The organism is Streptomyces sp. NPDC107538, from assembly GCF_055657445.1.
Genome location: NZ_JBVKAY010000002.1, coordinates 792,330 through 905,372 on the forward strand (window position 1 = coordinate 792,330; position 113,043 = coordinate 905,372).

General features: G+C 70.4%; 99 protein-coding genes, 4 tRNA genes and 2 pseudogenes (2 of these 105 running past the window's edge). 39 read left to right on the forward strand and 66 right to left on the reverse strand.

Translation table 11 applies throughout. The annotated features are described in order from the left end of the window. The 9 genes from rpoB to ACZ7MG_RS09415 all read right to left on the reverse strand — a co-directional run. On the reverse strand, window positions 1–1,466 hold the beginning of the coding sequence (gene rpoB / locus ACZ7MG_RS09375; RefSeq protein ID WP_471385323.1) for a DNA-directed RNA polymerase subunit beta. Its footprint begins 2,020 nt before the window's first position; only the first 1,466 of its 3,486 coding nucleotides appear in the window; it begins with the start codon at window positions 1,464–1,466; its stop codon lies off the left edge, out of view. 596 nt (window positions 1,467–2,062) lie between these two features. Then, a complete protein-coding gene (rplL, locus tag ACZ7MG_RS09380) occupies window positions 2,063–2,446 on the reverse strand; it encodes a 50S ribosomal protein L7/L12 (protein WP_086755350.1) in 384 nt (127 codons plus the stop codon). A 120-nt stretch (window positions 2,447–2,566) separates the two neighbouring features. Beyond that, the gene (gene rplJ, locus ACZ7MG_RS09385) at window positions 2,567–3,097 is read right to left on the reverse strand and encodes a 50S ribosomal protein L10 (protein WP_471385321.1); all 531 of its coding nucleotides are present in this window, start codon (window positions 3,095–3,097) and stop codon (window positions 2,567–2,569) included. Between the two features lie 418 nt (window positions 3,098–3,515). Then, window positions 3,516–3,710 (reverse strand): hypothetical protein, encoded by a 195-nt coding sequence (locus tag ACZ7MG_RS09390; RefSeq protein ID WP_471385319.1) that lies wholly within the window; start codon window positions 3,708–3,710, stop codon window positions 3,516–3,518. Between the two features lie 187 nt (window positions 3,711–3,897). Next, entirely contained in the window at window positions 3,898–4,623 is a 726-nt protein-coding gene (rplA, locus tag ACZ7MG_RS09395) for a 50S ribosomal protein L1 (protein WP_005481289.1), read from the reverse strand. A gap of 99 nt (window positions 4,624–4,722) precedes the next feature. Next, window positions 4,723–5,157, reverse strand: a complete 435-nt coding sequence (gene rplK / locus ACZ7MG_RS09400; protein ID WP_033528316.1) for a 50S ribosomal protein L11 — start codon at window positions 5,155–5,157, stop codon at window positions 4,723–4,725. A gap of 177 nt (window positions 5,158–5,334) precedes the next feature. After that, on the reverse strand, window positions 5,335–6,204 hold the full coding sequence (nusG, locus tag ACZ7MG_RS09405; RefSeq protein WP_471385317.1) for a transcription termination/antitermination protein NusG: 870 nt from the start codon (window positions 6,202–6,204) through the stop codon (window positions 5,335–5,337). 76 nt (window positions 6,205–6,280) lie between these two features. Continuing rightward, on the reverse strand, window positions 6,281–6,568 hold the full coding sequence (gene secE, locus ACZ7MG_RS09410) for a preprotein translocase subunit SecE (protein WP_033528314.1): 288 nt from the start codon (window positions 6,566–6,568) through the stop codon (window positions 6,281–6,283). A 114-nt stretch (window positions 6,569–6,682) separates the two neighbouring features. Then, a tRNA-Trp gene (locus ACZ7MG_RS09415) sits at window positions 6,683–6,755 on the reverse strand. Between the two features lie 275 nt (window positions 6,756–7,030). On the opposite strand from ACZ7MG_RS09415, the gene ACZ7MG_RS09420 reads away from it, so the two are divergent. Beyond that, on the forward strand, window positions 7,031–8,257 hold the full coding sequence (locus tag ACZ7MG_RS09420; protein ID WP_471385314.1) for a pyridoxal phosphate-dependent aminotransferase: 1,227 nt from the start codon (window positions 7,031–7,033) through the stop codon (window positions 8,255–8,257). Window positions 8,258–8,383: 126 nt separating this feature from the next. Beyond that, a complete protein-coding gene (locus ACZ7MG_RS09425; protein WP_471385313.1) occupies window positions 8,384–9,442 on the forward strand; it encodes an adenosine deaminase in 1,059 nt (352 codons plus the stop codon). Here the strand turns inward: ACZ7MG_RS09425 and ACZ7MG_RS09430 are convergent. The 6 genes from ACZ7MG_RS09430 to ACZ7MG_RS09455 all read right to left on the reverse strand — a co-directional run bounded on the left by ACZ7MG_RS09430 (window position 9,432) and on the right by ACZ7MG_RS09455 (window position 12,010). Next, the gene (locus ACZ7MG_RS09430) at window positions 9,432–10,487 is read right to left on the reverse strand and encodes a UDP-N-acetylmuramate dehydrogenase (RefSeq protein WP_471385312.1); all 1,056 of its coding nucleotides are present in this window, start codon (window positions 10,485–10,487) and stop codon (window positions 9,432–9,434) included. The genes ACZ7MG_RS09425 and ACZ7MG_RS09430 overlap by 11 nt on opposite strands. A gap of 53 nt (window positions 10,488–10,540) precedes the next feature. Next, window positions 10,541–10,969, reverse strand: coding sequence for a MaoC family dehydratase (locus ACZ7MG_RS09435; protein WP_471385310.1), 429 nt, complete (start codon window positions 10,967–10,969; stop codon window positions 10,541–10,543). 15 nt (window positions 10,970–10,984) lie between these two features. After that, window positions 10,985–11,437, reverse strand: coding sequence for an FAS1-like dehydratase domain-containing protein (locus ACZ7MG_RS09440; RefSeq protein ID WP_471385308.1), 453 nt, complete (start codon window positions 11,435–11,437; stop codon window positions 10,985–10,987). Between the two features lie 125 nt (window positions 11,438–11,562). Then, on the reverse strand, window positions 11,563–11,727 hold the full coding sequence (gene rpmG, locus ACZ7MG_RS09445; RefSeq protein ID WP_003948671.1) for a 50S ribosomal protein L33: 165 nt from the start codon (window positions 11,725–11,727) through the stop codon (window positions 11,563–11,565). Window positions 11,728–11,818: 91 nt separating this feature from the next. After that, window positions 11,819–11,891: transfer RNA gene (locus tag ACZ7MG_RS09450), tRNA-Met, on the reverse strand. A gap of 46 nt (window positions 11,892–11,937) precedes the next feature. Next, window positions 11,938–12,010, reverse strand: a tRNA-Thr gene (locus ACZ7MG_RS09455). Window positions 12,011–12,293: 283 nt separating this feature from the next. Between ACZ7MG_RS09455 and ACZ7MG_RS09460 the strand changes: the two genes are divergently transcribed. Next, the gene (locus tag ACZ7MG_RS09460; protein ID WP_471385306.1) at window positions 12,294–13,559 is read left to right on the forward strand and encodes an amidohydrolase family protein; all 1,266 of its coding nucleotides are present in this window, start codon (window positions 12,294–12,296) and stop codon (window positions 13,557–13,559) included. A 91-nt stretch (window positions 13,560–13,650) separates the two neighbouring features. On the opposite strand, the gene ACZ7MG_RS09465 is transcribed toward ACZ7MG_RS09460, so the two are convergent. Then, window positions 13,651–14,739 carry a hypothetical protein gene (locus tag ACZ7MG_RS09465; RefSeq protein WP_471385304.1) on the reverse strand — a complete coding sequence of 363 codons (1,089 nt, stop codon included), beginning with the start codon at window positions 14,737–14,739 and terminating at the stop codon, window positions 13,651–13,653. Between the two features lie 131 nt (window positions 14,740–14,870). On the opposite strand from ACZ7MG_RS09465, the gene ACZ7MG_RS09470 reads away from it, so the two are divergent. Continuing rightward, on the forward strand, window positions 14,871–15,524 hold the full coding sequence (locus ACZ7MG_RS09470; protein ID WP_471385302.1) for an SDR family oxidoreductase: 654 nt from the start codon (window positions 14,871–14,873) through the stop codon (window positions 15,522–15,524). Between the two features lie 22 nt (window positions 15,525–15,546). Here ACZ7MG_RS09470 and ACZ7MG_RS09475 read toward each other — a convergent pair whose 3' ends face one another. Continuing rightward, entirely contained in the window at window positions 15,547–15,753 is a 207-nt protein-coding gene (locus ACZ7MG_RS09475; RefSeq protein ID WP_471385300.1) for a hypothetical protein, read from the reverse strand. A gap of 118 nt (window positions 15,754–15,871) precedes the next feature. Then, window positions 15,872–15,953, reverse strand: a tRNA-Tyr gene (locus ACZ7MG_RS09480). A gap of 168 nt (window positions 15,954–16,121) precedes the next feature. Between ACZ7MG_RS09480 and ACZ7MG_RS09485 the strand changes: the two genes are divergently transcribed. Then, entirely contained in the window at window positions 16,122–16,610 is a 489-nt protein-coding gene (locus ACZ7MG_RS09485) for a YajQ family cyclic di-GMP-binding protein (RefSeq protein ID WP_046918419.1), read from the forward strand. 54 nt (window positions 16,611–16,664) lie between these two features. On the opposite strand, the gene ACZ7MG_RS09490 is transcribed toward ACZ7MG_RS09485, so the two are convergent. Then, window positions 16,665–16,931 carry a GlsB/YeaQ/YmgE family stress response membrane protein gene (locus ACZ7MG_RS09490; protein WP_471385298.1) on the reverse strand — a complete coding sequence of 89 codons (267 nt, stop codon included), beginning with the start codon at window positions 16,929–16,931 and terminating at the stop codon, window positions 16,665–16,667. 202 nt (window positions 16,932–17,133) lie between these two features. On the opposite strand from ACZ7MG_RS09490, the gene ACZ7MG_RS09495 reads away from it, so the two are divergent. Beyond that, window positions 17,134–18,393 (forward strand): APC family permease, encoded by a 1,260-nt coding sequence (locus ACZ7MG_RS09495; RefSeq protein WP_471385296.1) that lies wholly within the window; start codon window positions 17,134–17,136, stop codon window positions 18,391–18,393. Window positions 18,394–18,463: 70 nt separating this feature from the next. On the opposite strand, the gene ACZ7MG_RS09500 is transcribed toward ACZ7MG_RS09495, so the two are convergent. The 12 genes from ACZ7MG_RS09500 to ACZ7MG_RS09555 form a co-directional block, all read right to left on the reverse strand. Further along, window positions 18,464–18,862, reverse strand: coding sequence for a YccF domain-containing protein (locus ACZ7MG_RS09500; protein ID WP_471385294.1), 399 nt, complete (start codon window positions 18,860–18,862; stop codon window positions 18,464–18,466). Continuing rightward, a complete protein-coding gene (htpX, locus tag ACZ7MG_RS09505; RefSeq protein ID WP_471385292.1) occupies window positions 18,859–19,722 on the reverse strand; it encodes a zinc metalloprotease HtpX in 864 nt (287 codons plus the stop codon). The genes ACZ7MG_RS09500 and htpX overlap by 4 nt, the downstream gene beginning before the upstream one ends. A 183-nt stretch (window positions 19,723–19,905) precedes the next feature. Then, window positions 19,906–21,453, reverse strand: a complete 1,548-nt coding sequence (locus ACZ7MG_RS09510) for an NADH-quinone oxidoreductase subunit N (protein WP_471385640.1) — start codon at window positions 21,451–21,453, stop codon at window positions 19,906–19,908. A gap of 77 nt (window positions 21,454–21,530) precedes the next feature. Next, window positions 21,531–23,123, reverse strand: coding sequence for a complex I subunit 4 family protein (locus tag ACZ7MG_RS09515; protein WP_471385290.1), 1,593 nt, complete (start codon window positions 23,121–23,123; stop codon window positions 21,531–21,533). Between the two features lie 6 nt (window positions 23,124–23,129). Further along, window positions 23,130–25,124 (reverse strand): NADH-quinone oxidoreductase subunit 5 family protein, encoded by a 1,995-nt coding sequence (locus ACZ7MG_RS09520; protein WP_471385288.1) that lies wholly within the window; start codon window positions 25,122–25,124, stop codon window positions 23,130–23,132. Continuing rightward, window positions 25,121–25,543 carry an NADH-quinone oxidoreductase subunit NuoK gene (gene nuoK, locus ACZ7MG_RS09525; RefSeq protein ID WP_471385286.1) on the reverse strand — a complete coding sequence of 141 codons (423 nt, stop codon included), beginning with the start codon at window positions 25,541–25,543 and terminating at the stop codon, window positions 25,121–25,123. The genes ACZ7MG_RS09520 and nuoK (ACZ7MG_RS09525) overlap by 4 nt, the downstream gene beginning before the upstream one ends. After that, window positions 25,543–26,172, reverse strand: coding sequence for an NADH-quinone oxidoreductase subunit J family protein (locus ACZ7MG_RS09530; RefSeq protein WP_471385284.1), 630 nt, complete (start codon window positions 26,170–26,172; stop codon window positions 25,543–25,545). Before ACZ7MG_RS09530 ends, nuoK (ACZ7MG_RS09525) begins: the two co-directional genes overlap by 1 nt. Beyond that, window positions 26,169–26,735, reverse strand: coding sequence for a NuoI/complex I 23 kDa subunit family protein (locus ACZ7MG_RS09535; protein WP_471385282.1), 567 nt, complete (start codon window positions 26,733–26,735; stop codon window positions 26,169–26,171). Before ACZ7MG_RS09535 ends, ACZ7MG_RS09530 begins: the two co-directional genes overlap by 4 nt. Window positions 26,736–26,737: 2 nt before the next feature. Then, entirely contained in the window at window positions 26,738–27,706 is a 969-nt protein-coding gene (locus ACZ7MG_RS09540; protein WP_471385280.1) for a complex I subunit 1/NuoH family protein, read from the reverse strand. After that, entirely contained in the window at window positions 27,703–29,664 is a 1,962-nt protein-coding gene (locus ACZ7MG_RS09545; protein ID WP_471946122.1) for an NADH-quinone oxidoreductase subunit C, read from the reverse strand. The genes ACZ7MG_RS09540 and ACZ7MG_RS09545 overlap by 4 nt, the downstream gene beginning before the upstream one ends. After that, the gene (locus ACZ7MG_RS09550; RefSeq protein WP_471385276.1) at window positions 29,661–30,329 is read right to left on the reverse strand and encodes an NADH-quinone oxidoreductase subunit B; all 669 of its coding nucleotides are present in this window, start codon (window positions 30,327–30,329) and stop codon (window positions 29,661–29,663) included. The genes ACZ7MG_RS09545 and ACZ7MG_RS09550 overlap by 4 nt, the downstream gene beginning before the upstream one ends. After that, on the reverse strand, window positions 30,320–30,739 hold the full coding sequence (locus ACZ7MG_RS09555) for an NADH-quinone oxidoreductase subunit A (RefSeq protein ID WP_471385274.1): 420 nt from the start codon (window positions 30,737–30,739) through the stop codon (window positions 30,320–30,322). The genes ACZ7MG_RS09550 and ACZ7MG_RS09555 overlap by 10 nt, the downstream gene beginning before the upstream one ends. Before the next feature lie 249 nt (window positions 30,740–30,988). Between ACZ7MG_RS09555 and ACZ7MG_RS09560 the strand changes: the two genes are divergently transcribed. The 5 genes from ACZ7MG_RS09560 (at window position 30,989) to ACZ7MG_RS09580 (ending at window position 38,163) form a co-directional block, all read left to right on the forward strand. Further along, entirely contained in the window at window positions 30,989–32,215 is a 1,227-nt protein-coding gene (locus ACZ7MG_RS09560) for a sensor histidine kinase (protein WP_471385272.1), read from the forward strand. Between the two features lie 263 nt (window positions 32,216–32,478). After that, complete coding sequence (locus tag ACZ7MG_RS09565; protein WP_471385270.1) at window positions 32,479–33,810, forward strand: sensor histidine kinase; 1,332 nt, start codon at window positions 32,479–32,481, stop codon at window positions 33,808–33,810. 443 nt (window positions 33,811–34,253) lie between these two features. Continuing rightward, window positions 34,254–34,913, forward strand: a complete 660-nt coding sequence (locus ACZ7MG_RS09570; protein ID WP_471385638.1) for a response regulator — start codon at window positions 34,254–34,256, stop codon at window positions 34,911–34,913. A 249-nt stretch (window positions 34,914–35,162) separates the two neighbouring features. Further along, window positions 35,163–37,109 carry a 2-oxoacid:acceptor oxidoreductase subunit alpha gene (locus tag ACZ7MG_RS09575; RefSeq protein ID WP_471385268.1) on the forward strand — a complete coding sequence of 649 codons (1,947 nt, stop codon included), beginning with the start codon at window positions 35,163–35,165 and terminating at the stop codon, window positions 37,107–37,109. Beyond that, complete coding sequence (locus ACZ7MG_RS09580) at window positions 37,102–38,163, forward strand: 2-oxoacid:ferredoxin oxidoreductase subunit beta (RefSeq protein ID WP_471385266.1); 1,062 nt, start codon at window positions 37,102–37,104, stop codon at window positions 38,161–38,163. The genes ACZ7MG_RS09575 and ACZ7MG_RS09580 overlap by 8 nt, the downstream gene beginning before the upstream one ends. Before the next feature lie 90 nt (window positions 38,164–38,253). Here the strand turns inward: ACZ7MG_RS09580 and ACZ7MG_RS09585 are convergent, their stop codons facing one another. After that, a complete protein-coding gene (locus ACZ7MG_RS09585) occupies window positions 38,254–38,652 on the reverse strand; it encodes a winged helix-turn-helix transcriptional regulator (RefSeq protein ID WP_471385264.1) in 399 nt (132 codons plus the stop codon). 111 nt (window positions 38,653–38,763) lie between these two features. On the opposite strand from ACZ7MG_RS09585, the gene ACZ7MG_RS09590 reads away from it, so the two are divergent. The 3 genes from ACZ7MG_RS09590 to ACZ7MG_RS09600 all read left to right on the forward strand — a co-directional run bounded on the left by ACZ7MG_RS09590 (window position 38,764) and on the right by ACZ7MG_RS09600 (window position 42,294). Continuing rightward, a complete protein-coding gene (locus ACZ7MG_RS09590) occupies window positions 38,764–39,618 on the forward strand; it encodes an SDR family oxidoreductase (RefSeq protein ID WP_471385263.1) in 855 nt (284 codons plus the stop codon). 603 nt (window positions 39,619–40,221) lie between these two features. Next, the gene (rarD, locus tag ACZ7MG_RS09595) at window positions 40,222–41,196 is read left to right on the forward strand and encodes an EamA family transporter RarD (RefSeq protein WP_471385261.1); all 975 of its coding nucleotides are present in this window, start codon (window positions 40,222–40,224) and stop codon (window positions 41,194–41,196) included. 120 nt (window positions 41,197–41,316) lie between these two features. After that, a complete protein-coding gene (locus tag ACZ7MG_RS09600) occupies window positions 41,317–42,294 on the forward strand; it encodes a M28 family metallopeptidase (protein ID WP_471385259.1) in 978 nt (325 codons plus the stop codon). 114 nt (window positions 42,295–42,408) lie between these two features. Here the strand turns inward: ACZ7MG_RS09600 and ACZ7MG_RS09605 are convergent, their stop codons facing one another. The 7 genes from ACZ7MG_RS09605 to ACZ7MG_RS09635 all read right to left on the reverse strand — a co-directional run bounded on the left by ACZ7MG_RS09605 (window position 42,409) and on the right by ACZ7MG_RS09635 (window position 50,505). Continuing rightward, complete coding sequence (locus tag ACZ7MG_RS09605; RefSeq protein ID WP_471385257.1) at window positions 42,409–42,981, reverse strand: hypothetical protein; 573 nt, start codon at window positions 42,979–42,981, stop codon at window positions 42,409–42,411. Beyond that, entirely contained in the window at window positions 42,971–43,633 is a 663-nt protein-coding gene (locus ACZ7MG_RS09610; RefSeq protein ID WP_471385255.1) for a hypothetical protein, read from the reverse strand. The genes ACZ7MG_RS09605 and ACZ7MG_RS09610 overlap by 11 nt, the downstream gene beginning before the upstream one ends. Before the next feature lie 1,421 nt (window positions 43,634–45,054). After that, window positions 45,055–46,551, reverse strand: coding sequence for an ABC transporter permease (locus ACZ7MG_RS09615; protein ID WP_471385253.1), 1,497 nt, complete (start codon window positions 46,549–46,551; stop codon window positions 45,055–45,057). Beyond that, window positions 46,551–47,492, reverse strand: coding sequence for a nucleoside hydrolase (locus tag ACZ7MG_RS09620; RefSeq protein WP_471385252.1), 942 nt, complete (start codon window positions 47,490–47,492; stop codon window positions 46,551–46,553). The genes ACZ7MG_RS09615 and ACZ7MG_RS09620 overlap by 1 nt, the downstream gene beginning before the upstream one ends. Before the next feature lie 229 nt (window positions 47,493–47,721). Beyond that, window positions 47,722–48,678, reverse strand: a complete 957-nt coding sequence (locus tag ACZ7MG_RS09625; protein ID WP_471385251.1) for a hypothetical protein — start codon at window positions 48,676–48,678, stop codon at window positions 47,722–47,724. Between the two features lie 74 nt (window positions 48,679–48,752). Then, window positions 48,753–49,430 (reverse strand): hypothetical protein, encoded by a 678-nt coding sequence (locus ACZ7MG_RS09630; RefSeq protein WP_471385250.1) that lies wholly within the window; start codon window positions 49,428–49,430, stop codon window positions 48,753–48,755. 94 nt (window positions 49,431–49,524) lie between these two features. Then, complete coding sequence (locus ACZ7MG_RS09635) at window positions 49,525–50,505, reverse strand: peptidoglycan DD-metalloendopeptidase family protein (RefSeq protein ID WP_471385249.1); 981 nt, start codon at window positions 50,503–50,505, stop codon at window positions 49,525–49,527. A 321-nt stretch (window positions 50,506–50,826) separates the two neighbouring features. On the opposite strand from ACZ7MG_RS09635, the gene ACZ7MG_RS09640 reads away from it, so the two are divergent. The 14 genes and pseudogenes from ACZ7MG_RS09640 to ACZ7MG_RS09705 all read left to right on the forward strand — a co-directional run bounded on the left by ACZ7MG_RS09640 (window position 50,827) and on the right by ACZ7MG_RS09705 (window position 65,604). Next, entirely contained in the window at window positions 50,827–51,279 is a 453-nt protein-coding gene (locus ACZ7MG_RS09640; protein WP_471385248.1) for a DUF6668 family protein, read from the forward strand. Between the two features lie 12 nt (window positions 51,280–51,291). After that, entirely contained in the window at window positions 51,292–51,561 is a 270-nt protein-coding gene (locus ACZ7MG_RS09645; RefSeq protein ID WP_471385247.1) for a hypothetical protein, read from the forward strand. 207 nt (window positions 51,562–51,768) lie between these two features. Then, window positions 51,769–52,053: a hypothetical protein gene (locus tag ACZ7MG_RS09650; RefSeq protein WP_471385246.1), complete on the forward strand. Its 285-nt coding sequence runs from the start codon at window positions 51,769–51,771 to the stop codon at window positions 52,051–52,053. A 36-nt stretch (window positions 52,054–52,089) separates the two neighbouring features. Next, on the forward strand, window positions 52,090–52,857 hold the full coding sequence (locus tag ACZ7MG_RS09655) for a DUF8175 domain-containg protein (RefSeq protein WP_471385245.1): 768 nt from the start codon (window positions 52,090–52,092) through the stop codon (window positions 52,855–52,857). A gap of 1 nt (window position 52,858) precedes the next feature. Further along, window positions 52,859–54,052 carry a hypothetical protein gene (locus ACZ7MG_RS09660; protein WP_471385243.1) on the forward strand — a complete coding sequence of 398 codons (1,194 nt, stop codon included), beginning with the start codon at window positions 52,859–52,861 and terminating at the stop codon, window positions 54,050–54,052. Window positions 54,053–54,155: 103 nt separating this feature from the next. Continuing rightward, window positions 54,156–55,649, forward strand: a complete 1,494-nt coding sequence (locus tag ACZ7MG_RS09665; protein WP_471385241.1) for an SCO6880 family protein — start codon at window positions 54,156–54,158, stop codon at window positions 55,647–55,649. Further along, the gene (locus ACZ7MG_RS09670) at window positions 55,646–57,148 is read left to right on the forward strand and encodes an ATP/GTP-binding protein (protein WP_471385240.1); all 1,503 of its coding nucleotides are present in this window, start codon (window positions 55,646–55,648) and stop codon (window positions 57,146–57,148) included. The genes ACZ7MG_RS09665 and ACZ7MG_RS09670 overlap by 4 nt, the downstream gene beginning before the upstream one ends. Then, a complete protein-coding gene (locus ACZ7MG_RS09675; RefSeq protein ID WP_471385238.1) occupies window positions 57,145–58,902 on the forward strand; it encodes a type IV secretory system conjugative DNA transfer family protein in 1,758 nt (585 codons plus the stop codon). Before ACZ7MG_RS09670 ends, ACZ7MG_RS09675 begins: the two co-directional genes overlap by 4 nt. Then, on the forward strand, window positions 58,899–59,285 hold the full coding sequence (locus ACZ7MG_RS09680; RefSeq protein WP_471385236.1) for a DUF4913 domain-containing protein: 387 nt from the start codon (window positions 58,899–58,901) through the stop codon (window positions 59,283–59,285). Before ACZ7MG_RS09675 ends, ACZ7MG_RS09680 begins: the two co-directional genes overlap by 4 nt. Window positions 59,286–59,404: 119 nt before the next feature. Then, entirely contained in the window at window positions 59,405–60,781 is a 1,377-nt protein-coding gene (locus ACZ7MG_RS09685; RefSeq protein WP_471385235.1) for a hypothetical protein, read from the forward strand. A gap of 1,385 nt (window positions 60,782–62,166) precedes the next feature. Further along, window positions 62,167–62,820 (forward strand): annotated as a pseudogene (locus tag ACZ7MG_RS09690) (amidase family protein); the annotation flags it as partial. Between the two features lie 879 nt (window positions 62,821–63,699). Next, window positions 63,700–64,359 (forward strand): annotated as a pseudogene (locus tag ACZ7MG_RS09695) (amidase family protein); the annotation flags it as partial. After that, a complete protein-coding gene (locus tag ACZ7MG_RS09700; RefSeq protein ID WP_471385234.1) occupies window positions 64,356–64,910 on the forward strand; it encodes an NUDIX domain-containing protein in 555 nt (184 codons plus the stop codon). The pseudogene ACZ7MG_RS09695 and the gene ACZ7MG_RS09700, both read left to right, overlap by 4 nt. A gap of 85 nt (window positions 64,911–64,995) precedes the next feature. Further along, window positions 64,996–65,604, forward strand: a complete 609-nt coding sequence (locus ACZ7MG_RS09705; protein ID WP_471385232.1) for a flavodoxin family protein — start codon at window positions 64,996–64,998, stop codon at window positions 65,602–65,604. Between the two features lie 32 nt (window positions 65,605–65,636). Here the strand turns inward: ACZ7MG_RS09705 and ACZ7MG_RS09710 are convergent, their stop codons facing one another. The 4 genes from ACZ7MG_RS09710 to ACZ7MG_RS09725 form a co-directional block, all read right to left on the reverse strand. After that, a complete protein-coding gene (locus ACZ7MG_RS09710; RefSeq protein WP_471385230.1) occupies window positions 65,637–66,704 on the reverse strand; it encodes an ABC transporter permease in 1,068 nt (355 codons plus the stop codon). Continuing rightward, window positions 66,691–67,635 (reverse strand): ABC transporter ATP-binding protein, encoded by a 945-nt coding sequence (locus tag ACZ7MG_RS09715; protein WP_471385228.1) that lies wholly within the window; start codon window positions 67,633–67,635, stop codon window positions 66,691–66,693. The genes ACZ7MG_RS09710 and ACZ7MG_RS09715 overlap by 14 nt, the downstream gene beginning before the upstream one ends. 161 nt (window positions 67,636–67,796) lie before the next feature. Further along, complete coding sequence (locus ACZ7MG_RS09720) at window positions 67,797–69,164, reverse strand: LolA family protein (protein WP_471385226.1); 1,368 nt, start codon at window positions 69,162–69,164, stop codon at window positions 67,797–67,799. Window positions 69,165–69,455: 291 nt separating this feature from the next. Beyond that, the gene (locus tag ACZ7MG_RS09725) at window positions 69,456–70,466 is read right to left on the reverse strand and encodes a polyprenyl synthetase family protein (RefSeq protein WP_471385225.1); all 1,011 of its coding nucleotides are present in this window, start codon (window positions 70,464–70,466) and stop codon (window positions 69,456–69,458) included. Window positions 70,467–71,187: 721 nt separating this feature from the next. On the opposite strand from ACZ7MG_RS09725, the gene ACZ7MG_RS09730 reads away from it, so the two are divergent. Next, the gene (locus ACZ7MG_RS09730) at window positions 71,188–71,943 is read left to right on the forward strand and encodes a LysM peptidoglycan-binding domain-containing protein (RefSeq protein ID WP_471385223.1); all 756 of its coding nucleotides are present in this window, start codon (window positions 71,188–71,190) and stop codon (window positions 71,941–71,943) included. A 75-nt stretch (window positions 71,944–72,018) separates the two neighbouring features. Here ACZ7MG_RS09730 and ACZ7MG_RS09735 read toward each other — a convergent pair whose 3' ends face one another. From ACZ7MG_RS09735 to ACZ7MG_RS09745, 3 genes are all read right to left on the reverse strand, one after another. Beyond that, window positions 72,019–72,825, reverse strand: a complete 807-nt coding sequence (locus ACZ7MG_RS09735; RefSeq protein ID WP_471385221.1) for an HAD family hydrolase — start codon at window positions 72,823–72,825, stop codon at window positions 72,019–72,021. 250 nt (window positions 72,826–73,075) lie between these two features. After that, window positions 73,076–74,278, reverse strand: coding sequence for an NAD(P)-binding domain-containing protein (locus ACZ7MG_RS09740; protein WP_471385219.1), 1,203 nt, complete (start codon window positions 74,276–74,278; stop codon window positions 73,076–73,078). A gap of 104 nt (window positions 74,279–74,382) precedes the next feature. Continuing rightward, window positions 74,383–75,660, reverse strand: coding sequence for a carboxylate--amine ligase (locus ACZ7MG_RS09745; RefSeq protein WP_471385217.1), 1,278 nt, complete (start codon window positions 75,658–75,660; stop codon window positions 74,383–74,385). Window positions 75,661–75,852: 192 nt separating this feature from the next. Here ACZ7MG_RS09745 and fahA point away from each other — a divergent pair, with 192 nt between their 5' ends. The 7 genes from fahA to ACZ7MG_RS09780 all read left to right on the forward strand — a co-directional run bounded on the left by fahA (window position 75,853) and on the right by ACZ7MG_RS09780 (window position 84,723). Further along, window positions 75,853–77,163 (forward strand): fumarylacetoacetase, encoded by a 1,311-nt coding sequence (gene fahA / locus ACZ7MG_RS09750; protein ID WP_471385215.1) that lies wholly within the window; start codon window positions 75,853–75,855, stop codon window positions 77,161–77,163. A gap of 386 nt (window positions 77,164–77,549) precedes the next feature. Next, window positions 77,550–78,350, forward strand: a complete 801-nt coding sequence (locus ACZ7MG_RS09755; protein WP_471385213.1) for a GntR family transcriptional regulator — start codon at window positions 77,550–77,552, stop codon at window positions 78,348–78,350. Window positions 78,351–78,422: 72 nt separating this feature from the next. Beyond that, window positions 78,423–78,650 (forward strand): 4Fe-4S dicluster domain-containing protein, encoded by a 228-nt coding sequence (locus tag ACZ7MG_RS09760; RefSeq protein ID WP_010986276.1) that lies wholly within the window; start codon window positions 78,423–78,425, stop codon window positions 78,648–78,650. Between the two features lie 16 nt (window positions 78,651–78,666). After that, complete coding sequence (locus ACZ7MG_RS09765; protein WP_471385211.1) at window positions 78,667–80,016, forward strand: ABC transporter substrate-binding protein; 1,350 nt, start codon at window positions 78,667–78,669, stop codon at window positions 80,014–80,016. Next, on the forward strand, window positions 80,013–80,975 hold the full coding sequence (locus tag ACZ7MG_RS09770; RefSeq protein ID WP_471385210.1) for an ABC transporter permease: 963 nt from the start codon (window positions 80,013–80,015) through the stop codon (window positions 80,973–80,975). Before ACZ7MG_RS09765 ends, ACZ7MG_RS09770 begins: the two co-directional genes overlap by 4 nt. Then, window positions 80,959–81,789 (forward strand): ABC transporter ATP-binding protein, encoded by an 831-nt coding sequence (locus ACZ7MG_RS09775; protein WP_471385208.1) that lies wholly within the window; start codon window positions 80,959–80,961, stop codon window positions 81,787–81,789. Before ACZ7MG_RS09770 ends, ACZ7MG_RS09775 begins: the two co-directional genes overlap by 17 nt. A gap of 12 nt (window positions 81,790–81,801) precedes the next feature. Next, window positions 81,802–84,723 (forward strand): fumarate reductase/succinate dehydrogenase flavoprotein subunit, encoded by a 2,922-nt coding sequence (locus ACZ7MG_RS09780; protein ID WP_471385206.1) that lies wholly within the window; start codon window positions 81,802–81,804, stop codon window positions 84,721–84,723. 85 nt (window positions 84,724–84,808) lie between these two features. Here the strand turns inward: ACZ7MG_RS09780 and ACZ7MG_RS09785 are convergent, their stop codons facing one another. The 17 genes from ACZ7MG_RS09785 to ACZ7MG_RS09865 form a co-directional block, all read right to left on the reverse strand. Beyond that, a complete protein-coding gene (locus ACZ7MG_RS09785; protein ID WP_471385204.1) occupies window positions 84,809–86,530 on the reverse strand; it encodes a VWA domain-containing protein in 1,722 nt (573 codons plus the stop codon). Window positions 86,531–86,555: 25 nt separating this feature from the next. Then, entirely contained in the window at window positions 86,556–87,746 is a 1,191-nt protein-coding gene (locus ACZ7MG_RS09790; RefSeq protein ID WP_471385203.1) for an AAA family ATPase, read from the reverse strand. Between the two features lie 39 nt (window positions 87,747–87,785). After that, entirely contained in the window at window positions 87,786–89,948 is a 2,163-nt protein-coding gene (gene recQ, locus ACZ7MG_RS09795) for a DNA helicase RecQ (protein WP_471385201.1), read from the reverse strand. A gap of 229 nt (window positions 89,949–90,177) precedes the next feature. Then, window positions 90,178–91,827, reverse strand: a complete 1,650-nt coding sequence (nuoN, locus tag ACZ7MG_RS09800; protein ID WP_471385199.1) for an NADH-quinone oxidoreductase subunit NuoN — start codon at window positions 91,825–91,827, stop codon at window positions 90,178–90,180. After that, window positions 91,824–93,395 (reverse strand): NADH-quinone oxidoreductase subunit M, encoded by a 1,572-nt coding sequence (locus ACZ7MG_RS09805; protein ID WP_471385197.1) that lies wholly within the window; start codon window positions 93,393–93,395, stop codon window positions 91,824–91,826. The genes nuoN and ACZ7MG_RS09805 overlap by 4 nt, the downstream gene beginning before the upstream one ends. Before the next feature lie 5 nt (window positions 93,396–93,400). After that, the gene (nuoL, locus tag ACZ7MG_RS09810; RefSeq protein ID WP_471385195.1) at window positions 93,401–95,296 is read right to left on the reverse strand and encodes an NADH-quinone oxidoreductase subunit L; all 1,896 of its coding nucleotides are present in this window, start codon (window positions 95,294–95,296) and stop codon (window positions 93,401–93,403) included. A gap of 15 nt (window positions 95,297–95,311) precedes the next feature. Then, entirely contained in the window at window positions 95,312–95,611 is a 300-nt protein-coding gene (nuoK, locus tag ACZ7MG_RS09815; protein WP_009310327.1) for an NADH-quinone oxidoreductase subunit NuoK, read from the reverse strand. Beyond that, entirely contained in the window at window positions 95,608–96,471 is an 864-nt protein-coding gene (locus ACZ7MG_RS09820) for an NADH-quinone oxidoreductase subunit J (protein WP_471385192.1), read from the reverse strand. The genes nuoK (ACZ7MG_RS09815) and ACZ7MG_RS09820 overlap by 4 nt, the downstream gene beginning before the upstream one ends. Then, window positions 96,468–97,070, reverse strand: a complete 603-nt coding sequence (gene nuoI, locus ACZ7MG_RS09825; RefSeq protein ID WP_471385190.1) for an NADH-quinone oxidoreductase subunit NuoI — start codon at window positions 97,068–97,070, stop codon at window positions 96,468–96,470. The genes ACZ7MG_RS09820 and nuoI overlap by 4 nt, the downstream gene beginning before the upstream one ends. Further along, on the reverse strand, window positions 97,063–98,427 hold the full coding sequence (gene nuoH, locus ACZ7MG_RS09830; RefSeq protein WP_471385189.1) for an NADH-quinone oxidoreductase subunit NuoH: 1,365 nt from the start codon (window positions 98,425–98,427) through the stop codon (window positions 97,063–97,065). Before nuoH ends, nuoI begins: the two co-directional genes overlap by 8 nt. Next, entirely contained in the window at window positions 98,424–100,928 is a 2,505-nt protein-coding gene (locus ACZ7MG_RS09835) for an NADH-quinone oxidoreductase subunit G (protein WP_471385187.1), read from the reverse strand. The genes nuoH and ACZ7MG_RS09835 overlap by 4 nt, the downstream gene beginning before the upstream one ends. Then, window positions 100,925–102,280: an NADH-quinone oxidoreductase subunit NuoF gene (gene nuoF, locus ACZ7MG_RS09840; protein ID WP_471385185.1), complete on the reverse strand. Its 1,356-nt coding sequence runs from the start codon at window positions 102,278–102,280 to the stop codon at window positions 100,925–100,927. Before nuoF ends, ACZ7MG_RS09835 begins: the two co-directional genes overlap by 4 nt. Further along, window positions 102,280–103,137 (reverse strand): NADH-quinone oxidoreductase subunit NuoE, encoded by an 858-nt coding sequence (gene nuoE / locus ACZ7MG_RS09845; protein ID WP_471385636.1) that lies wholly within the window; start codon window positions 103,135–103,137, stop codon window positions 102,280–102,282. The genes nuoF and nuoE overlap by 1 nt, the downstream gene beginning before the upstream one ends. 29 nt (window positions 103,138–103,166) lie before the next feature. Continuing rightward, complete coding sequence (locus tag ACZ7MG_RS09850) at window positions 103,167–104,516, reverse strand: NADH-quinone oxidoreductase subunit D (RefSeq protein WP_471385184.1); 1,350 nt, start codon at window positions 104,514–104,516, stop codon at window positions 103,167–103,169. Then, complete coding sequence (locus ACZ7MG_RS09855; RefSeq protein ID WP_471385182.1) at window positions 104,513–105,256, reverse strand: NADH-quinone oxidoreductase subunit C; 744 nt, start codon at window positions 105,254–105,256, stop codon at window positions 104,513–104,515. Before ACZ7MG_RS09855 ends, ACZ7MG_RS09850 begins: the two co-directional genes overlap by 4 nt. Further along, complete coding sequence (locus ACZ7MG_RS09860; protein WP_003998928.1) at window positions 105,253–105,807, reverse strand: NuoB/complex I 20 kDa subunit family protein; 555 nt, start codon at window positions 105,805–105,807, stop codon at window positions 105,253–105,255. The genes ACZ7MG_RS09855 and ACZ7MG_RS09860 overlap by 4 nt, the downstream gene beginning before the upstream one ends. Window positions 105,808–105,821: 14 nt before the next feature. Beyond that, window positions 105,822–106,181, reverse strand: a complete 360-nt coding sequence (locus ACZ7MG_RS09865) for an NADH-quinone oxidoreductase subunit A (protein WP_007383963.1) — start codon at window positions 106,179–106,181, stop codon at window positions 105,822–105,824. A gap of 682 nt (window positions 106,182–106,863) precedes the next feature. Here ACZ7MG_RS09865 and ACZ7MG_RS09870 point away from each other — a divergent pair. Then, window positions 106,864–107,703, forward strand: a complete 840-nt coding sequence (locus ACZ7MG_RS09870; RefSeq protein ID WP_471385180.1) for a C40 family peptidase — start codon at window positions 106,864–106,866, stop codon at window positions 107,701–107,703. A 238-nt stretch (window positions 107,704–107,941) separates the two neighbouring features. Here ACZ7MG_RS09870 and ACZ7MG_RS09875 read toward each other — a convergent pair whose 3' ends face one another. After that, window positions 107,942–109,234: a geranylgeranyl reductase family protein gene (locus ACZ7MG_RS09875; RefSeq protein ID WP_471385178.1), complete on the reverse strand. Its 1,293-nt coding sequence runs from the start codon at window positions 109,232–109,234 to the stop codon at window positions 107,942–107,944. Window positions 109,235–109,380: 146 nt separating this feature from the next. Here ACZ7MG_RS09875 and ACZ7MG_RS09880 point away from each other — a divergent pair, with 146 nt between their 5' ends. Both ACZ7MG_RS09880 and ACZ7MG_RS09885 read left to right on the forward strand, forming a co-directional pair. Continuing rightward, window positions 109,381–109,887, forward strand: a complete 507-nt coding sequence (locus tag ACZ7MG_RS09880) for a GNAT family N-acetyltransferase (RefSeq protein ID WP_471385176.1) — start codon at window positions 109,381–109,383, stop codon at window positions 109,885–109,887. Window positions 109,888–110,015: 128 nt separating this feature from the next. Continuing rightward, window positions 110,016–110,339, forward strand: coding sequence for a PASTA domain-containing protein (locus ACZ7MG_RS09885; protein WP_086751790.1), 324 nt, complete (start codon window positions 110,016–110,018; stop codon window positions 110,337–110,339). Between the two features lie 22 nt (window positions 110,340–110,361). On the opposite strand, the gene ACZ7MG_RS09890 is transcribed toward ACZ7MG_RS09885, so the two are convergent. Next, complete coding sequence (locus ACZ7MG_RS09890) at window positions 110,362–112,326, reverse strand: zinc ribbon domain-containing protein (RefSeq protein ID WP_471946123.1); 1,965 nt, start codon at window positions 112,324–112,326, stop codon at window positions 110,362–110,364. Window positions 112,327–112,469: 143 nt separating this feature from the next. Continuing rightward, window positions 112,470–113,043 carry the 3' portion of a demethylmenaquinone methyltransferase gene (locus tag ACZ7MG_RS09895; RefSeq protein WP_471385172.1) on the reverse strand. Its footprint extends 125 nt past the window's final position, so 574 of the gene's 699 nt are visible here — the last part of the coding sequence; its start codon lies beyond the right edge, outside the window; the stop codon is at window positions 112,470–112,472.

Below are 113,043 nucleotides of genomic sequence, written 5' to 3' on the forward strand. Positions count from 1 at the left end.
TAGGAGGCGAGCGAGCCGATCAGACCGATGTTCGGGCCTTCGGGCGTCTCGATCGGGCACATACGGCCGTAGTGCGAGGGGTGCACGTCACGGACCTCGAAGCCGGCCCGCTCACGGGAGAGACCACCGGGGCCAAGAGCCGACAGACGGCGCTTGTGGGTGAGACCCGACAGCGGGTTGTTCTGGTCCATGAACTGCGACAGCTGGCTGGTGCCGAAGAACTCCTTGATGGAGGCGACGACCGGCCGGATGTTGATCAGGGTCTGCGGCGTGATCGCCTCGACGTCCTGGGTCGTCATGCGCTCGCGGACGACACGCTCCATACGCGCCAGACCCGTACGGACCTGGTTCTGGATGAGCTCGCCGACGCTGCGCAGACGACGGTTGCCGAAGTGGTCGATGTCGTCGGTCTCGACGACGATCGTCTGGCCGTTGTCCGCGGCCGTCTCGGTCTCGCCGGCGTGCAGCTTCACCAGGTACTTGATCGTCGAGATGACGTCCTCGACGGTCAGGACGCCCGCGTCGAGCGGAGCCTCCGCACCCAGCTTCTTGTTGACCTTGTAGCGGCCGACCTTCGCGAGGTCGTAACGCTTGGGGTTGAAGTACAGGTTCTCAAGAAGCGTCTGCGCGGCCTCACGCGTGGGGGGCTCGCCCGGACGCAGCTTGCGGTAGATGTCGAGCAGCGCGTCGTCCTGCCCCTGGGTGTGGTCCTTCTCCAGGGTGGCGCGCATGGACTCGTACTCGCCGAACTCCTCCAGGATCTGCTCGGTGGTCCAGCCGAGTGCCTTGAGGAGGACGGTCACGGACTGCTTGCGCTTGCGGTCGATGCGCACACCGACCATGTCGCGCTTGTCGATCTCCATCTCCAGCCAGGCACCCCGGGACGGGATGATCTTGGCGGAGAAGATGTCCTTGTCGGACGTCTTGTCGATGGAGGAGTCGAAGTAGACACCGGGAGAGCGGACCAGCTGCGACACGACGACACGCTCGGTGCCGTTGATCACGAAGGTGCCCTTGTGGGTCATGAGCGGGAAGTCGCCCATGAAGACCGTCTGGGACTTGATCTCACCGGTCTCGTTGTTGGTGAACTCGGCGGTGACGAAGAGCGGGGCCGCGTACGTGAAGTCACGGTCCTTGCACTCGTCGATGCTGTTCTTCGGCGGCTCGAAGCGGTGGTCGCGGAACGTCAGCGACATCGACCCGGAGAAGTCCTCGATCGGGGAGATCTCCTCGAAGATCTCCTCCAGACCGGACTTGGTGGGGACGTCCTGTCCGTTCTCCAGAGCCTCCTCGACCCGACTCTGCCAAGCGGTGTTGCCGAGCAGCCAGTCGAAGCTCTCGGTCTGCAGCGCGAGCAGGTTGGGAACCTCGAGAGGCTCCTTGATCTTTGCAAAAGAGATGCGCAGCGGGGCAGTGCTGGCGGCGGGGTTCGTATTCGAGGTCGAGGCGTTGCGCGAGGCGGCCAAGAGGGGGTCCTTCCGAGGGCTCGGACTCACTACGCGCGTACCGGCCCCTCTTATGCGCAAAGAGAGCAGGCTGTTCCTGATCTGACCAAAAGGCCAGGTCGGAAATGGTCTGTTCGTCGATGCTCAAGCGAGGGCATGCCCCTGGTGACGGGCAGGGGACAGCTAACAGGCAGCGCAAAGGGTCAGTGTAGCCACTTGGCACACTGATGTCCAGTGCGGGTTTTTTGACACCCTCGTTGTTCTCGACACCTACGCAAGCCCACGCCCTCAATGCACGTTGATACTGCCCTCTTCGCCGTCGATCCATGCCTCGGAGTTCGGATCGGTGTGACGACGCGTCCTGAGAATTGCGCGCTGCGTGCAGTTCGTCAAGGCCCCTCATGCCCGACCCCGGTGCCGCGATCGTCACTCGCGGCTCGTCACCTGGGGCGTCGGAGGCACAACGAAGATCACCATACTCGTCGCCACCGACAGTGCAAGGCAGCCGTCGCTCGACGTCCCGGAACGCCGAAGGGCGACCACCCAGTTGGGTGATCGCCCTTCAGTGCGTTCGCGTTACAGCTTCGAACGAGTTTTTGCGACTCGTCCGAGAGGTGTTACTTGACCTCGACGGAGGCGCCGGCGGCCTTGAGGGACTCGGCAGCCTTCTCCGCGGCCTCCTTGGCGACCTTCTCGAGAACGGGCTTCGGGGCGCCGTCCACGAGGTCCTTGGCCTCCTTCAGGCCCAGCGAGGTCAGCTCACGCACGACCTTGATGACCTGGATCTTCTTGTCGCCGGCGCCGGTGAGGACGACGTCGAACTCGTCCTGCTCCTCGACGGCCTCAGCGGCGGCGGCCGGGCCGGCGGGGCCGGCAACGGCGACGGCCGCGGCGGCGGTGACGTCGAACTTCTCCTCGAACGCCTTCACGAACTCGGAGAGCTGGATGAGGGTCATGCCCTCGAACTCGGCGAGCAGTTCGTCCTGGGTGAGAGCCACGATGGCTTCCTTCCACTTATTCGGCTGGTGCCGGGGTGTACATGTCTGGCGGGCGTACGACGGCCCGCTACGACCACTCCCCGAGGCGGGCTGCCTCAGGCGGCGGTCATTTCGCGAGCCGAGTTACTCGGCACCGCCCTGCTCTTCTTGCTTGGCACGGAGCGCGTCCACGGTGCGGACGAGCTTCGAGGGAAGCGCCTGGAAGAGCTGCGCAGCCTGGGACTGCTTGCCCTTGAAGGCACCCGCCAGCTTGGAGAGCAGAACCTCGCGGGACTCGAGGTCCGCGAGCTTCTTGATCTCGTCGGCGGACAGCGCCTTGCCGTCAAGGACACCGCCCTTGATGACGAGGTTCGGGTTGTCCTTGGCGAAGTCACGAAGACCCTTCGCCGACGTCACCGGGTCACCGGTGATGAAGGCGACCGCCGTCGGACCGTTGAACAGGTCGTCGAGCGTCGAGATCCCGGCCTCGTTGGCCGCAATCTTGGTCAGCGTGTTCTTCACCACGGCGTACTGGGCGTTCTCACCGAGCGAACGACGCAGCGTCTTGAGCTGCGACACGGTGAGACCCCGGTACTCGGTCAGCACGGCGGCGTTCGAGCTACGGAACTGCTCCGTGAGCTCGGCCACCGCGGCAGCCTTGTCGGGCCTTGCCATAGAGCGTCGGCCTCCTTCCGGGTGATGAGGACCGCTCGGAAGGGGCTGGGGGAAAACGAAACGCCCCGGCGCAGGCGCTCGGGGCGTGGCTCGACCGGACGAATCCCGTACGACGACGGAACCGGACCAGGAGCAACTTCCACAGTCACCTGCGCGGGTCGTCCGCAGTTTCAGCGGATCCTTCGGCCACCGCGCCCTCTCACGAGCACACGGCAACGACCAGCGGTCTTTGGCTTCTCGGGAAGCGTACGGGACCGCATCCCCGTCAAGCAAATCCGCCCCCGGCCACCGCCACTCGGGTCAGGTCGAGCGGGCCTCCCTCGACGATGCGCCCCTCTACCAGTGCGCAGGTCCCAGAGATCCATGGTGAGCGTCTCCTTGATCTCCAGCGCCGCCCGGCCGTGGCTGTCCCCCGATGTCAGCTCGCCGGCAGCCGGCTCAGCAGGTCCGACGAGTCGGCGCCCCCGGTGGACCGGTCCGCGAGCCTCAGCGCCGCGAACGGATCGCCGTCGCCCTCACCCGGGTCCGGGGCCCCACAGCCCGCCAAGCCGGTCAGCGCGGCCGCCACCGCGAACGCCAGGACCGTACGACGCCACCCGCGCGTGCTGGTCATCCGTCCCCACCCCCCAGGGGGCCCGCAGTGCCCCGCACCACCCCAGAGCAGCACACTCGGGCGCGTCCGGACACCCGTATGCCGAAAAGGCCCCGTACGCCGCAAAGGGACGAGCCCCGTACCTCGGAAGGTGCGGGGCTCGTCCTCGGGCTGTGCGACCGCGACGCGGCTGCCGTGAGCGTCAGGCTCAGACGGCGGCCGGGTCCTCCTCGACGAGGAGGTTGCGGGTGCGGTTGGAGTCGATCGGGATGCCGGGGCCGATCGTGGTGCTGAGGGCGGCCTTCTTGATGTAGCGGCCCTTGGCGGCCGACGGCTTCAGACGGAGGATCTCCTCCAGCGCCGCGGCGTAGTTCTCCACCAGCTTGGTGTCGTCGAACGACGTCTTGCCGATGATGAAGTGCAGGTTCGAGTGCTTGTCGACGCGGAACTCGATCTTGCCGCCCTTGATGTCGTTGACGGCCTTCACGACGTCCGGGGTCACGGTGCCGGTCTTGGGGTTCGGCATGAGACCACGGGGACCGAGCACGCGGCCGAGGCGGCCGACCTTGCCCATGAGGTCCGGGGTGGCGACGACGGCGTCGAAGTCCAGACGGCCCTTCGCCACCTCGTCGATCAGTTCGTCGGAGCCGACGATGTCGGCGCCGGCGGCGGTCGCGGCCTCGGCACGGTCACCGGTCGCGAAGACCAGGACCCGGGCGGTCTTACCGGTGCCGTGCGGGAGGTTCACGGTGCCACGGACCATCTGGTCGGCCTTGCGCGGGTCGACACCCAGACGGAAGGCGACCTCGACGGTGCCGTCGAACTTGGAGGTGGAGGTCTCCTTGGCGAGACGGACGGCCTCGAGCGGGGCGTAGAGCTTGTCCCGGTCGACCTTGGCGTCCGCAGCGCGGAGAGCCTTGCTGCGCTTGCTCACAACTGCTCCTGTGTGTTCTGAAAGGAGTCGTGGTGTACGGGCCGAGCAGGCCCTACCACGTGCGGCTCCGTGAGCCGCATGGTTCTACGAAGGTGGGGTTCAGCCCTCGACCGTGACGCCCATGGAACGCGCGGTACCGGCGATGATCTTCGCGGCGGCGTCCAGGTCGTTGGCGTTGAGGTCGGGCATCTTCGTCGTGGCGATCTCGCGGACCTGCGCCTCGGTGATCTTGGCGACCTTGGTCTTGTGCGGCTCGCCGGAGCCCTTCTCGATACCCGCGGCCTTGAGGATCATCTTGGCGGCCGGGGGCGTCTTGGTGACGAAGGTGAAGGAGCGGTCCTCGTAGACCGTGATCTCCACCGGGATGACCCACCCGCGCTGCGACTCGGTCGCGGCGTTGTAGGCCTTGCAGAACTCCATGATGTTGACGCCGTGCTGACCGAGCGCGGGGCCGACCGGCGGAGCCGGGTTGGCCGCGCCGGCCTGGATCTGGAGCTTGATGAGCCCCGTGACCTTCTTCTTCTTGGGAGGCATTACTCTCCGGGTCCTTTCGATTCGAGTGCGCCCTCATCCGGTTCGCGGCCAGATGAAGGCATACCGCACAACGATAGCGGGTATAGATGCGCGGCTAAAAACCGGGCAGGTCAGGCTGGCTGAGAGAGCCGACCTGACCTGCCCGGAAGCGATGAGTCCAGTAGGAACCGGCTGAGGCTAGTTCTTCTGGATCTGGTCGAACGACAGCTCGACCGGGGTCTCGCGGCCGAAGATCTCAACGAGACCCTTGACCTTCTTCGAGTCCGCGTTGATCTCGTTGATCGTCGCCTGCAGCGTGGCGAACGGGCCGTCCGTGACGGTGACCGAGTCGCCGACCTCGAAGTCCAGCACCTGGACCTCGACCTTGCGGGCGGGCGCCGGCTTGCCCTCGGCCTCGGCGGCCTCACGGGCGGCCTTCTCCTCGGCCTCCGGCGCGAGCATCTTGACGATCTCGTCCAGGGTCAGCGGGTACGGGTCGTAGGCGTTGCCCACGAAGCCGGTGACGCCGGGGGTGTTGCGGACGACGCCCCAGGACTCGTTCGTCAGGTCCATGCGGACCAGGACGTACCCGGGAAGCTTGTTCTGGCGGATCGTCTTGCGCTCGCCGTTCTTGATCTGCGCGACCTCTTCCTGCGGCACCTCGGCCTGGAAGATGAAGTCCTCGACGTTCAGCGAGACGGCACGCTGTTCGAGGTTGGTCTTCACGCGGTTCTCGTAACCGGCGTACGTGTGGATGACGTACCACTCGCCGGGCAGGGTCCGCAGTTCCTCACGCAGGGCCTCGACGGGGTCGACCGGCTCGGTCTCCTCCTCGACGGCCTCTTCGGCGGCGTCCTCGTCCTCGGAGTCCTCGTCCTCGTCGTCGGAGTCGTCCTCGACGTGTACGGCCTCTTCCTCGGCCGGCTCCCCCGCCTCGGCATCGGCAGCCTCGAACTCGTCGGCCCCGTCCTCGGAGTCCGCGCCCTCGACGATGTCGAGCTCGTCATCCACGGACTCGGCACCTTCACCGCGAGGCTCCATGGCGTCCTTCAGGTTCGGGTCAGACACGTGGCTGCTTCTTCCTAGATCATGGGGGTGGAACACGCGAAAGGGGCGCCAGGTTACGGCGCCCTTCGCTTTCGGCTCAGCCGAAGACGTACTTGGCGGCCTTGTCGAGGCCGAAGTCAATCACAGTGACGAGACCGATCATGATGACGACGAAGACGATGACCACCGTGGTGTAGGTCGTCAGCTGGGAGCGGGTGGGCCAGACGACCTTCCGCAGCTCCGCGACGATCTGGCGGTAGAAGAGCGCGAGGCGCTTCAGCGGGCCCTTCTTGGCACGCTTGCCGCCCTTGCGGGTCTTCTTCTTGTCCTCGGGCACCTCGTCCTGGGCATCAGGCGTGTCGATGGAGCCCACGGCGTCCGTCATTCATCCTCACCTGATTCCGGTCCGGGTCGTGGCCGTGCCGCGCCCGGTCTGAGCCGCACGGCGGAACATTGCTGTACGTACATGCGCACACATCCTGGCGTGAGGAGTGTGTAGCAGGGCCGGAGGGACTTGAACCCCCAACCGCTGGTTTTGGAGACCAGTGCTCTACCAATTGAGCTACGACCCTTTGCGGTTCTCCCCCAACGTACCGCATCCGACCGGGTGCTCGGTGTGCACCTGACGGGCGCGGCCGGTGAAGGCCAACGAGGAGAGAGCATACGTGGTCCGAGGCCTGCCGTCGAACAGAAAGCGTCCGTAGGGGCGTTGTCCGCCGAAGATCGACCGTTTCCGGTCCCGGACACAAACGGTTGTTCTGCCGCCGCCCAGTCCGTCGTCCAGTCCGTTGTTCAGTCTGTGAAACCCGCGTGCCCGGCGCGTTTCGTGTCTGAAACGATGGGGTCCATGAGCGCTGCAACCCCTCCCACCGAGCGCCGGGTCTCCGCGCGCATCGGCGCGATCTCCGAGTCCGCCACCCTCGCCGTGGACGCCAAGGCCAAGGCCCTCAAGGCCGCCGGGCGTCCGGTGATCGGCTTCGGCGCCGGCGAGCCCGACTTCCCTACCCCGGACTACATCGTCGAGGCGGCCGTCGAGGCCTGCAAGAACCCGAAGTACCACCGCTACACGCCGGCCGGCGGTCTGCCCGAACTGAAGGCCGCGATCGCCGCGAAGACCCTGCGCGACTCCGGCTATGAGGTCGACCCGTCGCAGGTCCTCGTCACCAACGGCGGAAAGCAGGCCATCTACGAGGCCTTCGCCGCGATCCTCGACCCGGGCGACGAGGTCATCGTCCCGGCGCCGTACTGGACGACGTACCCGGAGTCGATCCGTCTCGCGGGCGGTGTCCCGGTGGAGGTCGTCGCCGACGAGACCACGGGCTACCGGGTCTCCGTCGAGCAGTTGGAGGCGGCCCGCACCGAGAACACCAAGGTGCTGCTCTTCGTCTCCCCCTCCAACCCGACCGGCGCGGTCTACACGCGCGCGCAGATCGAGGAGATCGGCCGCTGGGCCGCCGAGAAGGGCCTGTGGGTCCTGACCGACGAGATCTACGAGCACCTGGTCTACGGCGACGCGGAGTTCCACTCGCTGCCGGTGGTCGTGCCGGAGCTGGCCGACAGGACCATCGTGGTCAACGGTGTCGCGAAGACGTACGCGATGACGGGCTGGCGGGTGGGCTGGGTCATCGGCCCCAAGGACGTCGTCAAGGCCGCGACGAACCTCCAGTCGCACGCGACGTCGAACGTCTCCAACGTGGCGCAGGTGGCCGCGCTGGCCGCCGTCTCCGGCGATCTCTCGGCCGTGGAGAAGATGAAGGAGGCCTTCGACCGCCGCCGCAAGACGATCGTGCGCATGCTCAACGAGATCGAGGGCGTGTACTGCCCCGAGCCCGAGGGCGCCTTCTACGCGTACCCGTCGGTCAAGGGTCTGGTCGGCAAGGAGATCCGCGGCAAGCGCCCGCAGGACACGGTCGAGCTGGCCGCGCTCATCCTGGAGGAGGCCGAGGTCGCGGTCGTCCCCGGTGAGGCCTTCGGCACCCCCGGCTATCTGCGTCTGTCGTACGCCCTGGGTGACGAGGATCTCGTCGAGGGCGTCTCCCGTATCCAGAAGCTGCTGGCGGAGGCCACGGACTGAGGTCCGGGCGTTCGCAGGGGCCCTCGTACGGATTTCCGTACGAGGGCCCCTCTTCATATGTGCGAGCAAGACCACGTTCGAGGATTCCGCTACCGGTACGGCGTCGGCGTGCGGCAGGATCGGGCGATGGAGCGTGTACGTGATCTCTCTGAACTGCCCAAGGCCCATCTGCATCTGCACTTCACCGGGTCGATGCGGCCCACGACCGTGCTGGAACTGGCCGACAAGTACGGGGTGCGGCTGCCCGACGCGCTCACCGAGGCGCTGACCAGCGGGGAACCGCCGAGGCTGCGGGCGACGGACGAGCGGGGATGGTTCCGCTTCCAGCGCCTGTACGACGCGGCGCGCTCGTGCGTCAGAGGGCCCGAGGACATCCAGCGGCTGGTGCGGGAGGCCGCGGAGGAGGACGTACGGGACGGCTCGGGCTGGCTGGAGATCCAGGTGGACCCGACGTCGTACGCGCCCCGGCTGGGTGGGCTGATCCCTGCGCTGGAGGTCATCCTGGACGCGGTGGACACGACCGCGCGGGAGACCGGGCTCGGGATGCGGGTGCTGGTGGCCGCGAACCGCATGAAACACCCGCTGGACGCGCGCACGCTGGCCCGGCTGGCGGTGCGGTACGCGGACCGGGGCGTGGTGGGTTTCGGGCTCTCCAACGACGAACGCCGGGGCATGGCGCGGGACTTCGACCGGGCCTTCGCGATCGCCCGTGAGGGGGGTCTGCTGTCGGCGCCGCACGGTGGTGAGCTGACCGGCCCGTCGTCGGTGCGCGACTGTCTGGACGATCTGCACGCCTCACGGATCGGGCACGGGGTGCGCGCGGCGGAGGATCCGCGGCTGCTGAAGCGGCTCGCGGACCGGGGGATCACCTGCGAGGTGTGCCCGGCCTCGAACGTGGCGCTCGGTGTCTACGAGAAGCCCCAGGACGTCCCCCTGCGCACTCTGTTCGAGGCCGGGGTGCCGATGGCGCTGGGCGCGGACGACCCGCTGCTGTTCGGCTCACGCCTCGCGGCCCAGTACGAGATCGCCCGGCACCACCACGGCTTCACGGACGCCGAACTGGCGGAGCTGGCCCGGCAGTCCATCCGCGCGTCCGCGGCCCCGGAGAAGGAGCGGGCGAAGCTGCTGTCCGGGGTGGACGACTGGCTGACCAGTCCTGTGGGTGAGAAGCCGGCTAGAGGCTGACGCCGACCGTCACGGGCTCGTTGACCAGGGTGATGCCGAAGGCGTCCCGGACCCCGGTGACGACCTCGCGGGCCAGGGTCAGCAGGTCCTCGGTGGTGGCGGCGCCCCGGTTGGTGAGGGCCAGGGTGTGCTTGGTGGAGATCCGGGCGGGGCCGGTGCCGTACCCCTTGGTGAAGCCGGCCCGGTCGATCAGCCAGGCCGCGGAGGTCTTGGTGTGGCCGTCGCCCGCGGCGTACGCGGGCGGGGTGACGTCGGCGCCGAGCCGTGACCGTACGCGCGCGTGGAACGCGGCGAACTCCTCGTCGTCAAGGATCGGGTTGGTGAAGAACGAGCCGGCGGACCAGGTGTCGTGGTCCTCGGGGTCGAGCACCATGCCCTTCCCGGCGCGCAGCTTCAGCACGGTCTCGCGGGCGTCGGCGAGGGGCACCCGGTCGCCGGGTTCGACGCCGAGGGTGCGGGCCGTCTCTGCGTACTTGACCGGCCCCGACAGACCGCCCGCGTCCTCCAGTTCGAACCGGACGCGCAGCACGACATAGCGCTCGGGCTCGTCCTTGAAGCGGCTGTGGCGGTACGAGAAGGCGCACTCGGCGTTCAGGACGGTGACCGTCTCGCGGGTGCGGCGGTCGTAGGCGACGACCTCGGTGATGGTGGAGGCGACCTCCTGGCCGTACGCCCCGACGTTCTGGATCGGGGTGGCGCCCGCGGAGCCGGGGATGCCGGCCAGGCACTCGATCCCGGCGAGCCCGGCCTCGACGGTCCGGGCGACCGCGTCGGTCCACACCTCACCGGCGGCCAGCTCCAGCCGGGTCCCGTCGAGCGCGAAGCCCTTCGTGGCGATGACCAGGGCGGTTCCTGCGAAGCCCTGGTCGCCGATGACGAGGTTCGAGCCGCCGCCGATGAGCAGCAGCGGCGTACCGGTGTCGTCGGCCTCGCGGACGGCGGCGATCACCTCGTCGTCGGTGGTGGCGGTGATCAGCCGCCGCGCGGGCCCGCCCAGCCGGAAGGTGGTCAGCGGGGCGAGGGGGGCGTCGTGGAGTTCCTGCACGGGCTCAAGAGTACGAGACCCCCGCGCCGGGGAGGGGCGGGGGACCGGGGCCGTCAGGCCAGGCGGACGACCGCGCGGGACATGCCCAGGACCTTCTGGCCGGCGCTCATGGCCGTGAGGTCGACGCGGACGGAGTGGTCGTCGAGCTTGGCGCCGACCTTGGCGCTGACCTCGATGGTGGCGCCCTGGTCGTCGTCGGGGACCACGACGGGCTTGGTGAAGCGGACGCCGTACTCGACGACCGCACCCGGGTCGCCGGTCCAGTCGGTGACGACCCGGATCGCCTCGGCCATGGTGAACATGCCGTGCGCGATGACGTCCGGGAGGCCGACCTCCTTGGCGAACCGCTCGTTCCAGTGGATCGGGTTGAAGTCGCCGGAGGCGCCCGCGTAGCGGACGAGGTCGGCGCGGGTCACGCCGAAGCTCCGGGCGGGCAGTTCGGTGCCGACCTCGACGTCGTCGTAGGAGATCTTCGCGGTCATCGGTTCCTCACGTCCTCACGCCGTCTCGGCCGCGCGGGCCACGAGCTTGGTCCAGGCGGTCACGACGTGCTCGCCGGTCTCGTCGTGGACCTCGCCGCGGATGTCCAGGATGTCGTTGCCCGCCAGGGACTTGATCGCCTCGATGGTCGAGGTGACCGTGAGCCGGTCGCCGGCGCGGACCGGGCGCTTGTGGGCGAACTTCTGGTCGCCGTGCACGACGCGGCTGTAGTCGAGGCCCAGTTGCGGGTCCTGGACGACCTCGCCGGCCGCCTTGAACGTGATCGAGAACACGAAGGTCGGCGGGGCGATCACATCGGGGTACCCGAGCGCCTTGGCGGCCTCCGGATCGGTGTACACGGGGTTGGTGTCCCCGACGGCCTCCGCGAACTCGCGGATCTTCTCCCGGCCGACCTCGTAGGGGTCGGTGGGCGGGTAGGAACGCCCCACGAAGGACTGGTCGAGCGCCATGGCCCGGCACCTCCTGCTCTGCTGATCCTGCGCTACCGATCCTGCTCTACTGACCGGTACTGGTCGGTGTAACGACGCGAGGCCGCCCCCGATCTCTCGGGGACGGCCTCGCGTACGAGCCTGATTTATCGCGTTTCGCGGTGCGCGGTGTGCGCGTTGCAACGCGGGCAGTGCTTCTTCATCTCCAGTCGGTCCGGGTTGTTACGCCGGTTCTTCTTGGTGATGTAGTTCCGCTCCTTGCACTCCACGCAGGCCAGCGTGATCTTCGGGCGGACGTCGGTGGCAGCCACGTGAGTGCTCCTTGACGAACGGATGGGACAGGGTTTAACGCATAGAAGAGTAGCCGATCGAAGGACCGACCCCGCAATCGGCTACTGTCAGTAGCGGTGACCGGACTTGAACCGGTGACACAGCGATTATGAGCCGCTTGCTCTACCGACTGAGCTACACCGCTGAGATGCGAGCGGATCCCGCCTTGCGACGGGAACCTTTCACACCAGAGCCCCAATACGGAATCGAACCGTAGACCTTCTCCTTACCATGGAGACGCTCTGCCGACTGAGCTATTGGGGCGAGCGATGAAGACATTACACGGCCCACCGCCGTTCGCCCAAATCCGTTTCCGCGCCTCCGTCCACGGGCCGTGCGGGGATCATTCGGCGGGCCTCCCGGGGCCCTGGTCCGCCCTGTTTTCCGAGGTCCCGCGGGTCTCAGGGGCACCACCGTCCCCGGCCCTCCCGGCGGCCCGCCGACCGGTGCACCACACCGGTACGACTATTGCGCTCCTCCGCTACGAGGGCGGACGGCCCGCCTAGGCTCGACTCACTCTGCGTGATCTTGTAGCCCCAGGAGCGCGATGCCCGACAGCCGCCCGCAGCCGTCCCCCTCCTCCCCCGGCCCGCCCTCGGGCCCCGGCGAGGCCGGCGCCCTGCTGCTGTGCGGGGCGCGGCTGACGGACGGCCGGGTGGTGGACGTACGGCTGGGCGGCGGCCGTATCGAGGCGGTCGGTACGGCGGGCAGTCTGGGCGTCGGCCCCGGCGCGTCCGGGGCGCCCGCGACCCGGGTGGACCTCGGCGGCCATCTGCTGCTCCCGGCCCCCGTCGAGCCGCACGCCCACGGCGACACGGCCCTGTCGGCCGACATCGAGGGGCCGGTCGCGTACGACGGCCTGGACGTCCGGCGGCGGGCCACCGAGGCCGCGTTGCTGCAGCTCGGGCACGGGGCGACGGCGGTGCGCTCGCATGTCCACGTGGGCGACGTCCAGGGCCTGGAGGCGCTGGCGGCGGTGCTCGCGGCGCGGCGGGCGCTGGACGGACTCGTGGAGCTGACGACGGTGGCGATGCCCCGGGTGCTGACCGGGGTCGCCGGGGCGGACGGCCTGGCGATCCTGCGGGACGCGGTGAAGATGGGCGCCTCGGTGATCGGCGGCTGTCCCGACCTGGACCCCGACCCCACCGGGTACGTGGAGGCGGTCCTGGAGATCGCCTCCGAGTACGGCTGCCCGGTCGATCTGCACACCGACGGCGACGACCCGGCCCGGCTCGCCCGGCTGGCGGCCATGGCGGGCGGGCTGCGGCCCGGGGTCACCCTCGGCCCCTGCGGCGGTCTCGCCCGGCTGCCCGCCCCGGTCGGCTCCCGCGCCGCCGACCAGCTCGCGGCGGCCGAGGTGACCGTCGTCTGCCTCCCCCAGGGCGGCTGCGGCGCCGTGGACGGCCGGGGCACCGCGCCCGTACGGCTGCTGCGCGCGGCCGGCGTACGCCTCGCGGCGGGCAGCGGGGCGCTGCGGGACGTGTCGAACCCGGTCGGCCGCGGGGACCCGCTGGAGGCGGCCTTCCTCCTGGCGTCCCGGTACGGGCTGCGGCCCGAGGAGGCCTACGACGCCGTCAGCGGGGCGGCGCGGGCCGCGCTCGGGCTGCCCGAGGTGCGCGTGGAGGCCGGTTTCCCCGCCGAGCTGCTCGCGGTGCGCGGTGCCCGGCTCGCGGGGGTGCTGTCGCTGGCGTACAGCCGGATCGTGGTGCACCGGGGGCGCGTGGTGGCGCGTACCAGCGCGGTGCGGGAGTACTGCGGATCGGCCACGGGCGCGGCGGATCTGCCTCGGCAGGGGCGGGGGCAGCCGTCCTGAGGTCGGGTGGGGGTGCGGGTGGGCTGTCCCGTCGGCGGGCACGCGCGCGTGGGGCTGTCGCCGCTGCACGCGCGCGTGCCCGCCGGTGTGGTCAGACGCCGAGCATTCCGCCGCCGAAGGGGCCGCCGAACTCGTCGACCGGGATCTCCGAGGCGCCCTTGGGGGCGCTGATGTCGCCGGCCTTGCCGAAGGTGAGGACGAGGGGGGCCTCGGCGCCCTTCGGGTCGTCGGCGAGGACGGCGAGGTCGGTCTCGATCCGGGTCAGGTCACCGTTCTTGAGGGTGAAGTCGACCGCGACCTTCTTGTTCGGGGCGTCCTTCATGTCCTTGGCGGTGGGCAGTTCGGCGCCCGGCGGCAGCTCGCCCTTCAGGGGCTGGAGCTTGTCGACGATGCCGGTGAGCAGGTCGCGGAAGTTGGCCTTGGCGCTGATGACCTCGGCGCCGTCCTTGCCGTCCTTGGTCTTGAAGTCGACCTCGCGGGCGACGACACCGCGGACGGCGTCGAGGATCTTCTTCTGCGTCTTGGCGTCGAGTTCGTCGGAACCGCCCGAGCCGGAGCCGGCCCCCGCGTCCTCGGCGGCGTCCTGCAGGTCGGACGTGTTGACCTTGACCCAGTCGCCCTCCAGAACCGGCCGCAGGTGCTGCTCGCTCTCCGGGAGTTCGTCGAGCTCGTCGGCCGTCGGGAACGGCATGCCCATGGCGTCGCCCATGGCCTGCATGTCCGCGCGGTAGTACGTGTAGTCACCGACGACCCGGTACTCGGCGAACACGCCCTCGTCGCCCGAGATCTTCATGCCCATGCCGGCGATGTCCTTCTCACCGGACTCGGCCAGCGGCTTCTTCGACTTGACGGACACGTCGATACGCAGCCCGGTGAAGAACTCCGCCATCTCCAGCGGCACTTCCTCGCTGTCCTCGCCCATCAGCGCGACGAGGTCCTCCGGGTCGGCGTCGAGCCGTATCCCGAAGGCCAGCGACTTCTGCTCGCCCAGCCGTTCGACGGCGCCGTCGATCTTCTGGCCCGCGGTGAGGTTCTGGACGGTGCCGCACGCGGCCACCGTGACGAGTACGGCCGCCGCGCAGCCGACCCCGGTGAAGGCCCGGCGGGCGACGGGCGCCCCGGCGGCGGAGGCGCGCTCCATGGACGTACGGACGGCGGTCTTGCGCGTGGTGATACGCATGGCGGTGTTGGTTTCCCCCCGTGATTTTGGTGTTCGCCGAACTGAGTGAACAAGGCGAACATGGGTGAGACACCCGGGACGGCCGGATGGTTGCGCGGCGAACGCGTCCGTTCGGGCGTACGGTCGGAATCATGCGCATTGTCATTGCTGGAGGACATGGTCAGATCGCGCTGCGGCTGGAGCGACTGCTCGCCGGGCGCGGTCACGAGGTCGCGGGGATCATCCGCCGCTCCGAACAGGCGGACGACCTGCGCGCGGCCGGTGCCGAACCCGTGCTGTGCGATCTGGAGTCGGCGTCGGCCGAGGAGGTCGCCGCCCATCTGCAGGGCGCGGACGCCGCGGTGTTCGCGGCGGGCGCCGGCCCGGGCAGCGGGACGGCCCGCAAGGACACGGTCGACCGCGGGGCGGCGGTCCTGTTCGCCGACGCGGCGGTGCGGACGGGCGTCCGCCGTCACCTCGTCGTCTCGTCCATGGGCGCGGACCCCCGCCATGAGGGCGACGACGTCTTCGACGTCTACCAGCGGGCGAAGGGCGAGGCCGACGCGTACGTACGCGGCCTGGACCTGGACTGGACGATCCTGCGCCCGGGTCAGCTGACCGACGACGCGGGCACCGGTCTGGTACGCCTGGAGGCGTCCACCGGGCGCGGCCCGGTGCCGCGCGACGACGTGGCCGCCGTTCTCGCCGAACTCCTGGAGACCCCGGCCACCGCCGGTCTGACGCTGGAGCTGATCAGCGGTTCGACGCCGGTCTCCGTGGCGGTGAAGTCGGTGGCGGGCAACTGAGCGGCGCGTCGGAACAGCGGTGTCAGAACAGCGGTAGCTGACCGGGGAAGTCGGGGACGACGAAGCCGTCGAGCGCGGGCTGGGCCGCACCGAGTTGGGCCGGCCTGCGCGACCCGGGGCACGACACCAGCTCCCCGCTCGCCCCGGGCGGATCGTGCCGCGCGAACCGCCCCGCCACGACGGCGATCTCACGACGGCACTCGGGGCAGTTCCTGCGACGCGATGACATGCAGTCAGTGTGCCCCGCCCCCGCCTCGGCCCTCGTCCCCGTCCCCGTCCCCGTCCCCGGGAAACAAAGAAGCCCCTTCCCGACTGCTCTCACAGTCCGGAAGGGGCTTCCCTCCACGTGGCGGCGCCAGGATTCGAACCTGGGTAGGCTAAGCCGACGGATTTACAGTCCGCTCCCATTGGCCACTCGGGCACACCGCCTGGGATTTGTCGTCCTTCGAACCGCTTTTCGGCGGCGCTCCGTGGCGACGACGTAAACGATACCTGATGCCCGGGGGTGCTCCGCCACCTGATTGATCAGTACCCGGAGGGGCTGGTGTGGCTAGGCTTGTCGCCCCCCGATACCCCGATTTCAAGGAGCCACAGGACATGGCCGACTCCAGTTTCGACATCGTCTCGAAGGTCGAGCGGCAGGAGGTCGACAACGCCCTCAACCAGGCCGCCAAGGAGATCTCGCAGCGCTACGACTTCAAGGGCGTCGGCGCCTCGATCTCGTGGTCCGGCGAGAAGATCCTGATGGAGGCGAACTCCGAGGACCGGGTGAAGGCCATCCTCGACGTCTTCCAGTCCAAGTTGATCAAGCGCGGGATCTCCCTGAAGTCGCTGGACGCGGGTGAGCCCCAGCTGTCCGGCAAGGAGTACAAGCTCTTCGCGTCGATCGAGGAGGGCATCTCCCAGGAGAACGCCAAGAAGGTGGCGAAGATCATCCGCGACGAGGGTCCCAAGGGCGTCAAGGCCCAGGTCCAGGGTGACGAGCTGCGGGTCAGCTCCAAGAGCCGCGACGACCTGCAGGCCGTGATCACCCTTCTCAAGGGCCAGGACTTCGACTTCGCGGTGCAGTTCGTCAACTACCGGTGAGCGGAGGGTGGGTCCCCCGGTTCCGTTCCGGCCGGGGACCCACCCCTTCTTCGGTCAGCGGCGGGAGTGGCCGAACAGGACGCGGTAGGCGATCAGCAGGACCAGGGAGCCGCCGATCGCGGCGGCCCAGGTGGCGCCGTCGTAGAAGTTCTCGGAGATCGGGTGGTCCAGCCAGCGGGCGGAGATCCAGCCGCCGATGAAGGCGCCCGCGACGCCGATGAGGGTGGTGCCGAGGAAGCCGCCCGGGTCCCGGCCCGGCAGCAGGAACTTGGCGATGGCGCCGGCCAACAGCCCCAGAACGATCCAGCCGATGATGCTCATGCCGTGCACCTGCCCTTTCGTGCCGTACCCGTGCCTGTCTGCGCGGTACCCGTGCTGTGTTTCCCCCCACATCACGCCCTGCACATCGCGCCCTGGACATCACGCCCTGGCGCACCTTCCGGCGTCTTGTCGTCATGCCTTGTTGTCCGGGTGGACGTCTCTGCGACGGTCGGCGGTTGCGGTGATCAGTAGGGTGCGGCGCATGACACAGGCCGGATCGGGTGCTGGGCTGCGCCGGACGCTCGGGGTCGGGGACGCGGTGGTCGTCGGGCTCGGGGCGATGGTGGGCGCGGGGATCTTCGCCGCGCTCGGACCCGCGGCGCGTGCGGCCGGGTCGGGGTTGCTGCTCGGGCTCGGGATCGCCGCGGTGGTCGCGTACTGCAACGCGATGTCGTCGGCGCGGCTGGCGGCCCGGTATCCGGCGTCGGGCGGCACGTATGTGTACGGGCGTGAGCGGCTCGGGGACTTCTGGGGGTATCTGGCCGGCTGGTCGTTCGTCGTCGGCAAGACGGCCTCCTGCGCGGCGATGGCGCTGACCGTGGGGACGTACGTGTGGCCGGGGCAGGCGCACGCGGTGGCGGTGGCGGCGGTGGTGGCGCTGACCGCCGTGAACTACGGCGGCGTCCAGAAGGCGGCCTGGCTGACGCGGGCGATCGTGGCGGTGGTGCTGGCGGTGCTGGCCGCTGTGGTGGTCGTCTGCCTGGGGTCGGGCGAGGCCGACGCCGGGCGGCTGGACATCGGGGTGTCCGGGGGCGTGGGCGGGGTGCTCCAGGCGGCCGGGCTGCTGTTCTTCGCGTTCGCCGGGTACGCGCGGATCGCGACCCTCGGCGAGGAGGTGCGCGATCCGGCGCGCACCATCCCGCGCGCGATCCCGCTCGCGCTGGGCATCGCGCTGGTCGTGTACGCGGCCGTGGCGGTCGCCGTGCTCGCGGTGCTGGGCTCCGAGGGACTGGCGCGGGCCTCGGCTCCGCTGGCCGACGCGGTACGGGCGGCCGGGGTGCCGGGGCTGGTGCCCGTGGTGCGGGTGGGGGCGGCCGTGGCCGCGCTCGGGTCGTTGCTGGCGCTCATCCTGGGCGTCTCCCGCACCACCCTCGCGATGGCCCGGGACCGGCATCTGCCGGGCGCCCTGGCCGCCGTGCACCCGCGCTTCCAGGTGCCGCACCGGGCCGAGCTGGCCGTCGGTGCCGTGGTCGCCGTACTGGCCGCCACCGTGGACGTCCGGGGCGCGATCGGCTTCTCCTCCTTCGGCGTCCTCGCGTACTACGCGGTCGCCAACGCGTCCGCCTGGACGCTGAGTTCGGCGCCGGTCGCGCGCGTGGTGCCGGCGGTCGGGCTCGTCGGGTGTGCCGTGCTGGCGTTCGCGCTGCCGGTGGCGTCGGTGGGCGCGGGTGCCGCCGTGCTGGCGGCGGGAGCGGCGGCGTACGGCGTACGGCGGTGGTGGGCGCGGCGGCGGAGGGGCTGAGCGGGGGCTCGGTCGGGGCAGGCGTACGTCGCCGTTCGACCCGCCCCGCCCCTCCCGGGCAGGTGCCGCGCTACCAGCGCTGCTGGGCGAACGGCTGGTCCGAGCGGACGATCTCGCGGCCCAGAGGCATCAGGGAGACCGGGACGAGCTTGAAGTTGGCGATGCCGAACGGGATGCCGATGATCGTCAGACAGAGGACCAGGCCGGTGAAGATGTGGGTCAGTGCCAGCCACCAGCCCGCCAGGACCAGCCACAGGATGTTGCCGAGGCAGGAGGGCGCGCCCGCGTCACGGCGCTCGACCGCGCTGTACCCGAAGGGCCACAGGGCGTAGATACCGATGCGGAACGAGGCGATGCCGAAGGGGATGCCGATGATCGTGATGCACAGGAGCAATCCTGCGAAGAGGTAGCCGACGAAGAGCCAGAAGCCACTGAGGATCAGCCAGATGATGTTCAGAATGGTCTTCACTGGGGGCGACCTGCCATCTTCTCGAGTCGGGCGATGCGTTCTGCCATCGGCGGATGTGTCGAGAACATTTTGGAGAATCCGCGGCCCGGCCGGAAGGGGTTCGCGATCATCATGTGGCTCGCGGTCTCGATCCGGGGCTCCGGGGGCAGCGGAAGCTGTTTGGTCCCTGTTTCCAGTTTGCGAAGGGCACTGGCGAGCGCAAGTGGATCGCCGGTGAGCTGCGCGCCGGAGGCATCCGCCTCGTACTCCCGGGAGCGGCTGATCGCGAGCTGGATGACGCTCGCGGCGAGCGGGCCCAGGATCATGATCAGCAGCATGCCGAGGAGGCCGGGGCCGTCGTCGTCGTCCGAGCGGCCGATGGGGATCAGCCACGCGAAGTTCACCAGGAACATGATCACGGAGGCGAGGGCGCCGGCCACCGACGAGATGAGGATGTCGCGGTTGTAGACATGGCTCAGCTCGTGGCCGATGACGCCGCGCAGCTCGCGCTCGTCGAGCAGGCGGAGGATGCCGTCGGTGCAGCACACGGCCGCGTTGCGCGGGTTGCGGCCGGTCGCGAACGCGTTCGGCGCGTCCGTCGGGGAGATGTACAGGCGGGGCATGGGCTGGCGGGCCTGCATGGAGAGCTCGCGGACCATGCGGTAGAGCGCCGGGGCCTCGAACTCGCTCACCGGGCGCGCGCGCATCGCGCGTAGAGCCAGCTTGTCGCTGTTCCAGTACGCGTACGCGTTCGTGCCGAGGGCGACGAACACCGCGATGATCAGGCCCGTACGGCCGAAGAGGCTTCCGATGACGATGATGAGTGCGGACAGTCCCCCGAGGAGTACGGCGGTCCTGAGCCCGTTGTGCCGGCGGTGCACGGTACGCCCTCCAAGTCGTGCGGCAGGGGAACCCCATTGCCTTGCTGTAGCTGTTGACTCCACCTCTCAGTGGACCCTCCCGTACTGGTCAACGCCAGGCGGGGGGTACTAGTTCCCTTGTGCGCGCGGCCCGGCCGGAGGGCCGCGCGGGTGAGCGGGGCGCCCTGGAAGAGACGGGGCGCCCTAGAAGAGGACGGTGTCGGCGAAGCGCAGGACCAGCTGGGGTGCGCCGGAGAGGACGAGGCCGGCGATCCCGGTGAGGGCGAGGGCGGCGGTGAGGGGGGCCGGGACGCGGTGCCGCTCGGGTGCGCCCGCGGTGTCGCCCTCGGGGGCGCGGAACAGCAGGGCCGTCCACTGGAGGTAGTAGAAGAGGGCGATCACGACGTTGACGGCCATGACGACGGCGAGCCAGCCGAGGCCCGCGTCGACGGCCGCGGAGAAGACGGTGACCTTGGCGAACAGGCCGATGACGCCCGGCGGCAGTCCGGCGAGGCAGAGCAGGAAGAAGGCCAGGAGCAGGGCGGCCAGGGGGCTCGACGCGTACAGGCCCCGGTAGTCGGCGAGGCGGTTCAGGGACTTCGTACGGCCGACCAGGGCGGCCACGGCGAAGGCGCCCAGGTTGACCGCCGCGTACATCAGGGCGTACGCGACGGTGGCGCCGACGGCCTTCTCGGCGTCGGCGGTGTCGTCGGCGTACGCGGCAGCCGCGATCGGTACGAGGAGGTAGCCGGCCTGGCCGACGGAGGACCAGGCGAGCAGCCGGACCGCGCTGTACGCGCGCGTGGAGCGCTGTTTCAGGGCGCCGAGGTTGCCGACGGTCATGGTGAGGGCGGCCAGGGCGGCCAGGGTGGGGCCCCAGACGTCGGCGTACGACGGGAGGGCGACGACAGTGATGAGGATCAGCCCGGAGAAGCCGACCGCCTTGCCGACTACGGAGAGGTAGGCGGCCACCGGCAGGGGGGCGCCCACATAGGTGTCGGGGACCCAGAAGTGGAAGGGGACCGCGGCGGTCTTGAAGGCGAAGCCGATGAGGGTGAGCACGACGCCGGCCTGGGTGAGGGTGTGGAGCTGGCCGTCGACGTCCTGGACGCGGTCGGCGATCTCGGTGAGGTAGAGGGTGCCGGTGGTGGCGTAGACGAAGCTGATGCCCAGGAGGCTGACGGCGGTCGCGGTGACGGACGACAGGAAGAACTTCAGGGCGGCTTCGGAGGACCGCTTGTCGCCGAGCCGGATGCCGACGAGGGCGAACGCGGGCAGGGAGGCGACCTCCAGGGCGACGATGAGGGTCGCGAGGTCGCGGGAGGCGGGCAGCAGGGCGGCGCCGGCTGCGGAGGACAGCAGCAGGAACCAGAACTCGCCCGCGGGCAGAGTCTTCCGCTCGTCCGTCAGGGCCGTCATCGACAGCAGTGCGGCGAGGAGGGCGCCGCCGAGGACCAGGAACTGGACGACGAGGGTGAAGCGGTCGGCGGTGTAGCTGCAGACCTCGGGGGCGCCGGTCAGGCAGAAGGTGGCGCGGTCGCCGTCCAGGAGGGGCAGCAGGGCCAGCAGGGAGACGGCGAGGCCCGCGACGGAGGCCCAGCCGAGGACGGCCTTCTTCGCGTCGCCCGTGAACAGGTCGGCGACGAGGACGGCGAGACCGACGACCGCGGCGATCGTGGGCGGCGCGACGGCGAGCCAGTCGACGGACTGGACGACCGACTGGGCGGCCGACTGGGCGACGGGCTCGGCCAGGGTCTGGGTCGGGCCCTGGGCCGGCGTGTGGGCCAGGGTCTCGGCCCACGCGTGGACCGGCGGCTGGGCCGAGGGGCTCAACGGGTGCCTCCTGCGAGGAGCTGCTGCACGGCCGGGTCGGTCAGACCGAGGAGGGCCGCGGGCCAGAGGCCGGCGAGGACGGTGAGGGCGACGAGCGGGGTCCAGGCCGCGAACTCGTACGGCTGTACGTCCGCGAGGAGCGGCCCGTCCTGCGGGCTGCGGGGTTCCTGCGGGGCGGGGCCCATGCAGACGCGGCGGACCACGATCAGCAGGTACGCGGCGGTGAGGAGGGTGCCGAACGCGGCGATCGTCATGAAGGTGAGGAAGGCCGGGCGGCTGAGGCCCTCGGCGGGTTCGAACGCGCCGAACAGGGCCAGCATCTCGCCCCAGAACCCGGCGAGTCCGGGGAGTCCGAGGGAGGCGACGGCGGCGAAGGCGAGCAGGCCGCCGAGGCGCGGGGCCCTGCCGTAGAGGGCGGCGCCGGTCTCGCGGGCGAGGGTGTCCAGGTCGGTGGTGCCGGTGCGGTCCTTGAGGGCGCCGACCAGGAAGAACAGCAGGCCGGTGATGAGGCCGTGGGCGATGTTGGCGAACAGGGCGCCGTTCACGCCGGTCGGGGTCATCGTGGCGATGCCGAGGAGGACGAAGCCCATATGGCCGACGGAGGAGTACGCGATGAGGCGCTTGAGGTCGCCCTTCGCGCCCTGCTTGACGAGGGCGAGGCAGGCGAGGGAGCCGTAGATGATGCCGACGACCGCGAAGGCGGCGAGGTAGGGCGCGAAGACGCGGAACCCGTCCGGGGTGATCGGCAGCAGGATGCGCACGAAACCGTAGGTGCCCATCTTCAGCAGGACACCGGCCAGCAGGACCGAGCCGACGGTCGGGGCGGCGGTGTGGGCGTCCGGCAGCCAGCTGTGCAGCGGCCACATCGGGGTCTTCACCGCGAGCCCGATCCCGATGGACAAAACGGCGATGACCTGCACGGATGCGGTCAGTTCAGGGTGATTGTCAGTGGCTAGTGCCACCATGTCGAAAGTGCCCGCCCTGATGCCGATCAGGAGCAGGCCCAGCAGCATGACCACGGAACCGAGCAGGGTGTAGAGGATGAACTTCCAAGCGGCTTGTGTGCGTTGCTCACCGCCCCAGCGGGCGATGAGGAAGTACATCGGGATGAGCACCATCTCGAACGCGAGGAAGAACAGCAGCAGATCGAGGACGGCGAAGGTGGCGAGGGTGCCGGACTCCAGGACGAGCAGCAGGGCGACGAATGCCTTCGGGGACGGGCCCGGGGGCATCTTGAAGGAGGAGTAGAGCGCGCAGAGGAAGGTCAGCAGCGCGGTCAGGACCAGGAGGGGGAGGGAGATGCCGTCGATGCCGAGGTGGATGCGTACGTCGAGTGCCGGGATCCAGCTGATGTCCGTGCTGGCCTGCATCTTCGACGGCTGGTCGTGGTCGAAGCCGAGCGCGAGGACGATCGCGGCGATGAGGACCGCGCCGGTCACGGTGATCCCGTGGCGGAGCACGGCCTGCTCGGGTGACTTCCCCTTCAGTCCGGGCGGGGCCGGGAGGAGAGCGGCGGCGGCGCCGATGAGCGGGCCGACGACGATCAACGCCAGAAGGACCTGCATCACGGACTCGTTGATATCGATCACGCCTGCTCACGCTCCCGTGGCGACGACGAGGACGGCGACCACCAGGACGACGGTGCCGGCGAGCAGCGCGCTCACATAGGTCTGGACGTTGCCGGTCTGGGCCTTGCGGACGGCCGCGCCCAGCAGGCGGGGCAGGGCGCCCGCGCCGCTGACATAGGTGTCGACGACCTCGCGGTCGAGGAACCGGACGAGGCTCGCGCCGGCCTGGACCGGGCGGACGAAGAGGGCCGTGTAGACGGCGTCGAGGTGGAAGCCGGCGGCGGCGTGGCGGTGCAGCGGGCCGAGCAGGAGGCGGCCCGGGTCCGCCGGGTCGGGGGCCGAGGCGACGTCGCCGTAGGCCGGGGTGTGGCTGGCGATGGCCTCCGCCTCGACCGTGGCGGCGTCCGCCTCGGGGTGGGCCGCGACCGCGCCCAGCGGGACGCGTGCCGCCTTGGCTCCGGCCGAGCGCCAGGCCGCGTACATCGTCAGGGCGCCGATCAGGGCGGCGCCCGTGCCGAGGACGGACGTGGTGAGGGTGGGGGCCAGGTCGTCGCCGTCGAACCAGTCGGGGAGGGTGCCGTAGGCGAGCGCGCCGAAGGCCAGGGAGGGAACGGCGAGTACCCAGAGCACGACGGTCATCGTGCGGGGCTGACGGCCGTGGTCGGGGGCCTCGGCGCCCTTGCCGTGGAAGGCGAGCAGCCACAGGCGGGTCGCGTACGCGGCGGTGAGCAGGGCGGTGAGGACGCCGGCGACGAGGACGGTCCAGCCGGCGGCGCCGGGGACGGGCTCGGCGTGGCCGGTGGCGGCGTGCTCGGCGGCGCCGAGGACGGACTCCTTGGAGAAGAAGCCGCTGAAGGGCGGGATCGCGGCGAGGGCGAGGAGCGCCACGGTCATCGTCCAGAAGGCGTCGGGGACGCGGGCGCCGAGGTGGCTCATGCGGGACATGGCGGCCAGGGAGTTGGTGCCGGCGGCGTGGATGATCACGCCGGCCGCGAGGAACAGCAGGGCCTTGAAGGCGCCGTGGGAGATGAGGTGGAAGACGGCGGCGCCGCGGTCGCCGACGGCGAGGGCTCCGGTCATGTAGCCGAGCTGGCCGATCGTCGAGTAGGCGAGGACGCGCTTGATGTCGTCCTGGGCGAGCGCGGCGAGGCCCGAGCCGACCATGGTGAGCGCGGCCATGACGGCGAGGACGAGCAGGGCGGCCGAGGAGGCCGCGAAGACCGGGAGGAGGCGGGCGACGAAGTAGACACCGGCGGCGACCATCGTCGCGGCGTGGATCAGCGCGGAGACGGGCGTGGGGCCCGCCATCGCGTCGGGGAGCCAGGTGTGGAGGGGGAACTGGGCGGACTTCCCGGCGACTCCGGCGAGGAGCAGCAGGGCGATCAGCGTGGGGTGGTCCAGGCCGCCCTCGGTGACGGTGGCCAGGATCCGGGTGATGCGGAACGACCCGGCGTCCGTGGCGAGGGCGAACAGGCCGATGAGGAAGGGGACATCACCGAGCTTGGTGACCAGGAAGGCCTTCAGGGAGGCGGCGCGGGCCTCCGGGGTCTCCCAGTAGTGGCCGACCAGGAAGTACGAGCAGATGCCCATGATCTCCCAGCCGACCAGCAGCACCATCAGGTCGCCGGAGTAGACGACGAGGAGCATCGCGGAGGTGAAGAGGGAGACGAGTGCGGCGTACGAGGGGTAGCGCGGGTCGTCGCGCAGATAGCCCGTGGAATAGATCTGCACACAGGTGGCGACCAGGCCGACCAGGACGGCGACGAGGGCGGCGAAGCCGTCGATGTGCAGGGCGAGTTCGATCGGGACCGAACCGGTGGGGGTGAGCTGGGTGGCCGCGTCGACGGCCCGGTCGCCGCCCTGGCGTACGGCGACCAGTACGGCGAGGGCGAAGGCCGCGAGAGTGGGGAGTACGGCGAGGGGGCGGACGAAACCGGGGGCGGTACGGCCGAGCAGCAGGCCGGCGGCGGCGCCGAGGAACGGGAGGAGGGGGACGAGGACGGCGAGGGTGGTCGTGGTCACGCGGTGGCCTCAGCCTTCTCGCTCCGCTCGGGTCGGCCGGGTTCGTGGGCTTCGGCGGGGTCTTCGGGGCCGTGGGGGCTGTCGGGGTCGTCGGTCTCGGGGCCCTCGGCGGTGTCGCGGAGTCTGTCGATGTCGGCGGTGCCTCGGTTGCGGTGGACGGCGAGGACGATCGCCAGGCCGATGCCGATCTCGGCGGCGGCGATGGTGATCGTGAACAGGGTCAGGGCCTGGCCGGAGTGCAGGGTCTCCTCGGCGGCCTTGCTCAGCCAGACGTCGAAGGCGACGAGGTTGAGGTTGACGGCGTTGAGCATCAGCTCGACGGACATCAGGACGAGGATCGCGTTGCGGCGGGCGAGGACGCCGTAGAGGCCGGTGCAGAAGAGGAGGGAGGAGAGGACGACCGGGTAGGCGAGGTGCATCAGCGGGCACCGCCCTTGGCCGGCTCGGGTTCCGTGGATGCGTCGGCCTTCGCCTTGCGGGAGAGGACGATCGCGCCGACCAGGGCGGCGAGGAGGAGGACGGAGAGGGCCTCGAAGGGGAGGACCCAGTTCTGGAAGAGGCTCTCGCCGGTGGCCTTCGTGGAGCCGGCGGCGGGGCCGTCGAGATCGATCCAGGTGGTGCGGAAGGCGTCGACGACGACCCAGACGAGGGCGGCGGCCGAGGCGACGGCCACGGCGAGGGCGGCCCAGCGGTTGCCGGAGTCGGCGTCCGGGGAGCGGCCGATGGGGGCCTTGGTGAGCATCAGTCCGAAGAGGAGGAGGACGACGACGGAACCGACGTAGATGAGGACCTGCACCCAGGCGATGAACTCGGCGGTGAGCAGGAGGTACTCGACGGCGAGGCCGCCCAGCGCCACCACCAGCCAGAGGGCGGCGTGCACGAGCTGGCGGGTGGTGACGGTGACGAGCGCGGCGCCGAAGGTGACGACGCCGACGAGGAGGAAGGCGATCTCGACGCCGGTCGGGGAGAGGAAGCCTTGGGGTGCCTGGGCGAGGAGGCTGTTCGGTGCCTGGGCGAGGGCGCCTTGGGGTGCCTGGGCGAGGGTCATGAGTCGGCTCCCTCGGGGGTGTCCGGCTTCGGGTCGGCCTGGGTCGCGGCGAGTTTCTCGGCGGTCTTGCGGGCGGCGGCCAGTTCCTTGGGTTCCTCGGCGGCGGGGTCGAGGGCCGGTGGGGAGGGGACGGTCCACATCCACTCGCGGAGCTTGTCGCGCTCGTGGGTGAGTTCGTGGATGTCGGTCTCGGCGTACTCGAACTCCGGGGACCAGAAGAGGGCGTCGAAGGGGCAGACCTCGATGCAGATACCGCAGTACATGCAGAGGGAGAAGTCGATGGCGAAGCGGTCGAGGACGTTGCGGCTGCGCTCGCGGCCGCCGGGGGCGGCGGGCGGGACCGTCTCCTTGTGGGAGTCGATGTAGATGCACCAGTCCGGGCACTCGCGGGCGCACAGCATGCAGACCGTGCAGTTCTCCTCGAAGAGCCCGATGACGCCACGGGTGCGGGGCGGCAGCTCGGGCTGGACGTCCGGGTACTGCTCGGTGACGGTCCTGCGCGTCATCGTGCGGAGGGTGACGGCCAGGCCCTTGGCGAGGCCGGAACCAGGGATGGGGGCCATAGCTACTGGATCACCACCTTGACGACGCCGGTGAGGGCGATCTGGGCGAGGGAGAGGGGGACGAGGAGGGTCCAGGAGAGCTTCTGGAGCTGGTCCTCGCGCAGGCGGGGGTAGGTCACGCGGAGCCAGATGACGACGAAGGCGAGGGCGGCGGTCTTCAGCAGGGTCCAGACCCAGCCGAGGCCTTCCGCGCCCCAGGGGCCGTGCCAGCCGCCGAGGAAGAGGACGGTGGTCAGGCCGCACAGGACGACGATGCCGGCGTACTCGGCGAGCAGGAACAGGGCGAAGCGGAGGCCGGTGTACTCGGTGTAGGCGCCGAAGATGATCTCCGAGTCGGCCACGGGCATGTCGAAGGGCGGGCGCTGGAGTTCGGCGAGGCCGGCGACGAAGAAGACGATCGCGCCGACGATCTGCCAGGGGAGCCACCACCACTCGAAGGCGTCCACGATGCCGACGAGGGAGACCGTGCCGGCCGCCATCGCCACCGAGGCGGCGGTGAGGAGCATCGGGAGTTCGTAGGCGAGGAGCTGGGCGGCGGTGCGGAGGCCGCCGAGGAGGGAGAACTTGTTGGCGGAGGCCCAGCCGGCCATGAGTGAGCCGAGGACGCCTACGCCCATCACGGCCAGGACGAAGAAGATGCCGGCGTCGATGACCTCGCCGACGGCGCCCTCGCCGGGGCCGATCGGGATGGCGAGGAGGACGAGGAGGTACGGGAGGAGGGCCACGGCGGGGGCGAGCTGGAAGACGCGGCGGTCGGCTCCGGCCGGGACGATGTCTTCCTTCTGGGCGAACTTGACGCCGTCCGCGACGAGTTGGGCCCAGCCGTGGAAGCCGCCGGCGTACATGGGGCCGAGGCGGCCCTGCATGTGGGCCATCACCTTGTGTTCGGTCTGGCCGATGATCAAGGGGAAGGTCAGGAAGACCACGAACACGATGAGGAGTCGCAGGGCGACGTCCAGAACGTCGTTCACCGCGGGCCTCCCGTGGGGGGTTGGGGGGTGGTGGGGTCGTCGTTGTCGTCGGGGGCGTCGGTGGCCTGGGGCTCGTCGGCGTCGGATGCCTCGTGGGGAGGGGGCTCGGCCGGGGGTGTGGCGGGGGGCTTGGGGGGCTGCGGTGGGGTGTCCGGGGTGGTGGGCTCGCCGGCCGGCGCCGGGGCTGGTGGGTGCTCGTCGGTGGTGGCCGTGTCGGAGGCGGGGTGCGTTTCGGGCTCCGTGTCGCCGTCAGGGGCGTGGGCGGAGTCGGCATCGGGCGAGTCGGGTTCCGCCGGTGTGCCGGGGGCGGCGGCTTCCGGCCGGGGGGCCGTGGGAGTGGCGGGGGGCTCCGGCTCTAGGCGCGGTACGGGCTCGGGCTCGGGTCGGGGCTCGGGCTCGGGTCGGGGCTCGGGCTCGGGTCGGGGCTCGGGCTCGGGTCGGGGCTCGGGCTCGGGTCGGGGCTCGGGCTCGGGTTGGGGCTCGGGCTCGGGTTGGGGCTCGGGCTGCGGTGCGGGGCCCGCGATCGGCTCGGGCTCGGGCTGGGACTCGGGCTGCGGTGCGGGGCCCGCGATCGGCTCGGGCTCGGCCTTCGGCTTGGGTTCGCTCTGGCGTTCGGGCTCGTCGAAGGCGGGGCGGGCGTGGTGCCAGGGCGCGTCCGCGCTGCGGGGCGTGGGGCGGGTGGGGCGCGGCTGCGGCGAGGGCTCGCCGGTGCCGGGGGTCTCGGTGGTACCGGGGGCTTCGGTGGTGCCGGGGGCCTCTGCGGGGGTTGCGCGCTGGGTCGCCGAGCCTCCCGATGCGCTGCGGGTGCGGCGCGGGGACGTGGGGCTGGTGGGGGCGTCGGGGGCCGTCTGACTGGCCGAGCCGTCTGCCGCGGAGCGCGTACGGCGCGGGGACGGCGAAGCACCCGGCGCATCCAGCGCCTGGCCCGGCGCCGACTGGCTCGCTGAGCCTTCCGACGCCGAGCGGGAGCGGCGCGGGGACGACGGGGCACCCGGGACACCCGGCGCCGGGCCCGATGCCGACTGGCTTACCGAACCCTCCGACACCGAGCGCGTGCGGCGTGAGGACGACGGCGCGCCCGGGGCATCTGGGGCCGATGCCGACTGGCTTGCCGAACCCTCCGAGACCGAGCGGGAGCGGCGTGGGGACGGCGATGCGCGTGGGGCATCTGGGGCCGGGGCCGACTGGCTTGCTGAGCCCTCTGAGGCTGAGCGGGTGCGGCGGGGGGGCAGTGGTGCATCCGGTGGCGGTGTGGGCTGGCTTGGTGGAGTCTCTGGTGTCCGGCCGGTCGGGGGGGTTTGGGGGGCCGGGTCCTCGGTGGTGGTGCGGGGGCGGCGGGCTGGGCGGTCGCCCGGGGTGGCTCGGGTGGGGCGGGGTGGGGGCGGGGGGAGTTGGCCCTTGAGGGGGCCCCAGTCGTTGGGGTCGGGGACGCCGGGCGGGAGCATCTGGCGGCGTTTGGGGGCGCCGTGGGCCGCGGCCTCTCCGGGTTCTTTCGCGCCGGGCCAGGCCTTGGCGACGCGGGCGGCGAGGACGAAGTCCTTGCGGAGGGGGTGGCCCTCGAAGTTCTCGGGGAGGAGCAGGTGGTCCAGGCCGGGGTGGCCCTCGAAGCGGACGCCGAACATCTCGTGGGTCTCGCGTTCGTGCCAGGCCGCGCCCGCGTAGACGTCGACGGCGGTCGGGAGGACCGGGGAGGCGTGGGGGACCGTGGTGCGCAGGAGGAGGCGGCGGACCGGGGAGAGTGCCACCACGTGGGCCGCGACACGGAAGCCCGTGCCCGGCTCGTCGACCGCGCTCAGCCAGTCGAAATAGGTGCAGCCCAGGGTGGAGCGGGCCGTGCGCAGCGCCTCGGTCCAGGATGTGGGCGGGACGTCCACGGTGAGGACGTCGTACGACTCGTCGGCCGTGGCCTCGGGGCCGAAGAGTTCCTCGGTGGGGGCGGGCAGCCAGCCGGTCGTCATCTGTCCCCCTTTCCGGTGTCCGAGGCTCCGCCGCCGGGCGCCGGGGGCTTCACCAGGCCGCTCTGCAGCGCCGCCGTCGAGGGGCGGGCGCCCGCCGCGGCCCCCGTATCGGCGTCGGCGCCGTAGCGCTCCCCCAGGGACTCCCGGGCGATCTTCTCCTGGAGTTTCAGGATGCCCTGGAGGAGGGCCTCGGGGCGGGGCGGGCAGCCGGGGACGTACACGTCGACGGGGATGATCTGGTCGACGCCCTTGGTGACGGAGTAGGAGTCCCAGTAGGGGCCGCCGCAGTTGGAGCAGGCGCCGAAGGAGATGACGTACTTCGGTTCCGGCATCTGTTCGTACAGGCGCTTCACGGCCGGGGCCATCTTGTCCGTCACCGTGCCCGAGACGACCATGAGGTCCGCCTGCCGGGGGCCGGGGGCGAAGGGGATCACGCCGAGGCGGATGAAGTCGTGGCGGGCCATGGACGCGGCGATGAACTCGATCGCGCAGCAGGCGAGGCCGAAGTTGAAGACCCAGAGGGAGTAGCGGCGGCCCCAGTTGAGGATCACCTTCATCGGCTCGGGGGCGAGGCGGGCGAGGGCGCCGAGCCGCTTCGGCTCGGGAAGGAGCACGGGCTGCGCCGAGCCAGGCTCCGGCGCGTTCGTCTGTGGCGTCACGTCCATGCCAGGACGCCCTTCTTGTAGGCGTAGAGCAGGCCCACGGCGAGGAAACCGAGGAAGACGAACATCTCGACCAGGGTCGTCGCGCCGTAGCCGGGGTCGGCGAAGACCGTCGCCCAGGGGAAGAGGAAGATCGAGTCGATGGCGAAGATGACGTAGAGGAAGGCGTAGACGTAGTAGCGGACCTGGGTGTGGGCCCAGCCCTCGCCGACCGGGTCGACGCCGCACTCGTACGTCAGGAGCTTCTCCCGGGTGGGGACCTCGGGCCGGAGCAGCCGTCCCGCGCCGAAGGCCACGGCGACGAAGAGCACGCCCACGGCGGCGAGCAGTCCGACGACCGAGTAGGACTCGAAGTACTCCGCCGCTACCGCGACGGTCGGCTCCGCCGCTACGGCGACGGTCGGTTCCGGCACGTCCGTCCCTCGCTCCCTGGCCCGGCGACGCGTGCGTACGGACATACGTGCTGCGGACGCCGTACGTGCTTCGCTCTTCGCTGTTCGACGATCTGTACGCACGGGAGTCTAGGCCCTGCTAAAGAGACCGTAAGCAGCCCGTCACAGGTCGGCACTCCCGTCGGCACTCCCGGGGGTGGGGTTATCCCCAGGGCAGCCGGGCGGTCCCCCTCATGGCGCGGGGCGGGGGCGGACGGGCAGGCTGAGGGCATGACCGAACCCTTCTTCTCCCCGACGGGCACCGGGCGGCCGTACGGGCGGCCGCTGCCCTCCAGTCAGACGCCCTCCGAGCCGCTGCCGCCCGCGCGGTTCGCGTTCGGGGGGCAGACGTGGCGGGAGATCGCGCATCTGCTGGCGAATCTGCCGTTCGCGCTGCTCGGGTTCGTGTATGTGACGACGGTGCTGTTCACCAGCGCCTTCCTGACCTTGACGGTGATCGGTTTTCCGCTGCTCGCCGCCGCGCTGATGGGGGCGCGGCAGCTGGGGCGGCTGGAGCGGATGCGGGCGCGGGCGCTGCTGCGGGTGCGGGTGGACGAGCCGAGTCCGCTGCCGTTCCGCGGGAGCGGGCGGCGGGCGGACGAGGGGTTCTTCGCGCAGGTGTGGATGAGCGTGAAGGATCCGGTCGGCTGGCGGTCGATGCTGTACGAGCTGATCCGGATGCCGTGGGCGGTGGCCACGTTCGTCATCACCCTCACGGGGCTGTTCGTGGCGTGGCCGGTGCTGCCGTACATCGTGCGGGGGCTGACGAACGTGGACCGGGTGATGGTGCGGTCGCTGTTGTCGCCGTCCGATGAACTGGAGCGGCGGATCGCGGAGCTGGAGTCCGATCGGGGGGTCGTCGTCGACACCGCGGCGGCGGATCTGCGGCGGATCGAGCGGGATCTGCACGACGGGGCGCAGGCCCGGCTGGTGAATCTGGCGATGGGGCTGGGGCTGGCGAAGGAGAAGCTGCTGGAGGACCCCGACGCGGCCGCGACGATGGTGGAGGAGGCGCACGGGGAGGTGAAGCTGGCGTTGCAGGAGCTGCGGGATCTGGCGCGGGGGATCCATCCGGCGGTGCTGACGGACCGGGGGCTGGACGCGGCGCTGTCGGCGGTGGCCTCGCGGTGTACGGCGCCGGTGAAGGTGAGCGTGGATCTCGTGGCGCGGCCGGCCGCGGCGATCGAGGGGATCGCCTACTTCACGGTGTCCGAGTTGTTGCAGAACGTCAGTAAGCACAGTGGGGCGAAGGCGGCGTCGGTGGAGGTGTGGCGGTCTGATGATCGGTTGCTCATACAGGTGTGGGACGACGGGCATGGGGGTGCGCGGCTCGATGGGGGGAGTGGGATCGCGGGGCTGGCGGAGCGGCTCGGTGCGGTGGATGGGTTGTTCGTGATCGAGTCGCCGGTGGGGGGGCCTACGACGGTGACGGCGGAGTTGCCTTGGCGGGGACGGTAGGTCCGCTGCGGGGGTGTGAGGGGCGCCTGCTCGTTGTGGGTGCCCCTTCTTCGTGGGCGGGTGCGGGTGCGTGGGGCTTCTCGCGCAGTTCCCCGCGCCCCTGAGGAGCAGGGGCTGCGCCCGCTGCTCCTCAGGGGCGCGGTGGGGGGTGGGGAAAACCCCCCTACCCAGACGCCGACTCGCTCCATGGTTCCGGCGGGCGGAGGCGAGGAGGGTGGAGGTACGACATCGGGAGTGCGGGACTGCGGAGGCGGGCGACGGTGATGGCTGCGGAGTACGGGGACGGGTACGGGAGTTGGGGCGAGGAGCGGCGGCGGCGGGTGCCGGCCGGGCTGCGGGCGCCGTTCGAGGGGCGCAGCTGGCGGGAGTTCGGGTATGTGCTGCTGGGGCTGCCGGTCGGGATCCTGCTGTTCACGTACGCCATCACGATGGTGTCGGTCGGGGCGGGGCTGCTGATCACGTTCCTCGGGGTGCCGGTGCTGGCGGCGGGGCTGGCCGGGTGCCGGGGGTTCGGGGCGATGGAGCGGGCGCGGGCGCGGGTGCTGCTCGGGGTGGAGGTGTCCGCGCCGGAGCCGCTGCGGCCCAAGGGGCGTGGGGCGATGGCCTGGATGGGCGCCGTGCTGCGCAGCGGGGCGTCGTGGCGGCAACTGCTGTACGCGGTCGTGCAGTTCCCCTGGTCGGTGTTCTCCTTCGTGGTGGCGGTGACCTTCTGGACGTACGGGTGGGCGCTGCTGACGTATCCGCTCTGGTTCTGGGTGTTCCCCGTGTGGGCCGGGCAGGACGGGTTGCAGCTGTACGGGGACGAGACGCACTCCGTGTATCTGGACAACCCGTTCGAGGTGACCGTGACCGGGCTGGTGGGGCTGCTCTTCACGATGGCCACGCCGTGGATCCTGCGGGGGCTGACGATGGTCGACCGGGTGATGGTGGGCGCGCTGCTCGGGCCGTCGCGGCTGGGGGCGCGGGTCGTGGAGCTGGAGTCGGACCGGGGGGTCGTGGTCGACACGGCGGCGGCCGATCTGCGGCGGATCGAGCGGGATCTGCACGACGGGGCGCAGGCCCGGCTGGTGGCGCTGGCGATGGATCTGGGGCTGGCGAAGGAGAAGCTGGCGGAGGACCCCCGGGCGGCGGCGGTGATGGTCGACTCGGCGCACGGGGAGGTCAAGACGGCGTTGCAGGAGTTGCGGGATCTGGCGCGGGGGATCCATCCGGCGGTGCTGACGGACCGGGGGCTGGACGCGGCGCTGTCGGCGGTGGCCTCGCGGTGTGCGGTGCCGGTGGTGGTGGACGTGGATCTGCCGGCGCGGCCGGTGCCGGCGATCGAGGGGATCGCGTACTTCACCGTGTCCGAGCTGCTGCAGAACGTCAGCAAGCATGCGGGGGCGTCGCGGGCGACGGTGGATGTGTGGAGGGTGGAGGACCGGCTGATGTTGCAGGTCATCGATGACGGGGTGGGTGGGGCCGATGCGGGGGCGGGGTCCGGGCTGGCGGGGCTTGCGGAGCGGATCGGGGCGGTCGATGGGGTTCTCGTCGTCGACTCGCCGGCCGGGGGGCCGACGCGGGTGACGGCGGAGTTGCCCTGGCGGGCGGCGTAGTCCCTGCGGGGCCCTGCAGGGCTTGGGGCGCGTTTCGCCGTGGGTGGCTTGGCTTGGTGGGCGGGGAACCGTTCGTCGTGGTTGTTCGCGCAGTTCCCCGCGCCCCTAAAAAACGGGGGCGCGCCCCGCGGTGTCGACCCGCCCCGCGCCCCTGAAAACAGAGGCCCACCCCGCACTGTCGACCCGTCCCGCGCGCCTGAAACCAGAGGCCTACCCCGCGCCATCGGCCCGCCCGGCGCGCCTGGAAAACAGGGCCCGCCCCACGCGGTCGACCCGCCCCACACCCCTGAAAACAGGGCGCACCCCGCGCTCTCCGAACCTTGTCGACCCGTGGCCGATTCTCGTCGGTGGGAGTCAGGGGCGTTCCGATGCTGGGATGCTGGGGCTGTCGTACGGGTCGGGGTGGGGTGGGTGTCGTGGGGGGACGAGGCGTGGAGGACAGGGTGCGGGTGGTCATCGCCGAGGATTCGGTGCTGTTGCGGGAGGGGCTGACGCGGCTGCTGACCGACCGGGGGCATGACGTCGTCGCGGGGGTCGGGGACGGGAACGCCCTGATCAAGACGATCACGGAGTTCGCGGAGCAGGGAGACCTGCCGGATGTGGTCGTCGCCGATGTGCGGATGCCGCCGACGCACACCGACGAGGGCGTCCGGGCCGCCGTACAGCTGCGGAAGCACCATCCGGAGCTGGGCGTGCTCGTGCTGTCGCAGTACGTGGAGGAGCGGTACGCCACCGAGCTGCTCGCGGGGTCCAGTCGCGGGGTCGGGTATCTGCTGAAGGACCGGGTGGCCGAGGTCCGGGAGTTCGTGGACGCGGTGGTACGGGTGGCGCGCGGCGGTACGGCACTGGACCCGGAGGTGGTCGCGCAGTTGCTCGGGCGCAGCCGGAAGCAGGATGTGCTCGCGGGGCTCACCCCGCGTGAGCGTGAGGTGCTCGGGCTGATGGCGGAGGGGCGGACCAACTCGGCGGTCGCCCGCCAGCTGGTCGTCAGCGACGGGGCCGTCGAGAAGCACGTCAGCAATATCTTCCTGAAGCTCGGGCTGTCCCCGAGCGACGGGGACCACCGGCGGGTTCTCGCGGTGCTCACCTACCTCAATTCATGACCGTCTGACACTGTGTCAGGAACGGGACGGCGCGAACCGGCACTGAACCGCCGGCCCGCCTCGCGCGTCTTCAGGGGAAGTGGCAGGGGCGGGTAAATCATGACAAGTCGGGGTGTTCCGCAGTCGCAAAAAGAGGATTGATCAGTCGAACGCGCAAGGGAAGGCCGCCCCCGCCGACGTAGTGTTGGTCTTGGGAGGGCCGGCGGGTCGGCCGTTCCCGGACAGCCGCCTCAAGGGAGGTCCAGTTCAGTGACCAGCCAGGTCAGCAGCCCAGCGGAGCAGGCCGACGAAGCCGCTCTGGGAGAACTGAGAGAACAGCGCAATCCGGCGGGGACGGCGGGGACGAAGGATGTCCGCCGACTCGATCGGGTGATTATTCGGTTCGCCGGGGACTCCGGTGACGGGATGCAGCTCACCGGCGACCGCTTCACCTCCGAAACGGCCTCCTTCGGCAACGACCTCTCCACCCTGCCGAACTTCCCCGCCGAGATCCGCGCCCCCGCCGGTACCCTCCCGGGCGTCTCCAGCTTCCAGCTGCACTTCGCCGACCACGACATCCTCACCCCGGGCGACGCCCCCAACGTGCTCGTCGCCATGAACCCGGCCGCCCTGAAGGCGAACATCGGGGACGTACCGCGCGGCGCGGAGATCATCGTCAACACGGACGAGTTCACCAAACGGGCGATGCAGAAGGTCGGGTACGCGGTCAGTCCGCTGGAGGACGGCTCGCTGGACGGATACAGCGTCCATCCGGTGCCGCTGACCACCCTGACCGTCGAGGCCCTCAAGGAATTCGACCTCAGCCGCAAGGAGGCCGAGCGCAGCAAGAACATGTTCGCGCTCGGCCTCCTGTCATGGATGTACCACCGGCCGACCGAGGGCACCGAGAAGTTCCTGGCGGCCAAGTTCGCCAAGAAGCCCGAGATCATGAAGGCGAACCTGACGGCGTTCCGCGCGGGCTGGAACTTCGGGGAGACCACCGAGGACTTCGCGGTCTCGTACGAGATCGCCCCGGCGACCCAGGCCTTCCCCGTCGGCACGTACCGGAACATCTCCGGGAACCTGGCACTGTCGTACGGGCTGATCGCAGCCTCCCGGCAGGCCGATCTGCCGCTCTACCTGGGCTCCTATCCGATCACCCCGGCCTCGGACATCCTGCACGAGCTGAGCCGGCACAAGAACTTCGGTGTGCGGACCTTCCAGGCGGAGGACGAGATCGCCGGGATAGGGGCGGCGCTGGGGGCCGCGTTCGGGGGGTCGCTGGCGGTCACGACGACCTCCGGGCCGGGTGTGGCGCTGAAGTCGGAGACGATCGGGCTCGCCGTCTCGCTCGAACTGCCGCTGATCGTCGTCGACATCCAGCGCGGCGGGCCGTCCACCGGGCTGCCCACCAAGACCGAGCAGGCGGATCTGCTCCAGGCCATGTACGGCCGCAACGGCGAGGCCCCGGTGCCGGTGGTCGCGCCGCGCACCCCGGCCGACTGCTTCGACGCGGCCATCGAGGCCGCCCGGATCGCGCTGACGTACCGCACCCCCGTGTTCCTGCTCTCGGACGGCTACCTGGCCAACGGCAGCGAGCCCTGGCGCATCCCCGAGACCGCCGAACTCCCAGACCTGACCGTGCAGTTCACCCAGGGCCCCAACCACACCCTGGACGACGGCACCGAGGTCTTCTGGCCCTACAAGCGCGACCCCCGGACCCTCGCCCGCCCCTGGGCGATCCCGGGCACCCCCGGCCTCGAACACCGCATCGGCGGCATCGAGAAGCAGGACGGCACGGGCAACATCTCCTACGACCCGGCCAACCACGACTTCATGGTCCGCACCCGGCAGGCGAAGATCGACGGGATCGACGTCCCCGACATCGAGGTCGACGATCCGCACGAGGCCCGGACCCTGGTCCTGGGCTGGGGCTCGACGTACGGGCCGATCACCGCGGCGGTACGGCGGCTGCGGACGGCCGGGGAGTCCATCGCCCAGGCCCATCTACGGCACCTCAACCCCTTCCCGCGGAATCTGGGCACGGTGCTCGGGCGCTACGACAAGGTGGTGATCCCCGAGATGAACCTCGGCCAGCTCGCCACGCTGATCCGGGCGAAGTACCTGGTCGACGCCCACTCCTACAACCAGGTGAACGGCATGCCGTTCAAGGCGGAGCAGCTCGCCACGGCTCTCAAGGAGGCCATCGATGGCTGACATCGGCAACGAGCTGCTGCAGCTGGTCCCCAAGGCCGCCGCCCGGCAGTCCATGAAGGACTTCAAGTCCGACCAGGAAGTGCGCTGGTGCCCCGGCTGCGGCGACTACGCGATCCTCGCCGCCGTCCAGAGCTTCATGCCCGAGCTGGGCCTGGCGAAGGAGAACATCGTCTTCGTCTCCGGGATCGGCTGCTCCTCCCGCTTCCCGTACTACATGGACACCTACGGGATGCACTCCATCCACGGGCGGGCGCCGGCGATCGCGACCGGCCTCGCCACCTCGCGCCGTGACCTGTCGGTGTGGGTGGTGACCGGTGACGGTGACGCGCTGTCCATCGGCGGCAACCATCTGATCCACGCCCTGCGCCGCAATGTGAACCTGAAGATCCTGCTCTTCAACAACCGCATCTACGGCCTCACGAAGGGCCAGTACTCCCCCACCTCCGAGGTCGGGAAGGTCACCAAGTCCACGCCCATGGGGTCGCTGGACGCGCCCTTCAACCCGGTGTCGCTGGCGATCGGGGCGGAGGCGTCGTTCGTGGCGCGGACCGTGGACTCCGACCGCAAGCATCTGACGGAGGTGCTGCGGCAGGCCGCCGCCCACCCCGGCACGGCCCTGGTGGAGATCTACCAGAACTGCAACATCTTCAACGACGGCGCCTTCGAGGTCCTCAAGGACCGGCAGCAGGCCGAGGAGGCGGTGATCCGGCTGGAGCACGGCGAGCGGATCCGGTTCGGCGCGGAGGGCGCGCGGGGGGTCGTACGGGACGAGGCGACCGGGGATCTGAAGGTGGTCACCGTGACGGCGGAGAACGAGTCGCGGATCCTGGTCCACGACGCGCACGCCGCGTCCCCGACCACCGCGTTCGCGCTGTCCCGGCTGGCAGACCCGGACACCCTCCACCACACCCCGATCGGTGTCCTGCGGTCCGTGCGGCGGCCCGTCTACGACACCCAGATGTCCGAGCAGCTCGACTCCGCGGTCGAGCAGCACGGCAAGGGTGATCTGGCGGCGCTGCTGGCGGGCGGGGACACCTGGACCGTCGTGGGGTGACCTCGGGGACGGGCGGATGGGCGGATGGGCGGAGCGCCGGACGGACTTACGGCCTCAGGTTCCGGCGCGGCCTCCGGCCCGGGCGCGGCCTCAGGCCCGGGACTCGTCGTACGCCTCGCGGGCCTGCTGTACGGCGTCCATGCGGTCCTTGGTCCAGGTCGCCAGGGCGCGTACCTGCTCGGCGGCCTCGCGGCCTAGGTCGGTGAGGGAGTAGTCGACGCGGGGCGGGATGACGGGCTTGGCGTCGCGGTGGACCAGGCCGTCGCGCTCCAGCGTCTGGAGGGTCTGGGTCAGCATCTTCTCGCTGACCCGGCCGATGGCCCGGCGCAGCTCGCTGAAGCGGTACGGGCGCTCCAGCAGCTCGATGAGGACGAGGACGCCCCAGCGGGACGTCACGTGTTCGAGGACCAGGCGGTAGGGGCACATGCCCTCGCCGTCCGGCGTGTCGTACTTGCCGACGGGCTGCGGGATCACCTTGCTCACGGCCATGCCAGTACCTTACTTCAACACCAGTACCTTACTTCAAAGTGGGTACTTTCGAAGAGTTAGCGCACCTCCTAGGGTTAGTGGCACATCCCGCCCCCCTGGAGGAGTTTCACCATGAGCATCGTCGTCACCGGAGCCACCGGACACCTCGGCAAGTTGGTAGTCGAAGGACTGCTGGAGAAGGTTCCGGCCGAGCAGATCACGGCCGTCGTCCGCAGCGAGGAGAAGGGTGCCGGGTTCGCCGCGCGCGGTGTGAAGATCGCGATCGCCGACTACAACGCCCCCGAGACCTTCGCCGGCCTCTTCGCCGCCGGTGACAAGGTGCTGCTGATCTCCGGCAACGAGTTCGACAAGGGCCGGGTCGGCCAGCACCAGGTCGTGATCGACGCCGCCAAGGCGGCCGGGGTCGCGCTCCTCGCCTACACCAGCGCGCCGGGCGGCCTGACGGCCGCGCTCGCCGACGACCACCGGGGCACCGAGAAGGCGCTGCTCGCCTCCGGTCTGCCGTACGCCCTGCTGCGCAACGGTTGGTACAACGAGAACTACACCGAGCAGCTGGCGCCGGTGCTGCAGTTCAACGCCGTCACCCACGCGGCCGGTGAGGGCCGGGTCTCCTCCGCGGCGCGTGCGGACTACGCGGCCGCGGCGGTGGCCGTACTGACCGGTGAGGGGCACGAGAACCAGACGTACGAGCTGGGCGGCGACGTCGCCTGGAGCTTCGCCGAGTACGCGGCCGAGCTGAGCGGGCAGACCGGCAAGGAGATAGCGAACAACGCGGTCTCCGTCGAGGTCTTCGCCGGGATTCTGACCGGGGCCGGGGTTCCGGAGCCGCTGGCCGCGATCCTCGCGGGCGTCGACGCGTCCGTCGAGAAGGGCGAGCTGGTCGTCACCTCCGGCGACCTCACCCGCCTCATCGGCCGCCCGACCACGCCGATCGCCGACTCGATCGCGGTGGCGCTGAAGGGTTGAGCGGGGCCTCGGGCTGCGGCCGGGGCGGGGGGTGAGGTCGGTGAGGGTGTGGCCGACGCCGGGGGCTTGAGCCGCTGGCGATGTGGCCGGCAGCGGGGGCTTGGGTCACAGGAGGTGCGGTCGGCACCGAGGGCTTGAGCCGCTGGAGGTGTGGCCGCCGCCTGCGGCTTGGACCGCTGGCGATGTGGTCGCCACCCGGGGCTTGAGTCACAGGAGGCGCGGCCGCCACCGAGGGCTTGGGCCACAGGAGGCGCGGTCGGCACCGGCGGGCTTGAGTCACAGGAGGCGCGGCCGCCACCGAGGCTCGGATCGCTGGATGTGCGGTCGCCGCCGGAGGGCTTGGGGCGCAGGAGATGTGGCTGTCGCCGGAGGTTGAGGACCGTTGGAGATGTGGCTCGCGTCGGGATTCGGGAGTTGGCCCTCTGCAGGGGCGGGCGACGGGGGCTAACGGGAGCCGTTGAGAGCGTGGGCGGCGGGTTGGGTGTGCTTCACCCCCGGATGTCATGACCGTATGGCGATACGGGCATGACATCCGGGGGTGCTCGGCGTTACCTTCGGGAGGCTGGGGGTCGCGGTGGCGCGGCCGGGTGAGGAGGAGGGGCCGTGGCGGCGCAGTCGAGGGGCGAACACCGGATAGGACTGCTGAACGGCTTCGCCGCGTATGGGATGTGGGGGCTCGTCCCCCTGTTCTGGCCCCTGCTCAAGCCGTCCGGCGCGGTGGAGATCCTCGCCCACCGCATGGTCTGGTCCCTCGCCGTCGTCGGCGTCCTGCTGCTGGTGCTGCGGCGCTGGTCCTGGGCCGGTGAGCTGCTGCGGCAGCCCCGCAAGCTCGCCCTGATCACCGTCGCCGCGGCGGTGATCACCATCAACTGGGGCGTGTACATCTGGGCCGTCAACACCCACCAGGTGGTCGAGGCCTCCCTCGGCTACTTCATCAACCCGCTCGTCACCATCGCCATCGGTGTGTTGCTGCTGAAGGAGCGGCTGCGGCCCGCGCAATGGACCGCGGTCGGCGTCGGCTTCGCGGCCGTCCTCGTCCTCACCATCGGCTACGGGCGCCCGCCGTGGATCTCCCTCTGCCTCGCCTTCTCCTTCGCCACGTACGGGCTGGTCAAGAAGAAGGTCAACCTGGGCGGGGTCGAGTCGCTGGCCGCGGAGACCGCGATCCAGTTCCTGCCCGCGCTGGCCTATCTGCTGTGGCTGGGGTCGCGCGGAGACGCCACGTTCGGGGCGGAGGGCACCGGCCACGCACTGCTGCTCGCCGCGACCGGACTGGTGACCGCGCTGCCGCTGGTCTGCTTCGGGGCGGCAGCGATCCGGGTGCCGCTGTCCACGCTGGGGCTGCTGCAGTATCTGGCGCCGGTGTTCCAGTTCCTGCTGGGCGTCTGGTACTTCGGTGAGGCCATGCCGCCCGAGCGGTGGGCCGGCTTCGCGCTGGTGTGGCTGGCCCTGTCGCTGCTGACGTGGGACGCGCTGCGTACGGCCCGGGCGGCGCGGCGGCGGATGGCGGAGCTGGTCGTCACCGCCGAGGCCGAGGCGGTCGGCGCCGTCGAGGCGCGAACCCCGCTGGCCAAATAGCACCCTTGACGGAGAGTCAGTATCCGCCGCACCATCCAGGCACCCCATTCACCGGGTTCGCCATGGACACATCAACAGTGTCGTCCATGGCGTTCCCCATGGAATTCGGAGCCCCCCACTATGAAGCTCTCTGTTCCAGCCACGGGACGCGCCACCGTCGCCGCCGCCGTCGCGGTGGCCACGCTGTTCGCCGGCGGGTCCATGGCGGGGGCGGCACCCGCCCCCGACCAGGCGGCCCCCGCCCGAGACGCCGCGATCGCCGCCGCTCCCAATCTTCCCGTGGCCAACGTCAAGGCCCACCTGGGCCAGTTCCAGTCCATAGCCACGGCCAACGGCGGCAACCGGGCGCACGGCCGCGCCGGCTATCTCGCCTCCCTGAACTATGTGAAGGGCAAGCTCGACGCGGCGGGCTTCGTCACCACCACGCAGACCTTCACGTCCGGCGGCCGTACCGGCTACAACCTGATCGCGGACTGGCCCGGCGGCGACACGAATCAGGTTGTCATGGCCGGTTCACACTTGGACAGTGTCACCACCGGAGCCGGCATCAACGACAACGGCTCGGGCTCCGCCGCCGTGCTGGAGGCCGCACTGGCCGTGTCCCGCGCGAACTACCAGCCCACGAAGCATCTGCGGTTCGCCTGGTGGGGCGCGGAGGAACTGGGGCTCGTCGGCTCCCGCTACTACGTCAACAACCTGTCCACGGCCAACCGGGCCCGGATCAGCGGCTACCTCAACTTCGACATGATCGGCTCGCCGAACCCCGGGTACTTCGTCTATGACGACGACCCCGTCATCGAGCAGACCTTCAAGGACTACTTCACGGGGATCGGGGTCGCGACCGAGATCGAGACCGAGGGGGACGGACGGTCCGACCACGCGCCCTTCAAGAGCGCGGGCGTTCCCGTGGGCGGGCTCTTCACCGGGGCGAGCCGGGCGAAGACGGCCGCGCAGGTCGCCAAGTGGGGTGGTACGTCTGGGCAGGCGTTCGACCGCTGCTACCACTCCTCGTGCGACACCACGTCCAACATCAACGACACGGCGCTCGACCGGAACGGGGATGCGCTGGCGTACGCGGTGTGGGAGTTGTCCGAGTAGGAGTTGGTCGTAAGGGATTGCGGTTGTGGGTTCCGGGGTCGGCCGGTCGGTGGGGAGCGCCGTGGCCGGCCCCGGGTGCTTAGTGTGCGCCCCGGGATGGAGCGCGGGCACGGGTCAACGCGACGGGCGGTGAGCCGGTGGGCGGGTCGCGGCGGCGGCGGTTCGCGCGGTGAGGGCGTGGGTGTGGGCAGGGGTCGGGTTGGTCGACTTGAGACGGGACGCGACCGCAGTGGGCATACGGGTGCCGTGGGCGAGGTCGGCGGCCACGGTGGAGCGGAGTGCGCCGAGCCGGGCCAGATGGCTCCGGTGCTGCTCCGGCGCGAGCGTGGTGATGTCGACACTCAGGGCGGCCCGTACGGCCGCGGGGTGTGTCGGGATGGAGGCGGCGCCCTGCGCGGACGCGCGGGATGGGTCGAGTCCGGCGGAACGGAGGGCTGCGGCTCGGGTGGTCCAAGGCGTGGTTCCGGTGATACCACGGGGCGGCGCACCGGAGCCGCCGCGCCGAGCGTCGGGACGGTGTGGAGTACGGTCCAGCGGGCGCCAACTCATCGTGCCCGTCAACTCGTTGAAGGTGACCTCGACCCTTGGGCGTGGGGAGCGAAGGCGGGCGGCGAGGGCCCGGTGGGCTTCCGCGCCACGCGCCTCGGCTCCCTGGGCCCCCGGTGCTCTGTCGTGGTTACTGACCATGAGCGTAGGGGGTGGGGTCGAGGGCGCGGGCCCGTTCGGTGAGGCGAGTCATGCGAGCGCGGGCCTTTTCCAATTGCTCCAGGTCGTCGGCGGCGGGGCCGGCCTCGGCGGCGAGGTCGGCCCAGACGGCGATCAGATCTCGGCCCAGGTGCAGACCCTGGAGCGGATCTCGGACCGCGCGCCAAGCGGCCGCCGCGCTCTGGATGTTGCCGTACGCGGCCCGCTGATCACGCAGTCGGTGACGGAGGCCGGCCAGGTCGAGCGAGAGGTGGAAGGAGCGGAGCGCGTCACCGGCCAAGTAGGCGATGTAGGCGGTGAGTTCGCGGAGCTTGAGCACCTCCGGGTGCTGCGGGCCCAGGGTCGCGGTCGCCTGCGCGAGGGTCGTCTCTGCCATCTCTGCGGCTTCCTGGATGCGGCCCAGCTTCACCGCCTCGTTGATGCGTGCCATGGACTCCGCGAGAGGGGAGACCGCACCGCCGTTCGTCTCCTCCGGCTCCAGTACGGCTTCGGCGACCGCGTCGAACTCCCGTACAGGAGCGGGTTTGGGGCCAGGGTCTTCTTCCTCGACCTTCCATTCGGGAGCACAGTAGCTGTCCGTCGCGGACTCCTCCGGAGAGGGGAGCGCGGAGGCCGGGGGGTGGACCACGGGCATCGGGGCAGGTGTCTGATGGCGGGTCGGCGGCCAGGCCTGAGGCTCCAGCGAGAAAAGCCTCGGCTCCTCGGACTCCCCCGAATCGGAAGGAGCTCCGTACGCCGGGCCAGGAACTTGCCCCTCCCCCTCGTTCGACGGCCACGGTTGCGGGTCCGGGGCGGGCACGGGTTCGGTGAGCGGGCCGAACTCGCCCGTCGGGGGTGCGACCGTACCTACGGCCGGAGCCGCGCCCTGCCTTCCGACGGATGCCGGAGTGGTGCTGTCGGCGTCGGCCGTGCTACGGGGGGGTACCTGGGGGAGGCTCGATGCCCCCGGCGACTGCTGGGGCGGTCCCTTCGGTTCCGGAACCTTGCGTAGGACGAACGTGGACGGCGCGACACGACCGGTCACCGACCCCGGCTGCCCTTGACTTGCCGCAGCGAGAGGCATCGTCCGGGGCTCCGTGTTCGGCCGCTCAGGTGTCACAGGAGCGAGGGACTCCGCCTCGGCCACCGGCTCCGCCGCTGTCAGCCGCATCGTGCTCGGCTCCCGCTTCGTCGGACGGGAGGGATCGACGAGTGCGGGTCCGCTGTGCTGTGACTGTCCGTGCGGGGCTTCCGAAGCCGCTGTCGGCCCGGCCTGTGGTGCCGCTTCAGGTACGGGTGACATGGCGGGGCCGTGCCTTGTCGAGGCCATCTCGGCCGAGGCTGACGGCTCGGTTGCCCAGCTCTCCACGGGCCCCTCGAACTCATGCCACGGCCCCTCAGCGGTCCGTGACACTGGGGGAGCTTCGGGCCCAACTGCCTGTTCCGGTACTGCCGACTCCGGCACGGCACGCAGTACATGGGTCGGCCTGTCGCGGCGCGCTGTCAGCGGGACCTCCGGACGCACGGCTGCGACAGAGGTGTCCGAAGGCCGCTCAGCGACAAACGCGGGCGTGCCCTCGCCGACCGGCTCTCGCTCGGCAATCACCCCCGGGGCGTGCACCGTCTCTCCGACCCGCACCGGCTCACCGGCATACTGGCTGGCACCGTCCACACACACCCGCAACGGCACCACGTACCCGATCCGCTCGTCGTGCACCGTCGCATGTACGGGGTGACCGGCAGCAAGGGCAATGCGGTGGAGATACCGAAGGACTGCGTCCTGGATCTCCTGGCCCTGCGCCGCAACAACCGATACGCCTCCGATCCATGCAGCGCCCGCGCCGGGACCGACCGCGGGAACGTGGACGTCGACCGGCACCGCTGCCGGGGCGGCCGAGCGCTTCTGTTCCCGCTTCTTCTCCCGGCTGAGTCGACGCATCTGTTCCCTCACTCTGTCGTGCCGGGGAACCGGCCACGTTTGGTACCCAGTCTCCCGGCTCGCTCACAGTTTCACGTCACCGCGGCGTCACAGACACGTCGCAGAAGCCTGGTCACCTCAGCCCGGTGACACATGGTTCAGCGCTTCGGCCCTCCATTGCCGGCACCCGGCTGTGGTGGCCCGGGCTGCCGGGGCACCCGCCAGGACCCTGTGCCGGCAGTCCTGCCGGTCTGCTGGTTCGAGGAGTTCTGCGATCCAGGAGTGCCCGGAGCCCCTCCCTTCAGGTGGAGTCCCGCTGCCCTGGCCACCGATGTTCCCCCGCTGCCGGCCTGCGGCGAGCGAGATACCCCTGATGCGCTCACGACCCCGCGCAGGTGCTCCTGCGGGGTCTTGCCGCTGCCGGGCGTCGGCGTGGTGGCGTCCTTGGCGAATCGCTTCTTCTCTTCGAGGGTCTTCAACTCACCGAACCGCTGCCAGAGCGGTTCGGCCGCCTGCTGGTTCACACCTGCGTGTTTGAGCGCCTTGTCCAGATCCTTGACGACGTTCTTGTCGCCACGTCTGACGAAGCTGTCCAGGACAACGGAGAGCTTGCCGTCGGTCTGCCCGTCCCTGGACACCCAGGACCGCACCTGGTCGGTGAACCTCTCCCGTGACTGCTGGAGTTCGCTCTTCCAGTCGCGACCCGCGTCGCGGCTGCGGGCGGTCTCCACCGCGCTGTCGTGCACAGCAAGCACAGCGGCCGCCTTGACGGCTTCACGCACCTTCGGATCGCGGTACTGCTCCGCGACGCGCACCGGATTGATGCCCACCAGCGGCTGCTGGTCCAACTGTTGCGGCAGTTGCTGAGGGCCCTGTGCGGTGACGTTCACCGGACTGCCCATCGGCCCGTGCAACGTCTCCTCGATCACACCGAGCGCGTCCTGGTTACCGAAGGTCTGCGAACGCTGCTCAGGAAGATACGACTGAGGAAGTCCCTGCCAGACAGCGTCCGGTTCCTGGTGGAAGACGTAGCCCTGTTTGGCCTCAGGGTGCGGGTCCTCCGGGGACAGTGCCAGAAACGCATACCTGCCCTGGATCTCCGTCTGCGGATAGGCCGCCGACATCAGCTCCTGCACCGTGCCCTTGAAGCTGGTGTCCACCACCGTGACCGAACTGTCCGGCAGCCCCATCGGAACTCCCGAGGCACGGAGGTAGTCCGTGAGGTGCCGGTAGGAACCGTCGACATCCGCCGGGTCCACCTTCCTGCGGGCACCTCGGAAGGCCTCGGCCTGTGGAAAACTCGCTCCGACGTTTTTCTCCAGGTCCTGGAGCGCCGCATCGACCACTGCCCTGGACACCACCACTTCACGGCAGTGCCGGTCGAAGAACTCCGGATCCAGCCCCCGCACGGCCGCGGCCAGGCTGTGACCGTCCCGGCCGAGGAAGGCGATCACTCTGTCGGGGTTCTGCCGGACGTCGACGCGCAGGTCGTCGAGCATGTCCGAAGCAACGGACACCATGAAGGGCGCGCTGTGCTCGCGGAAGGCCGTGTACGCCTCGTCCACCGCTTGCCGCTGTGCGGAGTCCTCAAGACCATAGGCAGCGTGGATGTCGGCCACTTGGCCGTAGAGTTCGTCAACCGGACGCAGATTCATCAGGATCCCTCTTCAGCCAGCTTCCAGGCCGGGTCCAGTCGTGGTGCGAGCCACTGCATGAAGGCGGGGTAATGGGCGGACAGGCTCAGCCAGACCGGCACACCCTCCCCGGAGCGGGTGGTTCGTCCGATGCCGTCCACCGCTACGGGCATCTTGTCGAACTCCACGAAGGGCAGTCGGAGCGCTGCCGACAGAGTCAGTGCGTCGTGCTGAATCGTGCCCGCGTGGAAGCGTTCGAACCACTGCCGCATGTGTGCCACCAACAGGGCGGCCCATCCAGGCGCACCGGGTGCGGCAAGTACCCCGTGGACCGGGTGGTCGGGCGTGATCTCGATGGCCGTGTTGAACGTGACCTCAGAGGTGACGAAGTACGGCGTCGGCAGCAGGCCCTTACCCACCGCGTCGAAGACCCTGTGCACGGCCGGAACGTCCAGCCGGAAGTTGTGCTCGGCCCGGCTGGGGTCGCGGTAGTTCAGGGCACCGCCCATCTGGGTGACGTGGAGCCGGGAAGCCAGTTCGGGAGCGGCGTCCAGAACCAGCGCGAGATTGCTGAGCGGGCCCATGCCGACCCACCGCACGGGTCCCGGCACGGCCGCACACACCGCTCGCACGGCAGCTACGACATCAGTCGGCTGCGCAGGCAGGTCATCGGGCACCAGGCCCTCCGCACAGAAGTACTTGGTGTCCCCGAGAGAGACACCTGAGGCGACCGCGACATCGGTACGCCCGGTCAGGTCCAGCAGCATCCTGGCGAACCTCGCCCGCGCCCCGTAGCCGATGGCCGGTCCGGTCTCGTCGCTGGTCAGCACAAGGGCCAGTTGCGGCACGGAACGAGCCGCAGCCGCGACCGCCAGGGCGTCGTCGGCGTCCCCGCCGATGTCCGTATCGATGATCACCGGCGCGGTGCGGAGGTCCTCCGGCCAATTCCCCGTGGCTCGCATCTGGGCACTCAGTGCGTCCAGGCCCGACCCCGGAAGGGCTTCCCCCAATTCGACGAGTGCACGCCACTCGGCTCGGATGTCCTCTCGGGAGACGGGTTCGTCATCACGGCTCTCGCCCATGTCCACCTTCTCTTTCTCTTTTGGCGGTGCCGCTGTTTCTCCGCCCCGGACTGACGGGACGGAGAAACAGCGGCCTGGAAAACAGCGCAGCCTCAACTCGCCAGTGAGGTCATTGCCTTGCTCGGCGTGCGCGTTCGGTGAGGCGGTCCATGCGGGCGCGGGCCGCCTCAAGCTGCTGCATGTCGGCACCGGCCGGGCCGCCGCCGTCGACGACCAACTCGCTCCACAAACTGATCAGTTCTCGCCCTATGGTCAGTCCTTGCGACGGGTCTCGCACGGCTCGCCACGCTGCGGCCGCGCTCTGCACGTTGACATAGGCCCGTACGTCTCCTTGCCGTCTGCGTATCTTGGCGAGATCTATGGACAGAGCGAAGGACCGCTGCGCGTCACCCGCCAAGTAGGCTATGTAGGCGGCCAGTTCACGCAACTGGAGCACTTCGGGGTGATCTTCTCCCAAGGACTTCGTCGCCGACGCGATGCTCTGTTCCGCCATCGCCGCCGCCGACTCGATCCGGCCTCGCTGAACGGCCTCGTTGATCCGCAGGACAGGCTCGGCCAAGAGCGACGGGGCGACTGAAGCGGTCGTGGAGGCAGAAGCCGTCCGGGGCTCGGCGAGGGCCGCGGATGCGGTGGCGGGCTCTGGGGCAACGCGCACGGCGGGCTCCGGCGCCGGTGCGGGCCCCTCTGCGGGGGGCAGCTTCGTACTCGGTTCGGGCATCGCGGCAGCAGGAGTCGGCACATGCGTCGCCTGTTGCGGCACGGGGCTCCGCCCTGGCTCGTCGGCTGTCCGGACGGTTGCCGTGACCGCGTCCACGGCCAACGGCACCGGCTCGCCCGCGAAATGGCTCGATCCGTCCGCGACGACCTTCAGTGGAGTACTGAACCCGATGCGCTCGTCGTGGATCGTCGCGTTCACCGCATGCCCCGTGGCGAGCACGAGCCGGTGGAGATAGTTCAAAACCGCGTCCTGAACGCTCTCACCGGGGCCGGCGGCAACGGGCAGACCACCCACTGTGACCTGTCCGTGCACCGGCACGTGCACCTCGATGGGGGTGAGCGCCGACACGGGATCTTGTCCGGGCTCGGGCCGGCTCCCGGGACGCTGCTTCTCGCCGCGACCGAATCTGGACATTGCTTCCCTCACTGGGCGGAAGAGTGCGCGGGGGTGCCGGTGGCGGAGGCGGACGGACTCTCCGGGCTCGGCGGGTCCACAGCCTCGACCACGTTCACATCATCCACACGCCAAGCTTTGCCCGAGGCAGAACGTACCAGCTTGAGGTAGGCGTTGAGCCGCGGGCCTCGGCCGCTCCAACCGTCCCGGCCCTGTGCCTCCCCCTCCACGACGAGGTTGCGGTAGGCGACCTTCGCGCCGTCCTTGGGAGCGTCGTCCTCCAACTCGACGCTCGCCGTCACCGTGGTCCAGGCCTGATGCCGCGCCCAGACGATCCAATCGTCCCCAGGGCCGCTCGCCGCACGGTAGGAGCGCTCGATCTTGGCCCGACCCTTCGTACACCAGCGCGTCGCGCGCAGCAGGGCGTCGTGGGGGCTCGCGTCGTACTTCGTGTCGTAGCCGTACGCCAACTCGGCCCACGCCTGGGAGACCGCGGTGGCGTCGTTGTCATCCACGGCTCTCTGCACGGGCACATGCGCGTCGAGGCCGAGCGGTTTTCCGGACGGCACCGGCGCCTTGGGGGCGATGGAGGGCTTCGCCGTTACCGATGACCCGCCATTCTGTCCGGTGTCGATCTGGCGGTGATCGGGCAGTCCGCATCCCGACAGCAGAGCGAGTCCGGTGGCAGACGTGAGCAGCCCGGTCATGGCCCTGCGCAGGGTACGGCCAAGACGTGCCTGCCGAGCAGGCCCACCCGCGTGTGTTCGTGTCTCCGCCGTCCTCATGGGGTCCCCTCTTCCACTACTTCAGCCCCAGCCACGGTGCCGGATCCACGTACTTCTCATTCTCCGTGACTTCGAAGTGGGCGTGCGGACCGGTCGAAAAGCCCGTGGAGCCGACCGCTCCGACCCGCTGGCCGACCTTGACCTGCTGCCCGACGGAGACAGCGATGGCCGACATGTGGTTGTACGTCGTGGTGACCTTCTTGCCGTTGATCGTGCCGTGGGAGATGACCACACGGTTGCCGTAGCCGTTGGACCAGCCGGCGAAGGTCACCTTGCCGTCCAGGGCGGCGAGGAACGGCGTGCCCGCGGGTGCCCCGAAGTCGATGCCCGTGTGCAGCTTGTAGACATGCAGGGTCGGGTGCATGCGCATGCCGTAGGGCGAAGTGACCAGCAGCTTGCCCCGCAGCGGTGCGGCCATCCGCTGGCCTGCGGGGATCTCACCCGGCGGATCGTCGACCGACTCGTACTTCGATATGAGCGACTTGATGCGAACAACGTAGTTCCGCGTCTCGGTGTACGGCGGTATGCCTCCGTACTGCTCAACCGCTCCCGGACCGGCGTTGTACGCGGCGAGCGTCAGATCGAGGGTCTCGCCGGACGCCTGCCCGTTCTTCTTGTATCCCTCGACCTGCTTGGCGAGGGCGCAGTCATAGCGCCCTTGCGCCATGATCGCGTCACCCGGGTCGTACGGCGACACACGGCCGTTGCCGTCATCGTCCCTGCCCCACGTCGTCCAGGTGCCGGGCATGAACTGGGACAAACCCTCCGCCCCCACCGGCGACTTGGCATTGGGGTTCCAGCCCGACTCGGCCTCGATCTGGGCCGCGATGACAGCCGGTTTGATCACGTCGCACATCGCACCGGCCTTCAGGACCCAGGGAACGTACTGGGCGGGTACCGCGCCGTCGCTGAGGCCCTCGCCCACGCCGCTCCCTTGCGCCTCGGCTTCGACGTCACCTCCCACGCCGACCATCATGACCACAGGAAATATGATCATCGCCACTCCGCCCAGCACCACCCATGTGGTCGGGCTTCCCCCGTTCTGCGACATTCGCTCCCCTCGGATCAAGTAGCCGTGCGACACGGTCAGTTGAGTCTCACAAGCAACGGCCTTCGCGTAAGTAACCACCGGGTCACGAACTTGTCCCAAGGCATCGCGTGGTATTACCTGTCACTCTGACATCAGAGATCATCAAACCGTAATCCGTAATCCAGCACGGGGGGAGCACCGGCGGTGCAAGGGAGCACGCCAGGCGGACCGGAAATCTGGCTTCGGGGCCCGGTCGCAACGCCTGGGCAACCGGCACCACCTCCGCCCGTGGTGGAAGTTCCGGCGGTCCGGGACCAGTTGGCCTGGGTGGCCGTTCACGGTGGGGCGGGTGCGTCGACGCTGGCCACCGTCTTCGGCGGCGTCGACATCGGCCGCGCCTGGCCCCGGCCAGACCGAGGAGAGCCTGGCTCCGTGGTGTTGGTGGCCCGTACGCATGCCGCCGGGCTGCTGGCGGTGTCCCAGACACTCGATCTCTTCCGGCGCGGGGAACAACCGCCAGGACTCACCCTCGTCGCTGCGGCGTTGGTGGCGGACGCACCCGGACGCCTGCCGCGTCAACTGCTTCAGCGCATCAAGGTGATCAGCTCGGCCATCGCCGTCCACCGGGTGCCTTGGGTGCCCGCATGGCGGACCGGGGACCTCACCACTCCCGTGCCGCGCGAGATCGCGGCGCTGAGCCGACTGCTCACGGACGCGCCACCGCATTCGGAAAGACCATGACGAGGAGCATCAGTGGCGACCCCCACGCCCTTTGACGACAGTCCGCCGGATCCCATCGAGATCAGTCCCACGGTCACCAGCAGCCTCGACGTGGTTCTCGGCTACATGGCTTGGCTTGTCTCCGCCGCCGCGGTGGCAGGTCTGCTGTTCATCGGAATCCGTATGGCGATCGCCGTACGGAACGGCGGTCGCGACGAGTACCTACGAGAGTTTCTCCTGGTGATGAGCGCCTGCGTACTCGGCGCCACGGCCGGACCGGTCGTCAGTTCCCTCTTGGGCTGAACTTGCCGATCGATCAGGTCCGGAGCGCACCGGATCGGCCGGAGTGCCACAGCACCTCATGCGACGATACCTCCACCCAATGTCGCGGTCATGTCACCACCGGGTGTTGATTCGCTACATGGCTTGGGCAACGAAGCTCAAGCCGTCACTCTCGTTTGGCCACCAGTACGTCATCGGCCCAAAGGGCCAAACTATCGGGGAGAAAGCATGTTCAAGACACTCGCGGGCAAGGTTCAGCACGAATTGCTGGCCGCTCCGACCCCCAAGGCGGATGCACCCGAGGCCCTCACCAGCAAGGTCGACACCGTCCTCGGCCTTCTTGCCTGGGCGGGCACAGCGGCCGGAGTGGCCGGCGTGCTGATCACCGGCGCCATGATGGCGATCTCCATGCGACGGGGTGAAGGCTCCGAGCACATGGGCCGTCTTGGCATGGTTCTGGGCGGCTGCATCCTGGTGGCCACGGCCGGCCCGATCGTGAACTTCGTCTTCTAGACCGATCTTCTGGAGCCAGTGAGAGGAAGATCGACGGTGGTGAACTCCGGCCAGCCTCAGGGAGGCAGCGGAGAGTGGGAGAAACCGTTCTGGCAGCAGCGTGGCTGGATCCTGTCGGCCACGTTCCTTCTGGCCCTGCTCTTCATGGGGGTCGTCGGCGTGGCTGTCGGCGGCAACGAGACGACACAGGCGGACCAGGATCCGACCCCGGCCCCGAGCCCGACCGCCACGCAGGCCGGCGACGGGACCGCCGACACCCGCCCCGCGGGCTGCCGTACCGACGACAGCGACCAGGAGAAGCCCACCGCGGTCCCCAAGGACTTCCGGTGGAAGGCCAACGGCACCACTATGGTCCCCGTCTCGAAGAGCGTCGGCCCGACCAAGTACGACGGCCCCGTCTGGTACTGCTTCGCGCACACCCCGATGGGCGCGGTGCTCTCCGTGCATTCCATCACCGACCACCTCGGTTACGCGGGCTGGCGTGAGGTCATCGAACGACAGGTCGTCCCCGGCAAGGGACGCGACGCTCTCGTCGCCAGCCGTTCCCAGGAGGAGGACCGTTCGAAGTCGGGCAAGGCCGAAGCCAGCGGATACTCCGGCTTCACCGTGCTCTCGTACAGCGAGGATGCCGCGACTGTGATGGTCCTGGTCCGCAGCCCCAATGCCGGTGTGTACGGCACCGCTTCGGTCAACGTGGCCTGGCACGACGGTGATTGGAAACTCGCCCCCGAACCGGACGGCACCATCTACTCCGGCGTGGCGCAGGTCAGCGGTACCAACGGCTTCGTCACCTGGGAGGCGTGAGATGGCCGACTGCTCCGCACTGATATTCGACTGCATCGGTTCGGGCCTGGAATGGGCCCTGAACTCGGGCGGCGAGGCTCTCGCCGCCGGTGGCGTCCTGGCCTTCGCCAAGGCGATCGGCGAAGCGACCTCGGAGGTCCTCAAGTCACTCACCGGGGTCTGGATCAACGTCAAACCGGTAGGCCCAGAACCTGTGATCCTCGAGATCAAGGGAGCGACCAACATGTTGGTCGCCTATGTGGCCGTGGCCTCCCTGCTGTTCGCCTGCATCCGGATGGCCGTCGACCGACGAGGCGAGTCGATGAAAGTCGCCTTCATGGGGATGTGGAGAGTCCTCCTCGTCGGCGCCCTCGCTGTCCCGGTGATGCAAGCGCTCACCGCGGCGTCGGACACCTATGCCGCCAACGTCTACGAGGCGTCCAACCTCGGTGACCAGGCCGAGACGATCCTGGGCGTCATGACGATGCACTACCCGGGGCTGATGCTCATCTTCGGCCTGCTCGTCATCCTCTCCACCCTCGTGCAGATCTGTCTGATGTACATCCGCATCGGCGTCATGATCCTATTGGTCGGCACGCTTCCGCTTGCGGCCGTGTCGTCGATGACCGGATGGGGCGAGGGCTGGTGGAAGAAGCACGTCGGCTGGCTGGCGGCCTGGCTGCTCTACAAGCCCGCGGCCGCTCTCATCATCTACTCGGCCACCGCGATGACGAGGAACCCCAACGACGTGGGCCAGGTCATCGCAGGCATGGCCATGCTGGCCATGGCCACCTTCGCTCTCCCGGCCCTGCTCAAGCTGATCGTCCCCGCCACGGCGGCGCTCGGCGGTACCTCCGGTGGCACGGTCGCCCTCAACTTCGCCAACAACGTGGCCAGCGGGGCGGTCAGCCTCGCGGGTGGCTCCGGCGGGGGTGGCGGGGGTGGCGGGGGTGGAGGCGGGGGAGGCAGTAGCGCGTCCGGTCCGAAGGGCTCGCCTTCCGCAGGCGCCGGAAGCCCGTCCGGTGGTGGTGCGGCAGCGGGCGGCGCGAGGAGCGCGGGTGCTGCGGGCGGAACAGCCGCCGCGGGTGCCGCGACCGGTGGCGCGGCCGTCGCCGTCCAGGCCGCAGCTGTCGTCGCGCAGGCCCAACTCTCCGCAGCCACAGAGGTCATGAACTCCCTCGACGACAACGACGGGATGAAGGGCCACAACCAGTAGCCCGTCGGAACGCGACACTGTTCCGGGCCGGGGAAGACCCCCGGCCCGGCCGACCCTCACGTGCCAGGCCACGGGCCCGCGCAAGCCGGAAGAAGGAAGAGCCATGTCCAGCGACGCCATGACGCGTCCCACGTACGGGAACTGGCGGCGCCCTCGCCGCCCCGGACTCGGCCCACTGGGCCTCCTCGGTACCGTCGTCGCCTTCGGCGGACTCCTGGTGGCGCTACTCGCATCGCTGGTCTCCATCGTCGCGGCCGTCGTTGTACTCGTGCCCGTGGGGCTCTTCCTCGCCCCACTCGCTCTGCGCACGATGGACGGCCGCAACGTCTATCAGCTCCTCGCCATCCGCATCGGCTGGATGAAACGCAAGGCGAACGGCTCGACCACCTACGTCTCCGGTCCGCTGTCCCGCCGCCCCGGAGGCCGCTTTCAGCCCCCCGGCCTACTCGCCCGTACCAAGATGCACGAGGGCCGTGACGCCTACGACCGTGCGTTCGGCGTGATCCACCACCCTGGCCGCAACCTCTACACCATGGTGCTCTCCTGTGAGCCCGACGGCGGCTCGCTGGTGGATCCAGAGCAGGTAGATGTCTGGGTCGCGTCGTGGGGCGACTGGCTGGCCCGGCTGTCTCACGAGCCGGGTCTGCGGGGCGCCCAGGTCGTCGTGGAGACCGCCCCGGACACCGGGACCCGGCTCGCCGCCGAGGTCCTGCCCCGTCTCTCGCCCGACGCCCCCGCCGCGGCCCGCGCGGTGATGGAGGAGGTCGTCGAGCGCTACCCGTCCGCCTCCTCCGAGATGCACACGTACATCGCGCTGACGTACGGCCCGGCCGGTGGCCCGAAGCGGGACACCGAAGACGTGATCACAGACCTGTCCATGCGGCTTCCAGGTCTGTTGTCCGGGCTGGTCGCCGCGGGCGGCGGGTCCGCGTACCCGCTGTCGGCCGAGCGTCTTGCCGAGATAGTGCGCGTGGCCTACGACCCGGCCATCGCGCCCGATGTCCTCAGCGCCCGTGCCGAACACGCCAAGACCGGTTTGGAGTGGGCCGATGCCGGCCCGGCGGCCGCGGTCGAGACCGTCAACGCGTACCGGCACGACTCGGGTGTCTCGCGCACCTGGATGCTGACCCTCGCCCCGCGCGGCACCGTCCGTTCCAGCGTGCTGCGGGGTCTGCTGGAGCCCGCCGCGGGCACCCGCCGCAAGCGAGTCTCACTGATCTACCGGCCGATCGACCCGGCGACCTCCGCCCGGATCGTGGAGTCCGACCGTCGCTCCGCCCACTTCATGGCCAGCTCACGAGGCGGCCTGGTGGAAGCACGCGCCACGTCCGAGGTACGGGCGGCGGAACAGACGGCTGCCGAAGAGGCCTCCGGTGCCGGTCTCGTGGAATTCTCGATGATGATGACGGTCACCGTCGACAGCGAAGAGGAACTGGCGGATGCGTCGATCACCGTGCGCAATCTCCAGGCGTCCTCACGCATCCTGATGCGTCCCGCCGACCGTATGCAGGCATCGGCGTTCACCTGCACACTGCCCGTCGGTCTGCTCCCGTGGGAGCACACCCTCGTTCCTTACCAGATAAGGGAGGCGCTGTGAGCGACAGCAAACAGAAGCGACCGCCCCACCCGGCCACGGCCCCACCGCGCGGCTGGTACGGACCGGGCGGCGGCCAGGTCGGCCATGTCGACCCGCCCACGATGTGGCGGGCGACGACCGTGCAGGCGTGCGGTCTGTGGCCCTTCGCTGCGGGATCGGGCGCGCCCATGACGGGCGTACCGCTCGGTCAGCATCTGCACACCGGCGCGACCGTGTGCGGGGACCCCATCTCCTGGTTCACCCGCGCCCGCTACATCTCCAACCCCTCTCTCTTCATGCTCGGTATGCCGGGCCTCGGCAAGTCCACGCTGGTCAACCGGATGCTGATCGGCATGTCGGCGACCGGCATCACCCCACTGGTCCTCGGCGACCTCAAGCCGGACTACGCGGACACCGTCCGGGCGCTCGGTGGTCAAGTGATCTCCATCGGACGAGGAGTCGGCGGCATCAATGTCCTCGACCCCGGCGCGATGGGTCAGGCGGCGGCACGGATCGGTGGTGAGCGGGGGCGGGTGCTGGCAGCGGAGGCACACGGCCGCGTCCTGAACATGGTGGCCGCGCTCATCACGATCGTGCGCGGCCGGCCGATGGACGACCACGAGCAGTCGGTCCTCTCCGCCTGTCTCCACCACCTGACGGAGCGGGCCGAGCCGGGACGACCCCCGCTCCTTCCCGATCTGTTGCGCGTTCTCGACGAAGGTCCGGACCGGGTCCGCGCCGTGACCCTGGACCGTGGCAACGAGGCCCGCTACCAGGAGGCCGTCGACCCCCTGCACCGCTCGCTCCTCGGTGTCCTGGACGGTCCGCTGGGCGACACGTTCGCCACCGAGACGTCGACCCGTATCGACCCCGCCTCACCGGCCGTCTGCGTCGACATCTCCCGTATCGGTGAAGCCGACACTCAGCTCACGGCCGCGGCGATGCTCGCCGCCTGGTCGGACGGCCTCGGCACAGTGGCGGCCGCCCACGCCCTCGCAGATGCCGGCCTCGCGCCCCAACGCTGGTTCTTCACCGTCCTCGACGAACTGTGGCGTCCGCTCCGCGCCGCCTCCGGCATCGTCGAACGCATCGACGCCCTCACCCGCCTCAACCGCTCCCTCGGCCTCGGTGACGCGAAGATCACGCACACGCTGAAGGACGCGGAGGCTCTCGGCAGCGAGGCGGACCGGGCCAAGGCACGCGGTTTCGTCGAGCGGGCCGGAATGGTCGTGTGCGCGGGGCTGCCGCGCACCGAGATGCGCGAACTGGGCGAGATCGTCGGCATGTCGGAGCGGGAGATCGAGCTGGTCTCGTCCTGGTCCTCGCCACCTGGCTGGGCCAGCACCGGCGGCAACGAGGAACCCCCCGGCCGAGGTCGGTTCCTCATCAAGGTCGGTGGCCGTCCCGGCATTCCGATCAAGGTGTCCATCACGGACACGGAGCGCAATCTGCACAACACCAACACCCGATGGACCGGGAACAAACTGAACCTTGCGAAGCCGCCGGAGGCATCAAGATGAGTGCGCGCCCCGCGCGCAAGGGCCAGTCCGCAGGCGACGACCTGCTGCCCTGGATCATCCCGGGCGTGGCCGCCCTCGTCGGCGGCGTCTTCGCCGGTGCCTGGCTAGGCGGCACGCTCGGCGCCGCCGTGTCCACCGGCGGCTGGAATCCGCCGCCGTTCTCGCTGGACACTTTGGCGACCTTGGTCCAGGACGGTCCGGCGGCACTGTGGCCCAAGGCGTCAAGCGGCGCCGTGACAGCCGGTATCGCCACCGTATTCGGGGTGTTCGTCGCCCTCCTTGTCGCCCTTGTCATCATCGTGCGCGGCCGCGGTAAGCGCCCCGAGGGCCTCGCCGGCCGCAAGGAACTGGCCGGCCTCCTCCCCAAGGGCGCCGCCGACCGCGCCCGTTCGCTACGCCCGTCGCTGGCCAAGACCGCCAAACTGGAACCGGACCAGACCGGCAATCTCCTGGGCGATCTGGAACCCAGCGGGCCCGAGCTGCGCTCAAGTTTCGAGGACGTCGAGCTGGACCTGATGGCCCCGCGCGCCGGCAAGTCCACCGGCATCGCCGTACCCCGTGTCCTGCGCGCACAGGGCAGCGTTCTGCTGACCTCCAACAAAGCGGATGTCTACAGCGTCACCCGAGCGGAACGCGAACGCAGCGGCCAGGTCTGGGTATTCGATCCGCAGGGCATCGCGCACACCCCGCGCGGCATGTGGTGGGACATGCTTGCCGACGCCGCCACCATTGAGGGCGCCAGACGGCTCGCCGGCCACTTCGTCGGCGCGGTCAACGACGACGCGTCGAAGCGCGACTTCTGGATCTCAGCCGCTCAGAACACACTCACCGCGCTCTTCCACGCCGCCAACCGTGGCGGGCGCGGCATCGACGAAGTGTTGACCTGGCTGGCCGACCCGGCCGACCGCACCCCCATCGACCTACTGCGCGACGCGGCCATGCCGGCACTCGCCGATCAGTTGCAGGGCACCATTCAGGGTGCCGTCGAGACCCGGGACGGCATCTACGAGACGGCCCGACAGTGCGCTGCCTGCCTTCTCGACCCGGCGATCGCGGCGTGGGTGACGCCGGACCCGCGGATGCCGCAGTTCCTGCCGGACCAGCACGTGCTCTCGCGCGACACCCTCTACCTGCTGTCGAAGGACGGCGGTGGGTCGGCCGCGGGCGTCATCGCGGCGGCCGCGGACTCGATTCTGCGCGCCGGTGTCATCGCCGCCGAACGAATGGGGGGTCGGCTGGACCCGCCCATGACGGCGGTGCTGGACGAGGCCGCCAACGTCTGCCGTATCTCCGATCTTCCCGACCTCTACTCCCACCTCGGCTCCCGCGGCATCAACATCGTGACTCTGCTGCAGAGTTACCGCCAAGGGGTGCGGGTCTGGGGCGAGGCCGGGATGGACGCCCTGTGGGGCGCGGCCACCATCAAACTGCTGGGTGCCGGTCTCGACGACGCGGACTTCGTGGAGAAGGTGTCCCGGCTGGTCGGCGAGCACGACGTCTCGACGGTCAGTTACTCCAAGAGCAAGGACGGCCGCTCCCGCTCCACCTCCTACCGCTTGGAGCGCATCCTGCCTGCGGACCGCATCCGCGCCCTCCCCAAAGGCACCGCGCTGCTCCTGGCCACCGGCATCAAGCCCGCCATGATCAGACTCCGCCCGTGGTACGCCGAACCGGGCGCCGATCGCATCCAGGCCGCCGCCCAAGCCGAGGTGAAGGCCATCACCGCCCGCGCCGTGGAGAAGGCCGTCCGATGACCACAGCCCAGGAACAGACCGGAGCAACGCCCTTCATCCTCTATCTCGACGGCGCGGACTACGACGAGGAGATGCGCAACCTTGCCCTGTGGGTCTCGGATCTCCTCCTGCCCGTCTACGGCCGCGAGGTCAGCTCGCAACAGCCCTGGTGTCCCCGCTGGTGGGAGCACCTGGAGGCAATCGCACGGCTGCACGCCCTCTGGCTGGCCTGGCAGGAGTGCACCGATCCAACGGCCGGCGCCTCCGGCCCCGCCGTATGGCACCGCGACCACCTCGGCCCCGTGCTCGCCGAACTGCGCTCCCCCGTCGGGCCGTTCGCGGGCTGCAAACAGGGCAGCCATCGAGCGAAGGCGGTGCCGACGGTCGAGGTGTACGACGGCTGATTATTCCGGAACGGCCGCCGGGTGCACTGGACAGTCCACCGGATGTACCCGAAAGGCATGATGTCGTCCGAGACGACCGAGGCTGTCGAGAACACCACTGGCACGAGAAGGAACAGAAGATGAGCAGGACGAAGGCAGTCGTCGCCGTGGCCCTGGCAGGGGTCCTGATCGCGGGTTGCAGCTCCAGCGACAATGGTGGCTCGGGCACTGACCGGAATGGCAAGGATCCCGACGCCAAGACGCCCACCTTGACGAAGCTCACCGTGCCCTCCGCGTACAAAGGCGGCGAAGGGTGGGACCAAGAACTCGACTGGGTTCCGGAAAGCACCGAGGCGGACATGCCGGTGACCACGGACGGGGAGACGGTTGCCTACATCCTCCGCTCCGGTGACGGATACACGGTGCAGGCACGCAACAGCACCACGGGCGAGGTCCGCTGGGCAAGCGCGCAATATCAGGCACCAACCGTGATCACGGACAAACCTTCCTATGGATACGACGAGGACAACGTCGAAATTCCGCAGGTCACCGTCGTCCGGCAAGGCGGCCGTGCGTACGTGGCAGCCTGGGCACATGGTCACGAGGAAGGAGATGCCCTCAGCAAGAGCAAGGAGGTCGTACGAGTTGACCTCTACGCAATGGACTCTTCAGGCACGTCCGTCGCCCCCCTGCACCGTGTAGCCGTACCCGTCACAGCCAGAGGGCATACGCTCAAGGTCTACGACGGCGGGAACGGAGCCGGGCTGGTTGTCACATGGGAAGAGTACTCCGAAAGGCTGGGGGCCTCGATCAACGCCACTAGCGGCAAGCTCACGGAGTACGACCCTGCCGACGTGCGGATTCCCAAATGCCATTCCAGTTGCATAAGCAGCGAGGTCGTGGCAGTCACCCCGAACGGTCCAGTGGCAGTGCACGATCTGGGCGGATTCGGCCTCGTGAATGGATGGTCCTCCCAGGACGTCGCGCCGGAGGACGCCGACTCCGGCAAGGACACGTACTCCGGCGGGTATGTGAGCGGAGATATCGCCGGTGTCCACGCGGGCATGCTTCTCGCGACCTGGAAGGGCGCCGACGACCTGAACACCACTGTCTGGTCCGCGCACGATCTGGACACCGGCCGTCTTCTGGCCGGGGTGGAATGCGACACGGACGCTCCTGAGGACGTGTCCGACGCACTGGCCTCGCCCAACGGCCGTTACCTCGCCCTCGGTTCCGTCGTCCTTGACGTCAAGTCAGGCACAGGACTCTGCCTGGCCGGCGACGACACCCACCGTGCCATCAACGTGCGTGCCCTCATGGACGACGGCACCGTGTACGGAGAGACCGACTCCGACAACGGAGACACGTCCGCAATCGAGCTGAACGTGAAAACCGATACACCGAAGGCCCTGTCCGAGAGCACGCAGCTCCCGGCCGCGGTGCTGAAAGGGGGAGCGGTGTTCACCTTGCGGGAGAACGGCGCGGGGCTGAGCATCCACTTTCGCAAGGAGCGCTGAGATCGGCCGCGCCCGACAGAGCTTCCGGGAATGGAAGATCACATAGGCCACGTCCCTTCCATACTCAGGATCGCCATATGACGGGTCTTCAGGCGGAGTCAGCCTCCTACGAGCGGTGGCATTCGGCGGCGGCTCGCCTGCTGTGGGCAGAGGAACATCCGGTCTGGCGGCCGGGGTACGCGAGCAAGGGTGTCGGCTGGTCCAAGGAGCGCTTGGCTCCCTGACTTGCGTCGGAGGCCATCATGCTGTCCCGGTGAAACCGAAACGCCACCGGCCGAAGAACCTCCCGCCCCTGCCCGGCACCTGATCTCGCGTCGCGCGCCGGGCGATGGGGACCGGTCCTCGGCCTCCGGGAAGCCCGCACGGACTGGACGACCCGTTTGGACGCTGATCCGGGGTATTTCGTTGAGGACTCAGTCGCGGCGGCTCGTCGTCAGCTCTCCGCTTGCCGGCCCCGACTGGGCCATGGAACGCTTCAAGGACTTCCAAGACGCCGACTACCGCCGTCGAAGTCGTGTTCGTGCCGTCGACGCCGCTCACAGCCAACTGGACATCATCGACCGATACAGCGCATGCGGGAGGAACAGGGCTACGGGCGTTGGGTGGACGACACATGGCACGGCACCGCTTACGGCCGCGTCCCGGAGACCGCCGACGCCACCGATTGCGCCCAGGTGGCGGCAGCGTGCACGTCGGCCTGCGCGGTGCGAGATCGTACACAGCAACAAGCGGACCTCTGAGGGAGATTGGCGTCAATTCGTGTCCACGCGGGATGTGATCGAATGTGAGCGCGCACAGCCTTGCAGTGACCAGAAGAAGGCAAGCTTCCAGGATCAGGTCCGGTTTCTGGCCTCCCGAGTACCGGAGGACCTGCGACCGCTCCTCGCTCCCACAGCCGAACGCGGACAGGCCCGTGCCACTGGGGTGACGCCCCAAGCCCCGGCGAGAGCGGAGCCATCGCCTGCAGCCCGCGCCGAGCGAGCCGCTTGCCACCGGCATCGCAGCCGCCGCAGCGAGATGCAGCAATTCCCGCTGCGGCCAGGGGAAGGAACGGGCTGCGGCCGCCACCGCATCGCCGCCAAGGGCGGGCACCGTGCCTGCGGCGGCCCCGACCATATCCACGTCGGTGTCTTGAGCGGAGTCAGCCGCGTCGATTTGGACGGCGTCCGCCCCTGGCCGAACGACAGGGCTGGCTGCCCCCGGCAATCCGACGCCGCCGTCTCAGCCGCCTCGCCCCGCAGTGTCCATCAGTGCCTCGCCCCGCAGGCGGCAGCACGACGGGCCACAGCCGTGGCGAGCCGCTCATGACACCTCCGACATCGTCGAGCTTCCCGCTCACTGCCCTCACCTCACCCCTTGTTCCCCTTCCGCACGACGACTTCGCGATGCCTTCGGCTCAGCAGATCGCCTCGGCTGTCCGAACCGGCGAGGTGATGGCCGTCGATGTCGTCGCGGAGGCGCTGGCTCGGATCGAGCGGGTCGAGGCGACGCTGTGTGCGTTCGTCGAGGTGTGGGTGGAGGAGGCGTTGGGGTGGGCGCGGGAGGTGGATGGGCGGGTCGCCGGGGGTGAGTGGTTGGCGTTGGCCGGGGTGCCGATCGCGGTGAAGGGGCGGAACGGGCGGCGTACGGCGGCCGCGCGGGCGCTGGTCGCGGCCGGGTGCGTCCCCGTGGGGGCGACCTCCGTGCCCGGCCCCGGCACCCCCTGGCAGACCTGGGGCCTCGGTTCCGGCGGCCGCACCCTCAACCCCTGGCGGGCCGACCGCACTCCGGGCGGCTCCTCCGCCGGGTCCGCGGCCGCGGTCGCCGCGGGCCTGGTGCCGATGGCGACCGGCTCGGACGGCGCCGGCTCGGTCCGCATCCCGGCCGCGTGGTGCGGCGTCGTCGGCCTCAAGACCACGAACGGCCACCTCCCCTCCCCCGACCGCACCGGCCTCGCCGCCCCCGGCGTCCTCACCCGCCACGCCTCGGACGCGGCGGCGTACTGGCGCTGCGTGACAGCGACGAACGCCTCCCAGAACCCGACGCACGCGGGCGAGGGAGCCCCCGGCCGGGAAGCCCCGGGCCGAGGCACCCTCAGCGGGAGCAGTTCGGAGCACGAGGGCCAGCAGACGCCGACATCGACCGAGGCACCCGAAAGCGGGGCGACCGGAGCCGGACCGGCTGGAGCCGGGCCGACCGGAGCCGGGCCGACCGGAGCCGGGCCGACCGGAGGCGAGGGGACCGGAGGCGGGGGGACGGAAGGCGGGGGGACCGAAACCGGACCGGCCGGAACTGGGGCGAGCGGAACCGGACCGGCCGGAGCCGGGCCAGCCGGAACCTGGCCGACCGGAGGCGGGGGGACCGTAACCGGGCCGACCGAAGGCGGACCGACCGGAGACGGGGCGGCCGGAGACGGGGAGACCGAAACCCGTCCGACCGGAGGCAGGGGGACCGGAACCGGACCAACCGAAACCGGACCGACCGGAGACGGGCCGACCGGAGCCGGGGAGACCGAAACCGGTGCGATCAAAAGCGGAGCGACCGAAGGCAGGGTGCTTGAAACCGGGTCGGCCGGAACCGGGCCGAGCGGAACCGGACCGGCCGAAGCCGGCGCAGCCAATGCAGCCCGGGCGGCCCAAGCGACCCGTACGGCTGGGATCGACGCCGCGCGCCCCGCCCGAGCGGCCGAGGCACGCGTGGCCGGGGCGAGCGATGCCCAGGAGGCGGCCCGCCGCACTGAATCGGCCCGCCCGGCCCGGCCCGAAGCAACGCCCCCAACCACCCCGACCACGCCCCCGTCGGGCGACCATCCCCCGGCCCCCGGCCACGCCCCGTCTCCGCCCCTCGCCGTCTGGTCCGCCGACCTCGGCTTCGCCGACACCGATCCCGAACCCGCCGCCATCGCCCACGGGGCCGCGCTACGCCTCGCGGACGCGGGCCTCGTACGCCTGCTCGTACGGCGACCGGACCAGCCCCTGCACCTGCGGGACCCGGCCCCGGCCTGGCTCACCCTCCGCACCACCCCGACGCCGCACCCCACCCGGACACCCGACCCCACCCCAACACCGCACACCACCCCGACACCCGACCCCACCCCAACACCGCACACCACCCCGACACCCGACCCCACCCCAACACCAGACACACCCCCCACCCCCCTCCAAGCCGCCCAAGATCTCCGCGCCGAGAACGACCGGCGGCTCGCCGCGCTCTTTGCCCAGGTCGACCTGATCCTGACGCCCACCACGCCCAATGCGCCGCACGGCCACGAAGGGCCCGGTGACCGCTACTCCACGGCCCTCACCTGGGCGTTCAACCTCAGCGGGCACCCGGCGATGAGCATCCCGGCCGGTGTCGACTCGGACGGCTGCCCGGTCGGGCTGCAGTTGGTGGCGCGGCACGGTGAGGAGGAGCTGCTGCTGCGGGTCGCGGCCGCCGCCGAAGCCACCACCACAACCGCAGCCACAGCCACAGCCGAAGTCGCAGCCACAACAGCCACAGCCGCACACGCCCCTCCAGCCACCCCACCGCCCCAGCCCCCGCCCCCGTTCACCCCCGCCCACCCGTCCCCCACCCCAGAAGCGGAGCCCCCCGTATGAGATGGACCGTCCACAGTGAGCGCACGCTCCACGACACCCCCTGGATCCGGCTGCGGTCGCTGGATGTCGAGCGGCCCGACGGGGGGCGCGGCGACTACCACGTGGTCCGGCTGCGGGACCTCGCCGTCACCGCGGCCGTCGACGGCCGGCAGCGGGTCCTGATGATGTGGCGCCACCGCTTCGTCACGGACACCTGGGCGTGGGAGCTGCCCATGGGCTTGGTCGAGGACGGCGAGCGGCCCGAGGAGGCGGCGGCGCGGGAGCTGGAGGAGGAGACGGGGTGGCGGCCGGGGTCGCTGCGGGAGTTGGTGTACGCGCAGCCGGCGGCCGGGATCACCGACACCCAGCACTTCGTGTTCCGCACGGACGACGCCCGACACGTCGGCGAGCCCACGGAACGCAACGAGTCCGACCGTCTGGAGTGGATCCCCCTGACCGACGTGCCCGGTCTGATCGCCCGCCGGGAGATCGTCAGCGGCGCCACCCTCGTCGGCCTCATGGCCCTGCTCCTGGAGCTGCCGCCGCCCCCGGGTCCGGCCGCGGCGGTGTGATCCCATGCCCCCCTCGACATTGAATGCATGCGCATATATTGTCCATGCACGTAACTGTCGCGCGCCACCTACCCAGGGGGACCCCATGACCCGCCGCTTCCTCTTCGTGCTCGGCAGCAGCCGGCCGGACGGCAACTCCGAGATGCTGGCCCGGGCGGCGGCCGAGCAACTGCCCGAGGGGGTCGAACAGCGCTGGCTGGACCTCGCGGAGCACCCGTTGCCGGACTTCGAGGATCTGCGGCACGACAGCGACCATGTACGGCCGGAGGGCGACAACCGGGCGCTGCTGCTGGACGCCACGCTCGCCGCCACGGACCTCGTGATCGTGTCGCCGCTGTACTGGTACTCCGTGTCCGCCCACGTCAAGCGCTATCTCGACCACTGGTCGGGCTGGCTGCGCACCCCGGGGCTCGACTTCAAGAAGAACATGGCCGACCGCACCCTCTGGGGCGTCACCGCGCTCGCCCACTACGAGGAGGAGGTCGCCGAGCCCCTCATCGGCACCCTCAACAACTCCGCCGCGTACCTGGGCATGCGGTTCGGCGGAGTCCTGCTGGGCAACGGCAGCAAGCCCGGTGACGTCCGGCGGGACACGGCGGCCCTGACCCGCGCGAAGACGTTCTTCACCGAGCCCCAGGACCAGGAACCGCCGTACGCCCGCTTCCCGTACGACCTCGACCAGGCCGCCGCCTGAGCGCGCCGGGCGGGGCGGGCGGGGCGGGTGCGTCAGGCCGTGATGTCCTTCGCCGTGAACCTCGCCCACGCCGCCGAGCCGAACACCGCCGCGTACAGGGCCTGGAGGCCGAAGTTGCGTTGCAGGTCCTCCCAGTAGACCGGCTCGCGCATGAGGTCGGCGAAGGAGAGCCAGTAGTGGGAGAAGAAGTACGGGTGGAGGGCGTCGAGCTGGGGGATCTGATCGAGGATCTGGACGGTGATCAGAAGCCCGACCGTGGTGGCCATCGCGGCGATACCGCTGTTGGTGAGGGTCGAGATGAACAGCCCGAGGGCCGCGATCCCGATCAGTGACGCGGCCACCGCCAGCGCGATCAGCAGCGCCCGCCACAGCCCCTCGGCGAAGCTGATCCGCGTGCCGGAGATCGTCGTCAGATCCCCGAGCGGGAACAGCAGCGCCCCGACCGCCAGCGCCGACGCGGCCACGACGAGCGTCGCGACCAGGCAGAACGTCATCGTCGTCGCGTACTTGGTGAGCAGCAGCCGGGTCCGGCCCGCGGGCGAGACCAGCAGATAGCGCAGGGTGCCCACGTTCGCCTCGCCCGCGATGGCGTCTCCGGCGATGACGCCGACGGCCATGGGCAGGAAGAAGGGCAGCGTCGCGGCCAGGGCCGTGAAGACGAGGAAGAGTCCGTTGTTGGTGATCTGCGCGATGAACGCGGGCCCGCCACCGCCCCCGCCGTCCGGACCGCCGCCCATCGACGACCCGTCACCCGTCTCGATCCGCACCGCGATCCCGACGAGGATCGGCACCGCCGCCAGCACCCCGAGCAGCGCGAGCGTCCGCCACCGCCGGAAGGTCGTCAGCAGTTCGTTGCGGAACAGCCCGAAGGTCCACAGCGGGCTCGGTTCGCGGGTCGCCGCCGTCCCCGTCGACCCGGTCGCCTTGGTGGACCCCGCCGTCTCGAACGTCTCGATCGTCTCGGCCGACCCGGTCGTCTCGGCCGACCCGGTCGTCTCCGTCGTCCCGGTCGTCTCCGTCGTCCCGGTCGTCTCCGTCGTCCCGGTCGTCTCCGTCGTCCCGGTCGTCTGCGTCGTCCCCGTCGGCTCAGCCCGCGACATCGAAGCCCTCCCCCGTGAGCGCCACGAACGCGTCCTCCAGGGAGGCCCGTTCGAGGGCGAAGCCGCGGACGCGGACGCCCGCGGTGACCAGTGCGGCGTTGACTTCGGCGAGGTCACGGTCGGGTGGTGGCGGTTCGGCCGTAACCCGGTCCCCCTCCGTCACGGTCACGTCCCCGACGCCCTGTTCCTTGAGCACCCGGGCCGCGTCCGCCGTGTCGGGGGTGGTGACGACGAGGCGGCCCCGCGCGCCGGCGGCGAGTTCGGCCACCGGGCCCTGGGTGAGGAGCCGGCCCTTCGCCATGACGGCGACATCGGTGCACACCTGCTCGATCTCGTCGAGGAGGTGCGAGGAGAGGAAGACGGTGGTGCCGTCGGACGCCAACTCCCGTACCAGGGCCCGGATCTCCCGCATGCCCTGCGGGTCGAGCCCGTTCGTCGGCTCGTCGAGGACGAGGAGGCGGCGCGGCTGGAGCAGGGCAGCCGCGAGGCCGAGCCGCTGCTTCATGCCCAGCGAGTACGCCTTCGCCTTCTTGCCCGCGGCGGCCGTGAGCCCCACCCGGTCCAGCGCGGACGCGACCCGCGTACGCCGGGTGCGCGGGTCAGCGGTCGGGTCGGCGGAGTCGTAGCGCAGCAGGTTGTCACGGCCGGAGAGGAAGCCGTACAGCGCGGGGCCCTCGATGAGCGCGCCGACGTGCGGGAGGACGGTCCGGGTGGAGCGGGGCATGGGCCGGCCGAGGACCCGGGCCGTGCCCGAGGTCGGCTCGATCAGGCCCATCAGCATGCGGATGGTGGTGGTCTTGCCCGAGCCGTTCGGGCCGAGGAAGCCGAAGACGCTGCCGCTGGGCACCGTGAGTTCCAGGTGGTCCACGGCCACCTGACCGCCGCGGAAGGTCTTGGTCAGCCCCTGCGTGTGGATGGCTGCGTCGCTCATGACTCCCTCGGGTACGCGCGATGGTCGGGTACGCCCGGTGGTCGGGTACGCCCGGTGGGCCGGGACGGTCGCCTCGCCGCCCCGGCCCACCGGCCGACATGCACCGCTCCGCCGTTCCGCCCCCGGGGAGGGGACGTCACCGCTTCGCCGTCCTGTTGCCGCTACTTCGCCTCGTCGGCCGCCTTCACCAGCGCGTCCTTGGTGACGGCGCCCGCGTAGACCGTGCCGTCGTCGGTGAAGAGGACGTTGATGAGCCGGGTCTTGAAGACCGTACCCGAGCCGAAGTCGCCCTTGACCTGGTCGCCGAGGGAGCCGAGGAAGCCGTCGACCCGGGCGTCGCCGGTCGAGTCCGCACCGCCGCCCGGGGGCAGGCCGCCCTCCGCGTCGCCCTCGATCACGGCGATCGTGCTCCAGCCCTTGCCGATGGTCTTCAGACCGTCGAGGCCGCTCGCGAACTCCTCCTCGGACGCCGCCCCGGAGCCCTTGCCGTTCTCGCCGTCCTTGAAGGCACCGCCCTTGCCGGGCCCCTCGAACGTCGACTCGCCGGACCCGGACTCGTGACTGCCCGACTTCTCGGCCTCGTCGGCCTCGGTGACCTTCGCGCCCTTCGGCGGGGTGAAGTCGAACGTCGAGGCGCTCGGCTTGCCGAAGTCGACCTGGGTGAAGCCCGCGTCCACGACGGCCGCGCCGCCGCTCGCCGGGGTGAGCGTGAACTTCAGCGGCAGACCCGTCTTCTCGTCGACGGCGATCGAGATCGCGCCGACCGTCGAACCGGACTGCTTGGGCTTGATCACCAGCTTGTACGCGTCCCGCCCGGCGACCTGCGCGGTCCCGTCGACGGTCACGGACGTGGTGTCGTCGACGGCCTTCAGGGCCTCCTCGGCGAGCTGCTGAGGCGTACCGGGCACGTCCTCCGGAGCCGACTGGTCCTTGCCGTCACCGCCCTTGCCACCCTTGTCGCCCTTGCCGCTCTCGCTCTCCGGGCCGGCCTCGGTCGCGTGGTACACCTCGTTCGAGGCGCTGTCGTACGCCCACACGTCGTCGCCGTTGTGGATGACGCTGTACTCGGCGGCGTCGTCCAGCAGCGACAGCTTCTGCTTGTCGGGGCCGTCGGCGGCGACCCGCAACGTGTGGGTGCCGGTGGCCAGTTCGAGGAGCTTGGCGGAGGGGTCGGCCGAGCCGCCGTCGCCCCCGGAGGGCGCCTGCGAGGCGAGGCTGTCCGCGAGACCGCCCAGGTCGGGCAGGCCCAGATCCGTGGTGATCTTCACCGTGCCGGACACCTGCTGGACGTCCGACGCGGCGATCTTCTCGATGAGTTCCTGCGCGCTGATCTTCGGCAGATCGGGGTCACCGGAGCCGGCGAAGGCCGGGACGAGCCCGATGGTCGCCGCGGCCACGCCCAGCACGGTGACCGGGACGACGTACCGCGCGGCCCTGCGTCGCCGTGCCGAGCGCATCTCCTCGGCCTCGGCCGCGAGCACGGCGGCGTCGCCGGTGCGGGCGCTGTCGTCGGTTTCGTACGGTGCCATGTGTGCCTTACCTCCGTCGTCGGCGGCGGCGTCTGTCTCAGCCGCCATTCTCACCCGAATCGGTGAGGAGTGGTGATACCCATCTGACCAAATCGGCCGGAGGGAATCGTCAGACTCGGGGCTCAACTCCGTGTACTGCTACGGGATGACATGACGGGGCGCGGGGGATGACATGGCAAGGCGGCGCCTCCCCGCGCCCCGTAGGGGTCGTCAGGGGAAACGCCGCAACCGGTGCCGAAGGTCTCGGCGCCGGAGCGGCGCCGAGGGAGCCGAGGGAGCCGAGGGAGGGGCCTAGCCGGCGCGGTGGACCACCGCGTCGCACAGCTCCGCCAGCGCCGCCTTCGCGTCGCACTCCGGCAGCGGCGCCAGCGTGGCCCGTGCCTCCTCCGCGTAGCGGATCGTGTCGCGGCGGGCCTGCTCCAGGGCGGGGTGGACGCGCAGCCGGGCCAGCGCCTCGGCGTGCCGGGCGTCGTCGGTGAGGTCGGAGTCGAGCAGTTCGCACAGGGCGACGTCGTCCGGCAGCCCCAGCCGCCCCGCCTGCTCGCGCAGCCGCAGCACCGGCATGGTCGGCACGCCCTCGCGCAGATCCGTGCCCGGCGTCTTGCCGGACTCGTGCGAGTCGGAGGCGATGTCGAGGTAGTCGTCGGCGAGCTGGAAGGCGATGCCGAGCCGCTCCCCGTACTGGGTGAGCACGTCGACGACCGTCTCGTCGGCGCCCGCCATCAGCGCGCCGAGCCGCCCGGCGACCGCGACCAGCGAACCGGTCTTGCCGCCCAGCACATCGAGGTAGTGCTCGATCGGGTCGCGTCCGTCGCGCGGGCCCGCGGTCTCCAGGATCTGTCCGGTGACCAGCCGTTCGAAGGCCTCGGCCTGGATGCGGACGGCGTCGGGGCCGAGGTCGGCGAGGACGTGCGAGGCGCGGGCGAACAGGAAGTCACCGGTGAGGACGGCCAGGGAGTTGTCCCAGCGGGCGTTGGCGCTCGGCACGCCCCGGCGCACCTCGGCCTCGTCCATCACGTCGTCGTGGTACAGCGTGGCGAGATGCGTCAGCTCGACCACCACCGCCGAGGGCACGACACCCGGCGCGTACGGGTCGCCGAACTGCGCCGCGAGCATCACCAGCAGCGGCCGGAACCGCTTCCCGCCGGCCCGCAGCAGATGCTGGGCGGCCTCCTGGATGAAGGGGACCTCGCTCTTGGTCGCCTCCAGCAGACCCTCCTCGACGGCCGCCATTCCGGCCTGGACATCGGCTTCGAGAGCCTGGTCCCGCGCGCTCAGCCCAAACGGCTCGACGACGGTCACGAGGGTTCTCCTGTCTGCTGACGTCTACTGACGGTCACACGGTCACATGGTCGGTCACGCGGTCGGTCCGGGTCGCTCTCACGATCGATGACAAAGTTTGTCGATCTGTCGCTGTCATCACCCGAGTCAGCGTATCCGGTCACCTTTCGATCACCACTAGGGCCCACGCGTCGACGCGCGCGAACACCCGGTCCGAGTTGACCGTTTTGCCGCAAAGCATTCACTTCACCCGACTCCTCCCGTGAGTTGAGTCACCAGCCCGGCAGGACACAACCCTCCGCCGACGCGTCGACTTTCCCTTTGCTGTAGGCAAGTTGACCCGGAAACCCGCCTCGCCAATTGCCACCGAATCACACCAAACTCAAGGTCAAATAGACCAAACCGCCATACCGGGACTTGTTCGGATCGTGTGCTCTCGCATACGTTCACACCCCGTCCGGACGGACCGCCGAATCCTGCCGCCGCCCCGGACTCCCCACCCATCACCACTCATCCACGCACGGCAGGAGCGGGGGACCCAGGTAAGCGCCGGTCCGAGATTTCCCCACCGGACCACCGGACCACCGGACCACCGGATCACCGGACCGGCTCGGGGTGAAGCCACGCGCAGTAAGCCCGGCGGACGTCGCACACGCGGCGACCGCCGGGACGACGCGCACGGCCGGGCATCTCCAGCCCGAACCCGACAGCTCACCTCGCAGGCGACGGAGAGGAATCCGCCATGCCCGCACGAGGCAAACACCGCCGTACCAGAAACAACGCGCTGACCCGTGGCATCGTCGCCGCCGGAACGGGCGGGGCCGCGCTGGCCCTCCCGCTCACGCTCGCCACGACCGCGAGCGCCGCCACCCCGGCCCAGGCCACGACATCCGTCCAGGCGGCCCCGCAGTCGGCGCCCGCCGCGGCGAAGGCCAAGCCCACGACGTACACCGTGGTCTCCGGGGACACGCTGTCCTCCATCGCCCGCAAGCACCACACCAAGGGCGGCTGGCAGCGGCTCTACAAGGACAACCGCGCGGCCATCGGCGACAACCCGGCCCTGATCCGCCCGGGCCTGAAGCTGAAGCTGAACGGCGCGGCGGCCACGGCCTCGAAGGCGTCGACCACGAAGTCCTCCGGGACCGCCACGGCCACCCAGGCCTCGGTCAAGACGTACCCGAACAACCTCGACGGCTGGATCCGCGAGTCGCTGGACATCATGGCGCAAAAGGGAATACCCGGGACATACAACGGGATCCACCGCAACATCATCCGGGAGTCCTCGGGCAACCCGAACGCCATCAACAACTGGGACTCCAACGCCGCCGCGGGCACCCCCTCGAAGGGCCTGCTCCAGGTCATCGACCCGACGTTCGCCGCCTACCACGTCTCCGGCACCCCGTACGACCCGTACGACCCGGTCGCCAACATCACGGCGGCGTGCAACTACGCCGCCGACCGGTACGGCTCGATCGACAACGTCTTCGGCGCGTACTGATCCCCTCGCTCCGCAGCAGGCGTTCCCCTGGGCCGGCGGGCCCAGGGGAGCGCCTGTTTCAACGGAAGAGCCGTTTCAACGGAAGAGCCGGTCCAGCACCACCGCGATCCCGTCGTCCTCGTTGGAGAGGGTCACCTCGTCCGCGACGGCCTTGAGCTCGGGGTGGGCGTTGGCCATGGCGACGCCGTGCGCGGCCCAGTCGAACATCGGGATGTCGTTGGGCATGTCCCCGAAGGCGATGGTCCGCTCCGGGGTCAGCCCGAGATGGTCGGCGGCCAGGGCCAGGCCCGTCGCCTTGGTGATGCCGCATGGCTGGAGTTCGACGGTGCCGGGGCCCGACATGGTGACCGTCGCCAGCGAACCCACCGCCATCCGCGCCGCCGAGGCCAGCTCGTCGTCCGACAGACAGGGATGGCGCAGCAGCACCTTGCTGATCGGCTCGCACCACAGGTCGTCCCGGCGCGGCACGCGTACGGCGGGCAGCGTGGGGTGCGGCATCAGATAGCCGGGCTCGATGAGGGTGAGGCCGTCGACCCCGTCCTGGTCCACGGCCGCGTACACCTGTCCGACCTCCGCCTCGATCTTCCCGAGCGCGGTCTCCGCGAGTTCCCTGTCCAGGGTGACGGACCAGAGCAGCCGGTCCGCGCCGGGGTCGTACAACTGCGCGCCCTGTCCGCACACCGCGAGCCCCCTGCTGCCGAGGTCGTCGAAGAGGGGGCGCACTCTCGGCGCCGGCCGTCCCGTCACCACGAGGTGCTGAGCACCGGCCTCCGTGGCCCGCGCCAGCGCGGCGAGGGACCGGTCGGAGAGCGTGTCGTCACTGCGCAGGAGCGTTCCGTCCAGGTCAGTGGCGATGAGTGAATATGCGGTGGGAGCGGCCATGATCAGAGAATACGGATGCCACGCCCCATCGGTTCGACGCGAACCGGACGACGTCCGACCCCTCGACCGCCCCACCGCCCCCGTACGTCAACACCCTTTGCTCGAACGGTGGTTCACCGGGACACGGCGGGGTGCGCAGCGCTTGAGATGGCCGCAGGCCTCGAAAGGGGCGCGGGGAACTGCGCGAACAACCCCCACTCACCCGCACCCCGCGACGCACCGAGCCCCCCGAGCTCATCCCGGCCCGTTCTCACCCGTGCGCCACCGCCAGATGCCGAGCCAACCGCGGCGAGGCGAACTCCGTCCCGCACACGAACCGCATCACCGGCCCGTACGACCCCGCCGCCGGCAACCCCGTGAAGTACAACCCCGGTATCGACGACCGGAACCCCGCCCCCAGCACCGGCGTCCCCCGGCTCACCCCCAGCTCCGTCCGCAGCTCGTGCCCGAGGAACCCCATCGCCCCGAGGTCCACCCGATACCCGGTCGCCGCGATGACATGATCGGCGCCCCACTCCCCCGTACGCCCGTCCTCCTCCCGCACCACCACCTGCGGCCGCCCGTCGATCACCCCGGCGCGCACGACGCGCGCCACCTCCCGCACCTCGACCCGCCCCTCGAACCGCTCGCGCAACCACCACGCGCCGAGCGGCCCCAGCACCCGGCGGACCAGATAGTGCCGGGTGTCGGCGGGCAGATACCGGTACGGGTGCGGGTAGTAGCTGAGCGCCCACAGCGACCAGGCCCGCCCGAACGGCGACTCGGGGCGCAGCCTCGGCTGCTTCCACGGGGGCGCGCCGAAGGCCACCGCCCCCCGCCCGCGCGCGACGACCCGTACCCGCGCGCCGGCCTCGGCCGCCAGGACCGCCGTCTCCAGGGCGGACTGTCCCGCGCCGACCACGATCAGGTCCTTGTCCTCGAACCGGCTCAGGTCGGCGTGCTGGGAGCTGTGTGAGACGGGCCCCGTGGGGGTGGGCCCGTCCACGGCCGCGCCCGCCAGCTCGGCCGGCAGATGCGCCAGCCCGAACAGCCCGCTCGCCACGACGACGGCCCGTGCCGCGAACAACTCCCCCGAGTCCAGCTTCAGTTCGAAGCCGCCACCCTTGCCGCGGTCCACGGACACCACCCGGACCCGCTCCAGGTCGGGCACGAGCCGCTGCTGGAACCACTCCCCGTAGGCGATGAAGGTCTCGACGGGGATGATGTCCTCGTCCGTCACCAGCCGCCGGATCCCCGCCGCGTCGCAGTAGTCGGCGAGGGTGTGACCGGGCTGCGGGGCGTCGATGCTCGACGCCGCCGGGGTCGACTTCAGGAGCATCCCGGCGGGCATGTTGTCCCGCCAGCTCACCATGGGTTCACCGAAGACACGGACCGGAATGCCGTGCGCGCGCAGATGCGCGGCGGTGGACAGACCGAACGGCCCGGCGCCGATGACTGCTACCGGTTGAATCACGAAGTCCCTCCCCAGGACACGTCATGCCTACTTCGTGCGGTTTCACGCCATTTCACCGTGCTGTGCGGTGCACTGCAGTTCTGTTCTGCGCTGCGCTGTGTGCGCTAGGGGCGCACGGGGGCGTTGCCGAGGCGGTTGGCCCGCCACAGGTGGTACAGGTGCTTCGCACCCGGGCGTACGAAGCGCGCGAGCATCGTGAGGAACGGCAGCGGGTCGTCACCCGCGAGCCACGCCAGCTCCGTACCGCTCGCGCGCGCCGGCGCGTGCGGGGTGGTGTATCCGCTGCGCCGGTAGGCGAGCAGCGCCGGCAGGTCGATGTTCTCCACGATGTACCGGCGCCCGGCGAGCTGCTCCCCCTCCGGCACCGGCCGTCCGGTCAGATGGAGGTGCATGGCGCGGACGACGTCGATCCCGGCCTCGTTCTCGAACAGGCGGAACTGCGCGCCCATCCGGGGGTTGAAGTCGAGCAGCTTGTACCGCCCGTCCCGGCGGTCGAACCGAAGGTCGAGGTCGATGATCCCGGTGAACCCGATCTGTTTGATGAACCGGGCGGCGATGTCCGCGAGTTCGGGGTTGTCGACGACGTACGCGTTCGCCGTCATCCCCGCGTGCGGCGGCCACGACCGCACCTTGACCCCGGTGAACATCGCGAGCGGGGTCGAGTCTGCGTCGAAGTAGGCGTGCACGATCCAGTCCTCGGCGTGCTCCCGGGGCAGATACTCCTGGAGGATCACCCCGGGGCGGTCGCCCCAGCCGCGGGCCATCCGCAGCAGGCACTCCCGGTCGGCGATCCGGGTCGTGCCGTTCACCGCGGGCTGCCTGCGTCGCTCGAACGCCTCCCGGTTCTTGGCCACCACCGGGAAGCGGGCCCGCCGCGCGAACCGTTCGACCTCGTCGTACGACTGCGGGAACGAGCTGACGGGGCTGGCGATGCCGTGCTCCACGCACAGTTCGTGCAGGCCCTGCTTGCTGGCGAGCCGGCGCGGGAGCTTCCCGTCGACGCGGGGGAAGAGGAACCGGGCCGACAGTTCCTCCTGGTGCTCGGCGATGAGCACCGCGGCTTCCTCGTCGGTGGGTATGAGCACGGCCGGCCGGCCGATCCGCCGGCCGATGCGCAGCAGGCCGTCCACCAGCCACTCGGGCTCCTCCGTCCCGGTGGTCGGCCAGACGAACGCGCGCCGCAGATAGCGCGAGACGGCCGCCGGTGTGTACCGGTCCTCCGTGATCGCGTACATCGGCACACCGAGCCGCCCCAGGCTGCGTATGGCTCCGACGCCGCCATGGTGCAGCGGATAGCCGCCGAGCTTCACCACGAGCCCCGGAACGCTTCGGTCCGCCTGTACCGGCGCACCCCAAGTACCCCTGGCCACGGGTCCCCCCACGTGTCCCCCCTACCGGACCCGGACCCACCCCGTCCGCGTCCCCCAGAGGACGCTAAGCCGGAACCATTCCCTCCGACCCTCTCCTATCAGGACATTACGAACTCTTTAGACACTCCCCGATCTCGTCGCCTGCCCGTAACGTGTGCCGCGACCAGAGGAACGACGGAACGTACGAGAGCGAGGCAGCACCCGATGCCCCCCTTCGATGTCCCCGAAGGCGATCCCTTCACCGTCCCCGAGGGCCACCCCTTCGACATCCCGGAGGGCCACCCCTTCGGCCCGCACAACCTCCCCTACGGGGTGTTCTCGGTCGCCGGTCCGGAGGCGCGATCCGATGCCGGGTCTGACGCCGGTGCCGATGCCGGGTCCGCCGTGCGTACGGTCGGGGTCCGGCTCGGGGACCACGTCCTGGACGCCGCGGCGGCGGCCCGCGCACTCGGATCCCCGTACGCCGCGCTGCTGGCGCATCCCACGCTCAACCCGCTGCTGGCGGCGGGACGCACGGCCTGGTCGGACCTGCGCCGGGCGCTGACGGCGTGGCTGACGGTGCCCTCGCACCGGGAGACGATCGCCCCGCACTTCCACGCGCTGTCCGACGTGACCCTCCATCTGCCCTTCGAGGTGGCCGACTACGTCGACTTCTACGCCTCCGAGAACCACGCGCGGAACGTGGGGAAGATCTTCCGGCCCGACTCTCCCGACCCGCTGACCCCCAACTGGAAGCATCTGCCCATCGGTTACCACGGCCGGTCCGGCACCGTTGTCGTGTCCGGCACGGAGGTGGTACGGCCGTCCGGGCAGCGCAAGGCGCCGTCCGACCCGGCGCCGGTGTTCGGCCCGTCCGTGCGGCTCGACATCGAGGCGGAGGTCGGGTTCGTGGTGGGGACGCCCTCGGAGCGGGGGCGGCCGGTAGGGCTCGGGGACTTCCGCGACCACGTCTTCGGGGTCTGCCTCCTCAACGACTGGTCGGCGCGGGACCTCCAGGCCTGGGAGTACGTGCCCCTCGGCCCCTTCCTCGGCAAGTCCTTCGCCACGTCCGTGTCGGCCTGGATCACACCGCTGGACGCGCTGGACGAGGCGCGGGTGGCTCCGCCGGAGCGCACGCACCCGCTCCTGCCCTACCTGGACGACTCCGCGCCGGACGTGGACCCCGGGGGCTACGACCTCCGTATCTCCGTCGCCGTCAACGGGCACGTCGTCTCGGAGCCGCCCTTCGCCACGATGTACTGGACCGCCGCGCAGCAACTGGCCCACATGACCGTCAACGGCGCGTCCCTCCGCACGGGTGACCTCTACGGCTCGGGCACGGTGAGTGGGGGTGCCCCCGGGGAACGCGGCTCCCTGCTGGAGCTGACCTGGAACGGGCGGGACCCACTCGATCTCCCGGCCGGCAAGCGGACGTTCCTGGAGGACGGCGACGAGGTGACCCTCACGGCGTGGGCCCCGGGGCCGGGCGGGACGCGGGTGGGGTTGGGTGAGGTGACGGGGAGGGTGCGCGGTTAAGGGGGCGGGGCGCCTGTTCGCCGTAGGGGTGCGGGGGTGAGTGGCGGCTTGCGGTGCGTCGTGGTTGCTCGCGCAGTTCCCCGCGCCCCTTCGGGGCGCGGCAGTACCGTCCGTTTCCCCTGCGGGCAATCGTGCCGCTGGGGCGGCACGGGTGGGCGCAGGCGGCGCCTCGTAGCCGCCGAGCAGCGGGACCCACCCCCGCCCAGCCCCCGGCAACGTCACATCCCAGCCACCGGCACAGCATTCCCACCCACTGGACACCCCGGTGGCAGATCTTCCTCACACCCACCGCAAAACCCCAGCTCAACCCCCTGACCGCCACCCCCTCACATGGCGCAACACTCCCGCAACATTTCTTTCCCCACCATCTCGGTATGGTTCAAAACATGCCACCCACCGACCGCATCCGGGACCACGCCGGCCAGGGCGCGACCACCGTCGCCGCCCACCGCGCACGGCGCCGGCTGCGTGCGGACCAGGCCAGGCAACTCGCCGATCTCCTCCGCCGCCAACTCCTCACCGACGGCTTCGAGAACGGCGTCCTCCCCCACGAGTCCACCCTCGCCACCGACTACCGCGCCACCCGCAACACGGTCCGCGAGGCCCTGGACCTCCTCCGCGCCGAAGGCCTCGTCGAACGCTCCCCCGGCATCGGCACCGTGGTCGTCGCCCAGAAATACCCCCACGGCCTCGACCACCTGAGGGGCCTCGCGGAAACCCTCCGCGAACACGGCACGGTCACCAACGAGGTCCGCACCATGGGCCCCGCCCCCGCCCCCACCCCCGTGGCGGACCGCCTGCACCTCCCACCCGGCACCGACGTCCTCTACATCGAACGCCTGCGCCGCCTCAACGGCCTCCCCCTCTCCCTCGACCTCACCTACATCCCCCTCACCCTCGGCACCCTCGACCTCGGCACGGCCCTGCTCGGCGCCGATCTGGAGAACACCGACGTCTTCCGCCTGCTGGAGACGATCACCGGCCGCCGCCTCGGCCACGCCGAGATCACCCTGGAGGCGGTGAACGCGGACACCCACTCCGCCGCCGTACTCGAAGCACCGCGCGGCTCGGCCGTCCTGATGCTGGAACGCCTGACCCACCTCGCCGACGGCCGCCCCGTCGACCTGGAGTTCATCCGCTTCCGGGGCGACCGCATCACCATGAGCGGCCTGCTGCACCGCTCGTAGCAACTTCCAAGCCGAATTCCGCCCCAACTCGTAGGACCTTCCCGTCCCTGTAGGACCTTCCTGGAGACAGCCATGCCCTTGGCGCCCCAGCGGGCCGACGTGCCCGTGACCATCGACGAGTCGAAGTGCATCGACGGCTGCACCCTGTGCGTGGACATGTGCCCGCTGGACTCCCTCGCCATCGACGAGAGCAACGGCAAGGCCTATATGCACGTCGACGAGTGCTGGTACTGCGGCCCGTGCGCGGCCCGCTGTCCCACCGGAGCCGTCACGGTCAACATGCCCTACCTGCTCCGGTGAAAGGTCCCCAACTCCCATGAAACACAAGGCAGTCATCGCCGCCTCCCTGCTGCTGCTCGCGCCCCTGACGGCCTGCGGCGGCAGCGCGGCGGCCGGGGGCGACGGCTCCACGGTCACCGTCACCGTCGGCTACCAGTCCAAGACCATCAACACCGTCACCGCCGGCACCCTGCTGCGCTCCCTCGGCTACTTCGAGGACCAGCTGAACGCGCTCGGCGACGGCAGGACGTACAAGGTCGACTGGCAGGACTACGCGACCGGCGCCCCCATCACCGCCCAGATGACCGCCGGGAAGATCGACATCGGCTCGATGGGCGACTTCCCGCTGCTGCTCAACGCGGCCCGCGGCAAACAGCTCGGCAAGCCCACGCGGCTGGTCGCGGCCACCGGCTACAACCTCCGGGGCGGCCTCAACACCATCGTCACGGCGCCCGACTCGAAGCTGGGCACGCTCAAGGACCTGAAGGGCAAGAAGGTCTCGACGAGCGTCGGTTCGGCGGCCGACGGCACCCTCGTACGAGCGCTGCGGGACGCCGGCCTCGACCCCGACAAGGACATCGAGAAGCTCAACCAGCAGCCGGCCGTCGGCGCCTCGTCCCTCTCCGGGGGCAGCGCGGACGCGCTCTCGCAGTTCGTGGCGTGGCCGGGCCTGCTGACGTACCAGGGCAAGGCGAAGGCCCTGTACGACGGCGCGCAGCTCGACCTCCCCACCTTCCACGGCGTGACCGCCCGCGAGGACTTCGCCGAGCAGCGGCCGGCCGTCCTGGAGGCCTTCCTCAAGGCCCAGGCCCAGGCCACGGACTACCTGAACGAGCACCCCGTGAAGGCCGCCGAGAAGGTCGCCGACGCGACCGGGCTGCCCGCCGAGGTCGTCTACCTCTACAACGGCGCCCACGGCATCGCGACCTTCGACCCGGCCCTGAAGCCCGCGCTGATCGCCGCCCTGAAGAAGGACGTCCCGATCCTCAAGGCCGCCAAGCTGACGGGCGACATCGACGTGGACGCCTTCGTCGACGACCGGTACGTCCGCAAGGCGCTCGGCACGTCGGCGTACGAGAAGCAGCTCGCCGCGGCCCCCGCCCCCGCCGAGAGCGAGGTCTGGTCCAAGGGCGCCGACGAGACCGAGTCCTTCAAGACACCGGCCGAGCTGCTCGCCCACGTCGCCGCGCACAAGGGCGCCGTCCGCGCCGCGTACGTCCCCGACGCCACGACCGGGACGCAGTGGTTCGCCGACAAGGCGGTGTGGGTCGCCGACGGTGACCAGCTCCTCCCCTTCGTCGCCCCGGCCACGGCGAAGGCTTACGTCGCCGGGCACGACGGCGCCGAGATCGTCACGTACGCCACCGCCCTGGAGCGGGCGTCGTGAGCCGCCCCGCCAAAGCCGCCGGCCGACGCATACGGAGGGTGGGCTCCCGGCCCGCCGCCGCCCGCTACGCCCTGCGCGCCCTCTCCCTCGTCGCGGCCCTCGCCCTCTGGCAGCTGCTGACCAGCCAGGACGTCGACGTATGGCTGCGGTTCTCGCAGTTCCCCACGGTCACGGACGTGGCGCACGCCTTCGCGGACCGGGTCTCCGGCCCCGACTACTGGACGGACCTGACCGACAGCCTCACCCGCATCCTCACCGGCTTCCTGCTGGCGGCGGTGCTGGGGGTCGCGGTCGGCATCCTGATCGCCCGGTCCCGGCTCGCCGAGGACCTGCTCGGACCGGTCCTGGAGGTGATCCGCCCGATCCCGGCGATCGCCCTGGTCCCGGTCGCGATCCTGCTGTTCCCCTCCAACGAACAGGGCATCGTCTTCATCACCTTCACCGCCGCGTTCTTCCCGGTCCTGGTCTCCACCCGGCACGCCGTCCGGGCGCTGACCCCGGTGTGGGAGGAGGCCGTCCGCACGATGGGCGGCGGCCGGTGGCGGGTCCTCGCCTCCGTCGTCCTGCCGGGCGCGCTGCCGGGCATCTTCGGCGGCCTGTCGGTCGGCATCGGGGTGTCCTGGATCTGTGTGATCTCCGCCGAGATGATCTCCGGCCAGTACGGCGTCGGCTACCGCACCTGGCAGGACTACACGGTCGTCAACTACCCCGGCGTCTTCGTCGGCATGGCCACGATCGGCGTCCTGGGCTGGCTGACCTCGACCGCCGTGGAACTGCTCGGCCGCCGCCTCACCCACTGGCTCCCGCGTACGTCGTACGCCCCCGCCGCACGCCCCCGGGCGCCCCGTGCCGCGGTGCCACCGGCCGCCCCTGCCGCGTCCACCGCGTCCACCGCTGCGTCCGCGACCCCCACCGCCACCGTCGAGGCCGAGGAGGCCCGTGATGAGCACCTCGTCTGAGACGCGGGCCCACGCCCGTGAAGAGGCACCGGCGAGGGAGGCGTACGACAAGCAGGCGCCCGCCGGCGTACGCGGCACCGCACGCGGCACCCGCCTCGCGCTCCGGGGCGCCGACCTGGGCCGCCCGGACGCCGTCGCCCTGACCGGCGTCGACCTGGACATCGCGCCCGGCGAGATCCTCACCGTCGTCGGCCCGTCCGGCTGCGGCAAGTCGACCCTGCTGCGCACCCTGGCGGGCCTGCTGCCACCGCTCGCCGGCGAGATCACCCAGGACGACGAGCCCCTGACCGGCCCGTCCGCCGAACGCGCCCTGGTCTTCCAGGAGGACGCCCTCCTGCCCTGGCGCACCCTGCGCGCCAACGTCGAACTCCCCCTCGCCATCCGCGGCCTGCCCCGCGCCGAACGCCGTACCCAGGCCGAGCAGTGGCTCTCCCGGGTCGGACTCGCCGAGTACACCCGGCAGTTGCCGCACCGCGTCTCCGGCGGACAGCGCCAGCGCGCGCAACTCGCCCGCGCCCTCGCCGGGCGCCCCCGCGCCGTCCTGATGGACGAGCCGTTCGGGGCGCTCGACGCCCAGACCCGCGCCGGGATGCAGGACCTGCTGGTGGAGGTGTTGCGGGGCACGGGCGCCACGGTCGTCTTCGTCACCCACGACGTGGACGAGGCCCTGTTCCTCGGCGACCGCGTGGCCCTCCTCGGCTCCGGCCGCCTCACCGCCGTACGCGACATCCCGCGCCCCCGCGACCGCACCGCCCACGACGACCCGGCCCGCGCGACCCTGCGCCGCGACGTCCTGACCTCGCTCGGTTCCTGAAAGGCCCCTCTGGTGGAGATCCCCGCCCTCACCGCCGCCGAAGAACTCTCCTGCGACGTCCTCGTCATCGGCGGCGGCACCGCCGGCACCATGGCCGCGCTGACCGCCGCCGAGCACGGCGCGAACGTCCTGCTCCTGGAGAAGGCGCACGTCCGCCACTCCGGCGCCCTCGCCATGGGCATGGACGGCGTCAACAACGCCGTCATCCCCGGCCGCGCCGAGCCCGACGACTACGTCGCCGAGATCACCCGCGCCAACGACGGCATCGTCGACCAGTCCACCGTCCGCCAGACCGCCACCCGCGGCTACGACATGGTCCGGCGACTGGAGTCGTACGGGGTGAAGTTCGAGAAGGACGAGCACAACGAGTACGCCGTCCGCCAGGTCCACCGCTCCGGCTCGTACGTGCTGCCCATGCCCGAGGGCAAGGACGTCAAGAAGGTCCTCTACCGGCAGCTGCGGCGACGCGAGATGCGGGAGAGGATCCGCATCGAGAACCGGGTCATGCCGGTGCGCGTGCTCACGGCCGGCGAGGGCGCGGAGCGCAGGGCGGTGGGGGCCGCCGGGTTCAACACCCGTACCGGCGCGTTCGTCACCGTGCGCGCCGGTGCCGTGATCCTCGCGACCGGCGCGTGCGGCCGACTCGGCCTCCCCGCCTCCGGCTACCTCTACGGCACCTACGAGAACCCCACCAACGCGGGCGACGGCTACGCCATGGCCTACCACGCGGGCGCCGAACTCACCGGCATCGAGTGCTTCCAGATCAACCCGCTGATCAAGGACTACAACGGCCCCGCCTGCGCCTACGTCGCCAACCCCTTCGGCGGCTACCAGGTCAACCGGCACGGCGAACGCTTCGTCGACTCCGACTACTGGTCCGGCCAGATGATGGCCGAGTTCGCCGCCGAGATCGCCTCCGACCGCGCCCCCGTCTACCTGAAGCTGAGCCATCTCCCGGAGGAGTCCGTCTCCGCCCTCGAATCGATCCTGCACACGACGGAACGCCCCACCCGCGGCACCTTCCACTCCGGCCGCGGCCACGACTACCGCACCCACGACATCGAGATGCACATCTCGGAGATCGGCCTGTGCGGCGGCCACTCCGCCTCCGGCGTACGCGTCGACGACCAGGCCCGTACGACCGTCCCCCGCCTCTACGCCGCCGGCGACCTCGCCTGCGTCCCGCACAACTACATGATCGGCGCCTTCGTCTTCGGCGACCTCGCGGGCGCGGACGCCTCCCAGTACGCCCCCTACGAGGGCGAGTTGCCCGCCGACCAGCTCCGCGACGCCCACGAGCTGATCTACCGCCCCCTCCGCAACCCGGACGGGCCCCCGCAGCCCCAGGTCGAGTACAAACTCCGCCGCTTCGTCAACGACTACGTCGCGCCCCCGAAGTCCGGCTCCCGACTCTCCCTCGCCCTCAACGCGTTCGAGCGCATGCGCGACGACATCGCCGAGATGGGCGCCCGCACCCCGCACGAACTCATGCGCTGCGCCGAGGTTTCCTTCATCCGCGACTGCGCCGAGATGGCCGCCCGCGCCTCCCTGGCCCGCACCGAGTCCCGCTGGGGCCTCTACCACGACCGCCTCGACCACCCCCACCGCGACGACACCTCCTGGTTCCACCACCTCGACCTGCACAAGTCCCCCTCCGGAGCGATGGAGTTCACCGCCCGCCCCGTAGCCCCCTACCTGGTCCCCCTCGACGACTTCACCCCCGTCGGCGGCCCCTCCCGCCACCTGGGCGAGGTCCACGCGGAGAACGTGGCCACAGCGGGGTCCCGGGACTTGGCACCTGTGGCCCGGGACGGGGCTGCGGGGGCGGGGGACGAGGCTGCGGAGTTGGCGGGGGTGGCGGCGGTGGCGGGGTCGGACGGAGGGTCGAACGGGGGCTCGGGCTCGGACGGCGACTCGGCTTCCGGCTCCGGGTCCGGGTCTGGGTCCGGGTCTGGGTCCGGGTCTGGGTCCGGGTCTGGGAGGGGGGCCCTCCCCCTCCCCTCCCACCCCACCCCCCACACCGCCCCCACCCGCCTCCTCGAACTGGTCGCCCTCGCCGAGGAGCAGCCCGAACTCGACGCCCTCCGGCCCTACCTGGCCGACCCCGCGCCGGCCGTCCGGCGCGAGGCGGTGGCCGTCCTCACCGAGACGCTCCCGCCGGGCACCGGCCCGGCCCTCGCCGAGGCGCTCCGCGACGGCGCCGCCGAGGTACGCGCCGCCGCCGCGGCCTCACTCCGCGAACTCGTCGAGACCCTCCCGCCCGAGCCCGCCCTCCGCGACGGCCTCGCCGCCGCCCTGGGCGAGCCCGACCCGGTCGTCCGCGCCGCCGCCCTGGACGTCCTGCGCGCGCTGAGCCTCGGTGACACCGCCCTGTTCGCGGGCTCCCTGACGGACTCCGACATCGGCGTCCGGATCGAGGCCGTACGCGCCCTCGTCTCGGTCGACGCGGCCACCGAACTCGCCCACGCGGCCCCCACCGACCCGTCCCGCGAGGTCCGCGTCATCCTCGCCAAGGCCTTGGCCACGATCTCGACGAACGCCCCCGACCCCTCTCCCCCCCTCCCTGTCGTCCTCACCACCCTGACCACGCTCACCGACGACCCGGACCCTTTGGTACGCGCCGCCGCCTACGGCGCCCTGGGCACCGTCGGCTGCCCTCCCCAGCTCGCCCCCGGGGCCGTGACCGCCCTCACCGACCCCGCCTGGCAGGTCCGCGCCGGCGCCGCCACCGCTCTCTCCACCGCACCCACCCCCCTCGCCGTCCCGGCCCTGACCACCACCCTCACCGACCCCAACGCCGACGTCCGCAAAGCCACCGTCCTCTCCCTCACCCGCCACACCACCTCCGACGCCGCCCGCACGGCCCTCACCACAGCCACCAAGGACTCCGACGCCGACGTCAGGGCCTACGCGTCCCGGGCGCTGTCGGCCTAGGTCCCGCGGCGGGCCGACCACGACAACGCATCCCGCCCCGACAACCACGGCCTGCCTCTCGCCCTCCCACCCGGACGCGGTCGGGTCAGATCACGCGGAACAGGTCGGCGGCGGCGTGGACGTCGGTGAGGTCGGATATGGAGCGGAGGTTGTCGCAGAGGGTGTCGAGGACCGAGTCGGACTCGGCGACGCGTGGGGCGCCGACGGCCACGCCGAAGACGCGGAAGCCCAGCTCGTGCTTGGCGTCCTGCCAGCCGCGCATCCAGTCCGCGGTGACACCGCAGTCGTCGTCGGTGATCATCACGATGTCCCCGCGGGTGCGGGCCGTGTCGTCGTACTCCTCCCTCAGCAGTTCACCGGCCGCCGTGAGGGGCGTCTGGTAGCTGGTGCCGCCGCCGAGGAAGGTCTCCGCGAAGTCGATGACCCGGGCCAGGTCGGCGGACCGGTCCCCGGGGGAGTCCCCGGGGAAATGGAAGACCTGGATCTTGTCGGCGGCGGAGAAGAGGATGCCGACGAAGTCCCGCCCCGCGTGGCGGGCCTGGTCCAGCAGGGCCAGGGCGCACGCCTTGGCCCACGCCTCCCGGGTGACACCGCCGGGGCCCGCCTCGTACATGGAGTGCGAGGTGTCGACGCACGCGATGACGGCCCCCTTGCCGGTCGGCTGTTCCCCCTGGCTGTCGTAGAGCATCAGCTCCCCGGCGGCGTACCGCGCCGCGAACACCGCACGCAGCCCGGGCAGTCCGAGGTTGGCCAGCTCGGAGGGGATGACCCGGGAGAGGTCGTCGCCGAGGGTGACGCCGACCAGTTCGCCGACCGCGTTCTCCACCTTGCGGGCGCGCTCGCCGTCGGCCATCCGCCGGAAGCGGCCGATCAGTTCGGCCCACTCCGCGAGGCGGCCGGTGCGCAGCCGTTCGGCGAGCCGGGCCCGCTCGTCGAACCGCATCCGCTCCAGTTCGCCGGAGCCGACGCCCCACGCCCGCATCAGCGCGGCCTCCTGCCGCACGGTCTCGGCGGCCCGCGCCACCGCGTTCCGTGCGGCGGTGCGGATGCCGGGCGCCGCCGTCGCGACAGCTCGCTCGGCGTCCTGGGTGGCCTGCCGCGCCTCGGCCCCGGCGCTCTCGGCGTGCTCGATCGCCCGCCGTACGGCGTCGGCGGCTTGTGCCCGCACGGTGCCGTCCTCGTCGGTCTCGCCCGCCGCCCGCCGGAGTTTCTCGCCCACGGTGGTCGCCGCGTCCTCGGCCGCCGCCCGGGCCTTGCTCGCCTGCTCGGCCCGCTCCCGGGCGTCCCGGGTGTGGTCCAGCATCCGGCGCAGCGCCTCGGCCTGGGCGAGCACGGCCATGGCGGCGGCGTAGGGATCGCCGGCCGTCTCCCGGTGCAGTTCGGTGAACTCCGGTGACTCCACCAGCGAACTGATCACCTGGTGGTTGACCAGCCGGGCGGGCACCATCTCCCCGCGCTCACGCAGCTTCGGGCGGACTTTGTACGCGGCCAGGAACACGTCACGGAGGAGGTCGACGACGCGGCCGTGGCCGGCGGTGTGGCCGTGGCCTGCGGTGTGGCCGTGGTCGGCGGTGTTGCCCTCGTCGGCGGCGCGACCGTCGCCGTGTTCCCCGCCGTCGTGCCGGTTCAGCTCCTCGGCCAGTTCGCGCAGACCGGCCGACTGCTCGTAGGTGTCACGCCACGCGATCCGGTCGAACCGGTCCCCGACCACCGCCCCGGTGTACCGCTCGGCCCCGGCGGCCGACAGCCCCACCCACTCCCCGGCCCGGCCCACCAACTCGTCCAGCTTGCTCGATGCCACCTGCATGGCTGTCCCCCTCCTCCCCCGGATCTCAGAGCCTGGCCTGCACCGTGCTCGCGTCCACGCCGAGGGCCTCGGTGAGGACGCGGGCGCGGACGGCGCGCTGGCGGCCGGTGACACGGTCGATGGCGGCGGTGGAGCGGCCGGCGCCCATCGCCTCCTCGCGCAGTTGCTCCAGCCGTTTCCCCGCCGTGGCCAGCTTGTTGTGGGCCTTCTTGATGACCCATTCGCTCAGTGCCTCGCGGGACTGCCCGGCCATGGCGTCGAGTTGGGCCTCCAGTTCGTCCATGGCGTCGGCCAGGTCGAGCGCCTCCTTGGCGTCGGGGTTGACCAGGTGCAGCACCTCGCGTTCGACGGTGGGGCGTTCGGCCGGGGAGTCCCACAGCACATGGGTCAGGATCGACAGGTCGGTCTCGGCGACCGCCGGGCGGCCGTCGAGGTAAGCGGACGCCTGGAGCAGTCCCACCGCCTGCCGCCAGCGGCGGTCGGAGGCGACGAGTTCCCTGCGGCGCAGGGCCGCCCGCAGGGTGCACACCGCGTCCACGATGCCGTCGGGCACCTCCACGGCCGGGACGTCCTCGGTGACGGCCTGCCGCAGCGCGGTCAGCTCGACGGTGGTCCGTGTCGGTGGCTTCGGGCGGCTGACGGCGGAGCGGACCAGCGCGGCGAAGTTCGAGGGGTCTTCCAGGTAGCCGACCTCGATCCGCACCAGCAGCCGGTCGTAGATCGCGGCGGAGTCCTCTCCCGTGGGCAGTTCGTTGCTGGCGGTGATGGCCCCGATCAGCGGGCAGCGGATCGGCTCGCCGCCGTTCTCGGGGTGGTAGATCCGCTCGTTGAGGTAGCCCAGGGTCTCGTTGAGCGCGGCCGTGGAGCATTTGAAGATCTCGTCGATGAACGCGACATGCGCGGTCGTGGCGCGGCCTTCGTACACCTGGCGGTACTCGCCCCGGGTCAGCGCGGCGACGTCGATGGGACCGAACATCCTGGTCGGCGCGGTGAACTTCGACAGCAGGATCTCCCAGTACGCCGCCCCGTCGAACCTGGCGGTGAGTTCCCGGGCCATCTCGGACTTCGCCGTGCCGGGTGGGCCGAGCAGCAGCGAGTGCTGCCCGGCCAGCAGTGTCACCACGAGCGTGCGCACCACGTCGGCCCGCTCGTAGAAGCGGTCCGCCAGCTCCCCGCTGATCGCCCGCAGCTTCTGCGCCGTGTCCTGCGCCTCCATGGCCCGACCCCCTCCCCTCACCTCTGTGTCGGGTGTCCCCTACGCCCAGTCGTCGAACTCGGGCTCCGGCTCGTCGTCCGGCCAGTCGAAGGCGGCGTCCGCCTCCGTGGACGCCCCCCGCGCCGCGCCCTTCGCCCCGCCGGAAGCGACGGCCGACGGCTTGTCCGCAGCCACAGCCCCGCTCCCGGCCCCGGTCCCAGCTCCGCCCCCGGTCCCGCTCCCAGCCACGGCCGCAGCACCGGCTCCGGCCCCGGCCCCGGCCCCGGCTCCGGCTCCGCCCAGTGAAGCCAGCACCCCCAACACGCCCTCCCCGTACGTCGCCAGCTTCTTCTCGCCGATTCCGCTGATCGTGCCGAGTTCGGCGACGGACGCGGGGGCGGTGGCCGCGATCTCGCGGAGGGTGGCGTCGTGGAAGATGACATAGGCGGGGACGCCCTGTTCGCGGGCCTGTTCGGCGCGCCAGGCGCGGAGCGCCTCGAAGACGGGGACCAGGTCGTCCGACAGCTCGACGGCCGCCGCCTTGGCCTTGCGCTCGCCCCGGCCGGAGCCGGAGCCCCCCGACCCGCCGCCCGATCCGCCGCCCGATGCCGCCCGCGAGGTCACCGGCTTCTTCGGCTCCTTGCGCAGCGGCACGTCCCGTTCTCTTCGCAGTACGGCCCCGCTCTCCTCGGTGAGCACGAGCGTGCCGTACTCGCCCTCGACCGCGAGGATGCCCTGGGCGAGCAACTGCCGTACGACGCCCCGCCATTCGCCCTCGGCCAGTTCCTCGCCGATGCCGAAGACGGAGAGCTGGTCGTGGTCGAACTGGATGACCTTCGCGGTCCGCCGGCCCAGCAGGATGTCGACGATCTGCACGGCGCCGAACTTCTGTCCCCGCTCCCGCTGCAGCCGCACCACGGTGGAGAGCACCTTCTGCGAGGCGACCGTGCCGTCCCAGGTCTCCGGCGGTACGAGGCAGGTGTCGCAGTTGCCGCAGCCCGTGGCCTGGGGTTCCTGGCCGAAGTACTGCAGGAGCTGGCCGCGCCGGCACTGGGCGGTCTCGCAGAGCGCCAGCATCGCGTCGAGGTGGGAGGCGGCCCGGCGGCGGAACGCCTCGTCGCCCTCGCTGCCCTGGATCATCTTCCGCTGCTGTATGACGTCGTTGAGGCCGTAGGCCATCCAGGCCGTGGAGGGCTGTCCGTCGCGACCGGCTCGGCCGGTCTCCTGGTAGTAGCCCTCCACCGACTTCGGCAGGTCGAGGTGGGCGACGAACCGTACGTCGGGCTTGTCGATGCCCATGCCGAAGGCGATCGTGGCGACGACCACGAGTCCTTCCTCGCGCAGGAACCGCGACTGGTGTGCCGCGCGGGTGCCCGCGTCGAGGCCCGCGTGGTACGGGACCGCCTCGACGCCGTTCTTGCTGAGGAACTCGGCGGTCCGCTCGACGGAGTTGCGGGAGAGGCAGTAGACGATGCCCGCGTCACCTGCGTGCTCCTGGCGCAGGAAGGACAGGAGCTGCTTCTTGGGGTCGGCCTTGGGCACGATCCGGTACTGGATGTTGGGCCGGTCGAAGCTGGCCTCGAAGTGCCGGGCCCGGGGCATTCCCAGCCGCTCGGTGATCTCGCGGTGCGTGGCGCGGGTGGCGGTGGCCGTGAGCGCGATGCGCGGGACGTCGGGCCAGCGCTGTCCGAGCAGGGAGAGGGAGAGGTAGTCGGGGCGGAAGTCGTGGCCCCACTGGGAGACGCAGTGGGCCTCGTCGATCGCGAACACCGAGATCTTGCCGCGCCCCAGGAGGTCCAGGGTGGTGTCGAGCCGCAGGCGCTCCGGTGCGAGGTAGAGCAGGTCCAGCTCGCCGGCGAGGAATTCGGCCTCGACCACGCGCCGCTCGTCGAAGTCCTGCGTGGAGTTGATGAACCCGGCGCGCACGCCCAGCGCCCGCAGCGCGTCGACCTGGTCCTGCATGAGGGCGATCAGTGGGGAGACGACGATGCCCGTGCCCGGCCTGACCAGGGACGGGATCTGGTAGCACAGGGACTTTCCGCCGCCGGTCGGCATGAGCACGACGGCGTCGCCGCCCGCGACCACATGCTCGATGATCGCTTCCTGCTCGCCCCGGAAGGCGTCGTACCCGAAGACCCGGTGGAGCACGGCCAGCGCCTCGCTGTCCGCTCCGGTCGTCCTGCCCTCGTCCGCCATCACACTCGTCCCGCCCGTCCCGATCATCGCCCGTCCCCCGCGCCCTTGCGTCCTGTGCCGTCCGTGGTTCCTCCAGCCCTTGCCACGATAGGCGCCCGCACCGACAGCCTCAGAGTTATCCACAGGCTCCACCCGTGCGGGCTGTGTCGAGACCGCTCAGCGGCTCGCTCAGACGTACGACGGGGCCCGGCCCCCATGGAGGAGGCCGGGCCCCGTCGTACGAACCGTGGCCGGTGCGTCGCGCCCGAGCGGAGCGTCAGCGCACGAACACTCCGGCCTGTCCCGCCAGGTCCAGGAAGTACTGCGGCGCGACGCCGAGCACCAGCGTGACGGCGACTCCGACCGCGATCGCGGTCATGGTCAGCGGCGACGGCACGGCGACCGTCGGGCCCTCGGGGCGCGGCTCGCTGAAGAACATGAGCACGATGACGCGGATGTAGAAGAACGCGGCGATGGCCGAGGAGATCACACCGACCACGACGATCGCGCCTGCCCCGCCCTCCGCCGCCGCCTTGAACACGGCGAACTTACCCGCGAACCCGGAGGTCAGCGGGATGCCCGCGAAGGCCAGCAGGAAGACCGCGAACACCGCCGCCACCAGCGGTGACCTGCGGCCGAGCCCGGCCCACTTGGACAGATGGGTCGCCTCGCCACCCGCGTCCCGCACGAGCGTGACCACGGCGAAGGCACCGATCGTCACGAACGAGTAGGCGCCCAGATAGAACAGTACGGACGAGACACCGTCGGGCGAGGCCGCGATGACACCGGCGAGGATGAAGCCGGCGTGGGCGATCGACGAGTAGGCGAGCAGCCGCTTGATGTCGGTCTGGGTGATGGCGACGATCGCGCCGGCCAGCATGGTGACGATGGCGACGGCCCACATGACCGGCCGCCAGTCCCAGCGCAGGCCGGGCAGGACGACGTACAGGAGCCTGAGCAGCGCGCCGAAGGCCGCGACCTTGGTGGCCGCCGCCATGAAGCCGGTGACCGGTGTGGGCGCGCCCTGGTAGACGTCCGGGGTCCACATGTGGAACGGCACCGCGCCGACCTTGAACAGCAGGCCCATGACGAGCATGGCGGCGCCGATGAGCAGCAGCGCGTCGTTGCCCATGGTGTCGGCGAGGGCGGGGTTGATGTCGCCGATGGTGCCGTCGACGACCTGGGCGATCGTCGCGTACTTCACCGAGCCGGCGTAGCCGTACAGCAGGGCGATGCCGAAGAGGGTGAAGGCGGAGGCGAAGGCGCCGAGCAGGAAGTACTTGACGGCGGCCTCCTGCGACATGAGCCGCTTGCGGCGGGCCACGGCGCAGAGCAGGTACAGCGGGAGGGAGAAGACCTCCAGGGCGATGAACAGGGTCAGCAGGTCGTTGGCCGCCGGGAAGATCAGCATGCCGCCGATCGCGAAGAGCAGCAGCGGGAAGACCTCGGTGGTGGTGAACCCGGCCTTGACGGCGGCCTTCTCGCTGTCGCTGCCGGGCACGGAGGCGGCCTGTGCGGCGAAGGAGTCGACCTTGTTGCCGTGGGTCTCGGGGTCGAGGCGGCGTTCGGCGAAGGTGAAGACGCCGAGGATGCCGGCCAGGAGGATCGTGCCTTGCAGGAACAGGGCCGGTCCGTCCACGGCGATGGCGCCCATGGCGGCGATGCCGGCCTTCGTGGTGCCGTAGCCGCCGGCCGCGAGGGCGACGACCGCCGCGAAGGAGGCGGCGAGGGCGACGACGGAGACGAACACCTGGGCGTAGTAACGGGACTTGCGTGGCACGAAGGCCTCGATCAGGACCCCGATGATCGCCGCGCCGATGACGATGAGGGTGGGCGACAATTGCCCGTATTCGATCTTCGGCGCGTCGATCTTCGTGATCGGGTCGGCCGCGGTTGTCCACAGGCTGTGGACGGCTGATGCGCTCACTTGGCCGCCTCCACCTCGGGCTGGGGGTCCTTCTTCTGGACGTCGGACATGGTGTGCTCGACCGCCGGATTGACGATGTCGGTGAGCGGCTTCGGATAGACGCCCAGGAAGACCAGCAGGACGATCAGTGGCGCGACCACCACCAGTTCCCGCACCTTCAGGTCGGGCATCCCCTCGACCTCCGCCTTCACCGGGCCCGTCATCGTCCGCTGGTAGAGGACGAGGACGTACAGCGCGGCGAGGACGATGCCGACGGTGGCGATGATCCCGACCACCGGGTAGCGCGCGAACGTGCCGACCAGGACCAGGAACTCACTGACGAACGGGGCGAGTCCGGGCAGCGACAGTGTCGCGAGGCCGCCGATCAGGAACGTGCCGGCGAGCACCGGCGCGACCTTCTGCACCCCGCCGTAGTCGGCGATGAGCCGCGATCCGCGCCGGGAGATCAGGAAGCCCGCCACCAGCATCAGGGCGGCGGTCGAGATGCCGTGGTTGACCATGTACAGCGTCGCGCCGGACTGGCCCTGGCTGGTCATCGCGAAGATGCCCAGGATGATGAACCCGAAGTGCGAGATCGACGCGTACGCCACCAGCCGCTTGATGTCGCGCTGGCCGACCGCGAGCAGCGCCCCGTAGATGATGCTGATGAGGGCGAGGACGAGGATCGCGGGCGTCGCCCACTTGCTGGCCTCGGGGAACAGGCCGAGGCAGAAGCGGAGCATCGCGAAGGTGCCGACCTTGTCGACGACCGCCGTGATGAGGACGGCGACCGGGGCGGTGGACTCCTGCATGGCGTTGGGCAGCCAGGTGTGCAGCGGCCACAGCGGCGCCTTCACCGCGAAGGCGAAGAAGAAGCCGAGGAACAGCCACCGTTCGGTGTTGGTGGCCATCTCCAGTGTGCCGTTGGCGCGGGCCTCGGCGATCTCCGGGAGCGAGAAGTTCCCGGCGACCACGTACAGGCCGATGACGGCGGCCAGCATGATCAGACCGCCGACCAGGTTGTAGAGGAGGAACTTCACGGCGGCGTACGAGCGTTGTGTGGCCGCCGTCTCCTCGCCGTGCTCGTGGGCACGGTCCCCGAAGCCGCCGATGAGGAAGTACATCGGGATGAGCATGGCTTCGAAGAAGATGTAGAAGAGGAAGACGTCGGTGGCCTCGAAGGAGATGATCACCATCGCCTCGACGGCCAGGATCAGGGCGAAGAAGCCCTGGGTGGGCCGCCAGCGCTTGTTCCCGGTCTCCAGGGGGTCGGCGTCGTGCCAGCCCGCGAGGATGATGAACGGGATCAGCAGGGCGGTGAGCGCGATCAGCGCCACCGCGATGCCGTCCACGCCGAGTTCGTAGCGCACCCCGAAGTCCGCGATCCAGGCGTGGGACTCGGTGAGCTGGTAGCGGTCGCCGTCCGGGTCGAAGCGGAACAGGACGATCGCGGCGAGCACGAGCGTGGCCAGCGAGACGGTCAGCGCCAGCAGTTTCGCGGCGTTGCGCCGCTGGGCCGGGACGGCGGCCGTGGCGATCGCCCCGAGGGCCGGGAGCGCCGCCGTCGCTGTCAGCAGAGGAAAGGACATCGGTATCAGACCGCCCTCATCAGCAGGGTCGCGGCGATGAGGATCGCAGCGCCGCCGAACATCGAGACCGCGTACGAGCGGGCGTAGCCGTTCTGGATCCGGCGCAGCCGTCCGGAGAGGCCGCCCATCGAGGCCGCCGTGCCGTTGACGACGCCGTCGACCAGGGTGTGGTCGACGTAGACGAGGGAGCGCGTGAGGTGCTCTCCGCCGCGGACGAGGACGACGTGGTTGAAGTCGTCCTGGAGGAGGTCGCGCCGGGCGGCCCGGGTGAGCAGCGATCCGCGCGGGGCGACGACGGGGACGGGCTTGCGCCCGTACTGGAGCCAGGCGAGACCGACGCCGATGACCATGACGGCGACGGTGGCCGTGGTGACCGCCGCCGCGCTGATCGGCGGGTGGCCGTGCGCGTGCTGGGTGACGGGCTCCAGCCAGTGGATGAACCGGTCGCCGATGCTGAAGTACGCGCCGCCGAAGACCGAGCCGACCGCCAGGACGATCATGGGGATCGTCATGACCTTGGGCGACTCGTGCGGGTGCGGTTCGTGGCCGTGCTCGTCGGGCTGCCAGCGCTTCTCGCCGAAGAACGTCATCAGCATCACGCGTGTCATGTAGAACGCGGTGATGGCCGCGCCCAGCAGGGCCACGCCGCCGAGGATCCAGCCCTCGGTGCCGCCCTTGGCGAACGCCGCTTCGATGATCTTGTCCTTGGAGAAGAAGCCGGACAGACCGGGGAAGCCGATGATGGCGAGGTAGCCGAGGCCGAAGGTGACGAAGGTGACCGGCATGTACGTCCGCAGGCCGCCGTACTTGCGCATGTCGACCTCGTCGTTCATGCCGTGCATGACGGAGCCGGCGCCGAGGAACAGGCCGGCCTTGAAGAAGCCGTGCGTCACCAGGTGCATGATCGCGAAGACGTAGCCGATGGGGCCGAGGCCCGCGGCCAGCACCATGTAGCCGATCTGCGACATCGTCGAACCGGCGAGCGCCTTCTTGATGTCGTCCTTGGCGCAACCGACGATCGCACCGAAGAGCAGCGTGACCGCGCCCACGATGGTGGTGACGAGTTGTGCGTCCGGGGCGGCGTTGAAGATGTTCGCGGAGCGGACGATCAGGTAGACGCCCGCGGTGACCATGGTCGCGGCGTGGATGAGGGCCGAGACCGGGGTCGGGCCCTCCATCGCGTCCCCGAGCCAGGACTGCAGCGGCACCTGGGCGGACTTGCCGCAGGCGGCCAGCAACAGCATCAGCGCGATGGCGGTGAGGGTGCCCTCGCTGCTCTCGCCGACCGCCCCGAGGACCGGCCCGAAGGCGAAGGTCCCGAAGGTGGTGAACATCAGCATGATGGCGATGGACAGGCCCACGTCACCGACGCGGTTGACCAGGAAGGCCTTCTTCGCGGCGGTGGCGGCGCTGGGCTTGTGCTGCCAGAAGCCGATCAGCAGGTACGAGGCGAGGCCGACGCCCTCCCAGCCGACGTACAGCAGCAGGTAGTTGTCGGCGAGGACGAGCAGCAGCATCGCCGCGAGGAACAGGTTCAGATAGCCGAAGAAGCGGCGCCGGCGCTCGTCGTGCTCCATGTACCCGATCGAGTACACATGGATGAGCGAGCCGACTCCGGTGATCAGCAGGACGAACGTCATCGACAGCTGGTCGAGCTGGAAGGCGACGTCGGCCTGGAAGCCCTCGACGGGGATCCAGCTGAACAGATGCTGGCCGATCTCGCGGTGTTCGGCGTCCTTGCCGAGCATGTCGGCGAAGAGGACGGCACCGATGACGAAGGAGGCGGCGGCGAGCGCGGTGCCGATCCAGTGGCCGACGGCGTCGAGGCGCCGGCCGCCGCACAGCAGGACGGCCGCTCCGAGCAGGGGCGCCGCGACCAGCAGCGCAATCAGGTTCTCCACGTTTCTTCCGACCCCTTACAGCTTCATCAGGCTGGCGTCGTCGACCGAGGCCGAGTGGCGGGACCGGAACAGCGACACGATGATCGCGAGTCCGACCACGACCTCCGCGGCGGCGACGACCATCGTGAAGAAGGCGATGATCTGGCCGTCGAGATTGCCGTGCATCCGGGAGAAGGCGACCAGGGCGAGGTTGCAGGCGTTGAGCATCAGCTCGACGCACATGAACACCACGATCGCGTTCCGTCTGATCAGGACGCCGGTGGCGCCGATCGTGAACAGCAGGGCGGCGAGATACAGGTAGTTGACGGGATTCACTTCGATGCCTCCCCGCTGTCGCTGCCGTTCCGGCCGTTTCCGCCGTTTCCAGCGGCGCCGCTGTTGGTGCGCTCCAGGCGGTCCTCGGCGCGCTGCTCCAGGGCCTTGAGGTCGTTGAGTGCCTCGGTCGACACGTCGCGGATCTGGCCCCGGTCCCGGAGGGTCTTGCTGACGGTCAGCTCGGACGGGGTGCCGTCGGGCAGCAGGCCCGCGATGTCGACCGCGTTGTGCCGGGCGTAGACGCCGGGGGCCGGCAGCGGCGGAAGGTGCTTGCCCTCGCGTACGCGCTGTTCGGCCAGCTCGCGCTGGGTCTTGGCGCGCTCGGTGCGCTCACGGTGGGTGAGGACCATCGCGCCGACGGCGGCCGTGATGAGCAGGGCGCCGGTGAGTTCGAAGGCGAACACGTAGTCGGTGAAGATCAGGGCCGCGAGGCCCTCCACGTTGCCGCCCGCGTTGGCGGTGCCGAGGCCGTTGAACTCCGTCAGCGAGGCGTTGCCGATGCCCGCGATCAGCAGGATGCCGAAGCCGGCGCCGCACAGCAGGGCCAGCCAGCGCTGGCCCTTGATGGTCTCCTTCAGGGAGTCCGCCGCGGTGACACCGACGAGCATCACCACGAACAGGAACAGCATCATGATCGCGCCGGTGTAGACGACGATCTGCACGACGCCCAGGAAGTAGGCGCCGTTGGCGAGATAGAACACCGCCAGGATCACCATCGTGCCGGCGAGGCAGAGGGCGCTGTGCACGGCCCTCTTCATGAAGACGGTGCACAGGGCCCCGATCACCGCGATCGTGCCGAGCACCCAGAACTGGAACGCCTCACCGGTGGAGGTGGTGTAGGCGGCGAGTTGCGCGCTCATGCCTGGACCTCCTCCCCTTCCGGCTTCTCGCCCCGGGAGACGGCGACCTGGCGCACCGTGCCGGGCGCGGCCTCGGTGACCAGTCCCCGGTAGTAGTCCTGCTCGTCGGTGCCCGGGAAGATCGAGTGGGGCGAGTCGACCATGCCCTCCTCAAGACCGGCGAGCAGCTGTTCCTTGGTGTAGATGAGGTTGGCGCGGCTGGAGTCCGCCAGCTCGAACTCGTTGGTCATCGTCAACGCGCGCGTGGGGCACGCCTCGATGCACAGGCCGCACAGGATGCAGCGGGCGTAGTTGATCTGGTAGACGGCGCCGTACCGCTCGCCCGGGGAGTAGCGCTCCTCGTCCGTGTTGTCGGCGCCCTCCACATAGATGGCGTCGGCGGGACACGCCCAGGCGCACAGCTCGCAGCCGACGCACTTCTCCAGGCCGTCCGGATGGCGGTTGAGCTGGTGCCGGCCGTGGAACCGCGGGGCCGTGATCTTCTGCTGCTCCGGGTACTGCTCGGTCAGCCGCTTCTTGAACATGGCCTTGAAGGTCACGCCGAAGCCGGCGACGGGGTTCTGGAACCCCTGCTTGTTCTCTTTCGGCTCCTCAGCCATCGGACGCCTCCCTCCCATTCGAAGATCCGTCACTCTCAGTATCGGACCCACCACTGACAATCAGCTCCCGCTCCCGTCGCGGGCGCCTGCGCGGCACCGGCGGGAGGGTCTGTCCGGGCAGGGGCGGTACGGGGAATCCGCCGGCCATCGGGTCGAAGCCGGCCGGTTCCGCGGGCTGTTCCTGTGCCTCGCGCCGGTCGCGGAACATGTCGGCGACGACGGAGAGCAGGAACAGGACGATGACGGCGCCGGCCACGTACAGGGCGATCTCGGCGAAGTCGTAGTTCTCGTTCCTGAGGGTCCGTACGGTCGCGACGAGCATCAGCCAGACCACGGAGACCGGGAGGAGCACCTTCCAGCCGAGCTTCATCAGCTGGTCGTAGCGGACGCGCGGGAGGGTGCCGCGCAGCCAGATGAAGAAGAACAGCAGCAGCTGCACCTTCACCACGAACCAGAGCATCGGCCACCAGCCGTGGTTGGCGCCCTCCCAGAAGGTGCTGATGGGATAGGGGGCCCGCCAGCCGCCGAGGAAGAGCGTCACCGACACGGCGGAGACAGTCACCATGTTGACGTACTCGGCGAGCATGAACATCGCGAACTTGATCGACGAGTACTCGGTGTTGAAGCCGCCGACCAGGTCGCCCTCGGACTCCGGCATGTCGAACGGGGCGCGGTTGGTCTCGCCGACCATGGTCACGATGTAGATCACGAACGAGACCGGCAGCAGCACGATGTACCAGCGGTCCGCTTGCGCCTCCACGATCGCCGATGTCGACATCGACCCGGAGTAGAGGAAGACGGAGGCGAACGCGGCGCCCATGGCGATCTCGTACGAGATCATCTGCGCGCAGGAACGGAGGCCGCCGAGCAGCGGGTAGGTGGAGCCGGAGCTCCAGCCCGCGAGGACGATGCCGTAGATGCCAACGGAGGCGACCGCGAGGATGTAGAGCATCGCGATCGGCAGGTCGGTGAGCTGCATCGTGGTGCGCTGGCCGAAGATCGAGATCTCGTTGCCGGCGGGGCCGAAGGGGATCACCGCGATCGCCATGAAGGCCGGGATGGCCGCGACGATCGGTGCGAGGACGTAGACGACCTTGTCCGCGCGTTTGACGATGACGTCTTCCTTCAGCATCAGTTTGATGCCGTCGGCGAGGGACTGGAGCATGCCCCAGGGGCCGTGCCGGTTGGGGCCGATGCGCAGCTGCATCCAGGCGACGACCTTGCGTTCCCACACGATGGAGAACAGCACGGTGATCATCAGGAAGGCGAAGCAGAACACCGCCTTGACGACGACCAGCCACCAGGGGTCGCGGCCGAACATCGAGAGGTCTTCCGCGGCGAGGTACAAGGGGCTCACGCCTCCACCTCCTCGGGGGCCTCGGCCGTGAGGGTCGCGGGGCCGATACGGACGAGTGCGCCGGGCAGTGCCCCGGTGTCGGAGGCGACGCCCGAGCCGGTGGAGTTCAACGGCAGCCAGACCACACGGTCGGGCATCTCGGTGATCTGCAGCGGCAGTTCGACGACCCCGGCGGGGCCGCTGACCGCGAGGACGTCGCCGTTCTTGACGCCGGCCTCGGCGGCCGTGGCGGCGGACACGCGCGCGCGGGCGGCGTGCCGGGTCCCGGCGAGCGCGTCGTCGCCGTCCTGGAGGCGGCCCTGGTCGAGCAGCAGCCGGTGCCCGGCGAGGACGGCCTCTCCGGCGGCCGGGCGCGGCAGTGCGGCCCCGACCTCCACCGGCTCGGTGGCCCTCGCCCCGTCCCACGCCCCGAGGCGGTCCAGCTCCGCGCGCGTGGTGCGCAGATCCGGCAGCCCCAGGTGGACGTCCATGGCGTCGGCCAGCATCTGCAGGACCCGCCCGTCGGTGGGAGCCACCCGGCGGGTCATCTGGTCGGGCTTCAGCGCGGCCTCGAACATCCGCACGCGGCCTTCCCAGTTGAGGAAGGTGCCCGCCTTCTCGGCGACGGCGGCGACCGGAAGGACGACGTCCGCGCGGTCGGTGACCTCGCTGGGCCGCAGCTCCAGTGACACCAGGAAGCCCACCGCGGACAGTGCCTCACGCGCGCGTGCCGGGTCGGGCAGATCGGCGAGTTCCACACCCGCCACCACCAGGGCCCCGAGCTCTCCGGTGGCGGCGGCCTCGACGATCTGCCCGGTGTCCCGGCCGTAGCGCGCGGGGAGTTCGGCGACGCCCCAGGCGGCGGCGACCTCCTCCCGCGCGCGCGGGTCGGTGGCCGGGCGGCCGCCCGGCAGCGCCGACGGCAGCGCGCCCGCCTCGACGGCGGCGCGCTCCCCGGCCCGGCGCGGGATCCACACCAGCTTCGCGCCGGTCAGGGACGCGGCCCGGACGGCGGCGGTGAGCCCGCCGGCGACGGCCGCGAGGCGCTCCCCGACGACGATCACGGCGCCCTCGCTGCGCAGCGCCTCGGCGGCCCTGGTGCCGTCGTCGTCCAGGCCGAAGCCGCTGGCGAGGGCGTCCAGCCACTCGGTCTCGGTGCCGGGCGCGGCGGGCAGCAGCGTGCCGCCGGCCTTGCCGAGGCCCCGGGTGGCGTGCGTGGCCAGCGAGTACACCTGCTGCTTGTGCTTGCGCCAGGCCTTGCGCAGCCGCAGGAAGACGCCGGGCGCCTCCTCCTCGGCCTCGAACCCGACCAGCAGGACCGCGGGCGCCTTCTCCAGCGAGGCGTACGTGACACCCGTACCGTCGAGGTCGTGGCCGCGTCCGGCGACCCGGGCGGCCAGGAAGTCGGCCTCCTCGCCGCTGTGCACGCGCGCGCGGAAGTCGATGTCGTTGGTGTCGAGGGCCACGCGCGCGAACTTGCTGTACGCGTAGGCGTCCTCGACGGTGAGCCGGCCGCCGGTGAGGACGCCGGCCCGGCCGCGCGCGGCGAGGAGTCCCCGGGCGGCCACCTCCAGGGCCTCCGGCCAGGACGCGGGTTCCAGGACGCCGTCGGCGTTGCGGACGAGGGGGGTGGTGAGGCGGTCCGGGCGCTGCGCGTAGCGGAACGCGAAGCGCCCCTTGTCGCAGATCCACTCCTCGTTGACGTCGGTGTCGTTCGCCGCGAGCCGCCGCATGACCTTGCCGCGCCGGTGGTCGGTGCGGGTCGCGCAGCCGCCGGAGCAGTGCTCGCACACGGACGGCGAGGAGACGAGGTCGAAGGGACGGGAGCGGAATCGGTACGCCGCCGAGGTCAGCGCGCCGACGGGGCAGATCTGGATGGTGTTGCCGGAGAAGTACGACTCGAAGGGGTCGCCCTCGCCGGTGCCGACCTGCTGGAGGGCGCCCCGCTCAAGCAGTTCGATCATCGGGTCGCCCGCGACCTGGTTGGAGAACCGGGTGCAGCGGGCGCACAGCACGCACCGCTCGCGGTCGAGGAGGACCTGCGTGGAGATCGGGACGGGCTTCTCGTACGTCCGCTTGCGGCCCTCGAAGCGGGACTCGGCGTGGCCGTGCGACATCGCCTGGTTCTGCAGGGGGCACTCGCCGCCCTTGTCGCAGACCGGGCAGTCCAGCGGGTGGTTGATGAGCAGGAGCTCCATCACACCCTTCTGGGCCTTCTCCGCGACCGGAGAGGTCAGATGAGTCTTGACGACCATCCCGTCCGTACAGGTGATCGTGCAGGACGCCATGGGCTTGCGCTGGCCCTCGACCTCGACGATGCACTGCCGGCAGGCGCCGACCGGGTCCAGGAGGGGGTGGTCGCAGAAGCGGGGGATCTCCACGCCGAGTTGCTCGGCGGCCCGGATGACCAGGGTGCCCTTGGGCACGCTGATCTCGGCGCCGTCGATCGTCAGCGAGACGAGATCCTCCGGCGGGACCGCTGCCTCCCCGCCCCCGGAGGGAGCGCTCGTGGTCACGGTCATGCGTTCACCTCCGCGTGCTTGTCCTTGTCGGCCCAGACGGTCGACCTGGCCGGGTCGAAGGGGCAGCCCCGGCCCGTGATGTGGTCCTCGTACTCCGCGCGGAAGTACTTGAGGGAGGAGAAGATCGGCGAGGCGGCGCCGTCGCCGAGGGCGCAGAAGGACTTGCCGTTGATGTTGTCGGCGATGTCGTTCAGCTTGTCGAGGTCGCTCATGACGCCCTTGCCGGCCTCGATGTCGCGCAGCAACTGCACGAGCCAGTAGGTGCCTTCACGGCAGGGGGTGCACTTGCCGCAGGACTCGTGGGCGTAGAACTCGGTCCAGCGGGTGACGGCCCTCACGACGCAGGTGGTCTCGTCGAAGCACTGGAGTGCCTTCGTGCCGAGCATGGAACCCGCGGCGCCCACTCCTTCGTAGTCCAGGGGGACGTCGAGGTGCTCGTCGGTGAACATCGGCGTCGAGGAGCCGCCGGGCGTCCAGAACTTGAGGCGGTGGCCGGGCCGCATTCCACCGCTCATCTCCAGGAGTTGGCGGAGGGTGATGCCGAGCGGTGCCTCGTACTGGCCGGGGCTCGCGACATGGCCGCTGAGCGAGTAGAGCGTGAAGCCGGGGGACTTCTCGCTGCCCATCGCCCTGAACCATTCCTTGCCTTTTTGCAGGATGGCGGGAACTGACGCGATCGATTCGACGTTATTCACGACAGTCGGGCACGCATAGAGGCCCTCGACAGCAGGGAAGGGGGGGCGTAGCCGCGGTTGACCACGGCGGCCTTCGAGCGAGTCGAGCAGTGCGGTCTCCTCACCACAGATGTACGCGCCGGCGCCGGCGTGCACGGTGAGCTGGAGGTCGAGTCCGCTGCCGAGGATGTTCTCGCCGAGGAAGCCGGCCTCGTAGGCCTCACGTACGGCCTCATGCAACCGCCGCAGGACGGGGACGACTTCACCACGCAGATAGATGAAGGCATGCGAAGACCTGATGGCATGACAGGCGATGACAATGCCCTCGATGAGGCTATGCGGGTTCGCGAAGAGGAGCGGAATGTCCTTGCACGTTCCGGGCTCCGACTCGTCGGCGTTGACAACTAGATAATGTGGTTTTCCATCACCCTGGGGAATGAACTGCCATTTCATTCCGGTCGGGAATCCCGCGCCGCCACGGCCGCGCAGTCCCGACTCCTTGACGTACGCGATGACGTCGTCCGGTGACATGGCGAGCGCCTTGCGCAGCCCCTCGTACCCCTCGTGCCTTCGGTAGACATCGAGCGACCATGGCCTGTCCTCGTCCCAGAAGGCCGACAGCACGGGTGCGAGCAGTTTCTCCGGGCTGGTGCCCTTGATCTCGGGTGCCAATGTCATCACTCCCCCTCCTCGGCGGCGGGCCCCGCCGGGTGGGCCGGGTCGGAGGCCGATGTCTGCTGCGGCGCGTCGTGCGAGCTGAGGTGCTCGGTCGGCGACGGCTCGTGCACCTTTCCGCCCTGCGCCTCGCGCGCCTTCTTGTCCTGCGGCTCGTCGTTCGGGCCGCCGTCCCGCGGATGGACCACGCGCGCGGGTCCGGTCTCTCCTCTGGCCAGGCGGAGGCCGACCAGCGACGCGGGTCCCGCACCGCCGCTCGCCTCGACGGCCCCTGGCCGCTCGTCGGGGAAGCCGGCGAGGATCCGCGCGGTGTCCTTGAAGGTGCACAGCGGCGCCCCGCGCGTGGGCTCGACCTCGGCCCCCGCGCGCAGGTCGTCGACGAGACGCTTGGCGCTGTCGACGGTCTGGTTGTCGAAGAACTCCCAGTTGACCATCACGACCGGCGCGAAGTCGCAGGCCGCGTTGCACTCGATGTGCTCCAGGGTGACCTTGCCGTCGCCGGTGGTCTCGCCGTTGCCGACCCCGAGGTGGTCCTGCAGCGCCTCGAAGATCGCGTCGCCGCCCATGACCGCGCACAGGGTGTTGGTGCAGACGCCCACCTGGTAGTCGCCGGAGGGCTTGCGGCGGTACATGGAGTAGAAGGTGGCGACCGCGGTGACCTCGGCCGTGGTCAGACCGAGCACCTCGGCGCAGAACCGCATACCGGTGCGGGTGACATGGCCCTCCTCCGACTGCATGAGATGCAGCAACGGCAGCAGGGCGGACCGGGAGTCCGGGTAGCGGGCGATGACGTCGGCCGCGTCCCGCTCCAGCCGGGCCCGGACGTCGGCCGGGAAGTCGGGCGCGGGCAGTTGGGGCATGCCCAGGCTGACGCCCTCGGGGGTGGTGGTCACCGGTCGACGCCTCCCATCACGGGGTCGATGGACGCGACGGCGACGATGACGTCGGCGACCTGGCCGCCCTCGCACATCGCCGCCATGGCCTGCAGATTGGTGAAGGACGGGTCCCGGAAGTGGACCCGGAAGGGGCGGGTGCCTCCGTCGGAGACGACGTGCACCCCGAGTTCGCCCTTGGGCGACTCGACCGCCGCGTACGCCTGTCCCGGCGGGACGCGGAAGCCCTCGGTCACCAGCTTGAAGTGGTGGATCAGGGCCTCCATGGAGGTGCCCATGATCTTCTTGATGTGGTCCAGGGAGTTGCCGAGTCCGTCGGGTCCCAGGGCGAGCTGGGCGGGCCAGGCGATCTTCTTGTCGGTGACCATGACCGGGCCGGGCTGCAGCCGGTCCAGGCACTGTTCGACGATCCGCAGGGACTGGCGCATCTCTTCGAGGCGGATCAGGAAGCGGCCGTAGGAGTCGCAGGTGTCGGCGGTCGGGACGTCGAAGTCGTACGTCTCGTAGCCGCAGTACGGCTGGGCCTTGCGCAGGTCGTGCGGGAGGCCGGCGGAGCGCAGGATCGGGCCGGTGGCGCCGAGGGCCATGCAGCCGGAGAGGTCGAGGTAGCCGACGTCCTGCATACGGGCCTTGAAGATGGGGTTCCCGGTGGCGAGCTTGTCGTACTCGGGCAGGTTCTTCTGCATCTTCTTCACGAACTCGCGGATCTGGTCCACCGCGCCGGGCGGCAGGTCCTGGGCGAGTCCGCCGGGCCGGATGTACGCGTGGTTCATGCGCAGGCCGGTGATCAGCTCGTAGATGTCGAGAATCAGTTCACGATCACGGAAGCCGTAGATCATGATCGTGGTGGCGCCCAGCTCCATGCCGCCGGTGGCGATGCACACCAGGTGGGAGGAGAGCCGGTTCAGCTCCATGAGGAGCACCCGGATGATCGTGGCGCGGTCGGGGATCTGGTCCTCGATGCCGAGGAGCTTCTCCACGGCGAGGCAGTACGCCGTCTCGTTGAAGAACGGCGTCAGATAGTCCATGCGCGTCACGAACGTGGTGCCCTGCGTCCACGTGCGGTACTCGAGGTTCTTCTCGATGCCGGTGTGGAGGTAGCCGATGCCGCAGCGGGCCTCGGTGACGGTCTCGCCGTCGATCTCCAGGATGAGCCGGAGCACCCCGTGGGTGGAAGGGTGCTGGGGACCCATGTTGACGATGATGCGTTCGTCGTCGGAACGGGCCGCGGTCTCGGCGACCTCGTCCCAGTCGCCGCCGGTGACCGTGTAGACGGTGCCCTCGGTGGTCTCGCGCGCCGAGGCGGCGGAGGTGTCCGAGGCGGCGGATGCGTGCTGCGTGCTCATGAGTACGACCTCCGCTGGTCCGGAGCCGGGATCTGGGCGCCCTTGTACTCGACGGGGATGCCGCCGAGGGGATAGTCCTTGCGCTGCGGGAAGCCCTGCCAGTCGTCCGGCATCATGATCCGCGTCAGCGCGGGGTGGCCGTCGAAGACGATGCCGAAGAAGTCGTACGTCTCGCGCTCGTGCCAGTCGTTGGTCGGGTAGACGGGGACGAGCGACGGGATGTGCGGGTCGGCGTCGGGGGCGGAGACCTCCAGGCGGATCAGCCGGTTGTGGGTGATCGAGCGCAGGTGGTAGACGGCGTGCAGCTCGCGGCCCTTGTCGCCGGGGTAGTGGACGCCGGAGACGCCGGTGCACAGTTCGAAGCGGAGGGCCGGGTCGTCGCGGAGGGTCCGGGCGACGCGCGGCAGATACTCGCGCTCGATGTGGAAGGTGATCTCGTCACGGTCGACGACCGTCCTGTCGATCACGTTCTCGGGGACGAGGCCCTGTTCCTCCAGGGCGCCCTCCAGCTCGTCGGCGACCTCGTCGAACCAGCCGCCGTAGGGGCGGTTCGCGGAGCCGGGGAGGCGGATGGAGCGGACCAGGCCGCCGTAGCCGGAGGTGTCGCCGCCGTTGTTCGCGCCGAACATGCCGCGCTGGACGCGGATCTCCTCACCGCCGTCGCCGCGCTGACCGGGGAGGTTGGAGGCGGAGAGGTCCCTCTCGGGGTTGGGTCCGCCGGTGCCGCTCGCGTCGCTCATCGCAGCAGCCCCTTCATCTCGATGGTGGGGAGCGCCTTGAGGGCCGCTTCCTCCGCCTCGCGGGCCGCTTCCTCGGCGTTCACGCCGAGCTTGGACGTCTGGATCTTCTGGTGGAGCTTGAGGATCGCGTCCATCAGCATCTCGGGCCGTGGCGGGCAGCCGGGGAGGTAGATGTCGACGGGGACGATGTGGTCGACGCCCTGGACGATCGCGTAGTTGTTGAACATGCCGCCGGACGACGCGCAGACCCCCATGGAGATCACCCACTTGGGATTGGGCATCTGGTCGTAGACCTGCCGCAGCACCGGCGCCATCTTCTGGCTGACCCGGCCGGCCACGATCATCAGGTCCGCCTGACGCGGCGAGCCCCGGAACACCTCCATGCCGAAGCGCGCCAGGTCGTAGCGCCCCGCGCCCGTGGTCATCATCTCGATGGCACAACAGGCGAGGCCGAAGGTGGCGGGGAAGACGGATGCCTTGCGTACCCAGCCCGCGGCCTGCTCGACGGTGGTCAGCAGGAAACCGCTCGGCAGTTTTTCTTCGAGTCCCATGGTCTAAAGGCCCCTCAGTCCCATTCCAGGCCGCCGCGCCGCCAGACGTACGCGTAGGCGACGAAGACGGTGAGCACGAAGAGCAGCATCTCCACGAGCCCGAAAACACCCAGGGCGTCGAAGGTGACGGCCCAGGGGTAGAGGAAGACGATCTCGATGTCGAAGACGATGAAGAGCATCGCCGTCAGGTAGTACTTGATCGGGAAACGCCCGCCGCCCGCCGGCGTGGGGGTGGGCTCGATCCCGCACTCGTAGGCCTCTAGCTTGGCCCGGTTGTAGCGCTTCGGGCCGATCAGCGTGGCCATGACCACGGAGAAGATCGCAAAGCCTGCCCCGAGGGCTCCCAGTACGAGGATGGGCGCATAAGCGTTCACCGCTCCTCGCTCCTCTCAGTCGGCACTGACTGCTGGCGGATGGCGTGGGCCCCGCTCCCCGCCCCACCGGTTCCACGAACTCCGCCCGTCCCGACGAAGATCGCGAACATGTGAAGCAGGTCACAAGCCCAACTGCCCCGCATCCTATGCCTGCCGGTCTGTGATCTGCGACACGGGATACGGGACCGAGTTTGTGATCTCCACCACCTGACGAAGGATCATGAAGTCGGATGAGCGGCGATCTTCATACATGAAGCGCCAGACTGATCACCAGAAGTGACATTTTCGAGCGTTACCGCTGGTCACGCAGGGCGTCTCTATATCAAGAGAGTTCCGACGCATGCAAATTGGTGCTGGACGGGGGTGCTTGATAGAGCGCGGCGTTCACACCCCGGAGGGAGGTCCGGCGACCGATGTGGACGCGTGCACGCGTTCACGAGCGTCGCGGGTGACCGTTCCGTGACCTGCGCCACATCGGAGCGAGATCAAATCAACCGGCCTTGGCCACTCGCTGCGATCGGTGGTAAGCGCAGGGCAATTCGGGCGTAATCACGAAAGCGCATGATCAAAGGCTTGTTCGACCGTGTCCGCTATGCCCGTTACGGCGTCAATAAAGAGTGACGCACAGGAAATTTGGCGCCTGCGTTGAACAACTGTGGCGCAGCACACGTTTCTTGAAGGTATGGAGGAGTCGCTGGTACCGCTTGTACCCATGTCCCACACCGCTCACATACGCAGCCACCGGAAGCCCCGCCGCAACGCGTCCTCGATCGCGATGCGCGCCGGAGTCGCCGGTGGCGTTCTCAGCACCGTGGCCGTGGCCGGCGCGTCGACGGCCGCGTTCGCCGCGGAGCCGGTGACGCAGACGCTCGAACTGCCCACCCTCACGGCCGATCTGGCCACGCAGGCCGCGCAGTCGGCGGACGCCACGCAGGCGATGGCGGCCGACTACCAGCTGCAGGCCGAGCGTGACGCGGCCGCCGAAGAGGCGGCCAAGCAGGCCGACAAGGACCTCGCCAAGGCGAAGAAGGAAGAGGCCCGCAAGAAGGCCGCCGAGGAGGCCGAGCGCAAGGCCGCCGCCGAGCGCGCCTCGCGCGACAGTGAGCGGACCACCCTCACGACCAACTCGTCGGCGTCGACGACGACGACCACGACGGCGCCCGCCACCGGCAGCGTCGGCACGGTGATCAGCTTCCTGAAGGCGCAGCTCGGCGACGCCTACGTCATGGGTGCCACCGGCCCCAACGCGTGGGACTGCTCCTCGCTCGTGCAGGCCGCGTTCAAGCAGGTCGGCGTGGACCTTCCCCGGGTCTCGCAGGACCAGTCGATGCAGGGCACCGAGGTCTCGCTGTCCAACCTGCAGGTCGGCGACATCCTGTACTGGGGCTCGAAGGGCTCCGCCTACCACGTGGGTGTCTACATCGGCGGTGGCCAGTACCTCGACGCGGCGAACCCCTCCAAGGGCGTCGTGATCCAGGACCTCTCCGGCTACCCGGCGACGGGTGCGGTGCGCGTGCTCTGACCCACGCGGTCGCCCAGGGCGTTTCCGAAGGGCCGCTCTCCCCGTAGGGGGACAGCGGCCCTCGGGCTGCCCGCGGAAAGGCCACAGGCGCCCCACAGAGCGCCTGTCGTCCCGCACCCAAGGTGTTCCGCACTCCGGGACGGCGGCGGGGCTCTCAGGGGCGTACAGCGGTTCGGCCGGCCACGGAGCGCTCCGTGGCCGGCCGAACGCCGCCATAAGGGTCATACGCCCCCGGGCGTCACGCCTTCGGTGCCACCTTGCTCAGGCCGTTGATGATCCGGTCCATCGCGTCGCCGCCGGTCGGGTCGGTGAGGTTGGCCAGCATCTTCAGCGTGAACTTCATCAGCATCGGGTGGGTCAGACCCCGCTGCGTCGCCAGCTTCATGATCTTCGGGTTGCCGATGAGCTTCACGAAGGCGCGGCCCATCGTGTAGTAGCCGCCGAAGGTGTCCTTGAGGACCTGCGGGTAGCGCTGGAGGGCGAGTTCGCGCTGCCCGGGGGTGGCGCGGGCGTGGGCCTGGACGATGACGTCGGCGGCGATCTGCCCGGACTCCATGGCGTAGGCGATGCCCTCGCCGTTGAAGGGGTTCACCATGCCGCCGGCGTCGCCGACCAGCAGCAGGCCCTTGGTGTAGTGGGGTTGGCGGTTGAACGCCATCGGGAGGGCGGCGCCGCGGATCGGCCCGGTCATGTTCTCGGGGGTGTAGCCCCACTCCTCCGGCATGGACGCGCACCAGGCCTTCAGGACGTCGCGCCAGTCCAGCTCCTTGAAGGAGGCGGAGGTGTTGAGGACGCCCAGACCGACGTTGGACGTGCCGTCGCCCATGCCGAAGATCCAGCCGTAGCCGGGGAGCAGACGGTCCTCGCCGGGGCCGCGCTTGTCCCACAGTTCCAGCCAGGACTCCAGGTAGTCGTCGTCGTGGCGCGGGGAGGTGAAGTACGTACGGACCGCGACGCCCATCGGGCGGTCCTCGCGGCGGTGCAGGCCCATCGCGAGGGAGAGCCGGGTGGAGTTGCCGTCGGCCGCCACCACCAGCGGGGCGTGGAAGGTGACTTCCCGCTTCTCCTCGCCGAGCTTGGCGTGCACGCCGGTGATCCGGCCGGTGCGGTCGTCGATGATCGGCGCGCCCACGTTGCAGCGCTCGTACAGCCGGGCGCCCGCCTTCTGGGCCTGGCGGGCGAGCTGCTCGTCGAAGTCGTCGCGCTTGCGGACGAGTCCGTAGTTCGGATAGGCGGCGAGATCCGGCCAGTCGAGCTGGAGGCGGACGCCGCCGCCGATGATCCGCAGCCCCTTGTTGCGGAGCCAGCCGGCCTCCTCGGAGATGTCGATGCCCATCGCGACCAGCTGTTTGGTGGCGCGGGGCGTGAGGCCGTCGCCGCAGACCTTCTCCCTCGGGAAGCTGGTCTTCTCCAGGAGCAGGACGTCCAGTCCGGCCTTGGCCAGGTAGTACGCGGTGGTGGAACCGGCTGGTCCGGCCCCGACGACGATCACATCGGCGGTGTGTTCGGTAAGGGGCTGGGGCTCGGTCACGACGGGTTCTCCCCAAGAAGTAGAGGGTTCGGAGCAAAGCCTGCTGGCGGTCCGGCGAGCCGGACGGCCAGAAAACATGTGCCGACAGGCGTCGGACATGGGCAGTCTATTCAGCGGTACCGATCATCGGCTGAAGGGCTGCCCCTGTGAACAGAGCTCTGCCCGACGTACGGCTGCGTGTCCCCACCGACGAGGACGCCTTCGCCTGGCACCGGATCTTCGACGATCCCGACGTCATGGAGTTCCATGGCGGCCGCCCCGCCGAGCTGTCCGTCTACGAGGAGCTCACCGCGCGCCAGCGCCGCCACGACGCCGAGCACGGCTTCTGTCTGTGGACCATGCTCGACGAGGAGGGCCGGGCCATCGGTTTCACCGGCGCCCAGCCGTGGCCCCGGGAATGGGGGCCGACCGGCGAGATCGAGATCGGCTGGCGGCTCTCACGGACCCACTGGGGCAAGGGATATGTGACCGCCGCCGCGACCCAGACCCTGGAGCGGGTCCGGAAGGCGGGCGTCGGCAGCGTCGTCGCGATGGTCAACGCCCGCAACGAACGGTCCATCGCCGTGACCCGACGGCTGGGCATGGAACTGGCGGAGACGTACACGACACCCGCCACGCAACAGCTCGGGCACTGCTACCGGCTGACCCTGTAGGGGGTTGGATGTTCGAGATTTCGGCAACTCGTCACCCACAGTAGCGATTTGGCGCAGATTGCCACGCAGAGCTTCCGGCCGGGGGCGCTCGGCGGTTACCCTGCCGGTACCGCTGGGGGTGAACATCTGTGCGCATAACACCCAAGTCATTCGAAGTGCGTGTGCCGCGGTTCGTCGGCCTGATGGCCGTGGACGCGCGCGAGACGGCCGAGGCGGACGGGGTCACCCTCGTCGCACCCGACCGGCCCGACCTCCAACTGGCCGTGGTGGACTACGTCGTACGGCAGTACCCGCCACCAGGGGTGAAGGTGCCGCGCGGGGCCGCCGTCACCGTGTGGTTCGAGTCGGGTGACGACGGCGGGGGCGTGCGGGAGCCCCGCCACGGTGGCCCTCCGCCCGGGCTGCGGAGGGCACTGGACGAGCCGGGCGATCCGTTCGCGGTGCTCCGGTGACGCGAACCCTGTCCGGGTCCGGCTACTTCTGCCAGAGCAGGATCGCCGCCGCCCCTCCCCCGCCGATCACGAAGGCCGCCACGATGGTGAGGGTCCAGACGAGGGTGCGGCTGCGGGGCTGAGCGGGTTCGGCGAACGGCGCCTGATGGTGGCCCAGTTGCACGAGCGGAGGCTCGTACGGGGCCGGGGGCTGGACCGGGGCTGGGGCCGGGGCCGACGTCGGCGTGGGCATCGACATCGGCGTCGGCATCGGCGTCGGCGTCGGCGTCGGCGTCGGCGTCGGCGTCGGCGTCGGCGTCGGCGTCGGCGTCGGCGTCGGGGTCGGGGGAACCGGCGGGGCGATCACCGTCGTACGTCCTCCGGTCAGCTGGATCAGGTAGGGCGCGAGGAAGGCCGCGCCGAAGATCCACAGGAGACCGAAGAGGAGCACCTCGGGGAGGTCGAGGCCGGCGTCCACCTGGCCCGCGGCCGAGAACTCGCTGCTGAAGTCGGTCGTGGCGGAGCCGGAGACCTCCATGCCGAAGCCGCTGACGCCGGCGAGGAGGAGGAAGAGGCCGAAGAAGACACCGGCGGCGAGGAGTTGCTCGCCACGGCCCGAGGAGCGGCGGGCCGCGAGGACACCGAGGATCAGGGCGCAGACCGCGCCGAGCGCCAACGCGCCCACGACGGCCCAGGAGTTGACGGCGTCGCCCAGCTCCGAGAGCCCGAACGACTCGCGCTCGTAGCCGCCGTACGGGGCGGACTCGACGAGCCCGTAGTCGCCGGACGAGTCGCTGCCGAACGACGTGTCGTCGCCGTACCGGGTGCGGCCCGCCTCGCCGGTGATGGACGCGCCCCAGGAGAGGCCGAGGAGGTGGACGGCGAGATTGGGCAGGACGAGCAGCACGAGGAGGAGCGGGTTGAGGTCCTCCTCCCACTCGGACTGCCAGTCGTCGTTCGCGGCGAGGACGACGAAGGTGACGAGCGAGCAGAGGGCGAGGACGATCGCCATGGCCCGTACGGCTGTTCCGGTCGCCCGGAACAGGGCCCGGGGCCCAGTGCGGACGGCCAGCCAGGCGGCCAGGTCGTCGCGCTGCAGCAGACCGACCGAGACGGCGGCGGTGAGCAGCAGTGCGCCGAGGCCCGCGCGCCAAGGGGAGGTCGAGGCCTCCGCGAGCGCGATCTCGGGCTGGGCGAACAGCCCGAGCAGCAGTACGGCGGCCGTCACCAGCAGCGTGACCCGCACGGCCGCTTCGAGCCCGGCAGTACGGCTCCCGCCGGGGCCCGCGCCCGGCCACCCCCCGGTACCGGCGTACGTGCCGCCCGGCACCCCGGCGTACGCGCCCCCGGAATACGTACCCCCGCCGTACGCACCACCGCCATACGCCCCCCGTGCCACCAGGCGCGTCCGGAGCTGCCGTACGCCGATCCAGAGCGCCCCGATGAACAGCAGGGTCACCGTGAGCGGGACCAGGGTGAGGGTGGCGGCGCCCTCGGCGGACTGGTACTCGCTCGTGTAGTCGCCGTCACCGGCCTCGGAGACGGTGAAGCCGCCGCCGAGGCCTTGGAGGAGGCCGGCGAGGGCGAGGCCCAGCCGGTCGGCGAAGCCCACGAAGTCCTCGTCGTCCTGGGCGCCCTGGCCGTACGACGGGAGGGCGAGGGCGAGGGCGGAGACGAAGAGCAGCCCGACCGGCCACAGCGCGGCCAGGGCGGAGCCGCCCCAGTCACCCCGGAAGGCCCGGCCGAGGAAGGCGCCGACGGGTGAGGGACGGGCCGGGACGGGGGCGTATTCGGGAGGAGGCGGAGGCGGGCCGAGGGGCGGGGCGCCCGGCGGGACCGATGAGGCTGCTGCGGCCGGTGACGTGGACGGGGGCGGCGGCTGGGGCGGAGCTGACGGCGGAGCCGCCGAGGGGATCGGCGGGACGGGTGGGCGTTCCCGTCCGCACTTCATGCAGAAGCGCGCCTCGTCGGGTCCTGGTGTTCCGCAGTGCGGGCAGTAGGCCGTCATGGATCCCCCGTCGTATGACATCACCGGCGCGTACCGATGTATCAACGGACGGTAGTTTCTGTTGACCGGTTCCCGTCAACACCATTACCCGACGGGCGTCCTTCGTACGGGTGAAATCAGCGCCCCGCGGGCCGAGTTGGGGCCTACGGCTGGGCCTTGAACCCCCGGTGCAGCGCGGCGATCCCGCCCGAGAGGTTCCGCCAGGCGACCTGGTCCCAGCCGGCCTTCCGGAGGCGCTCGGCGAGGCCGGCCTGGTCGGGCCAGGCGCGGATGGACTCGGCGAGATAGACGTACGCGTCCGGGTTGGACGACACCGCGCGGGCGACCGGCGGCAGCGCGCGCATCAGGTACTCGGTGTAGACGGTCCGGAACGGCGCCCACGTCGGGTGCGAGAACTCGCAGATCACGACGCGTCCGCCGGGCTTGGTCACCCGGTACAGCTCACGCAGCGCGGTGTCGGTGTCCTGCACGTTCCGCAGGCCGAAGGAGATGGTCACCGCGTCGAAGGTGTCGTCCTTGAACGGCAGCTTCGTGGCGTCGCCCGCGGTGAACGGCAGCCAGGAGTGGCGGTCCTTGCCGACCCGGAGCATGCCGAGGGAGAAGTCGCAGGGGACGACGTAGGCGCCGGTCTGCGCGAAGGGCAGCGAGGAGGTGCCCGTACCGGCCGCGAGGTCCAGGATCTTCTGCGCGGGCCGGGCGTCCACCGCCTTCGCGACG

What these genes read in the sequence shown, in the direction of transcription:
- ACZ7MG_RS09650 (WP_471385246.1), top strand. Translation starts at nt 51,769, where the DNA reads ATGTTCAAGACACTCGCGGGCAAGGTTCAGCACGAATTGCTGGCCGCT.
- nuoF (WP_471385185.1), bottom strand. Translation starts at nt 102,280, where the DNA reads ATGACATTGGCACCCGAGATCAAGGGCACCAGCCCGGAGAAACTGCTC.
- ACZ7MG_RS09710 (WP_471385230.1), bottom strand. Translation starts at nt 66,704, where the DNA reads ATGTCGCGGGCTGAGCCGACGGGGACGACGCAGACGACCGGGACGACG.
- ACZ7MG_RS09605 (WP_471385257.1), bottom strand. Translation starts at nt 42,981, where the DNA reads ATGGTCAGTAACCACGACAGAGCACCGGGGGCCCAGGGAGCCGAGGCG.
- ACZ7MG_RS09890 (WP_471946123.1), bottom strand. Translation starts at nt 112,326, where the DNA reads ATGACGGCCTACTGCCCGCACTGCGGAACACCAGGACCCGACGAGGCG.
- ACZ7MG_RS09470 (WP_471385302.1), top strand. Translation starts at nt 14,871, where the DNA reads ATGCGCATTGTCATTGCTGGAGGACATGGTCAGATCGCGCTGCGGCTG.
- ACZ7MG_RS09585 (WP_471385264.1), bottom strand. Translation starts at nt 38,652, where the DNA reads ATGGCCGTGAGCAAGGTGATCCCGCAGCCCGTCGGCAAGTACGACACG.
- ACZ7MG_RS09630 (WP_471385250.1), bottom strand. Translation starts at nt 49,430, where the DNA reads ATGACCGGGCTGCTCACGTCTGCCACCGGACTCGCTCTGCTGTCGGGA.
- ACZ7MG_RS09735 (WP_471385221.1), bottom strand. Translation starts at nt 72,825, where the DNA reads ATGGCCGCTCCCACCGCATATTCACTCATCGCCACTGACCTGGACGGA.
- ACZ7MG_RS09485 (WP_046918419.1), top strand. Translation starts at nt 16,122, where the DNA reads ATGGCCGACTCCAGTTTCGACATCGTCTCGAAGGTCGAGCGGCAGGAG.
- ACZ7MG_RS09530 (WP_471385284.1), bottom strand. Translation starts at nt 26,172, where the DNA reads ATGACCCTCGCCCAGGCACCCCAAGGCGCCCTCGCCCAGGCACCGAAC.
- ACZ7MG_RS09495 (WP_471385296.1), top strand. Translation starts at nt 17,134, where the DNA reads ATGACACAGGCCGGATCGGGTGCTGGGCTGCGCCGGACGCTCGGGGTC.
- ACZ7MG_RS09870 (WP_471385180.1), top strand. Translation starts at nt 106,864, where the DNA reads ATGGAGGAGTCGCTGGTACCGCTTGTACCCATGTCCCACACCGCTCAC.
- ACZ7MG_RS09660 (WP_471385243.1), top strand. Translation starts at nt 52,859, where the DNA reads ATGGCCGACTGCTCCGCACTGATATTCGACTGCATCGGTTCGGGCCTG.
- ACZ7MG_RS09720 (WP_471385226.1), bottom strand. Translation starts at nt 69,164, where the DNA reads ATGGCACCGTACGAAACCGACGACAGCGCCCGCACCGGCGACGCCGCC.
- ACZ7MG_RS09760 (WP_010986276.1), top strand. Translation starts at nt 78,423, where the DNA reads ATGCCCTTGGCGCCCCAGCGGGCCGACGTGCCCGTGACCATCGACGAG.
- nuoE (WP_471385636.1), bottom strand. Translation starts at nt 103,137, where the DNA reads ATGCCCCAACTGCCCGCGCCCGACTTCCCGGCCGACGTCCGGGCCCGG.
- ACZ7MG_RS09565 (WP_471385270.1), top strand. Translation starts at nt 32,479, where the DNA reads ATGGCTGCGGAGTACGGGGACGGGTACGGGAGTTGGGGCGAGGAGCGG.
- ACZ7MG_RS09805 (WP_471385197.1), bottom strand. Translation starts at nt 93,395, where the DNA reads ATGTCCTTTCCTCTGCTGACAGCGACGGCGGCGCTCCCGGCCCTCGGG.
- fahA (WP_471385215.1), top strand. Translation starts at nt 75,853, where the DNA reads ATGCCCCCCTTCGATGTCCCCGAAGGCGATCCCTTCACCGTCCCCGAG.
- ACZ7MG_RS09820 (WP_471385192.1), bottom strand. Translation starts at nt 96,471, where the DNA reads ATGAGCGCGCAACTCGCCGCCTACACCACCTCCACCGGTGAGGCGTTC.
- ACZ7MG_RS09685 (WP_471385235.1), top strand. Translation starts at nt 59,405, where the DNA reads ATGAGCAGGACGAAGGCAGTCGTCGCCGTGGCCCTGGCAGGGGTCCTG.
- ACZ7MG_RS09790 (WP_471385203.1), bottom strand. Translation starts at nt 87,746, where the DNA reads ATGGAGGCGCAGGACACGGCGCAGAAGCTGCGGGCGATCAGCGGGGAG.
- ACZ7MG_RS09755 (WP_471385213.1), top strand. Translation starts at nt 77,550, where the DNA reads ATGCCACCCACCGACCGCATCCGGGACCACGCCGGCCAGGGCGCGACC.
- ACZ7MG_RS09535 (WP_471385282.1), bottom strand. Translation starts at nt 26,735, where the DNA reads ATGGCCCCCATCCCTGGTTCCGGCCTCGCCAAGGGCCTGGCCGTCACC.
- ACZ7MG_RS09490 (WP_471385298.1), bottom strand. Translation starts at nt 16,931, where the DNA reads ATGAGCATCATCGGCTGGATCGTTCTGGGGCTGTTGGCCGGCGCCATC.
- ACZ7MG_RS09850 (WP_471385184.1), bottom strand. Translation starts at nt 104,516, where the DNA reads ATGAGCACGCAGCACGCATCCGCCGCCTCGGACACCTCCGCCGCCTCG.
- ACZ7MG_RS09610 (WP_471385255.1), bottom strand. Translation starts at nt 43,633, where the DNA reads ATGCCCGTGGTCCACCCCCCGGCCTCCGCGCTCCCCTCTCCGGAGGAG.
- ACZ7MG_RS09615 (WP_471385253.1), bottom strand. Translation starts at nt 46,551, where the DNA reads ATGAATCTGCGTCCGGTTGACGAACTCTACGGCCAAGTGGCCGACATC.
- ACZ7MG_RS09775 (WP_471385208.1), top strand. Translation starts at nt 80,959, where the DNA reads ATGAGCACCTCGTCTGAGACGCGGGCCCACGCCCGTGAAGAGGCACCG.
- ACZ7MG_RS09440 (WP_471385308.1), bottom strand. Translation starts at nt 11,437, where the DNA reads ATGGCGCTCGACCAGTCCTTCGTGGGGCGTTCCTACCCGCCCACCGAC.
- ACZ7MG_RS09460 (WP_471385306.1), top strand. Translation starts at nt 12,294, where the DNA reads ATGCCCGACAGCCGCCCGCAGCCGTCCCCCTCCTCCCCCGGCCCGCCC.
- ACZ7MG_RS09860 (WP_003998928.1), bottom strand. Translation starts at nt 105,807, where the DNA reads ATGGGACTCGAAGAAAAACTGCCGAGCGGTTTCCTGCTGACCACCGTC.
- ACZ7MG_RS09730 (WP_471385223.1), top strand. Translation starts at nt 71,188, where the DNA reads ATGCCCGCACGAGGCAAACACCGCCGTACCAGAAACAACGCGCTGACC.
- ACZ7MG_RS09705 (WP_471385232.1), top strand. Translation starts at nt 64,996, where the DNA reads ATGACCCGCCGCTTCCTCTTCGTGCTCGGCAGCAGCCGGCCGGACGGC.
- ACZ7MG_RS09560 (WP_471385272.1), top strand. Translation starts at nt 30,989, where the DNA reads ATGACCGAACCCTTCTTCTCCCCGACGGGCACCGGGCGGCCGTACGGG.
- ACZ7MG_RS09835 (WP_471385187.1), bottom strand. Translation starts at nt 100,928, where the DNA reads ATGACCGTGACCACGAGCGCTCCCTCCGGGGGCGGGGAGGCAGCGGTC.
- rplK (WP_033528316.1), bottom strand. Translation starts at nt 5,157, where the DNA reads ATGCCTCCCAAGAAGAAGAAGGTCACGGGGCTCATCAAGCTCCAGATC.
- secE (WP_033528314.1), bottom strand. Translation starts at nt 6,568, where the DNA reads ATGACGGACGCCGTGGGCTCCATCGACACGCCTGATGCCCAGGACGAG.
- ACZ7MG_RS09620 (WP_471385252.1), bottom strand. Translation starts at nt 47,492, where the DNA reads ATGCGAGCCACGGGGAATTGGCCGGAGGACCTCCGCACCGCGCCGGTG.
- ACZ7MG_RS09635 (WP_471385249.1), bottom strand. Translation starts at nt 50,505, where the DNA reads ATGATCATATTTCCTGTGGTCATGATGGTCGGCGTGGGAGGTGACGTC.
- ACZ7MG_RS09785 (WP_471385204.1), bottom strand. Translation starts at nt 86,530, where the DNA reads ATGCAGGTGGCATCGAGCAAGCTGGACGAGTTGGTGGGCCGGGCCGGG.
- ACZ7MG_RS09580 (WP_471385266.1), top strand. Translation starts at nt 37,102, where the DNA reads ATGGCTGACATCGGCAACGAGCTGCTGCAGCTGGTCCCCAAGGCCGCC.
- ACZ7MG_RS09715 (WP_471385228.1), bottom strand. Translation starts at nt 67,635, where the DNA reads ATGAGCGACGCAGCCATCCACACGCAGGGGCTGACCAAGACCTTCCGC.
- ACZ7MG_RS09465 (WP_471385304.1), bottom strand. Translation starts at nt 14,739, where the DNA reads ATGCGTATCACCACGCGCAAGACCGCCGTCCGTACGTCCATGGAGCGC.
- ACZ7MG_RS09425 (WP_471385313.1), top strand. Translation starts at nt 8,384, where the DNA reads ATGGAGCGTGTACGTGATCTCTCTGAACTGCCCAAGGCCCATCTGCAT.
- recQ (WP_471385201.1), bottom strand. Translation starts at nt 89,948, where the DNA reads ATGATCGGGACGGGCGGGACGAGTGTGATGGCGGACGAGGGCAGGACG.
- ACZ7MG_RS09590 (WP_471385263.1), top strand. Translation starts at nt 38,764, where the DNA reads ATGAGCATCGTCGTCACCGGAGCCACCGGACACCTCGGCAAGTTGGTA.
- ACZ7MG_RS09550 (WP_471385276.1), bottom strand. Translation starts at nt 30,329, where the DNA reads ATGGACGTGACGCCACAGACGAACGCGCCGGAGCCTGGCTCGGCGCAG.
- ACZ7MG_RS09475 (WP_471385300.1), bottom strand. Translation starts at nt 15,753, where the DNA reads ATGTCATCGCGTCGCAGGAACTGCCCCGAGTGCCGTCGTGAGATCGCC.
- ACZ7MG_RS09855 (WP_471385182.1), bottom strand. Translation starts at nt 105,256, where the DNA reads ATGAGCGACGCGAGCGGCACCGGCGGACCCAACCCCGAGAGGGACCTC.
- ACZ7MG_RS09665 (WP_471385241.1), top strand. Translation starts at nt 54,156, where the DNA reads ATGTCCAGCGACGCCATGACGCGTCCCACGTACGGGAACTGGCGGCGC.
- nuoK (WP_471385286.1), bottom strand. Translation starts at nt 25,543, where the DNA reads ATGCACCTCGCCTACCCGGTCGTCCTCTCCTCCCTCCTCTTCTGCACC.
- ACZ7MG_RS09680 (WP_471385236.1), top strand. Translation starts at nt 58,899, where the DNA reads ATGACCACAGCCCAGGAACAGACCGGAGCAACGCCCTTCATCCTCTAT.
- ACZ7MG_RS09420 (WP_471385314.1), top strand. Translation starts at nt 7,031, where the DNA reads ATGAGCGCTGCAACCCCTCCCACCGAGCGCCGGGTCTCCGCGCGCATC.
- ACZ7MG_RS09700 (WP_471385234.1), top strand. Translation starts at nt 64,356, where the DNA reads ATGAGATGGACCGTCCACAGTGAGCGCACGCTCCACGACACCCCCTGG.
- ACZ7MG_RS09765 (WP_471385211.1), top strand. Translation starts at nt 78,667, where the DNA reads ATGAAACACAAGGCAGTCATCGCCGCCTCCCTGCTGCTGCTCGCGCCC.
- rplJ (WP_471385321.1), bottom strand. Translation starts at nt 3,097, where the DNA reads ATGGCAAGGCCCGACAAGGCTGCCGCGGTGGCCGAGCTCACGGAGCAG.
- ACZ7MG_RS09390 (WP_471385319.1), bottom strand. Translation starts at nt 3,710, where the DNA reads ATGACCAGCACGCGCGGGTGGCGTCGTACGGTCCTGGCGTTCGCGGTG.
- ACZ7MG_RS09435 (WP_471385310.1), bottom strand. Translation starts at nt 10,969, where the DNA reads ATGACCGCGAAGATCTCCTACGACGACGTCGAGGTCGGCACCGAACTG.
- ACZ7MG_RS09600 (WP_471385259.1), top strand. Translation starts at nt 41,317, where the DNA reads ATGAAGCTCTCTGTTCCAGCCACGGGACGCGCCACCGTCGCCGCCGCC.
- ACZ7MG_RS09545 (WP_471946122.1), bottom strand. Translation starts at nt 29,664, where the DNA reads ATGACGACCGGCTGGCTGCCCGCCCCCACCGAGGAACTCTTCGGCCCC.
- ACZ7MG_RS09675 (WP_471385238.1), top strand. Translation starts at nt 57,145, where the DNA reads ATGAGTGCGCGCCCCGCGCGCAAGGGCCAGTCCGCAGGCGACGACCTG.
- nuoI (WP_471385190.1), bottom strand. Translation starts at nt 97,070, where the DNA reads ATGGCTGAGGAGCCGAAAGAGAACAAGCAGGGGTTCCAGAACCCCGTC.